95 protein-coding genes and 1 tRNA gene (2 of these 96 running past the window's edge) are annotated in these 115343 nt (G+C 62.4%); 48 read left to right on the top strand and 48 right to left on the bottom strand.

Features of this window, described 5'->3' with window-relative positions; translation table 11 throughout:
* The 6 genes from GA615_RS13690 to nusA all read right to left on the bottom strand — a co-directional run.
* Nucleotides 1–468: the 5' portion of a fasciclin domain-containing protein gene (locus tag GA615_RS13690; protein ID WP_390622232.1), read on the bottom strand. The gene continues 9 nt to the left of window position 1, outside the view; the window shows 468 of its 477 coding nt (coding positions 1–468); it begins with the start codon at nt 466–468; its stop codon lies beyond the left edge, outside the window.
* Between the two features lie 245 nt (nt 469–713).
* Nucleotides 714–1511 (bottom strand): endonuclease III domain-containing protein, encoded by a 798-nt coding sequence (locus tag GA615_RS13695; RefSeq protein WP_152051870.1) that lies wholly within the window; start codon nt 1509–1511, stop codon nt 714–716.
* Between the two features lie 53 nt (nt 1512–1564).
* A complete protein-coding gene (gene rbfA, locus GA615_RS13700; RefSeq protein ID WP_152051871.1) occupies nt 1565–2011 on the bottom strand; it encodes a 30S ribosome-binding factor RbfA in 447 nt (148 codons plus the stop codon).
* A gap of 128 nt (nt 2012–2139) precedes the next feature.
* Nucleotides 2140–4314, bottom strand: coding sequence for a translation initiation factor IF-2 (gene infB / locus GA615_RS13705; protein WP_235905405.1), 2175 nt, complete (start codon nt 4312–4314; stop codon nt 2140–2142).
* A complete protein-coding gene (locus tag GA615_RS28170) occupies nt 4311–4748 on the bottom strand; it encodes a hypothetical protein (RefSeq protein ID WP_235905408.1) in 438 nt (145 codons plus the stop codon). Before GA615_RS28170 ends, infB begins: the two co-directional genes overlap by 4 nt.
* Nucleotides 4749–5487: 739 nt before the next feature.
* Nucleotides 5488–7206 carry a transcription termination factor NusA gene (gene nusA, locus GA615_RS13710; RefSeq protein ID WP_152051873.1) on the bottom strand — a complete coding sequence of 573 codons (1719 nt, stop codon included), beginning with the start codon at nt 7204–7206 and terminating at the stop codon, nt 5488–5490.
* A 695-nt stretch (nt 7207–7901) separates the two neighbouring features.
* On the opposite strand from nusA, the gene GA615_RS13715 reads away from it, so the two are divergent.
* The 3 genes from GA615_RS13715 to GA615_RS13725 all read left to right on the top strand — a co-directional run bounded on the left by GA615_RS13715 (nt 7902) and on the right by GA615_RS13725 (nt 12223).
* Entirely contained in the window at nt 7902–10736 is a 2835-nt protein-coding gene (locus GA615_RS13715) for an FG-GAP repeat domain-containing protein (RefSeq protein WP_152051874.1), read from the top strand.
* A 217-nt stretch (nt 10737–10953) separates the two neighbouring features.
* Nucleotides 10954–11403: a Fur family transcriptional regulator gene (locus GA615_RS13720; protein WP_235905409.1), complete on the top strand. Its 450-nt coding sequence runs from the start codon at nt 10954–10956 to the stop codon at nt 11401–11403.
* Between the two features lie 4 nt (nt 11404–11407).
* Nucleotides 11408–12223, top strand: coding sequence for a TatD family hydrolase (locus GA615_RS13725; protein ID WP_235905411.1), 816 nt, complete (start codon nt 11408–11410; stop codon nt 12221–12223).
* Nucleotides 12224–12368: 145 nt separating this feature from the next.
* Here GA615_RS13725 and GA615_RS13730 read toward each other — a convergent pair whose 3' ends face one another.
* Together GA615_RS13730 and GA615_RS13735 are read right to left on the bottom strand one after the other, a co-directional pair.
* A complete protein-coding gene (locus tag GA615_RS13730; protein WP_235905413.1) occupies nt 12369–12701 on the bottom strand; it encodes a hypothetical protein in 333 nt (110 codons plus the stop codon).
* Between the two features lie 253 nt (nt 12702–12954).
* Entirely contained in the window at nt 12955–13164 is a 210-nt protein-coding gene (locus tag GA615_RS13735; protein WP_152051877.1) for a hypothetical protein, read from the bottom strand.
* Nucleotides 13165–13487: 323 nt separating this feature from the next.
* Between GA615_RS13735 and GA615_RS13740 the strand changes: the two genes are divergently transcribed.
* Nucleotides 13488–14699: a DEAD/DEAH box helicase gene (locus GA615_RS13740; protein ID WP_235905414.1), complete on the top strand. Its 1212-nt coding sequence runs from the start codon at nt 13488–13490 to the stop codon at nt 14697–14699.
* 196 nt (nt 14700–14895) lie between these two features.
* Here GA615_RS13740 and GA615_RS13745 read toward each other — a convergent pair whose 3' ends face one another.
* The 5 genes from GA615_RS13745 to purE form a co-directional block, all read right to left on the bottom strand.
* Nucleotides 14896–16212, bottom strand: a complete 1317-nt coding sequence (locus tag GA615_RS13745; protein ID WP_161602329.1) for a BatD family protein — start codon at nt 16210–16212, stop codon at nt 14896–14898.
* Between the two features lie 138 nt (nt 16213–16350).
* Nucleotides 16351–17946, bottom strand: coding sequence for a VWA domain-containing protein (locus GA615_RS13750; protein WP_161602330.1), 1596 nt, complete (start codon nt 17944–17946; stop codon nt 16351–16353).
* A gap of 297 nt (nt 17947–18243) precedes the next feature.
* Entirely contained in the window at nt 18244–19260 is a 1017-nt protein-coding gene (locus GA615_RS13755; protein WP_152051880.1) for a vWA domain-containing protein, read from the bottom strand.
* A 40-nt stretch (nt 19261–19300) separates the two neighbouring features.
* On the bottom strand, nt 19301–20470 hold the full coding sequence (locus GA615_RS13760; RefSeq protein WP_152051881.1) for a 5-(carboxyamino)imidazole ribonucleotide synthase: 1170 nt from the start codon (nt 20468–20470) through the stop codon (nt 19301–19303).
* Complete coding sequence (gene purE, locus GA615_RS13765) at nt 20467–20922, bottom strand: 5-(carboxyamino)imidazole ribonucleotide mutase (protein ID WP_315851674.1); 456 nt, start codon at nt 20920–20922, stop codon at nt 20467–20469. The genes GA615_RS13760 and purE overlap by 4 nt, the downstream gene beginning before the upstream one ends.
* A 498-nt stretch (nt 20923–21420) precedes the next feature.
* Here purE and lipB point away from each other — a divergent pair, with 498 nt between their 5' ends.
* The 6 genes from lipB to leuD all read left to right on the top strand — a co-directional run bounded on the left by lipB (nt 21421) and on the right by leuD (nt 27431).
* Nucleotides 21421–22155, top strand: a complete 735-nt coding sequence (gene lipB / locus GA615_RS13770) for a lipoyl(octanoyl) transferase LipB (protein ID WP_152051883.1) — start codon at nt 21421–21423, stop codon at nt 22153–22155.
* Entirely contained in the window at nt 22130–23152 is a 1023-nt protein-coding gene (gene lipA, locus GA615_RS13775) for a lipoyl synthase (protein ID WP_152051884.1), read from the top strand. The genes lipB and lipA overlap by 26 nt, the downstream gene beginning before the upstream one ends.
* A gap of 97 nt (nt 23153–23249) precedes the next feature.
* The gene (locus GA615_RS27495; protein WP_161602331.1) at nt 23250–23426 is read left to right on the top strand and encodes a hypothetical protein; all 177 of its coding nucleotides are present in this window, start codon (nt 23250–23252) and stop codon (nt 23424–23426) included.
* Nucleotides 23427–24044: 618 nt separating this feature from the next.
* Entirely contained in the window at nt 24045–25109 is a 1065-nt protein-coding gene (locus GA615_RS13780) for a DUF1559 domain-containing protein (RefSeq protein ID WP_152051982.1), read from the top strand.
* Between the two features lie 232 nt (nt 25110–25341).
* A complete protein-coding gene (leuC, locus tag GA615_RS13785) occupies nt 25342–26754 on the top strand; it encodes a 3-isopropylmalate dehydratase large subunit (RefSeq protein WP_152051885.1) in 1413 nt (470 codons plus the stop codon).
* 5 nt (nt 26755–26759) lie between these two features.
* Complete coding sequence (leuD, locus tag GA615_RS13790; RefSeq protein WP_152051886.1) at nt 26760–27431, top strand: 3-isopropylmalate dehydratase small subunit; 672 nt, start codon at nt 26760–26762, stop codon at nt 27429–27431.
* Here leuD and GA615_RS13795 read toward each other — a convergent pair.
* Nucleotides 27386–27982, bottom strand: a complete 597-nt coding sequence (locus tag GA615_RS13795; RefSeq protein ID WP_152051887.1) for a methylated-DNA--[protein]-cysteine S-methyltransferase — start codon at nt 27980–27982, stop codon at nt 27386–27388. The genes leuD and GA615_RS13795 overlap by 46 nt on opposite strands.
* A 150-nt stretch (nt 27983–28132) precedes the next feature.
* On the opposite strand from GA615_RS13795, the gene GA615_RS13800 reads away from it, so the two are divergent.
* Nucleotides 28133–29278: a sialidase family protein gene (locus tag GA615_RS13800; protein ID WP_152051888.1), complete on the top strand. Its 1146-nt coding sequence runs from the start codon at nt 28133–28135 to the stop codon at nt 29276–29278.
* A 96-nt stretch (nt 29279–29374) separates the two neighbouring features.
* On the opposite strand, the gene GA615_RS13805 is transcribed toward GA615_RS13800, so the two are convergent.
* The 6 genes from GA615_RS13805 to GA615_RS13830 form a co-directional block, all read right to left on the bottom strand.
* Nucleotides 29375–29446: transfer RNA gene (locus tag GA615_RS13805), tRNA-Gln, on the bottom strand.
* Nucleotides 29447–29523: 77 nt separating this feature from the next.
* On the bottom strand, nt 29524–30216 hold the full coding sequence (locus GA615_RS13810; protein ID WP_235905415.1) for a redox-sensing transcriptional repressor Rex: 693 nt from the start codon (nt 30214–30216) through the stop codon (nt 29524–29526).
* A 205-nt stretch (nt 30217–30421) separates the two neighbouring features.
* Entirely contained in the window at nt 30422–31552 is a 1131-nt protein-coding gene (ribD, locus tag GA615_RS13815; protein ID WP_235905416.1) for a bifunctional diaminohydroxyphosphoribosylaminopyrimidine deaminase/5-amino-6-(5-phosphoribosylamino)uracil reductase RibD, read from the bottom strand.
* Between the two features lie 23 nt (nt 31553–31575).
* Entirely contained in the window at nt 31576–32673 is a 1098-nt protein-coding gene (locus GA615_RS13820) for a hypothetical protein (RefSeq protein ID WP_152051890.1), read from the bottom strand.
* A 29-nt stretch (nt 32674–32702) separates the two neighbouring features.
* Nucleotides 32703–33197: a hypothetical protein gene (locus GA615_RS13825; RefSeq protein ID WP_152051891.1), complete on the bottom strand. Its 495-nt coding sequence runs from the start codon at nt 33195–33197 to the stop codon at nt 32703–32705.
* A 184-nt stretch (nt 33198–33381) separates the two neighbouring features.
* Nucleotides 33382–33966, bottom strand: coding sequence for a hypothetical protein (locus GA615_RS13830; protein WP_152051892.1), 585 nt, complete (start codon nt 33964–33966; stop codon nt 33382–33384).
* Nucleotides 33967–34187: 221 nt separating this feature from the next.
* Here GA615_RS13830 and GA615_RS13835 point away from each other — a divergent pair, with 221 nt between their 5' ends.
* Entirely contained in the window at nt 34188–34592 is a 405-nt protein-coding gene (locus GA615_RS13835; protein WP_152051893.1) for a hypothetical protein, read from the top strand.
* Nucleotides 34593–34689: 97 nt separating this feature from the next.
* Here the strand turns inward: GA615_RS13835 and lpxA are convergent, their stop codons facing one another.
* Together lpxA and GA615_RS13845 are read right to left on the bottom strand one after the other, a co-directional pair.
* Nucleotides 34690–35514, bottom strand: coding sequence for an acyl-ACP--UDP-N-acetylglucosamine O-acyltransferase (gene lpxA, locus GA615_RS13840; protein ID WP_235905417.1), 825 nt, complete (start codon nt 35512–35514; stop codon nt 34690–34692).
* A 184-nt stretch (nt 35515–35698) separates the two neighbouring features.
* On the bottom strand, nt 35699–36745 hold the full coding sequence (locus GA615_RS13845) for a Gfo/Idh/MocA family protein (RefSeq protein WP_152051894.1): 1047 nt from the start codon (nt 36743–36745) through the stop codon (nt 35699–35701).
* Between the two features lie 222 nt (nt 36746–36967).
* Between GA615_RS13845 and GA615_RS13850 the strand changes: the two genes are divergently transcribed.
* Nucleotides 36968–38008, top strand: a complete 1041-nt coding sequence (locus tag GA615_RS13850) for a glycoside hydrolase family 5 protein (protein WP_152051895.1) — start codon at nt 36968–36970, stop codon at nt 38006–38008.
* 102 nt (nt 38009–38110) lie between these two features.
* Nucleotides 38111–39424, top strand: a complete 1314-nt coding sequence (locus GA615_RS13855; protein WP_152051985.1) for a Gfo/Idh/MocA family protein — start codon at nt 38111–38113, stop codon at nt 39422–39424.
* Nucleotides 39425–39568: 144 nt separating this feature from the next.
* Here the strand turns inward: GA615_RS13855 and GA615_RS13860 are convergent, their stop codons facing one another.
* On the bottom strand, nt 39569–42208 hold the full coding sequence (locus GA615_RS13860) for a hypothetical protein (RefSeq protein WP_161602332.1): 2640 nt from the start codon (nt 42206–42208) through the stop codon (nt 39569–39571).
* Between the two features lie 419 nt (nt 42209–42627).
* Between GA615_RS13860 and GA615_RS13865 the strand changes: the two genes are divergently transcribed.
* Both GA615_RS13865 and GA615_RS13870 read left to right on the top strand, forming a co-directional pair.
* Complete coding sequence (locus tag GA615_RS13865) at nt 42628–42825, top strand: hypothetical protein (RefSeq protein ID WP_152051897.1); 198 nt, start codon at nt 42628–42630, stop codon at nt 42823–42825.
* Between the two features lie 76 nt (nt 42826–42901).
* Nucleotides 42902–43210, top strand: coding sequence for a hypothetical protein (locus tag GA615_RS13870; protein WP_152051898.1), 309 nt, complete (start codon nt 42902–42904; stop codon nt 43208–43210).
* A gap of 16 nt (nt 43211–43226) precedes the next feature.
* Here GA615_RS13870 and GA615_RS13875 read toward each other — a convergent pair whose 3' ends face one another.
* Nucleotides 43227–43862, bottom strand: a complete 636-nt coding sequence (locus GA615_RS13875) for a peptidase (protein ID WP_235905418.1) — start codon at nt 43860–43862, stop codon at nt 43227–43229.
* 485 nt (nt 43863–44347) lie between these two features.
* Here GA615_RS13875 and GA615_RS13880 point away from each other — a divergent pair, with 485 nt between their 5' ends.
* Both GA615_RS13880 and tal read left to right on the top strand, forming a co-directional pair.
* Nucleotides 44348–45595: an FG-GAP repeat domain-containing protein gene (locus tag GA615_RS13880; RefSeq protein ID WP_161602333.1), complete on the top strand. Its 1248-nt coding sequence runs from the start codon at nt 44348–44350 to the stop codon at nt 45593–45595.
* Nucleotides 45596–45848: 253 nt separating this feature from the next.
* Nucleotides 45849–47000, top strand: a complete 1152-nt coding sequence (gene tal, locus GA615_RS13885) for a transaldolase (protein WP_152051900.1) — start codon at nt 45849–45851, stop codon at nt 46998–47000.
* A 138-nt stretch (nt 47001–47138) separates the two neighbouring features.
* Here tal and GA615_RS13890 read toward each other — a convergent pair whose 3' ends face one another.
* The 9 genes from GA615_RS13890 to GA615_RS13930 all read right to left on the bottom strand — a co-directional run bounded on the left by GA615_RS13890 (nt 47139) and on the right by GA615_RS13930 (nt 52177).
* Nucleotides 47139–47372, bottom strand: coding sequence for a hypothetical protein (locus tag GA615_RS13890; RefSeq protein ID WP_152051901.1), 234 nt, complete (start codon nt 47370–47372; stop codon nt 47139–47141).
* A 216-nt stretch (nt 47373–47588) separates the two neighbouring features.
* A complete protein-coding gene (locus tag GA615_RS13895; RefSeq protein ID WP_152051902.1) occupies nt 47589–47990 on the bottom strand; it encodes an HU family DNA-binding protein in 402 nt (133 codons plus the stop codon).
* A 60-nt stretch (nt 47991–48050) separates the two neighbouring features.
* Complete coding sequence (locus GA615_RS13900) at nt 48051–48623, bottom strand: hypothetical protein (protein ID WP_201750189.1); 573 nt, start codon at nt 48621–48623, stop codon at nt 48051–48053.
* Nucleotides 48620–49042 carry a YkgJ family cysteine cluster protein gene (locus tag GA615_RS13905; protein ID WP_152051903.1) on the bottom strand — a complete coding sequence of 141 codons (423 nt, stop codon included), beginning with the start codon at nt 49040–49042 and terminating at the stop codon, nt 48620–48622. Before GA615_RS13905 ends, GA615_RS13900 begins: the two co-directional genes overlap by 4 nt.
* A gap of 176 nt (nt 49043–49218) precedes the next feature.
* Nucleotides 49219–49785, bottom strand: a complete 567-nt coding sequence (locus GA615_RS28580) for a sugar O-acetyltransferase (protein WP_152051904.1) — start codon at nt 49783–49785, stop codon at nt 49219–49221.
* A 100-nt stretch (nt 49786–49885) separates the two neighbouring features.
* On the bottom strand, nt 49886–50296 hold the full coding sequence (locus tag GA615_RS13915; protein ID WP_152051905.1) for a hypothetical protein: 411 nt from the start codon (nt 50294–50296) through the stop codon (nt 49886–49888).
* A 27-nt stretch (nt 50297–50323) separates the two neighbouring features.
* Nucleotides 50324–51319, bottom strand: coding sequence for a GTP 3',8-cyclase MoaA (moaA, locus tag GA615_RS13920; protein WP_152051906.1), 996 nt, complete (start codon nt 51317–51319; stop codon nt 50324–50326).
* Between the two features lie 70 nt (nt 51320–51389).
* The gene (locus GA615_RS13925) at nt 51390–51830 is read right to left on the bottom strand and encodes a molybdenum cofactor biosynthesis protein MoaE (RefSeq protein WP_152051907.1); all 441 of its coding nucleotides are present in this window, start codon (nt 51828–51830) and stop codon (nt 51390–51392) included.
* Nucleotides 51831–51895: 65 nt separating this feature from the next.
* The gene (locus GA615_RS13930) at nt 51896–52177 is read right to left on the bottom strand and encodes a MoaD/ThiS family protein (protein WP_152051908.1); all 282 of its coding nucleotides are present in this window, start codon (nt 52175–52177) and stop codon (nt 51896–51898) included.
* A 129-nt stretch (nt 52178–52306) separates the two neighbouring features.
* On the opposite strand from GA615_RS13930, the gene uvrA reads away from it, so the two are divergent.
* Together uvrA and GA615_RS13940 are read left to right on the top strand one after the other, a co-directional pair.
* On the top strand, nt 52307–55144 hold the full coding sequence (uvrA, locus tag GA615_RS13935) for an excinuclease ABC subunit UvrA (protein WP_235905420.1): 2838 nt from the start codon (nt 52307–52309) through the stop codon (nt 55142–55144).
* An 80-nt stretch (nt 55145–55224) separates the two neighbouring features.
* A complete protein-coding gene (locus tag GA615_RS13940) occupies nt 55225–55896 on the top strand; it encodes a 3-keto-disaccharide hydrolase (RefSeq protein ID WP_152051909.1) in 672 nt (223 codons plus the stop codon).
* Nucleotides 55897–56328: 432 nt separating this feature from the next.
* Here the strand turns inward: GA615_RS13940 and rbsD are convergent, their stop codons facing one another.
* The gene (gene rbsD, locus GA615_RS13945) at nt 56329–56727 is read right to left on the bottom strand and encodes a D-ribose pyranase (RefSeq protein WP_152051910.1); all 399 of its coding nucleotides are present in this window, start codon (nt 56725–56727) and stop codon (nt 56329–56331) included.
* A 527-nt stretch (nt 56728–57254) separates the two neighbouring features.
* On the opposite strand from rbsD, the gene GA615_RS13950 reads away from it, so the two are divergent.
* The 5 genes from GA615_RS13950 to GA615_RS13970 all read left to right on the top strand — a co-directional run bounded on the left by GA615_RS13950 (nt 57255) and on the right by GA615_RS13970 (nt 65380).
* A complete protein-coding gene (locus GA615_RS13950; RefSeq protein WP_152051911.1) occupies nt 57255–58310 on the top strand; it encodes a DUF1559 domain-containing protein in 1056 nt (351 codons plus the stop codon).
* A 250-nt stretch (nt 58311–58560) separates the two neighbouring features.
* Complete coding sequence (locus tag GA615_RS13955) at nt 58561–58902, top strand: hypothetical protein (protein ID WP_152051912.1); 342 nt, start codon at nt 58561–58563, stop codon at nt 58900–58902.
* 201 nt (nt 58903–59103) lie between these two features.
* Entirely contained in the window at nt 59104–61653 is a 2550-nt protein-coding gene (locus GA615_RS13960) for a DUF1549 domain-containing protein (RefSeq protein WP_152051913.1), read from the top strand.
* 49 nt (nt 61654–61702) lie between these two features.
* Nucleotides 61703–63133 (top strand): DUF1501 domain-containing protein, encoded by a 1431-nt coding sequence (locus GA615_RS13965; RefSeq protein WP_152051914.1) that lies wholly within the window; start codon nt 61703–61705, stop codon nt 63131–63133.
* Between the two features lie 183 nt (nt 63134–63316).
* A complete protein-coding gene (locus GA615_RS13970) occupies nt 63317–65380 on the top strand; it encodes a hypothetical protein (RefSeq protein ID WP_152051915.1) in 2064 nt (687 codons plus the stop codon).
* 5 nt (nt 65381–65385) lie between these two features.
* Here GA615_RS13970 and GA615_RS13975 read toward each other — a convergent pair whose 3' ends face one another.
* From GA615_RS13975 to GA615_RS13995, 5 genes are all read right to left on the bottom strand, one after another.
* Nucleotides 65386–66762, bottom strand: a complete 1377-nt coding sequence (locus GA615_RS13975) for a cobyrinic acid a,c-diamide synthase (RefSeq protein ID WP_152051916.1) — start codon at nt 66760–66762, stop codon at nt 65386–65388.
* A 202-nt stretch (nt 66763–66964) separates the two neighbouring features.
* Entirely contained in the window at nt 66965–68686 is a 1722-nt protein-coding gene (dacB, locus tag GA615_RS13980; protein WP_152051917.1) for a D-alanyl-D-alanine carboxypeptidase/D-alanyl-D-alanine endopeptidase, read from the bottom strand.
* Between the two features lie 244 nt (nt 68687–68930).
* Nucleotides 68931–71780 (bottom strand): hypothetical protein, encoded by a 2850-nt coding sequence (locus tag GA615_RS13985; RefSeq protein ID WP_152051918.1) that lies wholly within the window; start codon nt 71778–71780, stop codon nt 68931–68933.
* A gap of 170 nt (nt 71781–71950) precedes the next feature.
* The gene (locus GA615_RS13990) at nt 71951–72628 is read right to left on the bottom strand and encodes a carbonic anhydrase (protein WP_152051919.1); all 678 of its coding nucleotides are present in this window, start codon (nt 72626–72628) and stop codon (nt 71951–71953) included.
* A 109-nt stretch (nt 72629–72737) separates the two neighbouring features.
* Nucleotides 72738–76178: a PVC-type heme-binding CxxCH protein gene (locus GA615_RS13995; protein ID WP_161602334.1), complete on the bottom strand. Its 3441-nt coding sequence runs from the start codon at nt 76176–76178 to the stop codon at nt 72738–72740.
* 233 nt (nt 76179–76411) lie between these two features.
* Between GA615_RS13995 and GA615_RS14000 the strand changes: the two genes are divergently transcribed.
* The 16 genes from GA615_RS14000 (at nt 76412) to GA615_RS14075 (ending at nt 99139) form a co-directional block, all read left to right on the top strand.
* The gene (locus GA615_RS14000) at nt 76412–76828 is read left to right on the top strand and encodes a response regulator transcription factor (protein WP_152051921.1); all 417 of its coding nucleotides are present in this window, start codon (nt 76412–76414) and stop codon (nt 76826–76828) included.
* Between the two features lie 422 nt (nt 76829–77250).
* Entirely contained in the window at nt 77251–78438 is a 1188-nt protein-coding gene (locus GA615_RS14005; RefSeq protein ID WP_152051922.1) for an NAD-dependent epimerase/dehydratase family protein, read from the top strand.
* Between the two features lie 149 nt (nt 78439–78587).
* On the top strand, nt 78588–79760 hold the full coding sequence (locus tag GA615_RS14010; RefSeq protein WP_152051923.1) for a glycosyltransferase family 4 protein: 1173 nt from the start codon (nt 78588–78590) through the stop codon (nt 79758–79760).
* Between the two features lie 74 nt (nt 79761–79834).
* The gene (locus GA615_RS14015; RefSeq protein ID WP_152051924.1) at nt 79835–80332 is read left to right on the top strand and encodes a hypothetical protein; all 498 of its coding nucleotides are present in this window, start codon (nt 79835–79837) and stop codon (nt 80330–80332) included.
* Between the two features lie 94 nt (nt 80333–80426).
* On the top strand, nt 80427–81428 hold the full coding sequence (locus GA615_RS14020; RefSeq protein WP_152051925.1) for an aldose 1-epimerase: 1002 nt from the start codon (nt 80427–80429) through the stop codon (nt 81426–81428).
* A 55-nt stretch (nt 81429–81483) separates the two neighbouring features.
* Nucleotides 81484–83718, top strand: coding sequence for a S9 family peptidase (locus tag GA615_RS14025; RefSeq protein ID WP_235905421.1), 2235 nt, complete (start codon nt 81484–81486; stop codon nt 83716–83718).
* A 152-nt stretch (nt 83719–83870) separates the two neighbouring features.
* On the top strand, nt 83871–84245 hold the full coding sequence (locus tag GA615_RS14030; RefSeq protein WP_152051926.1) for a hypothetical protein: 375 nt from the start codon (nt 83871–83873) through the stop codon (nt 84243–84245).
* Between the two features lie 7 nt (nt 84246–84252).
* Complete coding sequence (locus GA615_RS14035) at nt 84253–86286, top strand: sodium:solute symporter family transporter (protein ID WP_152051927.1); 2034 nt, start codon at nt 84253–84255, stop codon at nt 86284–86286.
* A 127-nt stretch (nt 86287–86413) separates the two neighbouring features.
* Nucleotides 86414–87187 (top strand): alpha/beta fold hydrolase, encoded by a 774-nt coding sequence (locus GA615_RS14040; RefSeq protein WP_152051928.1) that lies wholly within the window; start codon nt 86414–86416, stop codon nt 87185–87187.
* Nucleotides 87184–90957: a CHAT domain-containing protein gene (locus tag GA615_RS14045; RefSeq protein ID WP_152051929.1), complete on the top strand. Its 3774-nt coding sequence runs from the start codon at nt 87184–87186 to the stop codon at nt 90955–90957. Before GA615_RS14040 ends, GA615_RS14045 begins: the two co-directional genes overlap by 4 nt.
* Before the next feature lie 224 nt (nt 90958–91181).
* Complete coding sequence (gene rnd, locus GA615_RS14050) at nt 91182–92420, top strand: ribonuclease D (RefSeq protein ID WP_152051930.1); 1239 nt, start codon at nt 91182–91184, stop codon at nt 92418–92420.
* The gene (locus tag GA615_RS14055) at nt 92417–93259 is read left to right on the top strand and encodes a sugar phosphate isomerase/epimerase family protein (RefSeq protein WP_152051931.1); all 843 of its coding nucleotides are present in this window, start codon (nt 92417–92419) and stop codon (nt 93257–93259) included. The genes rnd and GA615_RS14055 overlap by 4 nt, the downstream gene beginning before the upstream one ends.
* Nucleotides 93260–93292: 33 nt before the next feature.
* Complete coding sequence (locus tag GA615_RS14060) at nt 93293–94030, top strand: hypothetical protein (protein WP_152051932.1); 738 nt, start codon at nt 93293–93295, stop codon at nt 94028–94030.
* A gap of 169 nt (nt 94031–94199) precedes the next feature.
* Nucleotides 94200–95081 (top strand): serine/threonine-protein kinase, encoded by an 882-nt coding sequence (locus tag GA615_RS14065; RefSeq protein ID WP_235905423.1) that lies wholly within the window; start codon nt 94200–94202, stop codon nt 95079–95081.
* Nucleotides 95082–95714: 633 nt separating this feature from the next.
* Nucleotides 95715–97385 carry an SPFH domain-containing protein gene (locus GA615_RS14070; protein ID WP_152051933.1) on the top strand — a complete coding sequence of 557 codons (1671 nt, stop codon included), beginning with the start codon at nt 95715–95717 and terminating at the stop codon, nt 97383–97385.
* Nucleotides 97382–99139 (top strand): SPFH domain-containing protein, encoded by a 1758-nt coding sequence (locus GA615_RS14075; RefSeq protein WP_152051934.1) that lies wholly within the window; start codon nt 97382–97384, stop codon nt 99137–99139. The genes GA615_RS14070 and GA615_RS14075 overlap by 4 nt, the downstream gene beginning before the upstream one ends.
* Nucleotides 99140–99238: 99 nt before the next feature.
* On the opposite strand, the gene GA615_RS14080 is transcribed toward GA615_RS14075, so the two are convergent.
* From GA615_RS14080 to GA615_RS14090, 3 genes are all read right to left on the bottom strand, one after another.
* A complete protein-coding gene (locus GA615_RS14080; protein ID WP_152051935.1) occupies nt 99239–100303 on the bottom strand; it encodes an Ldh family oxidoreductase in 1065 nt (354 codons plus the stop codon).
* A 70-nt stretch (nt 100304–100373) separates the two neighbouring features.
* Nucleotides 100374–101222: a PhzF family phenazine biosynthesis protein gene (locus GA615_RS14085; RefSeq protein ID WP_152051936.1), complete on the bottom strand. Its 849-nt coding sequence runs from the start codon at nt 101220–101222 to the stop codon at nt 100374–100376.
* A 67-nt stretch (nt 101223–101289) separates the two neighbouring features.
* Nucleotides 101290–102729: a protein kinase domain-containing protein gene (locus GA615_RS14090; RefSeq protein ID WP_152051937.1), complete on the bottom strand. Its 1440-nt coding sequence runs from the start codon at nt 102727–102729 to the stop codon at nt 101290–101292.
* 294 nt (nt 102730–103023) lie between these two features.
* On the opposite strand from GA615_RS14090, the gene GA615_RS14095 reads away from it, so the two are divergent.
* Entirely contained in the window at nt 103024–103494 is a 471-nt protein-coding gene (locus GA615_RS14095; RefSeq protein WP_152051938.1) for a hypothetical protein, read from the top strand.
* A gap of 46 nt (nt 103495–103540) precedes the next feature.
* On the opposite strand, the gene GA615_RS14100 is transcribed toward GA615_RS14095, so the two are convergent.
* Nucleotides 103541–104734, bottom strand: a complete 1194-nt coding sequence (locus GA615_RS14100) for a tetratricopeptide repeat protein (protein WP_161602335.1) — start codon at nt 104732–104734, stop codon at nt 103541–103543.
* Nucleotides 104735–104878: 144 nt separating this feature from the next.
* On the opposite strand from GA615_RS14100, the gene GA615_RS14105 reads away from it, so the two are divergent.
* From GA615_RS14105 to GA615_RS14130, 6 genes are all read left to right on the top strand, one after another.
* The gene (locus GA615_RS14105; protein WP_152051940.1) at nt 104879–105931 is read left to right on the top strand and encodes a DUF1559 family PulG-like putative transporter; all 1053 of its coding nucleotides are present in this window, start codon (nt 104879–104881) and stop codon (nt 105929–105931) included.
* 207 nt (nt 105932–106138) lie between these two features.
* Complete coding sequence (locus tag GA615_RS14110; protein WP_152051941.1) at nt 106139–106813, top strand: hypothetical protein; 675 nt, start codon at nt 106139–106141, stop codon at nt 106811–106813.
* A 186-nt stretch (nt 106814–106999) separates the two neighbouring features.
* The gene (locus GA615_RS14115; RefSeq protein WP_152051942.1) at nt 107000–107707 is read left to right on the top strand and encodes a CAAX prenyl protease-related protein; all 708 of its coding nucleotides are present in this window, start codon (nt 107000–107002) and stop codon (nt 107705–107707) included.
* 231 nt (nt 107708–107938) lie between these two features.
* Nucleotides 107939–109066, top strand: a complete 1128-nt coding sequence (locus GA615_RS27855) for a hypothetical protein (protein ID WP_201750190.1) — start codon at nt 107939–107941, stop codon at nt 109064–109066.
* Nucleotides 109067–109399: 333 nt separating this feature from the next.
* Nucleotides 109400–109720: a hypothetical protein gene (locus tag GA615_RS14125; RefSeq protein WP_152051943.1), complete on the top strand. Its 321-nt coding sequence runs from the start codon at nt 109400–109402 to the stop codon at nt 109718–109720.
* 373 nt (nt 109721–110093) lie between these two features.
* The gene (locus GA615_RS14130; protein WP_152051944.1) at nt 110094–110828 is read left to right on the top strand and encodes a BON domain-containing protein; all 735 of its coding nucleotides are present in this window, start codon (nt 110094–110096) and stop codon (nt 110826–110828) included.
* A gap of 375 nt (nt 110829–111203) precedes the next feature.
* On the opposite strand, the gene GA615_RS14135 is transcribed toward GA615_RS14130, so the two are convergent.
* The 5 genes from GA615_RS14135 to thrC all read right to left on the bottom strand — a co-directional run.
* Nucleotides 111204–111452 (bottom strand): hypothetical protein, encoded by a 249-nt coding sequence (locus tag GA615_RS14135; RefSeq protein ID WP_152051945.1) that lies wholly within the window; start codon nt 111450–111452, stop codon nt 111204–111206.
* A gap of 160 nt (nt 111453–111612) precedes the next feature.
* The gene (locus GA615_RS14140; protein ID WP_152051946.1) at nt 111613–112770 is read right to left on the bottom strand and encodes an aminotransferase class V-fold PLP-dependent enzyme; all 1158 of its coding nucleotides are present in this window, start codon (nt 112768–112770) and stop codon (nt 111613–111615) included.
* 75 nt (nt 112771–112845) lie between these two features.
* Complete coding sequence (locus GA615_RS14145; protein WP_152051947.1) at nt 112846–113898, bottom strand: ThiF family adenylyltransferase; 1053 nt, start codon at nt 113896–113898, stop codon at nt 112846–112848.
* Between the two features lie 131 nt (nt 113899–114029).
* On the bottom strand, nt 114030–114302 hold the full coding sequence (locus tag GA615_RS14150) for a ubiquitin-like small modifier protein 1 (RefSeq protein WP_152051948.1): 273 nt from the start codon (nt 114300–114302) through the stop codon (nt 114030–114032).
* Nucleotides 114303–114432: 130 nt separating this feature from the next.
* Nucleotides 114433–115343, bottom strand: the 3' portion of a protein-coding gene (thrC, locus tag GA615_RS14155; protein ID WP_152051949.1) for a threonine synthase. It continues 364 nt past the right edge of the window; the window shows 911 of its 1275 coding nt (coding positions 365–1275); the start codon falls outside the window, past its right edge — the gene reads right to left on this strand; its stop codon occupies nt 114433–114435.

A 115343-nucleotide genomic window follows, 5' to 3' on the forward strand; every position in this document is an offset into this window, starting at 1 on the left:
GGGAGGCAGGATGACCGAGTCGATGACGTGAATGACGCCGTTGGAGCATTCGATGTCGGTCTTGACGACCTTGGCCTTGTCAACCATGACCGTGCTACCAGCGACCGAGATGGTCGCCTTGGCACCGGCGGCCGTATCAACCTTCTTGCCGTCAAGCTTGACGACGTCGGCAGCCATGACCTTCCCCGGAACCACGTGGTAGGTCAGAATCTTGACCAGGGTTTCCTTGTTCTCAGGCTTCAAAAGGGTTTCGAGGGTCCCTTCCGGCAATTTGGCGAAGGCTTCGTCCGTGGGAGCGAAGACCGTGAAAGGTCCTTCGCTGGAGAGGACGTCAACAAGATCGGCGGCCTTGACGGCGGCAACCAGCGTGCTGAAGGCCTCGTTGCCGGCAGCGGTTTCTACGATGGTCTTGTCCGCAGCGATGGCCGAGGAACCGAGAACCAGCGACAAGGTCAGGGCGGCAAGCATACGCATAGGTAAAGCTCCGAGTTGTGTTGATGCGGGAACTTGTCTGGATCGCGATCGAGGTTTTATACTCGAATACGTCTCTCACGATCAGCCGACGGTGTTGTAGTCCGTACCTCGAACCCGTCCAGATTCATGGTCCATTTTTCTCGTTTTTTCTTTCGACTCACCCGTTGCGCAGTGCGCAAGAAAAGACCCCACTCAGGGTGGGGTCATTGACCGCGACTCATGCTTGGAACTCTCCCCGATTACTTGGGGCGAGGGGTGCGTGTGCGAGTCGGCTTCGAAGCGCCTTCGTTGGAAGTGGATGCTCGACGCCGAGAGCCGGCAGACGATTCATTACTCCCTGCGGTGGGAACCGCTTTGTCAGGGTTGAGTTGCCGCTGACCCGTGGGACACAGCTTCACCAGCACGCATTCCGGACAATTTGGGTCAACGGCAACACATGTGTCGTGAGCAAGTTCCTCAAGCAGGTCCACAAACTCGGGACCTCGAGTTTTGGGAACGGCTCGTTCGAGGGTCGCGCGAATTGACTCAACCGGAGTTTCTTCCTCCGCAAACCCAAGACGGACGAGGCAGCGTCGAATCGGATCGTCGACCGGCATGGCATGACCGCCAAGCGCTTGCTGAATGACGGTAGCCAGAACAAAATCCGATTGCATGGCCTCGAACTCCTGAAGCGTCTTGATGGACTCCTTCAGGGGCTTTTTGCCGAGGTGATCGAGGTCGAACTTGTAGGTCCGCGAGAAAAGCTGACGCAGGAAGCGACGGATGCGCTGAGCTTTCAATTCTGGTTGGGGGAGGCCGTTGAGAGCATCCTGGATCTCTTCCACGGAACTCACGCGAAGTTCGTTCCAATCAAAAAAAGCGTCTCGAAACCGACTCATTGCCGTGTCGGCTTGCTCGCGAGTCGTGCTCTCGTGGCAAATGCCGAACAGAACCGCTTCCAGCACCGACATTTTCACCTCGCGCGAGCCGGGCTTGTAGCGCTTGGCCAGCAAGGGCTGAATCTTGTCGAGCATCTGCGATTTGCTGGGTGCGGCCATGTGTGTGTTCGGGTTCAGTCGAGGAGGAAGAGGAAGATCGTGGTCTGCACGTGTCAGTCGGTCGCTGCCTGGCCTTCGTCACCGGAAGGGTCCTGGAGCGATGAGTCCGCGGGATCGAACTCCGAGTCTTCGGGACGTTCCCCACGGGCAAGGCGGTCGGCGGCGAGCGTTTCGTCGATCAAACGGGACATGGCGACCGATTTCTTGACCCCTTGATCGAGTTCGAACCGGAGGATCGGGGTGTAGCGTGTCTTTAATCGGGCGGCGAGCCTCGACTGGAGAAAACCGGCTGCCGATTGGAGCCCTCGAAGCGCGAGCCGTTGCTTGGCTTCGTCTCCCATCACGGAGACGAACACGGTCGCGTGCTTCAGGTCGGAAGCGACCTCCGCTTCCAGCACGGTGACCCCCTTGACCCGGGGATCAGCCACCTCGAACAGCACGGCCGAGGAGACGACCTCGCGGACGGCCTCGTTCAGACGCTCAATGCGGTGCGAGGGCATGGAAGCAAAACCTCGATCGGACTCGTCAAGAACTCAACGCAAGCCATTACGAACCGTCACGGCCGCTCCCCGCACGGCTCAATGAAGGACCGAGCGGGGAGCGGCCAAGTGAGAAGCAGCATGGGAAATCAGAGCGTTCGACGAATGACTTCGACCCGATAGGCTTCAATCACGTCGTCCACCTTGATATCGTCGAACTTGGCGATCTTGATACCACACTCGAAGTTCTCTCGGACTTCTCGAACATCGTCCTTGAAGCGTCGGAGGGCCTCGATGGCACCCTTGTAGATCTCTCGGCCTTCCCGAATGATACGAGCCTGGCCGTTGCGTTCGATGACTCCCTGGGTCACAAAGCAACCGGCCACCGTCCCGGCACCGCCCCGAGAAATCTTGAAGACCTGGCGGACAACAGCCCGGCCGAGATGGACCTCCTTGATCTCCGGTTCGAGTCGACCCTCGATGGCCTGCTTAATCTCGTCGGAAACTTGATAGATGATGTCATATCGACGAATGTCGATCGACTTCTCCTCGGCGAGGGACACGGCCCGATCTTCCGGAGCGACGCGGAAGCCAATCACGATCGCCTGGCTGGCGTCGGCCAGCATGACGTCGCTTTCGGTAATGCCCCCAACACCCTTGTGGAGAATTCGGACGGGCACCTCATCATTCTCAAGCTTCTCAATCTCCTTGAGCAGTGCTTCGAGTGAGCCCTGCACGTCGGCTTTGAGAATGACGTTCAGGCTCTTGATCTTCTGCTCAGCCATCTTGCTGTAGAGATTCTCCAGCGTGACGGCTTTGGTTTCACCGAGGTTGACCCCTCGCGATCGGGTGCGACGGGTTTCGGCCACCTCGCGAGCCTGACCAATATCTTCCAGCACGGCGAACTTCTCGCCGGCGGTCGGTACCGCGTCGAGCCCAGAGATTTCCACCGGGGTCGAAGGTCCGGCTTCCTGAATCGGTTGGCCCTTGTCGTCAAAGAGGGCTCGGACGCGTCCGAAGCCTTCCCCGCACGCCAGTGCGTCGCCGACCCGCAAGGTACCGTCTTGTACCAGGACGGTGGCGATCACGCCGCGGCCTTCGGAAACCTCGGCCTCAAGGCAGGTGCCCGTCGCCGGCCGATCCGGATTGGCCTTGTACTCGTAGACCTCGGCGATCGTGGACAGAGTCGCCAGCAAGTCATCGACGCCCAGGCCGGAAAGTGCCGAGGTCCGGACCACGGGAACGTCGCCCCCGTATTCCTCGGGAATCAAGCCCTCGGCGCTGATCTCTCCGAGAATCCGATTGACGTTGGCTTCGACACCAGGCAGATCAATCTTGTTCAGGGCAACGACAATCTGCACGCCGGCGGCCTTGGCGTGGGCAATGGCCTCCTTGGTCTGAGGCATCACACCGTCATCGGCCGCGACCACGACCACGGCGATGTCCGTGACATTCGCCCCTCGGGCTCGCATGGCCGTGAAGGCTTCGTGACCAGGGGTATCGACGAAGGTCACCGGGTGCCCGTCGTGATCGACCTGATACGCACCGATATGCTGTGTGATGCCGCCGGTTTCACTGGCCACGACATTGGCCTTGCGGACATAGTCCAGCAAGGAGGTTTTCCCGTGGTCAACGTGGCCGAGGATGGTCACGATCGGCGGTCGAGGCTGAAGCTGTTCGGGAGCGGTTTCAGCGACTCGGGCATCTTCAAGCAGACGATCGAACTCGTCTTCCGCGGTTTCTTCGTGAGCGATCGACAACTCGACGCCGAACTCCATGGCAAGTTCGATGGCGGCGTCTTCTTCGAGCGAGGTATTGATCGTCACGAGTTGGCCGGTCAGATCCATCATCCGTCGCATGAGCTGATTGGCTTTAATGCCAATCGCTTCGGAGAGGGAACGCAAGGTGATGGGGTATTCGATCTCGGCGCTGGTCTTCCGCGGAGCGACGGTGGGCCCTCGGCTCTTGTGGCGCTTCGGACCGCGTCGACGACCGCTGTCCTCGTCGCTATCCAGCAACGCCGCGGCAGGAACCGGAGACACCACGCGATCCTTGGCCCGTTCCTGACGAGCCTTTCGCCGTCCGGCACGGTCGGCGGCGCCACCGAATCGACCGCCGGGGCCCGCCGGCCCCCCCTTGCCCTTGCGTTCTTCTTCTTCGAAATCGGCCCCGGACTTCCGGGACGGAGCACCAGGGACACCGCCACGAGCCGTCGGGCCAGTCGGCAGCGGACCCGTTGGCAAGCCTTCCGGACGGGGACCGCGGGGAGCACCAGCGTCTCGACCGGTCGGAGGAGCGGTCGGAAGCTGCCCTCGCCGCATCATCTCCAGCATTTCTTCGCGGGTAAACCGCTGCTGGGGCTGTACATGCCCCCCGGCGGGAGGCCCACCAGCGGGGCGAGGCCCACCAGCGGGACGCTTGGGGGGTCCACCGGGAGGAGCCACCGGAGGCAAGGGGCGTCCACCGCCCGACGCGACCGGAGGCAAGGGGCGTCCTCCCGGTCGGGGGCCTTCACGCCGTCCCGAAGTGTCGCCCGATTCGCCGGCAGGTCGACGAGGGGGCTGAGCGGCAGCAGGCCGACCGGTCGAGCCGGGCCGAGTCCCGGCGGGACCGATGTAATCACTCCGATCGAGAGGCCGCGATGGCTGCGGACCTTGGCCAGGGCGGGGACGCTGATCCGGCGCCGGACCGGCCGTCGGAGGAGCCGACGGCGTAGGGCCAGCCGGACGAACAGTCGTGCCTCGGGTATGTCCAGCAAGCGGCCCAGCTTGCTTCGAGGCCTGAGAGGACGCAGGAGGAGTTTGCGACATAGGGGGGGCTGGACGGGATGCGGGAGGACCCGCGGGCGGGGAAGCGGACGGAGTGGGACGAACGGGAGCCGAGGCCGGTTCCGGCGCTTGAGCCGAGTCGGCCTGGGCCGGGGCGGGTTTGGTCGGCTGCGGCGGCGTGGATGCCTGAGGCGGAGCCGAATCAAGCGAGTCGGCTGCCGCAGTCTTGGGAGAGGCAGCGGTCGGGCTGATGACGGGGGCCTCCGCGGTCGGGGTCTTCGGTGCCGATTCCGATTTCGGTTCCGGTGTGGGCCGGGGTGGGGTTGGTGCGGCTTGGGGGGCTGGCCCCGAGGTCGATGCGATCATGCGCTGCCGGATCTCATGAGCAACGTCGTCACCGACGCTTGCCAGAGGGCTCGCTTTGACATCAAGGCCCCATTCCTGAATACGATCGATGAGATCTTGGGCTTTCTCCAGCCCGAGTTCTTTCGCTAACGCGTGGACACGAATCGACAACGGCTCCTCCTCCTGGCTTGGGACATCCGAGCCCATCGGGATGTCCCGGTCGGTATTGTGGTTTCGACCGACCGGTCGTGCCAGGCCAATTTTCCGGAACCTCCGGGCCGCATGCTGGCCGGGAGAGCCCGGAACAGGCGGATTAGGAGGAGGGAACGGCAGGGGCGGCGACTCGGCCGGTACGCGGCGGTCTTGGCCGGACCGTCGCGGGGATCATGGTTCTTCGCGGTCCATAGCTGAGGGCTCCGGAGAATCCGCTCCTGAGACCTCGGCCGAGCTGGCCGTTGAGGGTTCAGGGGCAGAGGGCGGGGAGGCCGGGCGTTCCGCTGAGTCCACCGCCGGGGCGTTGGATTCAGGTTCAGCCTCGGCCGGGGGGGGCACGACGCGACCGATGCGGATCTCAAACGGGGGGACGTCGGTTTCGTCTGGGTCTTCCTCGTCGTCAATCGGGGCGTGGGTCACTTCGTGACCGCGATGCTCGAGATGACCCGCCTCGTCGGCCAGGTCAAGATCGTGCGAGTCATAGCTCGCAGCGGTTTCGGTTGGGTCCGAGGCCTCACCGAGATCCTGGGAACCCGTCTCGGCGGATTCTGGAGCGTCGGAAGCCGAAGCCTCCGAGTCGTCCGGCGGACTTACGGTAGCTTCGGAATCGAGTGCAGACGCGGCTGGCTCGTGTTCGTCATCAGGGGCAGGCTCAACGATCGGCTCGACAGGCTCGGCGCGAGGCTCAGCCGATGCGGCACTTGCGAGGGACCTTGCTCCTTTACGGCGAGGCGTCTCGTCTTGTTCGGCAAGCTCGGCAAGGTGTTCGGCCTGTGAAACCAGACTTCGAGCCAGTGGCTCGTCGAAGCCTTCCACCGTACTGACCAGATGGTCGATCTCCATGATCGACAGGTCATCGTAACTGAGAATCCCCTGCTCAACGAGACGGTTGGCCAGGTCGGTATCACACCCTTCAAGTGCCGAAAAGAGGCCGACAGCCTTATCGATCAACTCGTCCAGCTCCTCGCTGGTCATGATCTCGATGTCCCAGCCGACCAGCTTCGAGGCAAGCCGTACATTTTGACCGCGTCGACCGATTGCCAGCGAGAGCTGATCGTCCCGAACCAGCACGATTGCCCGGCCCAGCAGGTTGCAGAGAAGAACCTCTTCAATTTCCGCCGGCTGCAGGGCGTTGGGAATCAGGACCTGAAGGGCTTCATTCCAGCGGACGATGTCAATCCGCTCACCCCCCAGTTCATCGACGATATTCTTGATCCGCGTTCCCCGGACACCGACGCAGGCGCCAACCGCGTCAACCTTCTGGTCGAGCGAACTGACAGCGACTTTTGACCGATAACCGGCTTCCCGGGCAAGGGCCTTGATCTGAATCGTCTGGTCCGCGATCTCGGGAATTTCCAGCTCGAACAGCCTGCGCACGAAATCCGGATGGGTGCGGCTGAGGATAATCTTGACTCGCTGGCCGACTTTGCGGACGTCAAGCACAATCGCCCGAACCCGCTCGCCAGGGTGATGGCTTTCGCCCGGAATCGACTCACTCCGGGGAAGTAAGCCGTCGGTCTTGCCCAGATTGACCGTCACCGCCCCGCCTTCAAAGCGCTGAATGGTCCCGGTGACCATCTCCCCCCGCAGAACCTCGAACTCATCGAACAAGGTATCGCGTTCGGCTTCGCGAATTTTCTGAATAATGACCTGTTTGGCCGTCTGGGCGGCGATTCGGCCAAAATCGGGGGGCTCAACGGACACGCCGTCTTTCAAGGTGGCGATCCGGCCAGTTTCCGGGTCAATCGTGACCTGAATCTCCTGGGCGTCCGGATAGTGCTTGCGCGCGGCTGTGGCAAGCGCCGATTGAAGTCCATCAAAAAGGACTTCTTTCGGGATATTCTTTTCCCGATGAATACTCTCGACAATCCGGACCAGATCGACGCTCATCCAACTCCTCCGAGGCGAGTGGCGGGCAGCCTGCACAGGGGCAGCCCGACCCTCCGGTACGAAACATTGGCCGGGCTTCTCGCGAAAGCCCTCCCCAATCTTTCGCGACCGAACGCCGCTGGCGCGACGCTGCAGGACCTCGACCGCTCCGGGCCCCGGGTCGAGTGATCGCCACCCGACCGTTGCCACGACACCTTGACACGGCGAACGTGACCCGAAACCAGATGCGCCCCGACCCAGGACCGAGATTCGCGATCCGAACCTCAGCCCACCAATCACTCTACCGATGATCCGAGGACACTGTCAAGCGAGGCTCCGAGGAGCTTCCGCAGGCCAAACGTTGCGCCAACCACCGGTCGATTCCCGGAGACCGAAGAGCGGGCGTTCCCAACCGTTCGACTTGCTCAAAGTCCGAGATTCCGGACCCCGATTTGCATGAGCTTCGCCCCCGGAAACGTCAACCAGGCGCCCCGCCGAACACCATTTACGCCATTTGCCTATTCTCCCCAGATCGGCTAACGTACACCAGCGTTGACTGTCTCGCGATGTTGTGTCTGGTCAACGTCGAGAGGAAATCGGCGGGACGATTGGATAGCATGGATCGTCTTCTCGGCACGGAGGTCGATGATGATGGAACCAGCAGCGGTCATTCGGTGGACGAAGGGTCGTTTCGAGCAAACCAGAGGGCCGGGGTAATGAGTCGAGTGATCCGGAAACGAGCAGGGCAGAAGTTCAAGCTAGAGCAACTGGAAGAACGAACACTACTCAATGGAGAGACTCCGAACATCCAGTTCGCCGAGGCTCTGGTCGGTTCCGGTACGTCTCTGGACCCGTTTTTCTCATCCGGCGGCCTGATTCAGGCTTCGCTCACCGATGACCAAGGCCGGTTGTATCTCGCCGGCAGGCTCGACGGTTCGGTCAATTTGAACCCGGTCGCCACGCAGCCGCCCAACTTGCTCACCAACACGTCGGGGCCGGCGGATGGATTTTTGGCTCAGTATGCCGCCGATGGAACGCTGAACTGGGTTTATCAGATTCAGGTGGATGATGGGGAGTCGTTCAACTTTACCAACATGACCCTGTCCTCTGCGGGCGATCTGCTGGCGGTGGGATCTGCCTCCTCGGGGGTCGACCTCAATGGATCGGTGGCTCCGAATGGCACCCCCTTCGATGCCGGTGGCTTTCTCCTGAGAGTCGACGCGGAACTGGGGCAATTTCAGTCGGTTTCCCGTTTCCGAGACCTGGAGGGGAACGCCGGAAACAACTTGCCGCAGGCCGTGGGGGTCACCTCAACCGGGGCCATCGTGATCGCGGGTCTCCTCACGGGAGGCACAACCGACTTCGACCCCGGCGCAGGTGAGTCCAACGTCGAGGGCAATAGGGATTCGTTCGTCGTCACATTGAATTCTGATGGCAGCTTCGACGATGTTGTGATCCTGGAGTCCGATTCAAGGAGGTCGACCAATGACCTTCGAGTTCAGAACCTAGCAATCGCGTCTGGTTCCTCTGACATCTATCTGGTTGGTTCCTACAGAGGAACGGTCGACTTCGATCCGGGACCGGACTCGGTGGAGCGGGTCGCGTCGGGAACAACCGACTTGTTTCTGCTGCGCCTATCCATCGACGGGACCTATCAAAATGTCACGACCCTGTCGGGCAATGGGTCGGGATTGATGTCCAAGGTTGCTCTCATTGAGTCGGGTTCCGGTGTCGAGGGAGTTGTCGCGACCGGGAATTTCAATTTCTCCATCGCGCTGGAGAATTCCCCGATCGTCCTGACGAGTCAGGGGTCCGTCGACACGGTCATTGGCCGCTGGACCCCCGATCTGACGCAGGTGGAATGGGCTCATTCGATCGGAAATCCTCAACCCGTTTTCCCTGCTCGGGCCGGGGGACTGGCGATTGACCCCGCCGGGAACGTCATTGTCGGCGGAAATTTCGAGGGAACACTCGATCTTAGCTCACTTCCGGGCGGGGGAGACGTTTTCGTTTCCCAAAGTCAGGTCGAAGCAGGAACCAACAGCTATTACGCAATCTTCAACGGAGATGGAATCTACCAGCGTGGCTACAATTTTGGAGGTTCTTCCTCCTCGGTCTTCGCAGGCTTCTCAAGCCCCGAAGTGGACACGTTGCTTGTTTCCGGCTGGTATTTCGGTGACCAGTTCCAGATTGCGGATAAGACCCTTGCCAGTCCCGCGAACGAAGCACAGAACCTCTTCATTTCAAGATTGACCTATCAGGAAATCACCGATCCCGATCCCGATCCCGATCCCGATCCCGATCCCGATCCCGATCCCGATCCCAAGACGATTGTTGGTGATTACGACGGCGACGGCGTGGCCGATCTTGCCCTCTATCAGTACGATCCGGTTGCCGGCGCAGCCGTGTTCCATCTTCAACTGACGAACAACGGCACTCCGAGGGTGTCGACCGTCTCGATTCCCAACGTCAGCCCCAACGTCATACCCATCTCGGGCGACTTTGACGGCGACAGGAAGGCTGACGTGGCCGTGGTCGATCCGTTCGCACGGCTGTTCAATAGCTCCCGGCCGAATGCCACCGAGTGGATCATTCGACTCTCAACCACCCAGGGGCTTCGGCGCGTCCCGTTCGGTGGCCCTGGCAGCCTCGATCGTCCCGCCCCGGCGGATTACGATGGCGACGGCTTGACCGACATTGCCACTTTCCGCGCTGACAGCGATCTGGTCCGCGGTGCAGCTCAGTGGTTCATCTTGCCGTCGAACGGCCCTAGTGCATTCGACGTGGTTTTTGGTGCCCCGGGAGGCACCGACCTACCGGCTCCGGACGACTACGACGGAGACGGAAGGGCTGACATCGTCACGTTCCGCCCCGTGCGAACCCCGCAGGATGTGTCGGGAGGGGTTCCCGATGCGGCACAGTGGTTTATCCTCCCGTCGAGCCCCAACGATGCCACCTTCAGCGGTCGAAACAACGCGTTCCGTATTCTGTTCGGTGCGTCCGGCAATGCCGACCAGCCCTCACCGGCCGACATCAATGGTGATGGGCGGGCCGATATTGTGGCATTCCGGTCGGAGAGCGACCTGAACCCCGGTTCCGCCGACTGGTTCAAATTGCCCTCGGCGCGACCCTCGCCAAACTTTGCGAACGGGTCCCTCACGACCTTCGGCGATGCCGGTGAGATCGCCGCCGTCTCCGACTACACCGGCGATCAGAACCCCGACCTCACCGTTTTTAACCCCACCACTGGCGTCTGGACCATTCGCAGTGGGACCAACGGCCCGGAGCAGACCATCGCGTTCAATCACCCGCTGGGTCAAGCCGTGCCGGTGCTTTCTCCGCTCTTCTTCCGGCTTCGGGCGTCGGGAAATTTGCCAAATCAAGCCTCGGGGGTCGCGGTGGCGGCTCAATCGTCCAGTCGAAATGATGGCCTGTTGCTGTTCGACTCGGGAACTTCGGCGTCATCCACTCCGATCGAGTCAATTCGATCGCAGCGGGGCGGACTCATCGACTCGGCCATCGATTCCTTGATGGACGATCCGCTGGCCTAAGGCTCCATCACGCGACATCAACTCCTGACACGCCGACGGACTGAAACCTCCCCAGTCCGTCGGCGGTTGACACAGATCATCCCTGATTCCAACAATAGTCGTCGATGAGCTTGCGCCCGGCGATGGTCCCCGCTCGTGGCGGTTCGAGCGTCCATCGACCCCAAACACCGGGCGTCCCGGTGAAGTGATGGCTGTGGATCACGAAGACCTCCACCGGATGCGGTCCTGCCTGGAGTCGGCCGGCCGCCGATCGACGCGCCAACGCGAGGAGATCTACGCCTATCTCCTCCGCTCCGAGGACCACCCCACGGCTGAGCAGGTCTTCGAGGCAGTCCGCACGTCGATCCCAAACCTCAGCCTTGCCACGGTTTACAACGCCCTTGAAGCGCTGGCCGACGCGGGCCTGATCATGAAGTTACCGTCGAGCGAGGGCTCAACCCGCTACGATGGGCGGGCTGACGGTCACTATCACCTCCGCTGTCTCCGCTCGGGAGCGGTGGCGGACCTCTCAACCCCTTACGTGCCGGACCTGATCGAGTCGCTCGATCCCGGTCTGGCCCATCGGCTCGGTCGGCAAGGGTTCCGCGTCACCGGGTATCGTCTTGAGGTTGTCGGCTACTTTGAGCGTTGCCCGACCAACGGAATCGACGACCCGCGGGAGAACTAACGCCTTGTCCGAATCTTCGATCGCCACGTTCGGTCCCCTGGTCGACACCCACGCCCACCTCGACGACCCAAGGATGGCCCGGGATCTTGCCGGGGTTCTGGCGAGGGCCCGCGAGCATGGTGTGACTCAGATCGTGGCAATCGGCACGACGGCTGCGTCGTCACGCGACATCGTGTCCCTGGCCAGGGACCACCAAGGGATCTTCGCCGCCATCGGCATTCAGCCAAACCACGGGGCCGAAGCAGAGCCGGGGGACTGGGAGCGAATCGTCGAGCTGGCCGATGCCCCGAAGGTCGTCGCCATCGGTGAGACGGGTCTCGACCGATACTGGGATCGCACACCGTTTCCCCTCCAGCAAGACCTGTTTGACCGTCACCTGACCCTGGCCTTCGAACGTCAGTTGCCGGTGGTCATCCACTGCCGCCAGTGTGAGGCCGACATTGTCGCGCAGCTGGAACAGCTGGGGCGACCTGTCTCGGGCATCTTGCACTCGTTCACCGGCAACTGGGACGATGCGCAGGCCTTCCTGGCGCTGGGCCTTCACCTGTCGTTCGCCGGAATGGTCACGTTTCGGAACGAATCGCTCGACCCGTTACGCGAGGTTGCGTCTCGAATGCCCCTCGATCGGCTGCTGATCGAGACCGATAGCCCGTACCTCAGTCCTCACCCGTTCCGGGGGAAGACGAACGAACCGGGCCGGGTCGCCTGGACTTGCGCCCGAATCGCCGAACTTCGGGGGATGGAGGCGGAAGAACTCGCCCTCCAGACGACCAGGAACGCACGTCGGCTCTTCGGTCTGGAAGAGACGGAGACTCTCTGACGCACCTCATGCCCCAAAACGCAAGGCCATTACCGATCGCCACGCGGTCCGAGTGAATCGGACTTGGGAATGGCGATCGGCAATGGCCTCGTTCAGGGTTTCCCCCGTCGCAGCAAGCAATCAGCTCGAATCGGATCGAAACGAGTCAGGACTCATCGCCGAGGGAGAGTTCGGTCAACTGCTCGGGAGTCGCTTCGTGAAAGCTCAACCCGCGTCGGCGGAGTTCGAAGTGCAATCGAAGCGCAAGCCGGTGCAGTTCGGGGGAATCAATCCGCCAGGCGATATCGACCAGATCAACAGGGGACACTTCGCCGAGGGCCTGACCGCGTCGCTCCAGTTCGGCTTCGAGCCGGAGCACCATTTCAAGCGTCTCGGCATGAGCCTGTTCCGAGCCGCCGACAATCAGGCATTGCTCGCCATTGATGATGCGACGGGGCGCGTCCGAATCTGAGTCATCGAGGCCCAGCCCGAGCAGCATGGCGCGCATCCGTCGACGGGGCCGGTGCCCCGGGGGGTGCATCGTCATCAAAGGTCGGCCTTTCACGAGTGGGAAGTCGGTCTCGGAAACCACCGGGCGGTCGCTTCTCGCGAATGATCCCCTCAACGAGGCTCACATCGCGACCAGCGATCGCCACGGGTTTCATATCGGCTCCACACCGGCGACGGGCCAGTACCGAAGCAGGGGAATCCGCCCTCCTGACCGGAACCAGGCGGAACCCTGCTCATGCCTCTTACGACCCGCCCAAGAGGTCCCGAACGGTTGACTTGGCCACCCGATACGCATGGCGCACCGTGATCGCTCGCGCCTCAATTTGCTCCTCATTGAATAAACGGCCCTCACTGGGCGGTAATCCGGCCAGTGAGATCGTCAACGGCAACAGGTCGAGGAACTGACGATATTTCTGCTGAATATCGCCGCCGGGGGTCGGTTGGTCGGCCATGGCGCGGTCGCTCCAGAAGGTCGAGGTGAGATGTGATCGAGCGAACAACTCGGCCCGAACCGGTGCCGGGCCTGAACCACTCGCGCGGATCCATCGTACCACTTGCAAAGCCTATCGCCGCCGATAGCAGCCTCGCAAGAGGCCGACCCTTGCGATCCGAAGGTTCTGGCATCCCCGAGCAAATCCACCGAACCAACCACCTTGACCGCCGCGCACCGGCCCGATAGTGTGGAAGAATTGAGTTGATCCGTCCTAATCGATGGGGCACTGTTCGCCTCATCTCTTGTTTTGTGATCCTGACCACCCCCACGAGGAGGTCTTGTTTGATTCAGCGAGCTGTTGAGGAGCCCGAGCTCGGCTTCTCCGACCTGGGGCTGAGCCCTGAGATGCTCGACGCTTTGCGACGTGTCCGCTACGTAACTCCCTCCCCGATCCAGGCCGCCGTCATTCCCGAAGCCCTTGAAGGCAATGACGTCATCGGCCAGGCCAAGACCGGCACCGGGAAAACCGCGGCCTTCGGCATCCCTCTGATTGAGATGCTCGAAGCGCGTGGCAAGGGGCCGCAAGCTCTGATCCTCGCCCCCACCCGGGAACTGGCCCAGCAGATTGTCAGCGAGATGCAAAATCTCGCCGTAAATCATGATGCGGCCATTTGTGCCGTCTACGGCGGCCAGCCGATCGAGAAGCAGTTGCGAGCGTTGCAGCGCGGCGTCGACATTGTTGTCGGCACCCCTGGTCGCATCATCGACCATATCCGTCGTGGTTCCCTCTACCTGGGTGACGTGGTTCACGTTGTCCTGGATGAGGCCGACCGCATGCTCGACATCGGGTTCCGCCCCGACATCGAAAAAATTCTGCGGCGGGTTCCCGACCCGCACCAGACGTTGCTCCTCTCGGCCACCCTCGACGCGGAAATCCGGCGTCTGGCCGACAAGTACATGTATCATCCGGTCGAATTGCTGCTCTCGAAAGACGAGCCCTCGGCCGAGACCGTCAATCAGTTCTACGTGACGGTTGACCAGGAAAAGAAGACCGAGTTGCTCCTGCACCTGCTCCGGCGGGAACAGCCCGAGCAATGCCTCGTCTTCACCCGCACCAAACGCGGAGCCGATAAACTGGCCGATCGGATCAAGCGCGTGGTCAAAGGCGTGGCCGTGATTCACGGCGACCTGCCCCAGAGCGCCCGAGACAAGGTCATGAAAGCCTTCCGGACCGGAGACATTCCCGTTCTGGTGGCGACCGACGTGGTCGGTCGAGGCATCGACGTCAACGGCATCAGCCACGTCATCAATTACGATATCCCGGAAGATCCGGAAAACTACGTTCACCGGATTGGCCGAACCGGCCGGATGGGTCGGAACGGTGTCGCGTACCTGTTCGTCACCCCCGATCAGGGCGAACCGCTGACCAACATCGAAATGCTGATGAATCGGACCATTCCACCGCTTCCGCTCGGTGAGTTCGAGGCTCATGATTCCTCGGGCAAGGCCCAGCAGAAACGTGGCGCATTCAAGGAATTGTTCAGCTACCTCTGAGCCATCACCTTGCCTGCCTTGTCCTACCCTGCCTGCTCCTGGCGGCAATCGCCGCCTTGATTCGGGATCCTTGCCTTCGGGCCGATGACTGATCCGGCGGATCGAATCCGCAAGGCGATCGAAGCATCGGCCCTCGACTGTCGTGGGGGCCTGTCAGTCCTCTTGGCCCCCACCCGGTTCCCATCGTTGCATCGCATCAGACCGACGGCTCATTGTGGCCGGTGGCCGGTCGTCCTGTGTCTGGTCGAGCCTCGTACAGTCGAGCGTGAGCCAACGCGTTCAGGATCGCCGGTGCCTCGTCCAGAGGTCGCCTCCGATCTTCACCATCAATTCTCCGACCGGAATATCGAATCGCATCACACGCCTCGACCATCTCTCCGACCCGATCGGCAAGCGAGAGGTTTCTCGTGAGGGTCTCAATCGCCTCGCGAGCCTCGGGAGGCGTCAACGCCCCTTCCGGCCGGCCCATCGCCAGGTGAAGAAACCCGACCACCGCGCCGACCGCAAGATCGGCGCGTGTCACACCTTCGAGCGAGTGAATCCTTCGCGCGGCCCGAACGGCCAGACGATGCGGTGATCGGTTCCATCGTCGAACCGTTCGCCCAGTGATCACCGTCAGGAACAGACCGACTCCCACCATCCCGATCCCTGTGATCCATCGACTCCAGTCGTTTCGGATCGCCCGGGGTTCCTCCTCCTCCAACGTCGCGACTTCGATCATGGCAGGGTCGAACCGAGGAGGATCCTCCACGCGAATGGAAACACTCGTGCTACTGACCGTTTGATAGCGTCGTGTTTCGGGATCGAACCAGGCAACCAGGACCGGGGCCAGCCGCAGGGTTCCGGCCTCAGTGGGGCGGACGCGATCGGTCACCGTTCGAGCGGGAGCAGCGACATCGAGGAGGGAGGTTTCCGGCTCAATCTCTGCGGGAAGCGTTCCGCCGTCCGGTCCTCGGAGCGTCGGCCGAACCGTTGAGCCGAACGCACCTTGTCCCTTGATCCGAACCGAAACGAGGGAGGATTCCCCAAGTCGGATTGCCTCAGGCTGCGCGATCAGCTCAAGCTCCAGCGGCCCGACTCCGCCAAGAAACCACGGGGGCCTTCCGTAAGCCGGAGGAACGATGGCATTGAGGCGAATGGGCCTGCTTGCTCCCTGGCGATCACCGACCCTTGCCCGAATCGCCGGCACCAGCACGTTGCCGCTCGCTCGGGGAACCAGCAGGAGGTCAAAACGATACAGGTTCGTCTCGTGAACCATCGTCCCAATCGCTCCCGCGGTGATCGGCCGCACATCGCTCCCGACCAGAATCAGATCCACCTGGTCGACCTCGGGAAGGTCGATCACCGGGAGTTCCTCTGCCGCCGTCACGAGAAGCCGAACCGGGATCGCCTGGCCGAGGTAATGCGGTCCCTCTGGAACCTGCTCGAATCGAACGGGCAACCGCCCCTCCTGACTGGCGAAGGCTCCCGAACCGAGCACCAGCGTCAGAACCCAGGCAGTCAACCAGAACACGCGCCGGTCAATCGACGGACTTTCCCCTCCAGAAGCTCTGCGGAAGCAACCGCTCAGCGATTGCCCGCGGGCAACGAGTGCGGAATCGAGCATCCCTTTGATCATCTTGAGACCGTGAGGTGTTCTTCCCAAGGGGCGTTACCAGTTGGGTTCGTTGTGTTGGGAAGCGGGCACACGCGGGAGGTCGGGAAAGCGCCGTTCTCGGGCCGTTCGAATGGAATCAAGGGCGCGAGCGAGGCGATCGGCCGGAGAATCGGATCGGCGGGAGGGCCGTCCCGACGCATTGCCCGTGCCGGGACTCGTGGTGGTTCCGGAAGGGCCCACGCTGCTTGGGTCGGTCCCCGTCGAATCGGTGCCTGGGGACTCATCGGCTCCAGGAACCTCGTTTGAAGATTGCTCCTCCGGGGTCTCGGAAGGTCGTTCCTGATCGGGTTCGCCGGAAGTCCCATCAGGGCCATCCGTGGGGACGCTTTCGGTCGGAGGTTCGACAGATTCCCATTGTCGGACGGCAAACAAGCGATTCTCGCGTGCAAAGGAGCGAATCCGATCGTAACGCTCGCCCGTGACGGTGGACGTGAGACATTCGTCGTAATGACGGATGGCCTCGGGCAGTTCTCCGAGCGCCAGTGAGCAATTTCCCAACGCATAATCGATCTTGAGTTTGAGCCGATCATCAGCGCGATCACGAGCCACGCGATACCGGGCCTGGGCTTCCTCAAATCGGCCGAGTTGATAGAGAGCCGCCGCGGAGTTGTACGCGGGAACCGCCTGCTCAGGGGCGAGACGCTCTGCCTGCTCGAAGGCATCGAGCGCAGCGGCAAAATCCTTCTGCTCAAACGCCAGGCGCCCCGTACGAATGGCGTCGGCCACCGATCGGAGTTCAGTCGAGTTCTCCTGAACCATCCCCAGCGAGACTGTGGTCAACCCGATCACGACCATCCAGGAGGTCCACCAGGGTTTGCGGCGCGGGATGGATCGCGGCCAGGGCCAGGCACCGATCAACCCAATCCCCAATCCCACGAGAAGAAACAGCCGGAACCGCTCGGCCCGTTCCGGCCGTTGAAAGGCGTCTCGGGAGCGTTGTTGCACGGGAAGGATGTGCTGTTCATACAGAGTGGTCAGGTCTGCCGAGGCCAGTCCGATCGGCAAGAAGGCTCCACCGGTGGCCAGAGCCAAACCTCGGAGTTCGCGGTCCATCCGTCGCGTCTTGACCGGTTCGCCCTGGAACAGGAACAGCGGCCGACGCTCAGCCTGGGCCGCACCCAACGGAATCGGGTGGCCCTGGTCGCGATCGCCGAGGGCGATTGTCTGCACGACCACTCCGAGGTTTCGGGCTCGCTCCACCTGTCGTTCCCAGCGCCGTTGATGGTCCTCACCGTCGGAGATCATCATCACAATCCGGCCGCCGTCTCGGGGTTCGTCGTCGAAGGCGTCGAGCGCCGTTTCAAGTCCGGCTCCAAGGTCCGTTCCCGAGGGTTCGACGCAACCGGGTCGAAGCGATTTCAAGACCTCAACAACCGCTCCCAGATTCGACGTCAGGGGACAACGGATCACTCCCCGGCCCGCGAAGGCCACGACCCCGACCCGATCGCCGGAATCTCGGCCGATCACTCGCGTGAGTTCCTCAGCGATCCGGACGGCATTCCCGAGCCGATTGGGAACCACATCCTCTGCCGCCATGCTCCAACTGACGTCGATGGCCAGGATCAGGTCTCTCCCAGGGGGGAGCGGCACGGCCGGTTCTCGCCCCCATCGAGGTTGGGCCATTGCAACGACGAAAAAAGACATCGCCAGCAACCACGCGGCTCCCCCATCGCCCGGCGAGCGTCCCGACTGCGCAAGGGCTTTCCAATCCGATCGACGACGGCGAGCGGCGAGAAGAACCGTCACTCCGACCATCGGCACGACCGCAATACACCAGAACCAGAGAGGCTGGGCGAATTCCAACGGTTCGAGGCTCCCGGGAGGGTCAGTCAAATTTGAGTGTCTCGAAGACGATTCCCCCCTCACGCAACCGTTCGATCGACGCATTCAGGGCAATCGTCGAGTTCGGGTCGCCACAGCGACCCGATCGATCACGAGCAAGACGAGGGCCGCGACGACCCAGGGCGAGTACTCCTCTCGGTATCGGGTCAGGATCTCGCCGGTGAACGGGCGTTTTTCCAGGGTATCGATTCGGTCGAACACCTGGTCAAGCATCTCGGCACTTTCGGCGGAAAACGCCGCGCCGTTCCCAAGTTCGGCCCATCGATCGAGGGCGACGGGATCGTAGCCCTCTTGAAGCTGTTCGGGGTAGGAAATCCCCGTCCCCGGCACGTCGATGCGAACCATCCCTCCCGGAGCCCCGATCCCGATGGTGTAAAGGCGAGCCCCCAGCCGCTGCACCAGCATGGCGGCCTCATCGGGATCAAGCCAGTCGGGGGTTGCCGCAGCATCGGGCTCATTCTGACCATCGGTCAAGAGCACGATCACCCCCTCGGACGGCTCCGTGTCGAGAACGGCCTGAAGCGACCAGGCAATGGCGTCGCCGATGTTCGTTGCGTTCTCACCCGGGCGAGCAGGCTCCAACGAAGCCAGGAGGGCACGCAGCACGTCATGATCGAGCGTTGGAGGACAGATCAGGTCCGGGTACGTCCCGAATCCAACCAGACCGATCAGGTCGTCAGGTCGGCCACGAATGAATCGATCGATGGTCCTTCGGGCGGCTTCGAGTCGAGAGATGAAGGCGGTGTCATCGATCGGGACATCCTCCGCCGTCATGGTGAGGCTCTGGTCCACTGCGAGGAGAATGGACACCCCCCGGCCGGCGATCAAGGTCCGGCCGGCGACCGTCTGCGGTCTGGCGATCGCCACCACCAGGCACGCAATTGCCAGCGCTCTGAAACCCAAACAGACCTGTCGGAGCCATCCTGCCCCCCCTTGCCTCCAGGCTCGTGGCGGGATGATCCTCAGCGACGACCACTGCACGCGCGGCCGGACCCACTCCGCGACCCAGGGCATCGCCGCGAGCACAAGCAAGATCAGCCACCAGGGTTCAGCAAGACGCATGATTCCATCACGTTGCGGCGACCGGATCGAATCGGGATCGTCAGATCGGCACATTCCCGACGACGGCGCCCTGGCGAGCCGCCAGGGCTCGGGCAAGGGCGGTTTCGGGGTCGGGATCGAGGATCGTCAGGTGGCCCATCTTCCGGCCCATCGGCGCGGCCCCTTTGCCGTAAAGATGCAGCGAAGCGGCCGGGTCGGTTCTCAGGGCATTGGACCAGTCGGGCGGACCGCCGCTCCAAAGGTCCCCAAGCAGGTTCACCATCGCCGCGGGAGATCGTAGCGTCGTGGGCCCGATCGGTAATCCGCAAAGCGCCCGGACCTGCTGCTCAAACTGACTGGTGGTCGCCGCCTCGATCGTCAGGTGGCCGGAGTTGTGCGGCCGAGGAGCGATCTCATTGACTCTGAGCGTCCCCTCGCGAGCCAGGAAACACTCGACACAAAGGACCCCGACGTACCCCATTGCCTCGGCGATGGTTCGGGCCAGGTCACGAGCCTCCTGCGAGACGATCGGCCCGACCGGAGCGGGCATGAGGGTCGAATCGAGGATGTGCCGTTCGTGGCGGTTCATGCCAACGGGGAACGTCTCCATCTGGCCATCCCGCCCCCTGGCAACGAGGACGGAAATTTCGGCCGTGAAGTCCACGACCCCCTCAGCCACACAGGGAACCCGCCCCAGCGCGTCCCAGGCATCGAGCGCCTTGCCCGGTTCGTCGATCCGGATTTGCCCCTTGCCGTCATAGCCCGAGGACGCTGTCTTCAGAATCATCGACGGCCCAACTTCAGCCACCGCGACCGCCAGTTCCTCCGCAGAGCGTACCGGCTTCCAGGGAGCGGTCGGCAGGCCGTGCCGCGAAAGGAACGTTTTTTCCCGCAAGCGGTTCTGGCTGATCCGAACCGCTCGCCAGTCGGGACGGGTCGGAATCCGAGCAGAAAGCCACCGGAGGCCCGCGCTGGACACGTTCTCAAACTCGACGGTGACCGCCTCAACCCGGGAAACGAACCGCTGGAGCGTCCGAAGATCGTCGTCCTTCCCCTTCACCACTTCATGAGCAACCTGAGCGGCCGGCCCGTCCGCCTCATCGGTCAACACAACGGTTCGGTAGCCCATCCGCTGCGCAGCCTGGATAAACATCCGGCCAAGCTGGCCACCGCCGACCACGCCAAGCGAGGCAGGAGGCAAGAGAATCTCGGTTCCGACAGAAGAACTCATACCGGCGACTCCGGGACCGAATCGGTTTGCGAGGCCCGAAACGCGGCAAGGGCCGATCGGATGTTCGCATGTTGCCTCGCGAGGATGGCGGCGGCCAGCAACGCCGCGTTCGCGGCACCGGCCGCGCCGATGGCCAGGGTGCCGACCGGAACGCCCCGAGGCATTTGAACGATCGACAGGAGCGAATCGACCCCCCGCAGTGTCTTCGACTCGACCGGCACGCCAAGCACCGGCAATTCCGAAACCGCCGCGAGCATTCCCGGCAAATGGGCCGCCCCTCCAGCTCCGGCGATGATCACCTGAAGTCCCCTGCCCTCGGCCTCACGACCATAAGCGACCAGACGGTCAGGGGTTCGGTGCGCTGAGACAACTCGCACCTCATGGGGAACCTCCAGACTTGCCAGGAGTTCCGACGCATGGCGCATCGTCTCCCAGTCGGAAGTGCTTCCCATGACGACACCCACCATCGGATTGATTGCGTTCGAAACGGATTGCTCGCCCATTGGGATTGCCGATTGCCTGCTCGATCCGGGACCGATTCATGAACCCGCCGCCTGTCGACGGTTCCCCGTCATCCCGTGCTTCGGGTTCGGGGTGTCTTATTCTGATTCTAGCAGGAGAACGACACGACGCCCTCACCCAGCCCTCGCAAGTTGGTCCGGGCCACGCAGATTCTCAACGGACAGTTGGACTCCCGAATCGGCAGTCGCTCCACCTGATTGCGTAAGTTTAGAACTCATCACGATCCCGGTTCCTGCGCGTCTGATTCGGAGGCTGGGTCCACCCTCGATCGCCCTTGCCGGAGTCGGAGGTCGAGGTGTACAGTTACCCGAGACGCGGGTCCTTTCAGCCCGCATCCCAGCAAACACCGAATCGAAACGCTCCGTCGCGCTGGGGCAACTGACCGTCTCTCGTGTGGACACTCATCAAGAGGGGTGCAAAGACCGGACATGGCGACCGATCTCCCCCCTCCTCTGGAGGTCTATCTCCTGGGCCTGATCGACTTCGACGAGGCCCAGTTACTCCAGCAACGGCTTGTTTACGATCTGGGAGAGTCGGAGGCCGCGGGGGCCCTGGTGCTCTGCGAACACCCTCCGACGATCAGCATCGGCCGATCCGGAAGCCGAGCGCACATCGTGGCCGATGATGAGGAACTCAAACGGCTTGGGATCGAAGTGCGCTGGGTAAACCGAGGTGGAGGCACCTTGCTCCATCTTCCCGGTCAACTCAATGCCTATCTGACGCTCGACCTTTCCCGGGCCGGTCTGGATCTTCGGGCGTATGTCGATGGACTTCAACGGGCACTCGTCGACCTGCTGGCCGAATTCGATCTGAAGGGAACATCCCGCCCCCCAGCACCTGGCGTCTTCATCGGCAACGCTCGGGTCGCGTCGATCGGCGTGGCCGTGAAACGATGGATTGCCTATCATGGATTGACACTGAACGTTGGTCCGTTTCTGGAGCCGTTCCAGATTCTCGATGAGCCTGGTCCCGAGGATCGTTCCCTTCGGCTCACCTCGCTCGAGGCCCAGCGACAGCGTCCCGCCCCGATGCCGAAGGTTCGGGAATCGTTGATCCGGCACCTGGAGACCACTTTCGGGATGAGCCGGCATCACGTCTACACCGATCACCCGATGGTCCGCCGCAAGGCCCGATTGCATGCCTACGCTCAAAGCCTCGGATAAAACCCCCGATCGCCCCTCAATGCCCTCCTTGCCGATCGTCGGTCCCGACGGTCGCGCCGTGGCGGAGGTTCCGCATCGTCGGCTTCCCTCGTGGCTCAAACGCCCCTTGCCGAGTTCCGGCGGCATGGGACCGACAGCACAGCTCATCGAGGAACTCGGCCTCGAAACGATTTGCGAATCGGGTAAATGTCCCAATCGCTCCGAGTGCTGGACCCGCAAGACCGCCTCGTTCATGATCCTCGGCGAGGTCTGCACCCGCCCCTGCGGATTTTGCTCGGTGCCCCGAGGCAAGCCTGATGCCCCGGCCATCGATGAGCCCGACCGCCTGGCCGAAGCCTGTGCCCGGCTCGGCCTGAAGCACGTGGTTATCACCTCCGTCACCCGAGACGACCTGCCCGACGGCGGTGCCGACCACTTCCGCCGTTGCATCCTGGCCGTTCGAGAGCGCACCGGAGCCGTTATCGAGGTCTTGACCCCCGACTTTGACGGCGACACCTCGGCCATCGACATCGTGCTGTCCGCATCCCCCGAGGTCTTCAACCACAACCTGGAAACGGTGGCTCGGTTGCAGCGTTATGTGCGACGGAAAAGCCAGTATGCCGTCAGCCTCGCCGTCCTCAAGTACGCCAAGCACGCACGGCCCGACTTGCTCACCAAAAGCGGTCTGATGCTGGGCCTGGGCGAGACGACCGAGGAGGTCATCGAGACAATGAGCGACCTCCGCGCCGTCGGATGCGACCTGTTGACGATTGGTCAATACCTCCGCCCCTCGCCGAAACACCTGCCGGTCGAGCGCTACCTGCCCCCCGAGGAATTCGACGAACTGGGCCGAATCGCCCGTTCCCTCGGTTTTCTTGACGTCGCCAGTGGCCCGTTCGTCCGGTCGAGCTATCATGCCGATCGGATGGCAGCCTCCTCGTCAGAGCCTCTCGCAGGTTCGAACTCGCCCTCGGAGCAGTGTTCGATCCTTCCCGCGTCGATCGAATCACCCTCGTGATTCTCTCGAAGAAGGGCGAACCGAGCCTTGTCGGTCTGCCTTCGGAACGGGATTCGATTGAGTTCGGGAACCTCTTTCAGAAAGAATCATGGACGCCATGAGAGCGATTTTGCGAACATCGACGCTCGTGCTTGCCTTGATCACGCCGATGGTGATGATTGCGGGGTGTGGGGGCGACGATCCCGCGCCGATCGCCGCATCCCCGGACGAACCGCTCAAGCTCGGCGATGATTCGCCCCTCGATCAGCTCGGTGCCGATCCGGGCCAAAATTGATCGATCTCGGGCCTCGCAGACGGGATCGGTTGGCTGGTTCGCCCCCCCATTCAGCCTTCCGACCCTCGCCACGTGTGAAGAAAGGACCCAACGGCCCCCCTTGCAGGCCGGTCTTGCAAACCTGATCAGGCTCGCCCTCACCCACCCGATCGCAGGTTGAATAACCCATGCACAGGTCTGGTTGCGAGGCCCCTTCAACAAATCTTCTCTGTTTGCACACAAGATTCTGGCTTGAACATGGTAATCTCATCCAGGCCGGGATAAATTGTTTGTCCAGGTTTCGGATTCGAAACGGATTCAGGCATGGCGACGGCCATCCTTCGTTGGAATCATCAGCTTCCCTTTTTCCGGCGACCGAGTGAGCGACGATGTACAAAAAGCTGCTGGTCATGGTACTGACCACAAATGCCCTTCTCCTGGCATTCTTGCTCCCCGGCTGTGGTTCGGATTCAGGACGGGCTCCGGTCGATGGTGAGCCCCCTGTTCCCACCGCAGAGGAAAAAGCAGAGCTCAAAGTCGATTACAGTCAGAAGTAACCATCAGACAATGCTCGCCTGCTTGCTCCTGCCCTGAAGATCATTTCCCTCCTTCCGCCCATTTGCTCTCCACGAGGCAACCATGAACCCTGCCGTACTCAACCGGCCGCGTCGAGCCGGTTTTACCCTGATCGAACTGCTCGTCGTCATTGCCATCATCGGTGTTTTGATCGCCTTGCTCCTGCCCGCCGTGCAATCGGCCCGTGAAGCGGCTCGGCGCAGCCAGTGCGTCAACAACCTGAAGCAGTTGGCGCTTGCGGCCAACAACTACGAAAGCACCTACGGCAGCCTTCCCCCCGGCAACCTGAACCAGCGATGGGCTGGCGGCGGGAATGTTTGGTACACCGGCGTGAACAGCTTCGCGTTCATGCTCCACTTCGTGGAGGCGGGCTCACTCTTCGAAGCCTATAATTTCGACCTCTCGATGCGAGACGGTGCCAACGTCACGGCTGCCGCGACGAACCTCTCGGTGCTCTGGTGCCCCAGCGACCCGGAGGTTTCCGCGCTTTCGCCGCTGCACCCCTGGTACGACTTCCAGCCGCCCGGCTTCACGCAAGCCGCCCGAAGCTATGTCGGCAACCGCGGCACGTTCTGGATGACCGACTTCCGCTACAACACCCTCGACCCCTGCTACTCGACCGTCACCCGGACGGCCACCGGCACGATCTTCGACGGGAGCGCCGTCAAGCTCGCCGAGGTGCGGGACGGCACCAGCAACACCTTCCTCTTTAGCGAAGCGGCCTTCGGCGAACTCTGGCCCGACTCCCGCAAGTACTGGAATCGCTGGTGGCACTCCGGCTGGATGGAAGACGCCTTCTTCGATACGACCATCCCGATCAATAAGGGTGGCCCGAACGATGTTCCCCGAACGGGGCCAAACGACACTCGGTTCAGTTGGGCTAGCGTGACTGCAACATCTAGCTACCACCCCGGCGGGGCCAACTTCGCCTTCGTCGACGGCTCAGTTCGTTTCATCAAGGAAACGATTAACACCTGGACGCTCGACGCGAATTTGATGCCGGTTGGCCATCAGGCCCAGACCTGTGGGAGCTGGACCTACTACACCCAGGGAGCCGCCGTCCCCGGCGTCTACCAGGCCCTCTCGACCCGCCGAGGCGGCGAGGTCATCAGCGCCGATCAATATTGATCGGCTCGCCTGATTCGGGTCCTCCGAACGTTGGGTTGAGCGTCGCGCCGGGACGGCCTTCGGGGTCGTCTCGGCGTCGTCGTGCGCGAACCCGGCAGCGCCGAACTCATTCTGCTAGATGAATCCTTCGTGCCAGTTCGGTATGATGGTCTCTTGGCTTCGTTGTTCTCCGTCCGTCGGCTCATCCCGAGCCACTGATCCCCAGCCAGCCTGAACGATCGAGACCCGCCCGATGCCCGCGACGCTGTTCGAGAAGGTCTGGAACCGCCACGTCGTGACCTCCACCGAGGACGCGACCTTGCTTTACATCGACCGGCACCTCGTCCACGAGGTCACCAGCCCCCAGGCCTTCGAGGGGCTCCGCCTGACCGGCCGGAAGGTTCGTCGTCCCGACCTAACCTTCGCCACCCCCGACCACAACATTCCGACCGACGACCAGCTCGACATCAAGGACGCCCTCTCCCGCCGGCAGGTCGAGGCCCTTCGCGCCAATTGCCGCGAGTTCGGCGTTCGCCTCTACGATGTCGGCAGCGGCCACCAGGGGATCGTTCACGTGGTCGGTCCCGAGCTGGGCATCACCCTGCCCGGCCTGACGATCGTCTGCGGCGACAGCCACACCAGCACCCACGGCGCCTTCGGTGCGCTCGCGTTTGGTATCGGCACGAGCGAGGTCGAGCACGTTCTGGCCACCCAGACCCTCTGGCAAGGGCTCCGGCCGAAGTCGTACGGCATCGAGGTCACCGGGCGGCTCGCTCCCGGCCTGGAACCGAAGGACATCATCCTGGCGATCATCCGGGCCATCGGCACCGGTGGCGGGACCGGGAGCGTCTTCGAATACTATGGCCCGGCCATCGAAGCCCTCTCGATGGAAGGCCGCATGACCATCTGCAACATGTCGATCGAGGCCGGCGCCCGCGCCGGGATGATCGGCCCCGACGACACCACCTTTGCCTTCATCTCCCGGGAAGATCGCCCCTTCGCCCCCAAGGGAGCCGCGTTCGACGCCGCTGTCAAGGACTGGCAGGCCCTCCGAACCGACGACCCCTCGGCATTCGATAAGCACCTGACCATCGACGCTTCCTCGCTCGTCCCACAGGTCACCTGGGGAACGAATCCAGGGATGACCGTCGATGTGACCGGTGTGATCCCCGACCCGAGCGACGTGCCCTTCGCCTCTCGCGAAGACGCCGAGCGAGCCCTTGCCTACATGGGCCTGAAGCCCGGGACGCCGATCAACGAGATCCCGGTCGATGTGGTCTTCATCGGCTCCTGCACAAACGGCCGCATCGAGGACCTCCGCTCCGCCGCCGCCGTGCTCAAGGGGCGCAAGGTGTCACCGAGCGTTCGTGCCATGGTCGTCCCCGGCAGCGAGGCCGTCCGCGCCCAGGCCGAGGCCGAGGGGCTCGGCCGCATCTTCACCGAGGCCGGTGCCGAATGGCGGATGTCCGGCTGCTCGATGTGCCTGGCGATGAATCCCGACAAGCTCACCCCCGGCCAGCGATCCGCCAGCACCTCGAACCGCAACTTCGAAGGCCGACAGGGGCCGGGCGGTCGCACCCACCTCGTCAGCCCCGCCATGGCCGCCGCCGCCGCGGTCGCGGGCCATTTCACCGATGTTCGTACGCTCCTGAACGGGGGAAACTGACGCACATGGACGCCTTCACCACCCACCGCGGCAAGGTCGCCCTGCTCGACTGGAGCGACGTGAATACCGACCTGATCATCCCGGCCCGCTACCTGAAGCGGGTCGAGCGGACCGGATACGGCCCCCTGCTCTTTGCCGACAAACGATATGCTCCTGGAGGCGCTCCCGAGCCGGACGCCCCCGAGCAACACGGCCCGCTCGCCGACGACTTCCCCCTGAACCGCCCCGAGGCCGAGGGAGCCACTATTCTCGTCGTCGGCCGGAACTTCGGCTGTGGGTCGAGCCGCGAGCATGCGGTCTGGGCCGTTCAGCAAGCCGGCTATCGTGCCCTGATCGCCCCGATCAAGGGGGAAGGGTTCGCCGATATTTTCGAGGGGAACGCCTACAACAATGGCCTTCTGCCCATCGAATTGCCCGAGGCCGACTGGCAGGCGATTGCCGATCTCTCCCGATCAGACCCGGATCTGGCAGCAACGATCGACTTGAAGGCCGGGACGATCCACCTTCACCCGTCACAAGGGGGCGCGCCGGGGGCGATTCCCTTTGACGTCTCCGAAGGGGACCGTCATCGCTTGCTTCTCGGTCTCGACGCCATCGGCGAGACCCTTCAGCACGACAACCAAATTACCTCCTACGAGCAGCAAGCCCCGGCCTGGGCCGCCTCTCCGGGCGCGTGACGCGATTCGAGATCAATCAAGAATCGCTTGCGCCAAAGTCCCCCATTGTAGCCGCAAAGCCCGCCTCGCGAGGCAACGACGCGGTGGCAGGGCACCACAATCGCCAATCGGTTCCGGCCGTTCGCCCGTCCCACCGCGCGAACGGCCGACGCTCGTCCTATCGATCGGGCCTGCTCGGCGTACGATCGCGTTTCTCCATAGGGAATCGCTTGTAACGCGTCCCATGCCTCGCGTTCAAAGGGAGTCCCGACGAGAACCAGGGGCACTGTGAACCCTTCGCGACGGCCTTCGAAATACTCGGCCAGTTCGCTCCTCAGCAGCTCCAGGAGCGGATGCGGGCCGTTCTGGAGAAGGAACCGCGGTCTCTTTCGTACCGAGGGTTGCGGATTTCGAAACCGTTCCGCGTCGGGCTCAGAATCGTCAAATTCGAGCAGTGCGAGTCCTTGATCCATTGCTCCGGCGAGCAGCGGACCGATCGGGGTGTCGATCCGCGCCGTGGTCAGCACGATCGGCGCCCCTTGATCGGGGGTGAGATGTTCGAGGCGTGTCATGGACCCCCAAGCTCCCCGGTGACGAAACGAAGCCAAACCGTTTTCCTCGAGGTTTCGTACAAGGCAGTTTACAAGCTGGTAGCGATCATCGCGCATCTCAAGCTACGATCAACCGCGATCAACACCCCAGACCTTTCGGAGAACCTGGTCATGCGTAACCGGACTGCCCTGACGTCTCTACCGATCATCCTCGTCACGCTGACCACAAGCCCCTCGGCCCAAGGCGACGACCCCGCAGACGTGGCTCCCGGCTACGACATCCCGCTGATCGATCTGGCTGGGCAATCGGATCGCCAGGTGGTTGTCGACCGTGAGCAGGGTCAGTATCTCGGCCACCCCACGACCGTCCTGCTCGAAGATGGCCAGACGATGATCATCGTCTACCCCAAAGGGCACGGTCGAGGACCAATCGTCATGAAACGGAGCGAGGACGGCGGGCGATCCTGGTCCGATCGCCTGCCGGTCCCCGAAAACTGGGCGACCTCTCAGGAAACCCCCACGATCCATCGCGTGATCGATTCCGAAGGGACCAAACGGCTCATCCTGTTCTCGGGACTCTACCCCATCCGGATGGCGGTGAGCGAGGACGACGGCCAGAACTGGACTCCTCTTGAGCCGATTGGAGATTTCGGGGGTATCGTCGCCATGTCGTCCGTCGAACGATTGAACGACGGTTCCTACATGGCCCTTTTCCACGACGACGGTCGGTTTCTCCGAGGAGACGGCGAGCGGAAATCGTTCCAGGTCTTCAAAACGCTGTCCACCGACGGCGGTCTGACCTGGAGCGAGCCGGAAGTCATCGCCGAGCATCCGACCGCTCACCTCTGTGAGCCCGGATTGATCCGATCGCCGGACGGCTCCCAGATCGCCGTCTTGCTTCGCGAGAACAGCCGGACGATGAATTCGTTCCTGATCCTTTCCGACGACGAAGGGGCCACCTGGAGCGAACCCAGGGAGCTTCCCGGCGCCTTGACCGGCGACCGCCACGTGGGCAAGTACGCCCCCGACGGACGACTCTTTATCTCCTTCCGAGACACCACCCGAGAAAGTCCGACCCAGGGAGATTGGGTCGGCTGGGTCGGTACCTACGATGACCTCGTGGAGGGGCGTCAGGGCCAGTATCGCGTCCGCCTGATGAAGAACTACCGGGCCGCCGACTGCGCCTACCCCGGGGTCGAAATCCTTCCCGATGGCACGTTCGTCACCACGACGTACGGCCACTGGAGCGAGGGAGAAGCCCCGTACATCGTCAGCGTTCGCTTCTCACTCGACGAACTGGATGCGATGAATGACTGAGCAACGAGACGCTCAGCGATGATTCGCTGAGTTACCCTTCCGCAACGCGGCCGAACAAGAAAGAGGCCACGAACGATCCCAAAGAAGTGGAGAAAACTACCCGGCCAGGACTCGAACCTGGAAAAACAGGACCAAAACCTGTTGTGATACCAATTTCACCACCGGGTAAATTGACGCCGTTCAACCGACTGGCTCAGTGTATCAGATGAGGCGGGAGTCGAAAAGGTTCGACCCCTCCTCATCCTTCAACTTGCCGCCGAGATGTCACCAGATTCTCGGCCGGATGATTGCATGTTGTGAACCGAATAGGCCAGGTGTTCCAGTTGAACGCTCAGGTCCACCGCAACGACACTGACATCCTGCGGAACGAACAACGCCGTGGGAGTGAAGTTCAGCAGGCCCCGAATCCCGGCCGCCACTAATTGATCCGCCACGCGCTGGGCAGACTCGGCCGGCACACAAATGACGGCAAGCCGAAGTCCCTCAGCCGCGACGGTCTGAGGAAGTTCGTCGAGATGTTTGACAGTGAGTCCCTCAATGCACTGGCCCAGCTTCTTGGGATCGTTGTCAAAGATCGAGACGATGTGAAAGCGTCGGACCCGAAATCCTTTATAACCGAGCAAGGCGCGGCCAAGGTTCCCGAGCCCGACCAGGGCGGTCGGCCAGTCGCGATCGACTCCGAGAATCGTTCGAAGCTCGGCGATCAGGTCAGGAATGCGATAGCCCAGCCCCGGTTGACCGAACTGTCCAAAATACGCCAGGTCTTTACGGACTTGCGCATCGTTGAGCCCTAACGACTTCCCAAGCTGGCTGCTTGAAATCGTCTCCCGTCCCTGTCGGGCAAACGTTTCCAATTGCCGGAGGTAAAGGCTCAAACGCCCGACCACCGCCTTGGGTGCAGGCTTGGGTGACGGATTGTCGTGATGAGGCTCCCGCACCAGACCGGACCCTCCTGGTTGGGGACGGGGCGACCGAGGACCGAGTTGGCTCTGCAGTTCCGTTGGCGTGGGCATCGGTCCGCTGGAATTTTCGGAAACGGGCCATAACCACAATCGCGCCGCCCAAAAGTCTCGTTCGCCTAATCAAAACCATCCTTTTCGGGCAAGTCCACCCTTTGAGATTATCGGGAAGCCGTGCGAGTGGTCAAGCGCCGTCGGTCAGTTCCCACCACGGACGAACAATCTGTCCACTTAGAGAAACATCACCGTCCAGCACGGAAACGCGGTGTCGAGCGAGTCGGAGCGCCTCAGTCATTCGAGCGACGCCCGCGCCGCGGAAGGGGGTGAAAGAGTGAGAGCCCCCCTCGAGCGTTGGAGCAATGAAGACCTCGACAGCGTCGACCTCGCCTGCATCAAGGAACGCGCCGAGGACCCGGCCTCCGCCTTCGACGAGGAGATTCGTCAGTCCACGACGACCGAGCTCATCAAGCAGTTCGGGAATCGGAATCGGCCCACTGCCGGGCAAGAGAATTGGCTCAACGCCCATTGCCTGGAGTGCCTGAACCCGTTGCGGTGGAGCTGCTTCGGAAACGACCACCCAGACCGGAACCGTGCGAGCGGTCCGGACGAGCTTCGAATCGACCGGCAATCGAGCGGTTGAGTCGAGGATGATCCGGGTCGGACATCTCGGGCCGCCTGGTCGAGCAGTCAGCTCAGGGTCGTCGAGCAACACCGTGTTGATCCCGACGAGAATCCCATCCATTCGCCCTCGCACCTCGTGGACGAGGCTCCGGGACCTCGGGTTCGAGATCCACTTGCTGTCTCCCGAGTGACAGGCGGTTTTCCCGTCGAGCGTCATGGCCCATTTGGCCGTTACGAAGGGCCGCCCGATCGACAACCGTTTCAGATAGGGTGCATTCAGAAACCTGGCTTCCGACTCCTCAACGCCCCATTGCACGGTCAGGCCCGCGTCGGACAGTCGGGCGAACCCGCCGCCGGAGACCCTCGGAAAGGGATCACGCATTGCGGCCACAACCCTCGCAATGCCGGAACCGATCACCGCCTCGGTACAGGGGGGCGTCTTCCCCTCGTGGCAGCAAGGCTCAAGCGTCACGTAGAGCGTTGCCCCGTGAGCGGCCTCGCCTGCCTCTTGCAGGGCGTGGACCTCGGCATGGGGACCTCCGTAACGGTCGTGATGCCCCACCCCCACCAGCACACCGTCGCGGACGATCACGGCGCCGACCATGGGATTGGGCTCGACCGCTCCCCGCCCTCGGGCCGCCTCGGCCAGCGCGAGCCGCATCCAGCGGTGGTCTTCCTCAGTGACAATGGACACGGTCGCTCCCCGCTCCGGACACTTCAAAACGGTCTGACCAGGGAGGGACGCCCCTCGGAAGGCGAGTTGTTGGGCTGGGTTCCAGCCGGGGTGACTGGAACAGCTTGCTCAAACCACCGCATCAGATCCGGATCGCTAACCGCAAGCTGCCGAAGCCCTCTCACCCGCAAGCGAACCACCTCAGGAGGGAGTGGGTCGAGGAGGTCACGATACCACCGAGGCAATCGCGCCTCGAAGGTCGCCAGATCGGCGGCAGAGGCTCCATCGGGGCGTTCTCGAAGCCTTCGCAAGTATTCCAGCTCGGCCAGTCGAAGGATCGACAGCCGAGCCGCGCTCAGCCGAGCCGCATTCATTCGCATTCCCTCGGCCTGAGGCCCCTGAGCCCCGGGAGGACGTCTTCCGAATGTGCCGGGGCCGCCTCCGAAGGGCCGGGTTCCGGGAGGATCGACTCCATCCAGCAACCAGGCACGCAGGTCGGTGACCTCTGGCATCAGCCGAAGTCCACGCTGACCGAGCCTCCCCTGGTCCTCCAGAATGGTTTGAAAGGCCTCGCGCACCGCTGGAGCGTGTTCGATGTTCCGCTCACGAGCAAACTGACGAAGCATCGCAATCGTCTCATCCAGCGAACGCGCGGACTCGAGTTGCTGACGTGCCTCATCGTCCAGCAAGGCCCAAATCCGCAGCAAGGTCACGGCGTCGTAAAGCGGGATCGGATTAAACGTGTCAGCCCGAAACCAGAGCGCGAAATCGAAGCCGGGCGCCTCCGGAGAGGAGTCGGGCCCGAGGTGTTCCCGAAGCATCTCAAACCGCTGTTCGGTGGAGGCCGATTGAAACGCGCGACGGGTCTCATCATCGAGCCTGCGGAACCAGGCACCGAAGCGTCGCATCAGGTCGAGGTAGCGCTTGCGTTCCTCGGGATCGAGCTTTGCGAGCTCTCGGTCGAGTTCCCGGATTGCCTGCTGCTCGGTGGTCAGCAGTTGATCGAAGCGCGCGAGCGATTCGGACAGCTCACGCCTGGTTTGGAGTGGCATCTCAGCCAGTCGATCGATGGCTGGGCTGACTGAGGCAATCACCACCGGCAAGGTCACGGCCGAAAGCATCATCGCGACAAGGGTTCGCACGCCGAGCACCATCACACAACCATCGGCGGTCAGTCCGACGCCTCCTTGAACAGGGTCGATTCGTCAAGGCGTCGGAGAAACTCGAAGGAACCGGCCGCCTGGTAATCGTCAAGGCGTTCGGCAATCGTCAGATCACGAGCCAGCCGAGCGGTCCGATCGGGCCAGATCCATCGAGTCGCGCTATAGCCGAGCAAACCACTCAGTGTCAGCACGGCGAGGACGATCAGGAGACTGACAACGCGACGGAAGGCGATCCGAGCCGCCCCAACCAGTCGGTCGTCTCCTGAGGGACGCTCCGAAGCAATGGTGATGGTGCGTTCCGTGAAGGCATCGTCGGCCGGGGGACGAGGCAGGAGGTCGAGAAGATCCCAGGTCGATTTGAGGGATTCAATTTCCCGACGCCCCGAGAGACTCCGAGTGAGCTTCTCCTCCAGGATTCGGACTCGCTCCTCGGCCAGTTCCCCATCGAGGAAGGCGACGAGGTCGGCTCGTTCGTCGGCGGTAAGTCTCAGATGATCCGCCATGATGCCAACCCCATCCGCTGCTTCAGGAGGACGCTTCGAAAACGCCTGAATATCCTCTCCAAGAAGCCCCGACGACCACAACCCTGATACAACCACTCGTCGAGATCAGACCGGGGGGCGACGCAACCAGCCCGGGTGATTCCCCTTCCCACCTGGAATCGGGAAGGGGAATCCGGAATTCCGATTAACGGAAGCCTCCTCCGAAACCTCCCATGCCTCGACCTACGCCACCCATTCCACCACCCATTCGTCCCCCCATGCCGCCGCCCATTCGCCCACCCATGCCACCGCCCATTCGTCCCCCGACACGACTTTGTGGGAGTCGAGCTGAGGAGGCACCACGAGTTTCGCCGGGCGCACCCGTGCGGGCTCCGTAGAAATAGCGCTGAGATCGGCCGAAATACCCACTTGGGGCGGGGCCAGCGGCCTGGCCAGGCAAGAGGACGGTCGGAGGGCGCGTGTACGGGCGATCTTCAAGAGGAACCATCCGATAAGGGTCGTCCATCTCATAGATCGTACTGGCACGGGCCGCTTCGGCATTCGCGCGTCGGGCCTGAGAATAGAGGTTAATTGCTTCGTTCGAACCACCAGCCAGTTGCGCGGCGATGGCCTGGTTCCGCGGGAGGTAATATCCGTAGTAGGCACTGAACGGGTCGAATTGCCCGGAACCAAACCCTGGAGGCAGGTTCGGGACGAACTGAGCCCGAGCCGAAGGGGAGATGGCCAGAAGTCCGATGGCGACGACGAGACCGATCCGGAATCGTGACATAACAGCCACCTCTCTCGGTTGGAGGCGGGAGGGGCAATCGGCCGGGGACCATCCCCGGTTGCAAAGCCTCGCCGATTCAAACAGCAAGCGGTATTTTGAGTATATCGCCCACCCCACCCGAGGCCAACCACCCCCGATGGCGCGTTCCAGGGGCCGAGTTGTCACAACGTGCGAATTATGAGGGGTGAGCAGAGTGTCCCTGAGATCGAGATCCCGGACTGATGCCAGAATTCGATTCCAAGACCTGGGAATTACTCAAGGCAATGCTCTTGATGGCCGTCCTTCTGGTCATCGTCGCCCTGGGAATTCAGTTGATCACCATCTACCGAAGACGGCTCACGACCCGATCGTCCGACTCCAAAGCCGAGCAGGCCGAGCTGTTCCGAGAGGCGTACGAGGCCGGTGAGATCGACACCAACGAGTACCGCCAGATTCAAGACGCACTGGATCGCGGCCAGGCCCCTCCCGCGTTGGGAATCGCTCGGCTTCCCGAGCAATCCTCAGCGTCCTCACCCCAGCTCGTGGAGCAGACGGGGACCGACCCCGCTGACGGCGAGGCGCCTTCCTCACCGGATCCAACACATGAGGGGGGAACCGAAGCACCTGATCTGCCTCGGTCAGGGTAAATCAGGGACTCGGTTCCTCCAACGAGTCATCTCCGTCGATCCTCGTCAAAAGTCCCTGGCGACCACGTTCCCCAAGACCACCGTCCCGATCATCGCGCTAGAAGGTGCGGTGGATTCGGTCGGCATCGCGGGCCGGATTGATCCCGAGACTGCTCTGGCGGATGAAGGAGACGAATTCGGACACCTCGGCGATGTGACCGAGATCGGCTTCGATTCGTTCCAGGGCGGTCGTGCGCGTTCGCCCCTCTTTGTAGAGAATCCGGTACGCGTCGCGCAGGGCGTTGATGGCCTTGACCGAGAAGCCCGCCCGGCGAAGTCCGACCAGATTGAGCCCGGACACCGCGTTGTATCCCTGCAAGAGCACGAACGGCGGGACGTCCTTGGTGGTCGAGCCCAGCCCGCCAATCATCGCCAATCGGCCAATTCGCACATGCTGCTGCACGGCGGCATGGGCGGAAAGGATACAGCCGTCTTGCAACTCGGCATGCCCGCCAATCAGGGCGCCGTTGACGATGGTACAGCCGTCTCCGACAATCGCGTCGTGCCCGATGTGGCAGCCGATCATCAGGTAGTTTCGCTGTCCGATCCGGGTCTCGCCTCGGGCCGAGGTGCCCCGATGAATCGTCACGTATTCCCGGATCACGTTGCCATCGCCCACGACCAGGCGGGTGGAATCTCCGGGGTCACGACGATGCTGGGGTGCCTTCCCCAGCACCGCTCCATGCCCGATGAAGTTGTCGCGTCCCAACTCCATGGGGCCAGTCAGGCAGGCGTGCCCTTCGATCACACAACCCGGACCGATGGAAACCGGCCCTTCAACGATCGCGAAGGGGCCGACCTGGACGTCGGGGGCCAGTACGGCCTCGGCGCTAATGACGGCCGTCGGGTGGATCAGTTCCGAATCCGCGAGTGTCATCGGCATCGCCAGTGCCTCCTGCTGCGGCCGCGGGCAACATCCTGTCGCCCTGTGCGAAAGAAATCATCGGCAGTCCGACCACCGTGATTGCTGCTGAATTGGGTCGAGATGCGGGCGACTTCTAGTCAGTTCCATTCTTTCTGAGAACCGGACGAAGTCATGAAATTCAATCGGCCCGTCCCTGCCCGTCTCATGACAGCGAGACGGGGTGACCGGACCGAGCGCTCTCCACCTCGGCATGACAGAGGACAAGAGCTTGCCGGGCCAGTTCTCCCGAGAGTTCGGCCGCAGGCACTCCAGAGGTCACCGAGGCGACCGCGGCTCCAATCTCCTGAGCGAACGCGTCGATCGGGTCGCCACTGCCCAGTTCCGGGTGTTCGACCTGACCATTCGGCAAGATGACCGAGACGGGCATTGCCAGATGGAATTGATCGCCCAGGGTCGCGGCCTCGAAAGCCAGCGTTGCCCCTTCCAAATACAGCTCGTAGCCGTGGGTGAAGGGGCGTCCCGACTGGCTCAAGGCCCCCGATACGGCCGAAACGGCCAGGTCGGGGTCGTCGTACAGGTACTGGGTCGTCAGGTGAAGCGCCACGCCATCCTCCGACACCCCCCTGCTCTGCACGGCCTTCGGCACGCCGCACACGAGCCCGATAAAGTGGGTGTCGTGAATGTGCAGGTCAATGGCCGGTCCGCCGTTCCGCTGCAAATCGGCCACGCCGCTCGACCAGTCGGGCTTGGAGATGACCCGCTTGAAGTGCGCGGCCTTGAGCCGACCATATCGTCCCGAGGCCACGGCTTCACGCGCGAAGGCGAATTCCGGGAAGTACGGCAGGACGTGAGCGACCATCAACAAGCGTCCCGCCTTTTGGGCGGCGGCGACCATGCGGTCGGCATCGTCGGTCGAAAGCGCGATCGGCTTTTCGACGAGCACATGCTTACCGGCTTCCAGGGCCTTGATCGCCATGTCGGCGTGCTGCTCATTCGGCAGACAGAGGTCAACCAGTTGAACGCGTTCATCGGCGAGCATTTCGTCGAATTCCGCGTACGCACTGATTCCCGAAAGGTCCATCTGCGTACCCTTCGGGCCGAAATTCCCCTGAATGCCCGTCCAGTCGCCCGATCGTTTCTTGGGGTCTCGGCTGCAAATGGCCACCACGCCGGCATCCGCGAGCTTACGGGCTGCCAGAAAGTGGATCATCCCCATGAAGCCGATGCCGGCGATCCCGATCCCGACCATCGCACCACCCCGAAGTCGCGAGACGAATTCGAACCGGACAGCCCCTGCTCAACGAGAGGTTCTGACCTATTGTGGAGGGCACCATAGCACGCCGTCGATGCCCTGGCAAGGCCGGGGGACGCCCGGTGTGACGACTTCTTTCGAATCGTGTTGCAATGCGACAAGACCGCTCGAACCTCCGGACTTCACAATCCGGCGGAGGCCCGCAGGGGAGCCCTGTCGATGACTCGCGTCTCACGACTGGTCACCATCATTTCCGTGGCCACCCTCACCAGTTTTGCCACCCTTACCGTTCGAGCCGAAGACCCCGCCGTCGAGCAGAATCGGCGCCTGGGGCGCGGGATCAATCTTGGCAATGCTCTGGAGGCCCCCCAGGAAGGGGATTGGGGAATCATTCTCGAAGAATCCTATTTCGAAGCGATTCAGCGTGCCGGATTCGACTCGGTACGGATTCCGATCCGCTGGTCAAACCATGCCGCACGGACGGCGCCCTACACCATTGATCCCGCGTTTTTCGATCGCGTGGACTGGGCAATCCACCAGGCGGTTTCTCGGGGATTGCAAACGGTGATCAACTTCCACCACTTCGAGGAGCTTTACGAGAATCCCGAAGCCGAACGCACGCGGTTTTTAGGTCTCTGGAAGCAGGTGGCTGAGCGCTATCGGAACCTGCCCGGGTCGGTCGTTTTCGAGATTCTCAACGAACCGCACGGTAACCTCGACGCCGAACGTTGGAACACGTTGCTCGTCGAGGCCCTGGGGGTGATCCGAGCGTCGAACCCGGATCGAATCGTCATCGTCGGGCCTGCCAGTTGGAACAATTTCCGTGCGCTGGAGACGTTGCAATTACCGGAGGACGACCGCCGATTGATCGTCACCTTCCATTACTACGATCCCTTCCCGTTCACGCACCAGGGGGCGGAATGGGTTGAGAATTCCGATCCGTGGCTCGGGACCTCCTGGAACGGCTCGAACACGGAACGGGCTGAAGTCACGTCGGCGTTCGACCAGGTGGCCACATGGGCAACAGAGCACCATCGGCCGATTGTTCTGGGAGAGTTCGGCGCCTACTCCAAGGCTGATCTCGCCTCACGAGCCCGATGGACCGCGTTCATTGCCAGGCAGGCCGAGCGGCGAGGGTTTTCGTGGGCATACTGGGAGTTCGGCTCAGGCTTCGGCGCCTTTGATCCCCAGCAAGGTCGCTGGCGGCCGGAACTCCTTCGCGCCCTGGTTCCGACAAGCAGGAGCGGGAATCGTCCCTGAGTCGTCGGCGTTGGTGATCACTCGAAGATCGGGTCGGTTGCGGGTTTCCTCGGACGAATTCGCGCGCGATCATGGGGCGACTTTACCCCCAGGAGGCCCACCATGACCGATCCGATTTCTCGTCGCAATTTCCTTGCTTCCTCTGCCCTGGCCAGCGGTGCCCTTGCCGCCGGTGTCGCCTCGGGAGCAACCCCCAGGCCGCATCCGAGACCCCGGCACCCCGGGCCGAACGAGCAGATCACGCTCGGATTCATCGGCACCGGAGGCATGGGTCGAGGCTTGATCAACACGTTCAAGCGGTTCGACGACGTTCGGATTGCCGCCGTCTGCGATGTGTACGAACCGCACGCCCTGGAGGCCGTCTCCACCTCTGGCGGGAGTCCGGACGTTTACGACGACTTCCGTCGCGTGATCGACCGGCAGGACATCGACGCGGTCGTCATAGCCACGCCCGACCACTGGCACGCGATCCCGAGTATTCTCGCCTGTCAGGCCGAGAAGGACGTGTATTGCGAGAAGCCGCTCGCCTGGTCCATTGGCGAGGGGAGCCGCGTGGCGCAGGCTTCGGAAAAGCACCAGCGCGTCACCCAGATGGGCAACCTGATCCACGCGACCGACAACTATCACCGGATCGCCGAAATCGTGCAGTCGGGCTGCCTCGGCAAGATCACCAAGGCCCGGGTCTGGATGGTCCGCGACGGCAAGAGCGACTTCCTGGGCACGCCGGAGAACGGCACGCCCCCGGCCGGCTGCGATTACGATATGTGGCTCGGACCAGCCCCCGAGCGGCCGTTTAACCCGAATCGGTTCACCTTCAGCTGGCGGTTCTTCTGGGACTACGGGGGCGGGTTCCTCTCCGACTTCGTCTGCCACCTGGTCGATCCGGTCCTTTGGGGCATGAAGGCCAAGGCCCCGGAATTCATCGTCGCCAGCGGAGGCCGCTACGCCCTCGACGACAACGGCGAGACGCCCGACACGCTCGAAGTCATCTACCGATTCCCGACCGACTGGCAGCTCATCTGGAGTCTTCAGACGAGTGCGCCGCATGGCTTCCGGGGTCGGTCGTCCGGGATCGAGTTTGTCGGCACCAAGGGAACACTTCACGGCCACTACAACGATTACGTCATCATTCCCAATCCCGGAGAGGAGATCGTCGAGCCCGAGCCGACCCTTCCGCGATCGCCGGGGCACCACCGGGAATGGCTCAACAAGATCAAGAGTCGGGAACTCTGCTCCTGCAACTTCCGCTACGGCCACGAGCTTTCTGCGGTCGGGCACCTCGGCAACATCGCCCTCCGGACACAGGACGCCTTGATGTGGGATAGCGAAGCCGAACGCTTCACCAACTCTGAAGAAGCCAACGGCTATCTGTTCCGGGACGAGTACCGCAAACCCTGGGACTTGCCGAAGGTCTGAGCATGTTAGCCTTCTGAATCGTTGACCCTCGAAGCCAAGGGGGAGCGCTCGGCAAGCGTGTCGGGCGCTCCCCTTCATTTCCCATCAACAGGCTGTTCGAAGACGCGGAAACGAGAGGTGGGCCGAGAGCTTCGGGGCTTCTCCTCAAACACCCCCGAACCACCACGGGCGGTTTCGAGTGCGAGCCCCCCACAGTTTCGACCCTTCGGTTGTTCGAACCGGGTCAAGCTGCCCAGATGCCGTCAAGCTCGCCGAGGCAAGCGATCCCGTCGTCGTGGTGGAGCTTCCCGAAAGCGGAAACAGACCAGGGAAGGCAGGCAAGCCGATCGCCCCGAAACTGCCGTAGCGTACTGTCCTCGCCGGTGCTCCGCCCGAGGGAAGAATGCCGAAGCGATGATATCCGTTGTCGGGGCTGAAGCCGTAGACCGCCAGATCCGTGCGACCGTCGCCATCGTAATCGCCGGCAACAGGCACGTCTTCCGCTCCTCCGAACGGGAGGGTCAACGTGGGCCGACCACTGCTGAACAGAATCCCGAATCGAGCGAACTGATTCAGGGGGCTATACCCGTAGACGGCGAGGTCGGTCCGCCCATCGTCATCGAAATCGCCAATCACGGGAGAGTCGTTCAAGCCCCCGAACGGAACGGGATAACCCCCGATCGCCTGAGAGAACGTCAGGTCATTCCGCCCCGAAGGAAGGATGGCAAAGCGGCTGTAGCCATTGACCGGGCTGTAGCCATACACGGCGATGTCGGTCCGCCAGTCGCCGTCGAAATCGCCGGTCACCGGGAAATCGAACGGCCCACCGAAGGGCCGACTGAATGCCTGCCCCGTGTCAGAAAGCAGGACGCCGAATCGGCTAAACCCTTCGTTTGGGCTGTAGCCATACACGGCGATGTCGGTGAAACCATCCCCGTCAAAGTCTCCCGCGACCGGGAAGTCAAACGGGCCACCAAAGGGAATCGACCGGGTTGCGCCATCGGTCGATCGTCGATAGAGGAACCGGGAGTATCCCTGGGCAGCGTCGTAGCCGAAAACGGCCGGATCAATGATCCCGTCACCGTCGAAGTCCGCATCGACGGGAAAATCGACCCTCGTTCCCAGTTCCTCGATGCGGAAGCTCAGGTCAGACGATTGCCAGATCTCAAAGCGGCCTCTTCCACCAACGACCGAGTAGGTCGAGACATCCGTGCTTCCGTCACCGTCATAATCGGCCGGGACTGCACTCCGACGGACCGAAAAGACGGTCGAGGCTCTTCCTTCCCCCTGGTTTCCGGCCAGATCACGCACTCCGCTGGCATCCACCTGCAACTCGTAATCACCAGACAGCGCAGTTGCGTCCGACAACCCGTTGATGCGGTAAACGGAGGGAGACGCCGGAGAGATCGCCAGACTGACCCCGGAACCAAGCGTCACGTCCCGACCATTTCGACGCAACCGGAGCGCCGAAGTCTGGAAGCTGGACGGAACAATCGGCTCACTGAATTGAACCTCGATCGATCCCAAGGGGATGCGGCTGACGTTGGGAATCACAGGGCCGACTCGAAGGATCTTGGTTGGGATGCGGTCCACAAAAAGTCGGGTGATACCGGCCAGGAGCTCGCCACTTCCATCGTCAACCTGGCCGGCAACCAGAATGGCTCCTCGCCCGTCCAGCGAGGCGCCTCGGGCTCGATCGTGATCGAAGGGCCGGGGTCCGAGATTAAACGGGATGATCACCTGGCCATTCACCCCAAAGGTGTCGACGCGATGACCGGAGGTGGACAGTTGAACCACTCCGAAGTCTGAATCGCCCCGGGCGCTTTGCACCTCTCCCGCGACGAGAAGTCTCCCGTCCCCCTGGCGAGCCAGCGCGACCGCGATGTCCCGATCTCCCGTCCCGACGTCGACCTGGACCCGACCGTTCTGGCCAAACGTCACATCGGGAGACCCGTTGACGTTGACTCTGAGAATGCCGAAATCGCTTCGAAAGTTGTCTCGCAGCACGGTGCCGGCAGCCACGATCTTGCCGTCAGGCTGGATCACGAGCGCCGACGGGTCATCGTGCCGGCGTTCCGACGTGCTTCCGAGATTGAACCCCAGCACAACCCGGCCGTTCGTGCCGAACGAGGAATCGAGGCGACCATCCGCCCAGAGTCGAGCGAATCCGAAATCGCGATGCCGCTCCGCCGTAGTCACCGAACCCGTCACCACGATCCGGCCATCGGGCATAAGCGCCACACCGGTGGCATCATCATCCTGCTGCTCGACCGAGGCTCCGAGATCGAACGCGACAACGGCCCGGCCATCTTGGGCGAAGCTCGAATCAAGGCTTCCATCGGGGTTCAGCCGGACCAGCCCGAAATCGTTCTTGTCTCCGCGATCGTCGACCGATCCCACCACGAGAATCTTGCCATCAGGCTGAACCACGACATCCCGGGCGATCTCGTCTTGCTCAGTCACAATCGAACCCCGATCGAATCCAACGACCCTCCGGCCACCGGTTCCGAATCGGGGGTCAAGTTGACCATTGGCCAGAAGCCTTGCGATCCCGAAGTCTCGCTGGCCACCCGCCTGCTCCACCGATCCGACCACCAAGATCGCACCATCCGCCTGAACCGTGACCGCCTGGGCTCGGTCGCTCGCATTGGAGCCAAGGTCGAAGGCAATGACGGTCGTCCCCATCGTGCCAAAGGTCGTATCGATCTGGCCGGTCGAATCGAATCGGACGACGACGAAATCATCGTTGCCATCTCGACTGACCGTGCCCACAACAACTGCGCCCCCCAGAGGATGCGCAGTCATGTCCCTGATCTCCGCAAGGTCGGCAATGACCGCCGTTCCCCTGCCAGGAAGATCAGGCCGACCGAAGCCGACATCGAGGGATCCGTTGAGCAGCGTCCGTCCTTCCAGCCCCTCAAGGGCTGGTCTCAGGAGCTTTCGACGGCGCGAGTGGGCCCCTCGGGTCCTGAACCAATCGTGAACAACGCCCGAGCCAGCCGACGAGGCATTCATCGATTCAGTCCCGAATCAGGCGAGACGGGCGGGGGAAAGGGATCAACTCCATGCATCCCGCACGGCACCCTGGACCGCAATGGACGTCGATCAACCACGGAAAGGACGGGGAGAGTTCTAACCAATCAAACGCCCCTGGTCCGATGTGCTGGGCCGTTTGACCACTTCTTAAAACGTCGCACCCGAAGCATCGACCAGGAACAGGCTCCATGTTGATTGAGAATTCTCATCAAATCAATGCGTTTCACCTCAATATCAATGAAGTTGCCAGTTCTGCTTCCAAGAATGCCGGCAGCCTTCCACTCAATCTCGCATTGCCCCGGAATGCCGTCGCTGGGGATTTCGTCGGCAACTCACGCCCTCCAGGGAACTGGCTGTGTCTCGAAATCGGGTCGCCGTCGATTTGATTCTCAAGACTCAGGAGCATTGATTGCGTAAGCTGAAGCGGTGTTCCCAGACGATCTGTCCCACGAGACCACTCCTGTGATCGAGCGCCTTTTGATTCCCGCCTGGAATGCTCCTCCCCGATCGATGGGCGAATGGGAGGAACGGTTCGAACAGCTCGGACACGCACCCTTGATCGATCGTGACGACCCGGAAGAAACCTGGCTCATCCTCGACGCGATCGGAACTCGCCTGCTGGCCGTGATCGAAGGCGCGGCCCTGGCGGCCTTGCACGCCGAAATCGATGCGTCTGACCCCTCGCCCGCGCTCGAGTTGCTCGAACGCGCAGCCAGAGACCTCAACTGGGAAGTCCACGACACCGAGGACGATGACGACGAGGGGGCCTGAGTCTGCCCGATCACTCTCAGGAATCGGGATCAAACCGAATTCCCGGCAACTCCTGGACGGCTTGCTGCAGGGCTTGCTCCCATTGATCGTGAATCGCCGCGAGGTCCGGATCGCGTTCGGAAAAGCGGCGCCGACGGCGGAGTTGGAGCTCGTCACGCGAGTAGATCAAGAGGTCGATCGGTGGACCAACGGTGACGTTGGATCGCATCGTGGAATCGAGCGAGATCAATGCATAGAGCGCCGCGTCCTCAAGGGTCGTGCGCTCGTATCGAACTCCGCGATCAAGAATCGGCCGACCATATTTGCACTCGCCGATCTGCAAATAGGGCGATTCCTCCGAGGCGCGCAGCGGGTTTCCCTGCGGGTAAATCAGATAAAGATCGTGCGGCTGGCCTCGGATCTGCCCGGCGAGAACCGTGTGGACATTGAACCGGTACTGGTCCTGTTCCAGGGCATCCCGATCCAGCTCGGCCACGCGCCGCACCTTCTCGCCAACCACCCGAGCGGCATCGTACATGGTCTCGCACGAGGCGAGGCCGATCCCCTGCTCAAAATCCTGACGAAGCAATGCCATCATCGACTGACTGCAGGAAAGACTCCCGCTGGTCATCAGCACGAACACACGATGGCCAGGATTCTCAAATGTGTGCATTTTCTTGCAAACATTCACCTGGTCATACCCTGCGTTCGTCCGAGAATCCGACGCGACGACGAAACCGTCCTTTGTTATGATTCCCAGGCAGTACGTCATCCGCGCCGTCCCCTCCGTCGTGTCGATTGATTGCGTTGGCATGGACCCGCAGTTCTTGGAGGATGCTCCTCCTTGACTCGGGACGCTACCCTGGTGGATTCGCCCTGTACCAGCGAACCTGAATACCACGCTGCCGCCAGACTTCGCAAGTCGGGCGAGAGAAGCGGACACGAACTTCGAGAACGCCGGAATCGGACGGCACCGGCCCCTCACCTCGCCAAGCGGGTTCGCCAGTCGATCGACGATCAAGAACCCTCGCGTCAAGAGGTTCAGGTGAACGTCTTGAGTTCACCACGAAAGGCGTTCCTTCCTCAAATCGATCGGTGCAATGCGCCGGGCGACCCGTTAAGATCGATGAGGGAGACCAACCTGAGAGGACTTCGCTTATGACAGCTCTGATTTCGCAAGCAGCGATGGTGACGGCCATTCTGGTCGGTTCATCGAATCCCGCAACGACCACCGATGCATCGGGGTGGACGAAGCACACGATCAACGACCGCAGTCCGTTCGAGGCCGCCGGCGCCTTCGACGTGGATGGAGACGGCATTCTCGATGTCGTTTGCGGTGAATCCTGGTATCGAGGGCCCGATTTCCAGACCTCGTACAAGGTCCGAGACGTCACGCAACGTGGCACGTACTTCAACTGTTTCGCCACGTTGCCGGTCGACGTCAACGGCGACGGCTTGATGGATTACATCACCTGCTCGTACTTCGGCCGCGATGTGGGGTGGGTCGAGAACCCCGGAGAGGCCGGCACGCTCTGGACCTACCACGAGATCGACCTGCCAGGACCGAGCGAGGCGGCCTGGATGGTGGACCTGACCGGCGACGGCCAGCCCGAAATCTTGCCGAATCCGGTCAACGTGGTGGTGTTCTACCGGCTTGAGAATCCGGGGCCGAACGCCTCGTGGACCAAGGTCGAGTTGGGCACCGAACAGGCCGGGCACGGGGTCGGCTCGGGTGACGTGAATGGCGACGGACGGATCGACATCCTCACGCCGAAGGGTTGGTTCGAGTCTCCTGAATCGCCACTGAGCGAGTCCTGGACCTTCCACCCCGAGTGGTCCCTGCTTGGGGGTCACGCGGATCGACCGAACGACATGGCCACCGGCATCCAGATTCTTGCCAAGGACATCGATGGCGATGGTCTGGGGGATGTGGTCTACGGCATGGGCCACAACTACGGCCTCTACTGGATCAAGCAACAGCAAGACGCCGAAGGCCGCCGAAGCTGGTCGGACCCGATGTTCATTGATGACACGATCCACCAGGCCCACACCTTGCTTTGGGCCGACCTCGACGGCGACGGACAGGAGGACGATCTGGTCACCGGCACCCGGATCTACGGCCATGAAGTCGAACCGGGAGATACCGATGCGCCGATCATTGCCTCCTATCGGTTCGATCGGGATGCGGGCCAGTGGACCCGATCATTGCTCTATCAGGGCGAACCGGCCACGGACGCCCCTCCCCCCGACCGCGCCGGCGATCGAAACGCCCTCAACGATTTTCCCCGAGGCACCGCCGGAACAGGTTTGCAAATGATGGCCGTCGACCTTGACGACGACGGCGACCTCGACCTGCTCTGCCCCGGCAAGAGTGGACTCTACTGGTTGGAAAATCCACAGAGCTGATGTGGTTTCACCCTCCGTGTGGGTCCTCCGTGCTTCGCCAGCGCCAAGGACCTGCACGGTCTCATGATCAATGGGTGCCGATTCGAGTTCCCGAATCGGGTCAGCGACTGCCGGCTCCGATCGGCACATCTCGATCCCTTCCGTCGGAATTCGGCGCGTCCGGTCTTCGCCTCGGGTCCTCTCTTGCGGTATCGTGGGAGGAGATCCGAGGAACTGATCTTCGTTGAAATTCGCGCCCGGGAGTGTTCCGAACATGGCAACCGCCTCTGCCTCGACCCCCTTATCAAAGCTCCAGGCTCAGAAGCAAAGCGTCTGGATCGATTTTATGAGCCGCGCGTTCGTCCGCCAGGGGGAGCTCGCTCGGCTGATTGAAGACGATGGGCTCCAGGGAGCCACGTCCAACCCGACCATCTTCGAGAAGGCGATCGGCCACAGCTCGGACTACGACGACGATACCCGGCGACTGGTTGCTGATGGGGCCGACGTCGACACGATTTACCAGAATCTGGTCGTCGCTGACATTCAGGGTGCGCTCGAACTGTTCCGTCCGGTTTATGACCGAACCGATGGCCTGGACGGTTATGTAAGTCTCGAAGTCTCTCCCCTGCTTGCTCACGAGCGCGAAAAGACCACGGAAGAAGCCAAGCATTACTGGCAACGCCTCGACCGGCCGAACGCGATGATCAAGATCCCCGGGACCGCCGAATGCGTCCCGGCCATCGAGGACTCGCTGGCGGATGGCCTTAATATCAACGTCACATTGCTGTTCAGTGTCGAGGCGTATGAGGCAGTGGCTCAGGCCTACGTGCGTGCCCTGAAACGTCGGATCGACGCGGGCCAGCCGGTGGATCACATCGCCTCGGTCGCCAGTTTCTTCGTTTCTCGCATCGACACCGAGGTCGACGCTCGGCTCGATGCATTGATCGCGAAGGAGTCGGACGCGGGCCGCAAGGCTCAACTCGAAGCCCTCAAGGGCAAGGCGGCCATCGCCAACGCCAAGAACGCCTATGCCGCCTACGAGCGAATCTTCTCTGGTCCCGAGTGGGAGGCTCTGGCCGCCAAGGGGGCTCGCGTCCAGCGGCTACTTTGGGCTTCGGTCGGCACCAAGAACCCGAACTACCCGGATACGCTTTACATTGACGAACTGATCGGGCCGGACACCGTCAGCACGATGCCCCCCGACACATACAACGCGTTCCGCGATCACGGCCGCATCGTCGATCAGCCCACGCTGACGACCGAGATGGCCGAAGCCCGTGGCATCGTTGCGCAACTTGCCGAGGTCGGAATCAACCTGAACGAGGTGACCGACTTTCTCTTGAAGGACGGTGTCGAGAAATTCGCCCAGTCCTTCGACGACCTCTACGCTGCCGTCCGTGCGAAGCGGGAGCAATTCGCCCGCTGAGCAGGTCGACTCCGTCCCTCTTCGTTGAGGCTGCGTGCGGCAAATACAAAACGGCCGACAAGCCTTCCGAGCAATCGGAAGGCTTGCCGGCCGTCGTTGTGTGCGGCTCAGCTTCGAAGTGAACCCGGTCTGGTCCGATCAGGGACCGAGGCCACCGTGCGTCCGGAAGGGCGTCATGTGCGACGGCTGGTCAAGAAACCAGAACCGTTCCCACTCATCGCCAATTTGCCTCAGGTTTTCCGAGTCGACGAGCAATTGCTCGACTCGCCTGGGCGGATAGGCCGCGTAGCGCGGCAGGGGGACGGGCGCACAACCCTCGCTTGTGACGAGGACCGCCCCCAGCAGGGCCAGGGCCAAATACGGTTTCCGCATGAGAGATACCTCCCGCCTCCGTTCGGGATCGACCGGACCGGGGCGATCCTCCTGCACCCGGTTCGTACCGCGTGGCACGAACCGAGCCGGTCCGGTGGGGGCGTTCCGAAATCGGGACGCGACCCGGCTGGAGCCGGTCTCGCCCATCGCGACGCACGCCCACCGCCCGATGGGCGTCCTTGTCCGACTCGACCCGGTCCGGTTGCCGCGAATCGCTCAGCGCTTCGCGTCGACCCCGGCGGATGAAGACACCCGAGGGGTTCCCGAGCCCGGATCGACAGACCCGTCACCTTCAAAATCGGAATCTCCGTCCTCTTTCTCCAGCGGAAGTTTCGAAGGGTCCATCTTGCGGACCAATTCTTCCATTTCCTTGCCCGGTTTGAACGTCACGACATTCTTGGCCGGAACGGAAACCTTGTCTCCGGTTCGGGGGTTGCGCGCTTTGCGGGGAGCGCGTCGTTTGACCTCGAAGACGCCGAAGTTGCGAAGCTCGATCCGACCCTCCTCGACCAAGGTCTTGATGATCTCATCCAGCGTTCGCTGAACGATTTCTTTCGTCTTGAGCTGCGTCAGCCCGATCTCCTCGGAGATCTTCTTCACGATCTCTTTCTTCGTCACGATGGCGGTCTCCAGCGGGAGCAGCTCGGCCCGGTCCCAAGGGGGACGTTCGGCTCAACTTTATTGGTCACTTGGACTAATGTCAAGCGCTTCCCAGACGGGAACCGCATCAGGGCGGTCAGCCTTTGCCTCGGAGTCCCCGTGATCCGCGACCTCAATACGTCGTCGTCCCGAGGACACGGCAGCGTGGAGGTGATGATGCAGGCTCGCATAATTCCAGGGAAGGCCGAGGGTCTCGACCAGGAGCCGGATGCGAGCCAGAAATCGCTCGGTCAAGAGTTCCGCGTGTCCGTCATAATTCGGATCGCAGAAATAAACACGACAGCCCAGCGGCCGAGCCTCTCGAGCACCGCAGCGACCGTGTTCATCCTGCCACGGACAGGTAGCACCATCGTCAAGCGGCCGGCTCGGGGGTGGTGCGTCCGCGAGGAGTACCGTGGCCTCGACTTCAGAAACGTACAGCCTGTGACCGTACTCCTGGAACCGGCAGCAGCGGCCGCTGAGCAAACAAACCGGCCCGAGCGCGGCGATCTCGGAATCGAGTTCGGCATAGAGCGCGTTGAGCGGTTCCCGAACCTGGTCGGGATCGATCCACGGGTCAGATTCGGCGCGGGGGACCGCGTGCGTGCTCATGAAATCGTCCGCGATGCGGCGGCCTCGATCTCCTCGACGCTGTACCATTGCCCCTGACCGGATCCGGGACAGGTTCGACGGACCTCGTCCCAATCCTGGGGGCTTTCGAGGTTCTCTGTCCAGAACGGCCAGGTTCGGCACTGAATCGGCCGAGCCTCGTAGACCGTGCAACCGGCGGCGCGGTCCCAGAAGATGCAATCGCCGTTGGGGCGTTCGATCAGGCTGTAGCGCCGGCCAACCTGTCGGACGTACTGCTGCCCGAACTGTTCGACCGAAAGCCCGGTGCGCTCGGCCAGTCGCTCGATTTCTTCGACGCTCACCCAGACATAGCCCGGTGCTCCCGTACAGCAATTGCCACACTGGGTGCAGGTGAACCGCAAGCCGTCTCGGTACCAGGGTGCGCCGGTTTCAGAGTTCATGATCGGGCTGGAAAGGTGCGCGGCGATGGGGCGTTTTCAGACGGTACGTTCAGCGATCCGAGCATATCAACCGCTCGGTCCCGGCTCAAGTCCGATCATCACAAGTCGCCAATTCGGAGCAGTTTGCGTACGGGAGCGTCTTTCCCAGGTTGCCCGATCAACGCTCTCGCTTCCCCTCACGACGCCGATGCGCCGCTGACGTTCTCTCCGGAAAGCTCCCGGATCACCCGACACGGATTGCCCGCCGCGAGGACGTTCGGGGGCACATCCTTCGTCACAATGCTCCCTGCGCCGATCGTCGAACCGTCTCCGATGGTCACACCCGGGCAGATGATCGCTCCACCCCCGACCCAGACATCGCTACCGATGGTCACCGGATACGCCATCTCCGGCCCCTTGCGTCGCTCGACCGCCGAAACGGGGTGGGTTGCCGTATACACCTGCACGGCGGGGCCGAACATCGTCCGGGCTCCGACTCGGATCCAGTTGCAGTCAAGAAAGATGCAGTGGAAATTCAGATAGACACCCTCTCCCAGTTCAATGAACTCTCCATAGTCGCACGAAAAGGGGGGCTCGATCACCACCCCGCTGCCGACGGTTCCGATCAGCCGCCTCAGAAGTTGCTCCCGCTTCCCCTCCTCGTCAGGCCCCGAAGCGTTGTATTCCGCCATCAGAACCCGTGCTCGCCGCCGAGCGGCGACAAGCTCGGGATCGAACCCCAGATACAGATCGCCCGCAAGCATTTTGTCGCGTTCCGTGCGGTTCGGTTCCAAGCGAGTCCTCCAAACGAAGAAAAAAAAGGATCGGTTCAACCCAGGGCCTACCGAAATCGCGGCCAATGGGTCATCGGGCCGATCCGTCGCGAGGATCGCGGCCCCTGCTGAACCAGCCGAAGCTCGCCACTCCGCAGAGCATCACGAACGTACCTCCCGCGACAAGCAGAATGAGCGTTCCGACCAGGGGCCAGACCTGAAAGAGTGTTCCCGGATATAGAAACACTCCCAGCCCGATGACCGCGAGGCTCATGGGCGGCAGGAAGAGCGCAAGCAGCACGAGCCGGTGTCCGGAAGCGAGAGCAAATCCTGTTCCCAGCCATCCCAGCACAATCGCATAGGCAACGATCAGAACGAGATCGGCAAAACCCCGTCCTCCCCAGGCGCACCAGGAGAGGAACCCCGGGATGACGAAGGTTCCGGCGAGTGCTCCCATCACCGCGAGCGGTCTTCGGTAAACGAAGGCCGACGCTCGGCTCATCGGATCAACCCTCACCTTAATGCTTGCTTATCCGCCGATTGAGTGCATCAAGCGCTCGGGCTTGATGAAATTCGCCGCATTGATTTGATGACCTTCCCACTTGGCGGCCACACTGTCTCGAAGGGCTTGGGCAAGCAGCTCGTCCGAGGCTCCTCCTCGGATCAAGGCGCGGATGTCCGTTTCATCGAGGGCGAACAGGCAGTTCCGCAGCTTCCCGTCGGCCGTGATCCGGACACGGTTGCAACTGCCGCAAAAGGGGCGGCTCACGGAGGCAATCAATCCGACGCGACCACCGCCATCGTCGTAATCGTAGTCAACCGCCGGGGCTCTCGGATCCTGGTCTGGAGCGGGGGCGAGGGGACCAAAGGCATGTGAGAGCAGATCCAGAATCTCGGACGCGTAGAGGACCTTGTCCCGCTCCCAGGCGTTGCCGGCATCGAGGGGCATGTATTCGATGAACCGGAGTTCCAGGCCGTGCTCGCGGGCAAATCGTCCCAGAGGAACGACATCCTCGTCCGTCTCTCCCCTGATTGCCACGGCGTTGACCTTCACGGGGTCGAACCCGGCCTCCTTGGCGGCGAGGATTCCTTCGATGACCTTCTCAAAGCCGGGACGCCGGGTGAGCCGCTCGAAGCGATCGGGGTCCATCGTGTCGAGGCTGACGTTGATCCGTCGCAGGCCCGCGTCATAGAGGGTCTGGGCCATTGGGGCGAGGAGAATCCCGTTCGTGGTCAGGCCGACATCAATAATGCCGGGAATCCGGGCCAGTTTTTCGATCAGGACGGGCAAGTCCCGACGCACGAGGGGCTCGCCGCCGGTCAGGCGAAGCTTGGTAATGCCAAGCGTCGTCGCGACCCGGACGAAGCGTTCGATCTCCTCGAAGCTGAGCAACTCGTTCCGCGGAAGGAACTGAACCTGATCGGGCATACAGTAGGTGCAGCGAATATTACAACGGTCGGTGACACTGATCCGAAGATTGTTGTGAAGCCGTCCGAAGCGGTCGATGAGCCGATCGGTTCCCATGACGTCGAACTCGCTGTTCGGGCTGCAGTCGTGACTGTTCGATCGAGCCTACCTGATCTCCGCCGGAAATTCACGAACCCGTCCGACCGGTTTCGGGACCGAGCCCCGGATGGACCCACTCTTCCGTGCCATCGGCCCATGTTTCTTTCTTCCAGATCGGCACAACCTCTTTGATGGTATCCATCAGCCACTGGCAGGCCTCGAACGCCGCCTTTCGATGGGGGGCACTGACGGCGACCACCACGCTGATCTCACCCAGTTCGAGGCGGCCGACCCGATGAACCACCGCCACTTCGATGAGATCCCAGCGTCGTTTGGCCTGCGCTTCCAGGTCGCCGAGGGTCCGCTCGGCCATTCCCGGATAGGCTTCGTAGTCGAGGTGGTCCGTGGTCCGATCGCCGGTGAGTTCTCGGGTCGTTCCCAGGAAGCTACAAACGGCCCCTGCTCGGGTCGAACGGACCCGCTCGGTGACGGCGGCGTGATCGATCGGTTGGTCAGTAATGGCGATCATGAGACTTCACGGCGTTGGCAAAGGTGCGGACGAGGAGACAAAGGGCCGGAGACGGAGTTTTTGATTCAGGGCGTTGCCACCGTCTGCCTCCCGGACACAGGTGATCCACCGCTGACCGGGGGAATCAGAGCAATCTCGTTGCCCTCGGTCACCGTCGCGTCATCACCAACATACTCGTTCTCAACCGCCACCATCATGGCGGGTAAGAGCATCGCAAGATCCGGGTATTGCTCGGCCGTGGCTTGCCTCAGGTCACCGACGGTGGCCGGGTCGTCGAGCGTGACGACAATCTCGGGAGCGCCGACCCGCTGGCGAGCGACGGCGAAGAGGCGGATCGTCACGGTCACGGTGTCGACTCCGGTGGTTCGATCGACCAGGGGTCGGATCGGGCGAATCTCTTGCCGCCCCGATTCCAAGATCGCTAGTCTGAACCGTTTCCGGGTCAGGTTCAATCGCCCTTCGGGAGTTGCGGACGGATGATGCAGCGGATCGGGCGAGCGGACCGAGCCGAGTTCGAAACGGAACACGCCATTTTGGTCCGAGGGGCACGGGTTCACAATCTGCGTGATCTCGATGTCGACTTGCCCCGCGACCGGCTCGTCGTGCTAACCGGCGTCTCGGGATCGGGCAAGAGTTCGCTGGCCTTCGACACCCTGCACGCCGAAGGGCAACGGCGCTACATTGAAGGGCTCTCAGCCTATGCCCGGCAGTTCCTCGAACAGCTCGAACCGCCCGACGTCGATCTGATCGACGGCTTGCCGCCGACCGTTGCCATCGACCAGAAATCCGGAGCCGCCAGCCCCCGAAGCACCGTCGCCACCATCACCGAGATCCACGACTACCTGCGTCTCCTTTACGCTCGAGCCGGAACCCCCCACTGCCCAAACTGCGGTGAGACGATTCGATCCCAGACGGCCGAGCAGATGGTCAGCTCGGCGCTTGGGCTCGGAGAAGGGCGAAAGGTCATCGTGCTGGCCCCCATTGTCCGAGGCCGCAAGGGCCAGCACCTCGACGCCTTCCGAGCGATTCGCCGCGCCGGCCTGATCCGGGCTCGCGTCAACGGGGAGACGTTGGAACTGACCGACGAGCCTCCGAAGCTCGCCAAAACGAAGACACACGACATCGAAGCTGTGGTCGATCGCCTGGTCGTCCGCGAAGGGATCCGGGCTCGCCTTGCCGACAGTATCGACCTGGCCCTTTCACTCGGCGACGGATCGTTGATTCTGATGATCCAGCAAGATGACGGCTCGTGGATCGATCGTTCCCTGAGTACCCGTCTTGCCTGTCCTCGATGTGACCTGGGCTTGCCGGAAATCGAACCCCGAACCTTGAGTTTCAACAGCCCCTATGGTGCCTGTCCCTCCTGCGAAGGACTCGGAACCGTCTCGGCGTTCGACCCTGAACTGGTTGTTCCGGATCGGTCCCGGTCCCTCGCTGGGGGAGCCATCGCGGCCTGGGAGGCCTTGCCGCCGAAATCTCGCGCCGAAGTCCAGGGGGATGAGCGGCTTCTCGCATTCTTGAGTCACCATTCGTTGACCGTCGAAACCCCACTTGCCTCCTGGCCGGCTCGCAGTCTTCGAGGGTTGTTCGAGGGAGGCCCAACCGGCAAGGGGAAGCCGTCCTTTGGTGGCATTCTGGTGGAATTGCAAGCCGTCTACGATGCGATCAACGAGCGCCGACGAGACGCGCTGAACGCCTTTCGATCCGAACTCCCCTGCCCCGCCTGCCAGGGAGCCAGGCTCCGCCCCGAGGCTCGTGCCGTCACGCTCGACGGCACCCCAATTCACAAGCTCACCGCCCTGACGGCCGACCACTGCCGGACCTTCCTCCAGTCGCTTCGGTTCAAACCGCCGCTCGACCGCGTCGGGCCGCCGTTAATCGCCGAAGTGGTGAACCGACTGACGTTTCTGGAACGGGTCGGACTCGACTATTTGACACTCGATCGACCTGCCGACACCCTCTCGGGTGGCGAGTTGCAACGGGTTCGGCTGGCGACTCAGATCGGCTCGGGACTCGTCGGAGTCTGTTACGTCCTCGACGAGCCCACTGCCGGACTCCATCCGAGAGACACCGAGCGCTTGATTCGGAGCCTGATCGACCTGCGCGATCGGGGGAACACGGTCCTCGTTGTCGAACACGACGAATCCATGATCCGGGCCGCCAATTGGCTGGTCGATCTCGGCCCCGGTGCCGGGCCCGAAGGAGGGTCGATCGTGGCCCAGGGCCCCCCCGAAGCTCTGGTCGAATCGGCTCCTGGAGCGTCGGTCACGCTGCCCTATCTGACCGGGGCGGTTTCCCCTGCTCTGTCGTCCGGGGACCGGCTCTCACGGAGCCCTGGATCCATCTCGATCCTGGGAGCAACTGAACACAACCTGAAGTCCATTGATGTCGAGATTCCGACGGGAACCCTGGCCTGCGTCTCCGGTGTCAGCGGTTCCGGCAAGAGTACGCTCGTGCTGGAGATCCTTGCGAACGCCGTTCGGAGAACCCTGGAACAGACCGGCCCCAAACCCGGAGCCCATCGGGCGATGACCGGCCTCGAACACATCGACAAGCTTATTGTCATCGACCAGTCCCCGATCGGTCGCACACCACGATCGACCCCCGCCACGTACACCGGCCTGTTCGACGACATCCGCCGTGTGTACGCAACCACTCGGGAGGCTCGGGTCCGAGGCTATGGTCCTGGCCGATTCAGCTTCAACGTCAAGGGAGGGCGGTGCGGGGTGTGTGAGGGCCAGGGAGTTCGTCGCGTCGAGATGACCTTCCTGCCCGATCTCGACATCCCCTGCGAATCGTGCCGGGGCCTTCGCTTCGATCGGGCCACGCTCGAATGCCGATACAAAGGAAAATCGATCGGCGAAGTGCTCTTGATGCGAGTGGATGAAGCCCGCGATCTGTTCGACAACGTTCCCCGCGTGGCCCGAGGGCTCGATTCCCTGCACGAGGCCGGCCTCGGCTATGTGACGCTGGGACAGTCGAGTACCACCCTCTCGGGAGGAGAGGCGCAACGGGTGAAGCTCGCCGCCGAGCTAGGTCGGGTCGCCACGGGTCGGACCCTCTACATCCTGGACGAACCGACCACTGGCCTGCATTTCGCCGATGTGGCCAACTTGCTCCGCTTGCTCAACCGCCTGGCCGACCTGGGCAACACGGTGGTTGTGATCGAGCATAACCCGGAAGTGCTTCGCGCCGCGGACTGGCTCATCGACCTCGGCCCCGATGCCGGAGAGAATGGGGGCACCGTGGTCGCCATGAGCCCCCCCCAGGCGGTCGCCGCTGCCGGAATCGGCCACACGAGCCGATCCCTCTGACCAGCTTCTCTGCCGAATGCGAGGAGGGCTCACCAGGCTTCACCCCTTCCATTCCTTCATGACAATTCGGGAACCGCTCGATGACGATTCTCGTCCCGTTGACCTTCGGCTCGATTCTGACCCTTCTCTCGTCGCTGCCTCAGGACACCCCGAGCGCGCTGGAGAACAATCCGGAGGGCTGGACCGATTTGCTCGCCGGTGCCGGCCCCGATCTGAATGGCTGGACCCGCCTTCCGATTCCTCCGGAGGGGAACCTTGACCCTGAAACCCAGTGGGTGCTCGATCCGGACACCGGCATTCTTGTCTGCACCGGAGACAAGGGCCATGAATGGCTTCGATGGGACAAGCCCTGCACCGACGGCATCTTCCACGTGGAGTGGCGTTTCGTGCCCGTGACCGAAGGGCCAGACCGCTACAATTCCGGCGTCTACGTCCGCAACTCCGACGACGGAAGCCTCTGGCACCAGGCCCAAACCGGGGGAGCGTCCGGCGGCTTCCTGTTCGCGCAAACGCTCGTCGATGGTCAGGTGCAACGCGTCTCGACCCGCGACGAGATGACCGAGCAGCGGGTCAAACCCGCCGGAGAATGGAATGTCTATGAGGTCACCTTCGACGGACCTCGGATCGCCCTCTGGGTCAACGGAGCCATCACGTCGGAGTGGGATGCCTGTGAGGTTCGCTCCGGCCACGTCGGTTTGGAAGCAGAGGGCTATCGGATCGAGTTCCGTCGCGTGTTGTTGAAGTCCCGATAACGGCTCATCGCCGGAATCGGGCCGATTCGGTTCCGCTACGGCGATCGCTCTGGACTTGGTCCTTGAGCCAACAAAACACACACGGCCACTCCCCGACCGCTCTTCCGGATCGGCCGGGGGGTGTGTCGTGTGCGAGGAGTACCGATCAATGGAGCGGGGTGCTAGCAACAGCCGCTCCGATCGTCACGATGGGCCAGGGCGCTAGCAGCAGCCGGCCCATACCTTGAACACCGAAATCCGTCGACTCCCGCGACAAGCGTTTCGACCCACGTTGCAAAAACGCCTCATGGGGCCGTCCGACCAGGAGGTTCCGATCCGCGCAGGTTCGCACAAACTCCCATATTCGCCAGGAGTTACGTCGATCGGGAAACTCCTCACGTCACGGGACGCATCCCGAGCGATCAGCTCGAGAATCGGTGAACCCGCCACCTGTCAGAACGGGCTTCCGCAAAGGACGCGGGTGCTGGCGTAGGGGGTGAATTCGCCGGTCCGAATGATTCCCTTGGCTTCGAGCCCTTTTTCCTTGAACTCGTGGTGCGGTTCCTCATCGACGTCGATGTCGTTTCCCAGAACCTCAAGAATTTGCTGATACATCTCAGGGCTGTAGTCGTGAATCTCCGACGGCACCGTCACCGCCTCGATCACCAGTTCCTCGGCGATCGCTTTCAGCACATCGAGGAACCGGGGAATGCCGGGGGTCAGGGTCAGGTCAATGACATGACCGTCCGGCGGCAGCGGGTATCCGGCGTCGACGATCAGCAACTCGTCGAGGTGGCCCAATTCGGCCAGTAACGAGCAGATCGCCGGATTGAGGATGCCGCGCTTCTTCATCGATCTCGATTCCTCGTCTCTCGCACAATTGCAAGCACCCGGACCAGGCGCAGGAAGGTGGGGCGCGAGGGTCCGTTCCATGTTCCCCTTGAGTCTAACGGGTTCTGGACCGTTTCTCCATCCTCGACCGACGGCCCCAGCGATCCTCGCTTCTCGACCGCTGAACCGGGTTATCTCAGTTTGAACGGCCCCAGAAAGAATCCATACATTTATGCATGCTACCGCATTCTCGACTCTCGAACGGCGCTCGACCAGGAACCCTTGCTTAACCGCTTAACCCTTGCGTTTCCGTTCGTCTTGCTGTCTAATTCGCAATGGGTCGAAGTTGAGGCACATGTTACACATATCCTCTCTCTCGTTTTCCAGTCGAGGCCAGGGGAGCGAGCTTTTTTATCGTCTGGCAATCGTGGTAACGCGATGCGACCTTTCGAGATACGGCGCGATCAGACGGAACGTCGGTCGACCCTCCCATCTGATCGATTCGTTGCTCCTGACGGCCTTTCTCCACAAGAGCAAGGGAATCGGCCATGATCCATGGGTTTCGTAAGCGTTCGAATTCGGGCGGCTTCACTCTGATCGAACTCCTGGTCGTTATCGCCATTATTGGCGTCCTGATTGCACTCCTCTTGCCGGCGGTTCAGTCGGCTCGTGAAGCGGCCCGCCGCGCCCAGTGCACCAACAATCTCAAACAGCTCGCCCTCGCGGCGCACAACTACCATGACCAGGTGGGCAAGTTCCCGACCGGCATGTACTTGCACCCGGTCTTCGGACCGACGACCGGCCTGGCCTGGAATAATTCAAGCTGGCTCGTGTTGCTGCTCCCGCAGATGGAACAGCAGCCGATCTACAACTCGGTCAACTTCAGCATCATGTGGGGTGAGAACCTCGGTGGCGGTTGGCGCTGGAATCCCATCTACCTGGGCCAGCAAAACTCCACGGTTCGGGTCACCGTGATCAACTCACTGATCTGCCCCAGCGACGACAGCGAGAACATCGACACGACCAATGCGGACGAGATCTGGAACTCCCCGGCCGCCGGGACCTCTTATGTCGGCAACATGGGTGACAACTGCCTGGCCTGCGCTGGTGGCCTGGGCGACCCGCGCAATGGCCAGTTGATCCTCTGCAGCGATACCGGCCGGCTCTGCCGGCTGCCCCAACTGGGCCATAACCGGCTCTCCGGCGAGCAGCAGCAGAACGGGACGACCGCCGGCAGCGGCATCTTCTGGGCCTGGGGGGCGAACGTCGGGATCGAGAGCGTTCGCGACGGCACCTCCAACACCTTCCTTGCCGGTGAGCAGATTCGCCGTGTGACGCGCTGGAACTCCTGGGTCCATGCCAACCAATCGGTTGGCTCAACCGCCGTGCCGCTCAACTATCGACAGGTCGGCTCCAACGGCGTCTGGCCTCAGGTCGACAACTGGACCCGGCAAATCAGTTTCCGAAGCTTCCACCCCGGTGGAGCGAACTTCGCCATGGCCGACGGTTCGGTGAAGTTCATCAAGGAAACGATTAATTTCAATATCTACCAGGCACTGAGTACCCGTTCACAGGGCGAGATCATCTCGGCCGATTCCTACTAAGTGGCCTTCTCGGTGTGAAACCGAGCCAAGCAAGCGAAGGACTTGACGCCATTGGGTCGGTCCTTTCTGGAATCTTGTGGCAGATTCCACCCTGGTCCTAGATTCATGAGGGCCAGGGTGGTTTCGTAAATCTCCTGGGAGGCGATTGCTCGTGAATGCGTTCACGTTCGGACAACCGCGTGTTGCAAGTGGTGCTGTCTTCCTTGCTCTGATGCTTCTGACCGCAGGTTGTGGAAGCAGTGGACCAGAAATGGCCCGGGTCTCAGGCACGGTCACGTATCAAGGCCAGCCGCTGGAAACAGGGACCATCTCGTTCATCTCTACTGATCCGGCCCGACCAAATGCCAACGGTACGCTCGGCCCGGGAGGAACGTATGAACTCCAAACCCGAGAACCCTCCGACGGTGCCGAACTTGGCGAATACCAGATCGCAATCTCCGACATCGACCCCGACGCCATGAACTCGGCATTACCCGGAGAACCCCTCGAACTAACCTCAAAAATTCCCGAGAAGTATCAGAACCCGGCCACTTCAGGACTCACCCGCACCGTGGAACGGGGCAGCAATACCTTCGACTTCGAACTCGACTGAGTCCTTGGCCCTTGAACCTCCTGGCAACGAATCCCTTTGCCCTTGTGGCCCTCAAACCCCTGGGACTCTCTTCCGACTTCGCTGCTCAGCCGATTTTTCGCTCGAACGGGACGCCTCCGTTTCTCTACGATAATCTGAGACAGGTTCTCGTCGAGGCGTCTCGAATCCCCTCGCCCGCAGACTGCGTACTGAGGTACGACGGTGAAGAATTTTCTCCGAATCGGCAACGGCCTGCTCGTCGCCCTCATTCTGGGACTTGGCGGCCAATGTCCCGTTCAAGCCCAGGCAGACCACGCCCATTCTGCCGAGACCGCATTCTCGAAATCCATCCGCCCGATCATTGAAGGCAAGTGTCTGAAGTGCCACGGGCTGGGCAAGTATCGGGGTGGCTTCTCGATGGAAAATCGCGAGGCGATCCTCCAGGGAGGCGAGGGAGGCCCAGCCGCAATCCCGGGAGACCCGGAGAACAGCGAGCTGATCTACCGGATCACCTCCGACGACGAACTCGACCGGATGCCCGCCAACGGCGACCCCCTCTCGGATGAGGAAGTCGCCCTGCTCCGCGACTGGATCGAGCAAGGCCTCCCCTGGCCCGCCGATCTGGATCTCGGATTCCGACGGGCTGCGCTCGCTCCCAGGACGCCCGAAATCCCTCCCGCCTCCGAAGCGGTCGCGTCGGACCACCCCATCGACCGCTTTATCGCCCAGCACCTGGCCGACCGGGGAGAAGCGATTGACTGGCAACCGGTCGACGACCGAACCTTCTACCGCCGCGTTTCCCTCGACCTGGTCGGCCTGGTTCCCGATCCGGACGACCTCGACGCGTTCGAGCAAGATCGGCGCCCCGACAAGCGGGAGCGGCTCGTCGAACGGCTGCTCGACGACCGCCGCGCCTACGCCGATCACTGGCTGACCTATTGGAACGACTTGCTCCGCAACGAATACCGGGGAACCGGCTTCATCGACGACGGCCGCTCGACCATCACCGAATGGCTCTATCGGTCCCTCTACGAGAATCTCCCTTACGACCAGTTCACCCACCAGCTTGTGAGCCCGGTTCCGGGTTCCGAAGGCTTTACCAAGGGGATTATCTGGCGAGGGGTCGTCAACGCTAGTCAGGCCCCTCCGGTGCAGGCGGCGCAGAACGTCTCTCAGGTCTTTCTCGGCACGAACATCAAGTGCGCCAGCTGTCACGACAGCTTCGTGAACCACTGGAAACTCGACGAGGCGTATGCCCTGGCCGCGGTCTTCACCGAGGAGTCGCTGGAGATCCACCGCTGTGATCGTCCGGTAGGTCGGCTCGCCGAACCGGGCTTCATCTATCCGGAACTCGGGACGATCGACCCGAACGCCCCCCGAAGCGACCGGATGAAGCAGCTGGCCGACCTCTTGGTCTTGCCCGAGAACGGGCGATTCGCCCGAACCATCGTCAATCGACTCTGGGACCAATTGATGGGCCGAGGGCTCGTCGAACCGCTTGATGACCTCGACCAGGAACCCTGGAGCCAGGATCTGCTCGACTGGTTGGCCTCGGATTTTGTCCGAAACGGCCACGACCTGAAACAGACAATGGCCCTGATTGCGACCTCTCGGGCCTATCAACTCGCCGCGGCTCAACAGGATGAGGCTCCCGAATCCGAAAGGGCATTCACGTTCCGGGGTCCTCTGGTCAAGCGCATGACTGCCGAGGAGTTCCTCGACGCCTTCTCGACCATCACCGGCACCTGGCCTGACGCCTCGGGAGAGATGCTCAAGGTCGATGGCCGCGGTCAAGGAGGACAGCTCCAGGCCGTTCGCGCCGCGATTGCCAGGGCTCAAGGAGCAGACGCACCCTCTGCCCCTGTCGCTCCTCAAATCCAGGCAAACTGGATCTGGCACCACGATCAGCCCTTGAATGACCCCGGCGGGACGATCTTCCTTCGAAAGGTCATCCAACTGGACGAGCTTCCCGAACGAGCCCTCATCGCCGGCACCTGCGACAACGAGTTGGTCCTCTACGTCAATGGCCAGCGGGTCGCTCACGGAGACGACTGGAGCCGCCCGGTCGCCGCCGACATCAGCAGCTTGCTCCGACCGGGCGAGAACGTGATCGCCGCCGAGGCCACCAACTGGCCCGACCCCGAGCGGGGTCGAGGCGTCCGCAAGGCGACTGGTCCCAATCCGGCGGCATTTCTCGCCTGGGTCGGTGGCTTCAACGGGTCTGACCTGATCTGGGCAATGGGCTCCGATGGATCCTGGCTCTGGTCGCAGTCCGACGAGGGAGCGTGGACCGAGCCCGGATTCGACGATTCCTCCTGGAACCATGCCGTCGTGTTGCCCTTGGCGCGACGGACGTACCCGGGGATCGACCTCTCGGCCACCCTGTTGGAAACGAGCCCCGAACGAAACGAACCCATTCGGGCCGTCTTGACGTTTAACGACCCGCTGCTTGCCGCGCTCGGCCGTCCCAACCGAGAGCAGGTCGTCACCCGTCGCGACTCACTCGCCTCGACCATTCAGGCCCTCGAAATGACCAACGGCGAAACGCTTGCGATTCGTCTCTCCGAAGGAGCGCAAGCCGTCTTTGATCGCCTCGACGGCGATCCCGACGCCATCGTCCAGGCCCTGTTCCGCCGATCATTTGGTCGGCCGCCGACGGCCGAGGAGGAGGAGATCGCCCAACAGCTGCTCGGGCCGTCTCCGACCGCCGAAGGAGTGGAAGACCTGCTCTGGGCCATCCTGATGTTGCCGGAATTTCAACTGATTCCTTGATCCCAACGCATTCCAAGCCTCCGGAATTGAGACGCTGGGGATATTGCTCATGGTTTCCGACCGTTCCCGACGCGACTTCCTGAAGACCGCCAGTGCTGCAACCCTCGCCTCCCTGGCCGCCCAACGTCCCAGAACCGTGCTCGGTCAGGACGAGCTGGAGACGGCCCGACAACAGGCGAAGGCCGACGCGGTGATCGTCCTCTGGATGGGTGGCGGCATGGCCCATGCCGAAACCTTCGATCCCAAACGCTACACCCCCTTCCGTCCCGGCATGAAGGCCGACGACGTCGAAAGCACCTTTCCCAGCGTGCCGACGGTCGTCGACGGCCTTTCCTTCAGTGCGGGGTTGGAGCGCATCGGCCGGGTCATGGATCGCGGCACCCTGATCAAGACTCACATTGCGGCCGACCTCGGCGCGATCCTGCATTCCAGGCACCAGTACCACTGGCACACCGGCTACGAACCTCCGGTGAGTGTCGCGGCCCCTCACCTCGGGGCCTGGATTGCCCACGCGCTCGGCCCGAACAACCCGGCTGTCCCGGCGTATATCGACATCGGCCAGCGTTACGAGGGCAATGGCGAGGCCGAGGAACTCAAGGCCTTCCAGACCGGAGGGGTTCTTGGCACCGAATTCGGTCCGTTTCGGGTTCCCAATCCGACCGATGCCGTCGCCAGCGTCCGCCCACCGGCCGGGATGACGGAAGAACGCTTCCGAAACCGATACGCCGCGTATCAAAAATTGCTGGCGGCCAGCCCCAGCCGCTCCTTCGGCGCCGACGTGCAGAAGGAGTCGCTGCTGCGATCGCTCGAAAACGCCGACCGTCTGCTCACGTCCGAGGCTTCGCTCGCGTTCGACCTCTCCACCGAGCCGCCGTCGTCGTACGACACCTACAACACCGGTCGCTTCGGGCTCGGTTGCCTGCTGGCCCGCCGATTGATCGAGGTCGGGGCCCGTTACGTCGAGGTCACAAGCGAATACATTCCGTTCCTCAACTGGGACACGCACGACAACGGCCACACGCGGGCCGCCGAGATGAAACAACAGATCGATGCTCCCATCGCCCAACTTGTGCTCGACCTGGAAGAACGCGGATTGCTGGACCGAACCCTCATCGTGCTTGCCAGCGAGTTCAGCCGATCCGTTCTGGTCGAGGGGAAAGCCGACAAGCTCGTGCCGAATCAGGTTGAACAGCCCAACGTGATCAACGAACTGGCCCACTTCGGACACCACCGGCACTTCACCGGCGCCGGCTCGGTCCTGCTCTTTGGTGGTGGGGTCAAGCAAGGCCATGTCCACGGGGAGACCTCCGAAGAGAAACCGTATACCTCGATCACTCCACCGGTCACCGTGACCGATCTCCATGCCACCATCTGCCACCTGCTCGGAATCTCTCCCCGGTACGGAATCATCACGGAGGAACGCCCGTTCTACGTGACCCAGGACGGTCTCGGAAAACCGGTGCTTGATCTGATTGCCTGAGATTCCCCTTCGCGAATTTCGGGGATCACGCAGCCCCGCGTCGGTGAGTTGCCACGCGGGGTTGGTTTCCCCAAACACCACGCCAGGACACCGCCGGAACAATGGCGTAGACTCGACCGAGTGCTGACGTCCCATGTGGAGGCGGAGGCGGATCGGAGGAGTGCCCGCCTCGGAGGGAAATGCATGGCCGTTGATCGCTCAAGTCGATGGCGAAGGGGACCGCTCGCCGTCCTGCTGCTGGGAATGCTGGTTGCGCCGGCTCCAGGAATTCAGGACGAGACCCCCAGGCCGGCCACGTCACTCGATGATCCAAGGCTCGTGCGACTTCGACAGGCCGCGGCGGTCTGGGAATTGAGGACCGGCCCACGACGCGAGGTGGTCGACGTTGTCTGCCTCGTCCCTAACACGGCCACCTTTTTCAAGGTGCTTGGCACCTGGGACAGCGACCACTGGTTCCCGATCCTGATCGAGGACGTGGAGTACACGTCCAAGTTCCTTCGCGCCTTTCGTCCCGCTCAAATCGTTCGCGTTCCGGATTCGGCCAGGCCTGTCGAAGGAGAGGACTTGTGGTCCGCCGCCACCAAGGCCGTCGGCCGAGCCTGGACGTCCGGGAACGATCGAGATGCTCCCGACGGCGACCAGCCACCGACCGGAATTCGACGACCACCGCCAGGGGTGGTTCTCTCCAATCCTGCGTCCCGATCACTCCCGGGCGCGGCCGCTCTGGCTGCTGGCCGGTTCCAACCCTTGATTCGCTGGGACGCGGAGGGCCAATTCGACACGATGCTCTCGAACACCGATGCGCAGGCACTCGCTCGAGAGCTTCAAGCGACCGTAGGCCGGGTCGTTCCCTCATATCAACGGCTTGGAGACGATTGCGACTTTCTCACACTGGCGCTAAAGATTCCCTACCGATACGAAGGCAAAGGGGTCACGGCCAAGGGCGGGCCGGCTGCGTTCGACGACCTGATCGGACGCCATCTTGATGTCGCTCAGCCCGACCAAGTTCGGATTCGATGGGCGTTTGCGGGCCGTTTGCTCGGCGATGAGGTCCGCTCGGTCTACGCCGCCATGTGCAGCCTGTTCCTCCAACCCGATCGAGCAACGCTGATCAATAGCTACAACACCACCGGAAGCCCCTTCGGCGATTACCAGCACGGCCCGGCCGCCGATCGCTTGAAAGCGTTGATGCCGGTGACGCAACGGAACCAGAATCAGACCGGTCTGAGGGGATGGCACACGGTGTTTGATCCGGTGAATCGATCCAGCCTGGTGCTGATCAATTCCTCTGGTGGTTCCCGCGAGTACAAGCTCGGTCGATCCCAGACGGGATGGACCTGGGACGTTCCCCTGACCGAACCCGCGATCGTCTACAAGGTCCACAGCTTCTCGGCTGCCAATCCGACGGATTCCAACACCATCGCCGGACGATGGCTGGCCAACGGGGCATTCCTCTACTTCGGTTCCGCGCACGAGCCCTACCTGCAATCATTTCGGACGCCGGAGCTGCTGGTCGATCTCATGGTCCGCGGGCTTCCGCTCGGTGCGGCCGTGCGGATGTTGCCCGAGGAATTACCACCCTTCGGCAATTGCTGGCGATTGGCGTACCTGGGCGATCCCCTGTTCCGATTCGACCCGAACCCGCCTGCCCCTCGTCTCGACCAATGGGCTCCGTTGGCCGAGTGGCCCGTCTACGGACGCCCCAGCGCTCCCTCAGCGCCTGACGATCCGCTCGCCGTGCTGAGCTGGGTGGTTCAACTCGCACTCGACGCGGCCCGACACGGTGAGCCGACCCCCGACGATGCCATCACCGCCCTCTTATCCTTCGATCGATCTCGGTTCAACGGCCCACTGCGAGACGTTCGAGACATGCTGATCGCCGATTCCCTGGCTCAGCAGAATCGGTTTGAGGACCTGCGAAACGAGTTCGGCCGATGGCCGAGGGCTTCCCTTGGTCCTTCCGCGAAGCGCTGGCTCGAATCGGCTCGGGTGCGCTTGCTGCAACGAGCCCTGGACGACGACGACTGGGCGGAAGCCACGTCAATCTGGACCGAGATCGTCCGCTCGGAACCTTCGGTCGAACTGCTTCGCTCCCTCTCGCTCCGGGTTCGGCCTTCAACGGAGCAGGCCGATCGGGTTGCGAAGTGGAGACGACTCCTTCAGTCGGCGAAACAAACGCTCAAACGGAACAACCTGGTCAAGGTGATCGACCAGGAGCAGGCACACCTGGACAGGAAGACCGATTGATCCGGTCAGGGTCCCCCAAAGAGGGGAGCCGCCTGTCCCCGCCGCCCGAGGCCCGCGAACCCAGACACGAGCTGGGGCATGGCCGCCAGGTGAAGATGAATGAGACTGCCGATCGCATTACGGCGGAAACAGACATCGTGCTCGGCGGTCAGGTATCCGGAGCGAGCGGAGCAGTCATCCGGTTCAGGAGCCGGCAACAATTCCCAGCGATTGGAATGATATCCACGCAGGATTGTACCAGCCTCACCGAGCAGGCCCGAGCGGATCAAGGTCCGCGAAACCGGGGCGGGAGGCTCTGGATTCGGCAAGAGCGCCGCGTCGAAGGGGAAGACCCCCACTCCGGGCACGGTTCGATCTCCAAGCCGCATCAGGCGGCCAAGATACGCGCAACCGCCACCTTCCGCGAACAGCGGTCGGCCGCGACAAACCCAGGCCCGAAGCGCGGCGATCAAGCAGGCGTTGGCCGAAAGCTCCTCGGCAAAACGGTCTGGGAAGCCGCAGCCGATCATGACGAGATCAACCCCAGGCGGCAAATCTCCGTCGGAAAGCGGAGAAAACTCGACGAGTTCCGCCCCGAGGGCTTCGAGCGTTTCCAGCGTATCGGGAAAGTAATCGCCGAAGGCGTCATCGTGGGCATACGCCACCTTGAACCTTGGCCCGGTGGGCACCAGGGCGTCGGCGTCGAAGGGTGGTGGCAGGGGTCGCGAGCAGGCCAGTTCTCTGAGGGCGTCGAGGTCTGAGAACTGACGAAACTCAGAGACCAGGGATGCGACGAGGCCAGGGTCGAGGGGACAATCTCGGGGAGCATCTCGAAGGGCGTTCCTCACCTCGGGAAGGGCCGGTAAGACACCCAGGACCGGACGACCGAGGACCAGCTCGACCATGCGACGCATGTCGAAATACTCACGACGGTCACACACACCGTCAAGAAGCACCGCCTCGACTCGGGGAGGGAGGTACGGCAGGTGGAACCGCTTGAGCCAGTCACACGAGATCGCGGCAACAATGGGAGCGTCAAGGGCTTCGGCCAGGGGCATCAAGGCCCCGGGGCGACCACAGGTTGAGGTGCAAGACTCTTCGTAGCTCGACGTGGTCAGCGGTTTGGGGATCGTCTCAATCGTCCCCTCGATGATGGCAAGATCTGCCGAGCGGCTCCCGCGAGCAAAGACCGAGCGACAGACCTCGGGAGGCATCAGCCAGGCATCAAGATGTCGGCCAGGGAGCCCTGTTAAGGCCCCGATCGCCCGGGTGCCGATGGGACACGCCCACGAGCGAAAATGCTGAACCCGTAATCCCTGTTCGGCCATCGCGGCCAGCAACGCGATCCCGACTGCGGCGGGATCGGGACCGGAACCGGGGATTGCCAGCGCCAATCGAGTCATCAATGGACTCATCATGAACACCGAAGGCATCGTCGAGATTGGGTTGCCATTGTAGCAGGCACTCCCGCTCGGAAGCCTAGGGGGGGATCAAACGCCTCGGTCAAACCAAGAAATCAACCGGATCCTTCTCAACAAGCCACCCGGCCATTTCCAATCATAGAATGATCCACGACCCGGTCAAGATCGCCGCGAATCGCTGCCCTTACCGCGACCGCCCGATTCGTCCGATCCCTTCGATCGTATCTGCCTGAGGGTCAGGAGCGTTCGAGGCGTGTTCCCGCGAAGGGGGGATTGCCCCTGGCGGTTGCAGGGGAAACTGGGGTACTGCCGCTGATCGAGGTTGGGGGGATTGATCGTCATAAAACGCTTCGCAAAGGGCTCCCAGGACGCGCGAGGCAGAGAGGTTCGTCACCCCTCGCTCCGCAGTCTCTCCCGAGGTCGGCACATGATTTACGAAAACCGCGAAGGCCAGGTCGCGGCCCGAGGCGGTTTCCAGATAACCCGCCAGCCCCTTGCTGAGCAGAAACGGCTTGCCGGTGGTTTCATCGACCGTCCAGGCCGTTCCAGCATGAGCACGCCCATGCCCCCGAGCGGGGCTCTCGGCCGCCACAATGTCGAGCGCCGTACCCTCACGGCCAATGACCGGCAAAGCCGTTTCAAATGCCTGAGCAGCAGGACGCCCCTGCATGGCCCTGAGCAGCGCCACCACCGCTCGGGGAGAAACCCGATCCGTTCGATGAGTTCCTATTCCCGAAGACAGGCTGATGCCTTCTCCCGGCAAACCCAGCTGCTGGAAGATGGTTCCCTGACGACGCAAGCCATTCGTCAGCGAACGAGGTTCATCGGCCGATGAGAGCAACAGGGGAAGGAGCGCGGCATGTGCATGGTGGCCTACCTTGAGCGTGACCCGGACATACTCTCGAAGCGGCGGAGACATATAGAGAGCCACCCTCGGCAGCGAATCGACCTCGACTCGGGTCGGCAGGCGATCCGAAGGGTTGTCTCCCAGGGGAGAGGCCTCAACGCGCACACCTCGGCCTCGAAGTTGCTCGATCAAGGCCGCTCGAGCAAAATCAGCCGGATGCTCAACCTCGTACACCTGGACGATCGGCGGATGACCGACTGGGACCTGTCCCCGGATCGAAAAACGCCTCGTCCCTTCGCGACGAAGCTCAATTCGAGGGGCCTCCCCTTCGACGACGGTGTCAACGCGGGCCTCGGTGGCATAATAGCGTGAGGGTGGCACCGTGTTAATTTCTGCCGGCATCCCCGGTTCGGATGCAGGAGTGATGACCACATCAATCAGGTTGTCGTTCACCGCGATACTTGAGACCTTCGACGGCGCCCCACCTTCAACCGGGGTTTCCGGAAACAGCCGATCATCGATGATGACCTCACCGGTCACTGCCACGATTCCGGCCGCCTTGACCTCTCGGGCCAGGTGGTCGAGCCCGGCAAGCGGGTCGGCCTCGACGAGCATGGCCCCCTGGGTCGTGCCGGCCCGGGTATGGTCCACGTCTCGATAGAGAAGCGATCCGTCTCGAGGGCTCGTTCGTCCCCCCAGGCTCGGATCCCCCACGGCGACGAGGATCAAGTCGCCGTCCAGGGTGCCGTCTGGACCGACTTCGCCAAGGCGGTGAATGGGGGTCTGGAATCGGTAATCCCCCCCCAGTCCTTCCAGAACCGCCGCGGACGCGAACAACTGGCCGACTTCAGCCGGAATGAACAGATGATCCGCCTGGTGCTCGAAGACAACCTCGCCTGAAGCGCGATCGACGACCAGGACTCCCCAATGGCCAATCTCGAACCCCGGCGTTGCCAGGATTTTCCGGACCCGATCCGCCGTTGCATCCGGCCCGGCCATGACCGGAGTCGCCAGGAGCAACGCGATCCAGGCTCCCCACGCCCCGCGATTGCGTCGCATGTCGTCTCCTCCCTGGGTCGGATTCCCCGGTCCCTGCGTGGTTCTAGACACACACCGGCCGCGACGCCCACTTGGCGAGAATTGGATCGCAGCACGGTTTCCTCGCGTCCTGTCGCCCTCATCTTACCCGCATGAGCAATCCCGGGGAGGCCGATCCCGGCCCGATTTTCCGGTCTGGTGACCAGACCCGCCTCCGACCGAGTGCCTTCGAACGCGAGAGTCCCCCAAGGGGATGTAGGGCGAATCAGAAGCGGTTTCCTTCGCTTCGATACAACCCCCGGATGTAGGCCGATTTACCAATATACGTCGGCGAACCAAGCAGGAACTGCACAATGTCCGTTTCCGTCGCTCCCGCCTGCATCGCCCCCACGAGTGCCTGAATCAACGCCGGATCGGGATTGTTCGGCGGACTTCCGGGCGACTCGATCGGAACGCGAAGAACCCCCTTGTCCTCCGCGGGGATGTAGCGAATCAGGTGCGTGACGACGACCTTCTCGAAACCGATCGCGCTGAACAGGAGGTTTCTCGCGAGTCCGGAACGGGTCTGCCGCCCCTGGTTCAGGACCGCGACCTCGCTTTCCAGGACGGACCGAGGAACCGGATCGACACCGTAAAGGTCACGGAAGACCGCCCGGACGAAGCCGGTATTGGTCCCACCATGACGTGCGAAGTACTCCGGCGAGGTGATCAGGAGAAGCTTCAGCTCTTCTCGGCTGGAGTAGTTCACCAGTGACGCGATGGTCGCGGCGTCGGGTTCTCGACCGAGCAAGGCCCGAAATTGATCCCGGACAAACAACGTTCGGGCTTCGGCGCTGTTGACGATCGTGGCGATGAACTGCTGGGGCGTGATTTTCCCAGAGGTAAACCCGCGAATCCAGTTGGCAACCTCGGCAGGACTTGCCTCTCGCATCAAGACGTCACCGTAGACCGAGCGAACCAGGCCGGCGGGGACCGAGGTCCGTTCGTAACGGCCGCCGCTGGCAATCAGGCCGGCCCGGATCTGTTCCTCTCGACGACCTCCCTGACGATCCATCAAGACGGCCGCAACCCCGGCCTCGTCGAACGGAGCGTCAGGGAACTCGGTTCGGTAGGCGATGACCGTGGGGGCAGCGATCTCGAGCAGAACGAACTCCTCGGATCGAAGCAGCATCCGGGCGATTTCCGGCAACGGGACATACCCTTTCTGGACAACCGGTTCGAGGATTCCCACCTCCCGAGCGGTGATTGACCTGCGAAGGATGGTCTCGTAGAACCGACCGAGAATTCCGGCAATCGAACCATCGGTCTTGGCAAGCGACTCGTCCGAAAGGAGCAACGATCGCGCGAGTTCTTCCGCTCGATCCTGGGCCAACCGCTCCTGCCCCTCGGCCAGTTCCTCGGGACTGGGAGATCGCTGAAGGTAGCTCTGATATAGCTGCCGAATCACGACCGAACGGGCCTCGGCCGTCAATGCGACGGTTTCGGCCAGGGTTTTCGGTGTCCAGATGTTGGCCTGAATGAGGCCGGGGAAGAAGGACAGATCCGAGGCGCTTGCCTCTCGCCCCAGAAGCGCTCGGAATGTCGCCCGGACATACCGTTCCAGAAACGCCGGGCTGTATGTCATCGCCTGACCGCTTGGGGTCTTGCGGTGCATGGGCCAGGGAGGCGTGAGGGAACTCTCAGGAAGCTGGTACACGCCCAGCATGCTCGGGGGGTTCGGATCGCCGTAGACATGAGTGACGGTCGCAAGTTCCAGCCCACCTGAGCCGTCAATTTGCCCAATCGCCGCGGCGTTGGGATGACCGCCGGGGATGCCGTTGCGACCCCGAGGGGCCTGAAGCGTCCAGAGCCGCTCTCCCGATCGGTCGATTGCGACAAGATACTGATTGGTCGCCACAAGAATGTCTGCGGCACCATCGCCATTGACATCGGCGATGATGGGAGAGGTGAAGGTATCGACCAGGAACCCTTCCGGCGGGGCAATCCGTCGTCCTCCTTCAAACCCCGGGAGGGGTTGGCCGTTAGGCTGAATCACATGCATGAACCCAGCGAAATCAACGGCCACCACTTCGAGCTGACCATCCCCCGTCAGATCGGCCACGGCGGGCGAGCCATACACCTGACGATTGGCCGACCCGTCACTCCAGGTCCGGTACGGCCAGCCGGGAACGACCTGACCTCGATGGTCGTAGGCAAGTACCTGGTTGGCAAACTCGCGGGCCTCGGCCTTGCGAGGCGGAGTCAACACGTCATCGACCGGCGCGACCATCGAGAAGTGCAGGCCCGTTCCGACAACGATCTCAAGGAAGCCATCGCCGTTGAGATCCGCCAGGACCGGAGACGACCAGATGACCTCCTGAGTCGGAATGCGGAACTTGGCCGAACCGTTCGCGTTGAGGATATTGACGAACCCACCGGCTGAAAAATACGGGTTGTCACTGATGTCGGACCCGAAGACGACCTCCGCGCGGCCATCGCGATCGATATCGCCGATCACGGCGCCGGAGATGATTGTATCGTCGTTTCGGAATCTCCAAAGCAGCGAACCATCTTGTCGGAAGGCGCTCACATCTCCGAAGTAGGAGATTGCGATGATCTCCGCGGCTCCGTCCCCGGTGAGATCCCCGGAGGTCAGTGGAGAGGTTACGCCACCGACCCCCGCCTGCTGGGGCCACCCGGGAAGCAACTGCCCCGTCGCGGCATCCCAGGCATAAACTCTCCCGTCTTCCTGAGAACCGGGATTCGAAAACTCATCCCGGCTGAGCCCCGCCACGATCATCTTCGAACCATTGCGACGCGTCACGACGATTGGTGTCGACTTCACATCCGTGGTGGCGCCGGTTTCGTATCGCTGAAACTCATGAAGCCGGCCGTCGCTGCCCGTCGTATACGCGATCAATCGACCTCCAGCGGCGGACGTCAGGATCTCGTCTCGGCCATCATTGTTCAGGTCCGCAACCACGGGAGAGCCGACAAACGGCGTGTTTTGCCATGCCCCACCCTGGGGAATCTCCAGAGGACTTCCCGGGAAGGCAGACGGGAGCGCGGAACTGAGGACAAGTCGAGACTCCAGAGCCTCAAGCAACAGGCGGCGACGCTGGCGATGCTTGATCATGATTGACCTGTCCCCGAGGACGCTCGGTTGGAAAGAATTGCACGAACCGCTGAACAAAACCGTTCAACTCTAGTTGGCGATCGCCGCATCAACAACCAAGTGGAACAGAAAACTCACGAATTGCCGTCGAACGTCGCGCCCTTCGCTCGGCCCGAACTCTCCGTGCCTGGTCACCGCCCCCCCTCTTGCCGTGTGGAAGGAGTCGAGTGGACCGGACGGATCGACGGCAGGTGAGCCTTCTCAACGTCGACGAAGCAATTGGCGTCCGGATCGTAGGCCGACAGGTCCCCCGACTCGAACCGATAAACCCATCCATGCAGATCCAGCTCGCCACGCATCAGGCGAGGAGCCACGCTGGGAAGGGTCGTTAAATGTTCGAGTTGGACCAGAACATTGATCTCAATGGCCTTGTCCAGTCTCTCCTTCCCTTCCAGATGTCCGTAATTTTCGGCCATGATCTGACGCGTCGAGTCGGCATACTGCAGCCATTTGACCACCGAGGGCAACATCGAGAGATTCTGCGGGTTCAAGAAGGCTTCCATTGCCCCGCAATAAGAGTGCCCACAAATAATAATATGTTTGACTCCTAGAATTCGAATCGAGTACTCAACGGCCGCCTCCACACTATTGTCCGCCCCATGCGGCGGCACGAGATTACCGATGTTTCGCAGAATGAATAGATCGCCCGGATTGGACTGGAGCACCACGTCGGGTTGAACCCGCGAGTCACAGCAGGTGATGAACAAGAAATCCGGATTCTGCCCCTGCGCGAGCGATTCGAAAAACGCTTTTCGATCGGGAAAAACGCTTTCTCGAAAACGGTGCAACCCTTCAATGAGTCGGTGCATAAATCTCAAGACTCTTCAGGAAACAATGAACGGCTCGAAATCCCTGCTCTCCCCATCCGCGCGGAGAGCAGGTCGAGAATTCAAGCATCAAGCGTGCCGCTCGGGACGGTCAGCGGCCGTGTCCCTGGCGAACAACGGCCCCGTTCCCGGTCCTTCGGGCAAGATACTCGACAAGATCGCGAAGGTCACGCTTTGAAAGCGTCTTGAGCAGGTCAACCGGCATGGCGGAAATGCCTCGTTGACGCTCCTCGATCTGCGCTTTGGCGATGGTCAATGTCTTCCCGTCCGCATCCATGAGGGTCATGGAATCCTCCGTGTCCTCCTTCACGATGCCGGTCAAGATTTGTCCATCGGTCGTGGCGACCACGAGCGTTTCGAATCCCTCGGCGATGCGGGCATCCGGCGCGACGATCGATTCAAGGATGTAGGTCCGGTCGTGCTTGGCTCCGATGTCCGAGAGGACCGGACCGACCTCTCCCCCCTGCCCGTCGATTGTGTGGCAGCGCTGGCACTGAGCTTCGGTGCGCTCGAAGAAAATCCGACGGCCCCGGCGAGCATCTCCCCCGACAAGGGTCTCACGATAGGGGGCTAACGGGTCGTCTTGCGGGCGTGACGCCTCGATCTGGCGAAGCCGATCGCGCACACCTTCGGCCTCTCGCCGGGCCGCCGCCTCGATCAACTCCAGTTGGAGCTCGCCAGGGACTTCACCGGCCAGGAAGCGATCGAGCCAGAAGGCAAGGACGCGATCGGCTCGTTCCGATTCCATCCTTCCCAGCGTCTCAAAGGCTCCCTGACGCTCCGGCATCGTTCCTTGCTCCAGAACCGCCTCCAAAATCGGCAGCGCCTCGTCAGGGTCGAGCCCCGAAAGCAAGCGCAACCCCTCGGTTCGAACCAGGGCCTCGGGATCGGTTGTGGAGCGGCGGGCAACATCGACGAGTCTCGGGTCACCAATCGCCTCCATCGCCCGGATCACTTCGACACGGGCCTCGGAACCGATTTGATCACTCGCAAAGAGATCAAAGAGAGTCGGCCCCGCTTCCGAAATTCCGAGGGAGGCGACCCCGCGAGCCGTGGCCATGCGAATGGGATCGGTCCCTGCCCGGAGCAACTTCGCCACGACCGGCCGGAGCGCCTCGGCCGCCTCGGCCGCTGGTCGACTCGGCAAGGGCCGCCAGAGGCCGACCACCCGGTCTCGACCGCTCGGATCGTCCCAGTTGGCCAGGATGTCCAGAGCTTCGGCGCGGATCGGTTCCGGCATGGCTCCGTCCACCGCAATGCGAGCGAGCGTGCCGGCACCCTCCGGCCCGCCAACCTTCAGGTTCGCGTTCAAGACCCGCCGCAGCAGCGGCAAGGGCATCTCGGGGGTCACCTCAAGGGCCGCCAACTTCGCCGCCGCGCCGTCGATGGGGGCGTCGTTAATCGCCCGGGCCGCTTCGAGGACGAGCCGAGGCTCCGGATCGTCCAGGAACCGCGCGACATCCGGATTCTGCTGCCTCCGGTAGACGAGCAGGGTCGCCAGCCGAACCGAAGCCGAGTCGTCTCCTGCGAGCTTGCCCAACGCCTCATCATCGGCCGTGCCGAGCAGGCCCATCACACCGGCGTGGCGGAGGTAGGGGTCGGCATCGCCGTTCTCGCGAATCATCTCCACGATCGGCTCGACAGCCTTTGTGGATGCACCGAGCTTGCCCAGTGAAATCGCCGCCTGCATTCGGACCCGAGGGGCTTCGTCCTTGAGCGCGTTGATCAACGCCCGGTTCGCGTCAATCGCATTAAACTGGGTGCCGAGCGCAATATCAGCACTCCAGAATCGCTCAGGGGAAATTAATCGGGCAGCCTGGGCTCGGACATGGGGGGAGGGATCCCTTGCGATCTCGTCGAGGACCATCCAGATCGAACGCCCGTTGCTCTCGGTGAGATTCACCTCCTCGATCTGACCGAGGGCCCACAAGGAATGAAGGCGGGTCATCTCGTCACGGGACGTATCGAGAAGAGCAGTCTCAAGCGGATTGATCGCCTCCTCACCTCGATCGGCCAGGGCGAACTGCGCCCGCTGCCGGACCCGCTGGTCGGCATGACCGAGCAGTCCGATCAGCTCGTCCGTGGATCGGCCGTCGAATCCCTCGGCCAGCAACGAAGCGACCTCGGCAATCGCGGCCTGGTCTGGGTTCTCAAAGGTCAGGTGGTAGATGCGTCCCTTGCCGGGCTGGCCCCAGCCTTCGATCCAGTCGCTGACGTACATCCCTCCCGAGGGGGGGAAATCGACGTCGGTGGCGAGGATCGACCAGAGGAACTGGTGCTGATCGACGGGAGCGAAGCTTGCGCCGTTGGCTTCGACCGCGAACGATCGGAGACCACTGTTGCCGGGTGTGCCACGGAAGTCGGCCAGGAAGAAATGGTCGTTGTACCGGTCGGGGAGGCCGGCGACGCCGGGATTGAAGGCAAGGCCCGAAGGACCATCGCTGAAATTCGCGAGGGGGGGAAGGATGTGCGCCGCGTCGTTCCCCTCCGACTGGGGCTTCCAGAGGTTCTCCGCGTTCCAGGGCCCACGGGCGACCGGCTCGGTAAGGTATTGCCAGCCGATGTGCCAGCCGCTGTCCCCTCCCTCCACAATGTCGACCAGGCGGGCCTGGTCGCCACCGTCGCTGTTATTGTCAACCGTGAACAGGTTGCCATAGCGGTCGAAGGCCAGCTCCTGGGGGTTGCGCAGGCCGGTGGCGACGATCTCCAGGTTCGAGCCGTCCGGGTCGCATCGCAAGACGGACCCCGTATGGGGCACCTCCAAGCGGGTGCCCTCCTTCGTCTCGACGTTCAGGCCGCGATCACCGACTGAGAAGTAGAGCTTGCCATCCGGCCCAAAAATCAGGCCGTGAAGGTCGTGGCCAAGGAAGGCGACGTGGACGCCATAGCCCGTGTGGAGCGACTCGCGAACATCGGCCACGCCATCGCCGGTCGTGTCGCGGAGCTTCCAGAGGTCGGGGATGCAGGTGTACCAGACGTTGCCATCTCGGGCGATGACCCCGGCGCCGATGCCCGCGGCCACGTCATCGAAGCCATCGGCAAACACGGTCGAGGAGTCGGCCGAGCCGTCGCCGTCGGAATCGACGACCAAACGAAGCCGATCGGTGGCAACGCCGTAGCTTTGAAACGTCGCCGCGTCGAAGTGCTTGCGGTACATCGCCACACGGCCTTCGACGGTCGTCAGGGACAGATCGTCGTCGAGCCAGTACATATGACTGCGGTTGTCGGTCACGCCTTCATGAAGGCGGAAGGTCTCGGCAACGTACACCCGGCCCTGGTCATCAATCGCGAAGGCCACCGGGTTGGCCAGCAAGGGCTCGGCCGCCCAGGGTCGAATCGAGGCCCCGTCCGGCAGCCGGAACCCGGCAATGGCTCGGGTTGGCTCGTCGGTGGTCAGAGTCGTGTCCGGCCCGACCGCGTCGGTGTCGCTCGCAATGGCCAGGCCGCCGACCTGTCCGCTCCCGCCGGCCAAGGAGACCAGTCCGATCGTCAGCACGCAGGCGAAGGCCCGAGACGTCGTCACTCGATGCATGGAACGCATTGCCTCGATCACGCGAAAAGAGAGGAGTTCCCGGCCCCCTGAGCATGGCACACTCCGACCGGGATCGGCGGAATGATCTGATCTTAACGGCCCTTCTGACGAACTCCCACCCCCCCGCAACCTTGCCCGGCATCGACCGGAACGTCTATCATGGAACGATCGTTAACCGCGCCTCTGCTTCCCGGCGGTGGAGCGTTTCTTCTCTCGACGGAGTCCGATCGACGATGCCCGCGACCGCCCACAAGACCATTCTCCTGGTGGACGACGACCCCGAGATCATCGACTCGATGCGGACAGTCCTCGAGGGCAAAGGCTACCGGGTCCTCGTCGCCCGAGACGGCAATGCCGGACTAACGGTCGCCGAACGGGAGGAACCGGACCTGATCATCCTCGACATGATGATGCCTCGGAAAAGCGGTTTCCTCGTCCTGGAAAAGCTCCGCACCCGACCCGAAGGTCTTATCCCAACGATCATGATCACGGGGAATGAGGGGAGCCGGCACCGAGCGTACGCCGAATTTCTCGGCGTCAAGGATTACATCCGGAAGCCATTCGCCATGGAGAAACTGCTCCGCTCGGTCGATGCCATCCTGCAGGGTTCAGACAGCACTGGAACGGCCAAAACGAAATCCAAAGGCTAATGAGCCTCAGGATCTGGCCTCGCGCGAGCGTTCAATCGCTCCACTCGCCGAAGTTTTTCGGGGCCTCGGGCGGAAGACGACCACCGATCCGATGACCCCTCGCGATCGTGATGATCAACCCTTGTCAAGAGTCGCAGTCAAACTCTAGCATATTGCTCCGGCAAGATGATGCGTCCACTGCATTCTTGAATGGCGCACGTGCGATACCACGTTTCTTCTCAGGTGCTGCCCCCCCTCTCGGCTCCGTCGAATGTGACAGCACTTCCGGACGGATTCCCGACGGCACCTCGCAGCGCGACTCTTGATTTGATCTTCTGGACTCTCTCATCAATCACACTCCGACTCGCCCCGTTCGGCCGCTTCGGGCCAAGACCGTCCGATGCCGCACCTCGGGGCCGTCGATCAACGAATGAGCGATCGCCATGCGCGTTCTCGTCACCGGTGGAGACGGTTATTGCGGCTGGGCCACTGCGCTGCACCTGGCCAACCGAGGCCATGAGGTGGCCATCCTCGACAACCTGATCCGCCGGCACTGGGATAACCAGCTCCGGATCGAAACCCTCACACCCATTGCCCCCCTGCAGCGCCGTCTCGAACGCTGGGAACAACTGACCGGCAAGCCGATCGAATTGTTCGTCGGCGACTGCTGCGACTATCCCTTCCTTTCCGATGCCATCCGCCGCTTCCAGCCCGAGTCGATCGTTCACTTCGGCGAGCAGCGCTCGGCCCCCTTCTCGATGATCAGCCGCGAGCGGGCCGTCGAAACGCAGGTCAACAACGTTGTCGGAAACCTGAACATCCTCTTCGCGATGCGCGACATCGTGCCCGATTGCCATCTGGTCAAACTCGGCACGATGGGCGAATACGGCACGCCGAACATCGACATCGAGGAAGGCTACATCACCATTGAGCACAACGGCCGCAAGGATACGCTGCCCTATCCCAAGCAGCCCGGTTCGTTCTATCATCTGAGCAAGGTGCACGACACCCACAACATCCACTTCACCTGCCGCATCTGGGGCCTTCGAGCGACCGACCTGAACCAGGGGGTCGTCTACGGCGTGATCACCGAAGAAACCGAGATGGATGAGCTGCTCATCAACCGTCTCGACTATGATGGCGTCTTTGGCACCGCCCTGAACCGTTTCTGCATTCAGGCCGCCATCGGCCACCCCCTGACGGTCTACGGCAAGGGGGGCCAGACCCGAGGCTTCCTCGACATCAGGGATACTGTCCGCTGCATCGAGATCGCCTGCAACAACCCGGCCGACGCCGGCGAGTTCCGCGTCTACAACCAGTTTACCGAGCAATTCTCGGTGGGCGAACTGGCCGAGAAGGTCAAGGAAGCCGGGGCCAAGCTCGGCCTTGACGTTGCCATCGAGCACGTCGAGAACCCCCGCGTCGAGCGCGAGGAACACTACTACAACGCGAAGAACACCAAGCTGCTCGACCTCGGACTTCAGCCGCATTACCTTTCCGACTCCTTGCTCGACTCCCTCCTGAACATCGCCATCAAGTATCGCGATCGGGTGGACATGAAAGAGATTCTTCCGAAGGTTTCCTGGAAAACAGGAGCAGCCGAGGTCACTTCGGGGGTCAAGGTCAGCTAATTCAAAACGATCTCGGGTGTCGGACACGTACTTGATCCGGCACCCGAACCCCGCTTTTGACCGCCAGGTGCGCATGCTGTTCCGGCGAAGCAAGTCGGCAGCTCTCAATCGACAGACCGACTCTCCACCGCCCCCATCTGTCTACGCCCATGCGAATCGCGCTGTTCACCGAGACGTTTCTGCCCAAGATTGACGGAATCGTCACGCGACTGACGCAGACCATCACCCATCTGAAACGGGCGGGAGACGAGGTGCTCGTCATTGCCCCGGCGGGTGCCCCGAAGCGGTTCGAAGGAGCGCGGGTCATCGGTGTCCCGGCGGTCCCGTTTGCCCTCTATCCTGAGCTGAAGCTGGCGATCACGGGCAAGAAAATTGGCTCCAGGCTCGTGAAGTTCGAACCGGACATCGTGCATGTGGTCAATCCGGCCGTGCTCGGTGCCTGCGGGGTTGCGCATGCCCTCAAGCGGGACCGCCCCCTGGTCGCGTCGTATCACACTCATGTGCCGAAATATTTGAAGCACTACAAGCTCGGGGCACTGGAGGGGCTTTGCTGGAAAGTGATCCGGTCGATGCACAACAAGGCACGCCTGAATCTGTGCACATCGACCGCCATGATCGACGAACTGAACGTCCGGGGGTTTCACAATCTGGCGCTCTGGCCCAGGGCGGTTGATACCGACCTGTTTCGGCCGGAGTTGAAGTCGGACGCCATGCGGGCGGAACTTTCTGGAGGTCAATCAGACGGCCCGCTCTTGCTCTATGTGGGACGGCTCGCCGCCGAGAAAGAGATCGAACAGATCCGGCCCGTCTTGAAGGCCATGCCCGAGGCGACCCTGGCCCTGGTGGGTGACGGCCCGGCCCGAGAGAAGCTGAAACGCCATTTCCAGGGAACCCGGACGCGGTTTCTCGGCTATCTCCGGGGGGAGCGTCTGGCTTCGGCCTTCGCCTCGGCCGATGCCCTGCTCTTCCCGTCTCGGACCGAGACGCTCGGCCTGGTCTTGCTGGAAGCCATGGCCGCCGGTTGCCCGGTGGTCGCCGCAAGGGCCGGGGGGATTCCCGACATCGTGACCGATGGCCTCAACGGCTGTCTGTTCGATCCGGCCGATCCCGATGGCTTGACCCGAGCCACCCGTCGCCTGTTTGATTCCTCCTCATTTCGGGAATCGCTGCACCAGAATGCCAGGTTGGAAGCCGAGCGCTGGAGCTGGGCCGCCGCCACCGATTCCCTGCGATCGTTCTATCAAACCGTCCTCACGGGTGAGCCGATCACAGCCGGTTCGCAACACGCCACGCCCGTTCCTCCGGCCCATTCCGGTTCCTGATCGGCACTTAGCCACCGTTGCAGGTTCGCCAGGATTTTCAAGAGCGTCTTCCTTGACGTGAGAGGGTCCCCCTCATGGATCGAGGCTTCGAAGTGGTTCGCTACTTCCCCGATCGAGGGAAGTTCATCACGCTCGCAATTGGCTGTGCCCTGCTCAGCCTGGCGTGTTTGATCAAGGTGGTGATCGTGGGAACCTCGGTGGCGGCAATGCTCGGAGCGGGGTTCTTCCTTCTCGGATCGGTGAACTGTTTGCAATCGCTCGATCGCAAGCGATGCCATATCGAGCTGAGTCCGGATGGATTCATCGAACGGTCCCCCCTGCGACAACGGCTGGTCCGATGGTCCGAGGTCGATCGGTTCGAGCTGATTCCCCTGCCCCGCAGCTATGTCTGGGTTGGCTATCGCCTGGCCGACTGCGACGACCCTCGTCTTCCCCTCTGGGTCCGCCGAACCCGTCGACGTGAGGTCAGTCTGGCCGACACGTACGGCCTTGACGCAAGGGAACTCGTCGAGCAACTGAATTCCTGGCGCCAGCGGTTTCGTCAGGCACAGACGTCGATCTCGTTCGAATGAGCTGACCACGATCGTCTTGCCAACGCGAGCCTGGGCGGTTGGAATCAAGTGCGCCTCGGAACCGAGTTTCGCGACCGCACCGGAGGACCGCCCGATGGCCTGCCACGTCCGCACTGAACAACGCGGCGACCGTACCGTTTGGATCTTGAACGACACGGAATCCGAAGCCTCCGCATCGATCTTGCCGTCGTATGGGTTCAACCTGTTCGACCTGAAGCTCCCGGCGGCCGGTGCGTTGCGATCCCTGGTCGTCACCGAGCCAGGCTGGGAACGGAACCCGACACATCCGGCCAAGCACGGCTTCCCCGTGCTGTTTCCGTTCCCGAACCGGATCAATCAGGGGCGTTTTGACTGGGAAGGGACCTCGTACCGGCTCCCGCTCACCAAACCGCCCCACGCCATCCACGGGTTCGCTCTCGATGCCGACTGGGAAGTAACCGACCACGGCGAGGGGCCGGACGGGGCTTATCTCAGCGGGCGGTATCGTCTGTCGAAGACCTTTCCCGGTAATGCTCCTCGATGGCCGAGTGATGGCTACCTCGACCTCCGATACGCCCTGCATGGGAGAACCCTGGTCCTCGATGCCACGGTTGCAAACGAGTCTGAAGGCGATCTTCCCTACGGCCTGGGCTTTCATCCGTACTTCCGACTGCCCTTCGGCAACGGCGGCGATCTGTCCCGTACGAAGGTCGTGATTCCGGCCTCGCAGACCTGGGTCCTCGATGAAACGATCCCGACCGGCGAGGTCCGTCCTGTTCCCGAAGCACTCGACTTCCGACAGGGCAAGTCAATGCAGGGGCTCCAGGTCGACGCCGTCCTGACCGGCCTGGAACACAATGCCGAAGGGTTTGTCGTCTGCCGACTGATCGACGAGGCCCTCGGCGCCGAGTTTCGCATCGGATTCGATGCCAATCCCTTCCGAGAGATCGTCGTCTTCACCCCGCCCTTCGGCGACGACATCATCGCCATCGAGCCGTACACGCAGACCACCGACGCGATCAACCTGCACCAACGAGGGATCGACGCCGGCCTCCGTATCCTGAAACCTGGCCAGCAGGAAAGCATGCGCATCACGATGGAAACGGCCGATTGCTGACCCAAACCTGACCAACCGCGCCCACTCCGCGAGACGATCCTTCCGAGACCCCCCAATGACGCCGTTGCTCGCTCCGATCGCGTTCGCCGCCCTGGTTCTCACCGCCTCGCTCGCAATGGCGGACCCCCCGGCCAGGTCCAGGCGACCGGTCGACCTGGCGGCGGCGTCGAAACATCCGGCGCCCGGTACCACGGTTCCCTCAGCCCTCGCCTTTTCCGCCAACAGTGGGTTCGTTTCGTATCTCCTGCCCGAAGGAGACGGAACCGCTCGAGTCCTCTGGCGGGCTTCGGCAGACGAGAACGCAACTCCGCAGGTCATTGCCCGCCCGCCCGATGAAGGGAACACCGACGAAAACGTCTCTCAGGAAGAGGCACTCCGCCGGGAGCGTCTGCGGCTTCGAGACACCGGGATCAGCCAGATTGTCCGTGCTCCTCAGACCGACCGAAGCATTCTCCCTCTGAAAGGCGATCTCTATCTCCTGGAAGGAACCGAACCGCTGCGCCGGTTGACCGAGACGGAGGTCCCCGAGATCGATCCGAAATTCTCGCCAGACGCCGAGCGGGTCGCGTTCGTTCGGGAGGGCGAACTGTTCGTGCTCGACCTCTCCACCGGAACCGAAACCCAACTGACGCAAGGAGCGACCGACGGTCGCTCGTTCGGCCTGGCCGAGTTCATCGCCCAGGAAGAACTCGGGCGATCGACCGGCTACTGGTGGTCTCCCGACGGCAAACGCATTGCCTATCAGGAAACCGACGAACGAGCCATTCCCGAATACACGATTGTCCATCAAGGCGAATCGGAAATCGTCTCCGAATCGCATCGTTACCCGTTTGCGGGGGCGGCGAATGCGAAAGTACGCCTGGGCGTCGTCTCCTCGTCGGGAGGAGAAACGCAGTGGCTCGAACTCTCCGAGGAAAACGAGGACGCTTATCTGGCCCGCGTCGATTGGGAAGACGCTCAGCATCTCCTTGTCCAGCTCTTGCCAAGGGATCAACGATTGCTCCGGCTCGTTCGGATCGATCTGGAATCAGGCCAGCGTTCGACCCTGATCGAAGAAACCGCCGAGAGCTGGATCAACCTGCACGATGATCTGACCACGGTGCCAGGCACCCGAGAGATTCTCTGGGCCAGTGAACGATCGGGATTCAAGCACTTGATGGTGCTTGATCGCTACGGCAAACCGATCCGAACACTGACCTCGGGCGACTGGCCGGTTGATTCCGTCGTCCACCTCGACGGCAAGCGCAGGGAGGTCTGGTTCCTGGCCGGCCGGGAGTCTCCCTTGACGCGAGACCTCTACCGAGTGTCGCTCGATGGAGGTCCAATCGAGCGGTTCACCGAGGGGAGAGGATTCTGCAGCGATGCCGTTGTCTCTCCCGACGGAACCAAGCTCGTCCTGACCGTCTCACGCGCCGATCAACCTCCGGTGACAACCCTTCACGATCGCTCCGGCCGGGTCCTCACCACGCTTGCCGATGCCGCGAGCGACCCGCGATTGACCGAACTGACGCTGGTGACACCCCAACTCACCCAGTTCAAGAACCGCGACGGCATCACGCTTTATGGAGCCTATTACGCTCCGATGGGCATGACTGCGAAGGCCAAAACACCGCTTGTGGTCCTCGTGTACGGAGGACCTCACGTCCAGCGCGTTACGGATTCCTGGGGCCTGACGGCCGATCTGACCGCTCAATTTCTGGCGGCTCGTGGGTTCGCCGTCTGGAAATGCGATAACCGGGGAGCGTCGCGCCGAGGCTTGGCGTTCGAGGCCGCCTTGAATCGGAGGATGGGGACCGTCGAGGTCCGGGATCAGGTCGATGGGGTCCGCTTCGCCGCCGCGGCTTATCCCGAAGCGGATGCGCAACGGGTCGGCATCTCGGGCGGCAGTTACGGCGGCTACATGACGATCCGATGCCTCTTGCTCGCCCCCGAGACCTTCAAGGCCGGGGTGGCAATCGCTCCCGTTACCGACTGGGACGGCTACGACACCGGCTACACCGAGCGTTACATGGGAACCCCTGAGAACAACCGAGACGGTTACACCGAATCGTCCGTCCTCGACAAGGCCGACCGGTTGGAGGGGGCGTTGCTGCTCGTCCACGGCCTGCTCGATGAGAACGTTCACTTCCGCCACTCGGCCCGACTCGTCTCGCAGTTGATCCGAGCCGGCAAGCCCTTCGAAATCCTGCCGATTCCCGACGAACGGCATTCGACCCGCAAGGAGGAAAATCGCCGGGCCATCCTTGATCGAACGGCCAGGTGGTTCGAAGCACACCTCGGGAGCCAATAACTCGTCGGATCATTTGTGATGCCGGGGGATTGCATCGTCGGCCAGGTTGTGAGAGAAGTGTGAAACCAATCGCCGGATACTCCCCTGTCCGGTCTCAAACGACCCTCCTACTGTAAGCCCCGGCCCCCATCCAGGACGAGGAACGCCCGCCGATGGCCGAACCGGACGACGACCCCGTTTATCGCGATTCGAAACGGGAAGCTCTCATCATTCTCCTGGCCTGGGCCGCCTGCATGGTCTGGTCCGTGTCTTACTGCTACCTCAACGGATACACCCGACACGACCGCGTGCCGGGAGAGGTCTCGGCGCTGCTGCCGACGCTTGATCAGCGCGACCGGACGCTTGAATCCCTCACCACTCCGTTCGGCCTCGGGATTCCCGATTGGGCCCTGTGGGGGATTGTTGTCCCCTGGATCGTCTGCGTCTTCTTCAGTGCCTGGTTTTGCTTCGTTTACATGACCGACGACCCCGAACCGCAAGACCGGGGCGAGGACGAACACCTGGTCAATCCGGCCGTCGAGGACTGAGACGCACATGACCCACGAATTGGCGACCGGATTGGTCTTCCTCGTTTACATGGTCGGAGTCTTCGGACTGGCGATCATGTCCAACCGGCTCTTGCAGAAGAAATCGTTCCTGGCGGAATACTTCCTCGGGAGCCGAGGGCTGGGCGTCTGGGCCCTGGCCTTCACGTTCGCGGCCACGAGTGCCAGCGGAGGCAGTTTCACTGGCTATCCGTCGTTGGTTTACACCTACGGCTGGATCGTGGCGCTGTGGATCGGCAGCTACATGATCGTACCCGTGGTCACCATGGGCTTGATGGGCAAACGGCTCAATCAGGTCGCCCGGCGAGCGGGAGCACTGACGATCCCCGACGTGATTCGAGAGCGTTTCGCATCGCCCGGCCTGGGCCTTTTCGCCTCGGCGGTGATCGTCTTCTTCACGCTGACGAACCTGATCGCGCAGTTCAAGGCCGGGGGGATCATCCTCGATGTTCTGCTCGAAGGAACGCCTGGCTATCGCGATCAAATCGTTCCCTGGGTTGAGCAAACCGGCATCCTCTCTCCCTTGCTTGCCATTGCAGGAGCGAACACCGGATATGTGATTGGCCTGCTGTTGTTCGCGTTCACCGTGATCGTTTACACGTCGTACGGTGGCTTCCGGGCCGTGGTCTGGACCGACGTGATGCAAGGGATCGTCATGGGGATCGGCGTCCTGATCCTGATTCCCTTCACGATGGCGGCGGTCGGCGGGTTGAACAAGGCGACCAAGGATCTGGCCGAGCGTCCTCCCCGCCTGGTGGTCGGACTGGCCGCCCAGGACAACGCCATCGAGTATTACGGCAAGACGCCTTCTGATGTCATCATTCATCACACGGCATTGCCTCCCGCCGTCGCCCTCGACATCGAAGGCCCACCACTGACGGTTGAGGTTCTCGAAGACGAACAGGACCGCGTCCAGATCACGATCAACCTGGCCGCCGAACTGGGAACGATCCAGGCCACTGCCCGAGATGTGGTCGAGGCCGTCAACGCCTCTCCCGAGGCAAGCAGGTGGGTCTCGGCCTCCATCCCGAAGCTCGAACGATATCCCGACCTGAGCGGCAACGGGCTCGCACCCTTGATGGAGGCACCGAACCACCTGAGGCCCGGCAGAGATCTGGTCTTTGGTCCCGGATTAAAGCAGAAAGGCAACGGGGCCGGCGACCCGTTCCACCCGATCGGCATGGCGATCTCATTCTTCTTCATGTGGGCCATCTCCGGTGCAGGACAGCCTGGAACCATGGTCCGATTGATGGCCTTCCGCGATAGCAAAACCTTGCGCTACGCGATGTTTACCGTCACCATCTACTTCGGTTGCATCTATCTGCCGATCATCTTCCTCTTTACCGCCGCCCAGCAAATCATTCACCCGGCCGAGTTGACGGCCGGCTCCGATCAGATTATGCCCCAGCTCGCCAGCCGGGTCGCCCCCTGGTGGCTCGCCGGGATCTTGATCGCCGCGCCGTTCGCGGCAGTGATGTCAACGGTGGACTCGTTCTTGCTCCTGATCAGCTCGGCCGTGGTGCGCGATATCTACCAGCGAAGCATCAACCCCGATCTCTCCGAGAAATCAGTCAAGATCATCAGCTACTCGACGACCGCCATCAGCGGCGTTCTCGTGACCTTGATGGCGCTGAACCCGCCCCGTTTCCTGCAAGACTTCATTGTGATGACTGGCGGCGGCTTTGCGGCGACCTTCCTTGCCCCCGTCTTCCTGGGCATATACTGGAAACGGATGACCCGCGTCGGTGCCTGGCTGTCGATGGCCGCAGGATTCGTCACGACCGTGGTCCTGTTCTCTCCGGTCCTGCTGGCCGCTCCTCTGGCGGCGTTGAACATCAGCTGGCGGAGCGAGGAGATCAACCTGTTTGGGCTTCATCCCTTGATCTGGGGGCTGATCGCCTCGTTCGGACTGGGAATTCTCGGAAGTCTGGCCAGTCCGAAGCCTCCGCGATCGCTCATCAATCGCTACTTCGCGAAGCCAGATCTGGCAGGACTGGACGAACCACCGCCACACCAGGTTTGACCGTGCCGAGCCCTTCGCGCTAAAATCAGCGATCCGACAAACTCCAAGGTCATGCCACCTGAGCGATGGCCCCGGTCTCACCGGGGTCCATCGCCGATCGCTCGCCAAAAGGGGAGGAGCCCCGACCATGAGGCTGTCCTTCGACGAACAAGGCACAGGGCCGGTGGTCGTCTTGCTGCATGGATTCCCGCTCGATCGCACCATGTGGTCGTCACAGCTCGGCATGCTCTCGAATCATCATCGGGTCATCGCGCCTGACCTTCGGGGGCATGGCCAGTCTCCCACTCCTCCCGGCCCTTACCGCATGGAGGACATGGCGGCTGACGTGATCGAGACACTCGACGCCGCCAGGGTGGAGCCTCCTTACGTCGTCGGTGGCCTCTCGATGGGGGGCTATGTCGCCCTGGCAATGGCCGAACGATATCCCGATCGCCTCCGAGGACTGATCCTCCTGAACACACGAGCCGGGGCCGATAGCCCCGAGGCAGCCGCCAATCGTGAAGCCAAGGCCACCGCCCTGGAACAGGAGGGCTCGACCGAGTCTCTCGCGGCCATGGTCGAACTGCTCATTCCCGAGACGACGCGGAACTCTCGCCCGGAACTCGTCGATCAGGTCGTGGCGATGATCCGCCAGACCTCTCCCATCGGAGCGGCCGGTGCCCTTCGAGGCATGGCGATGCGCCCCGATCGCCTCGATGTCCTCCGACGCCTGGCCGTACCTCTCCGGGTCATCGCCGGTGCCGACGATGCCATCGTTCCCGAAGCCGAAGCTCAGGTTATGGCCGAAGCGACCCCTCAAGGTGATCTGATCGTCATTCCTGGTGCCGGGCATCTGACTCCCCTGGAAACCCCCGGCGCGACCAACACCGCGATCCGGTCGTTTCTGGAACGACTGACATGACATGCTCGCGGCCCGGCCAGGATGGCCGGCCTTCCTCTCCGGCGGCCCGGACGCCGCCCCTGGCTCTCGCGATGCTCCTGGCCCTTTTGCCGGGAGGATTCGCCTGCGCCCCGGGAGATGCCGCCTCGCGAGATCGCCCCGAGAACCTCGTCGCCACCAATCCCCGGGCGTTGGCCCCTCCGGCCGGCCGCTCCTCGGCCATCAAGGGTCTTGCTTGGGGAGGTTCGCCCGGTGATCGCCGGCTCGGGGCCCTCTTTGACGACGGTCGGTTTGCCATCTACCGACCGGCCACGGGACCGGCACCCGAGTCGGTCGGGCTGGTCGTCCCGGATCGAGGTCCGCTGACCAGCCTGGCAATCTCGGCGACCGACCGCGCCATGACCGGGGATGCTTCGGGGCTCGTCCTCTGGGACACCTCCCAGGCGATGGCCCGGCCCATCGATTACGTCGATTGCGGCGCCGTTGGAACACTCGCTGTGGAGCCGATCGGCCCGCACGACCTGCTCGCCGGACTCGAAGACGGCCGCCTCCTCCGATTCCGTCCCGATCGCGACCGAATCGGAGAACCCCGGGCTGAAGCCCGCTCCTCGGGGCGAGCGTCGGGAGTTCGGGCCTTGACCTTCCTCGACAGTGGCCGATCGATCGTGGCGCTCCGGGAAGACGGGCAAGGCGAGCGCAGACCCAGGCAACTCAACGGGCCTCCTGAACCGATTGGCCCCGCCTTGGCCGTGACTGAGGTTCGGGATCGTATCATCCGCATCCTTGGCACTCTCGAGGACGGCCCGGCTCTCGACGCGATCGCACGTGATGGAACCCCCTTATGGCGGTTTCCGCTCCCGGCCGAGGGGGTCGACCTTGCCCCCGTCCTCGGTGGAGACGGGCTTATTGTCTGCTGTGAAGACCGGATCTTGCTGATGCGTCCCCCCCGAGATGGCCCTCCCATGCCGGCGGAGGTCCGGGGAATCCCCGCCGAAGGAATCACCCGGGTGGCCGTCGATCCTGCCGATCCCGCCGGCGGTCGCGTCGCGCTGGCCGATGCCGGGGGCCGACTCGTCGTTTACGATGCCGAGGATCTTGCCCGATCCGCCGCGCCGATCTCTCTGGACAACGCCGCCGATCTTGCCTTTCGCCCCCAACGTCGCGCCTACCACACCCGACCATTCTCTGATCGAATCGTCTCAGAGTCCTCGTCAATCTCGACCTCCCAACGACTCACCGATCGGATTGCCGAGGCCCGTCGTCTGCTCGACCGCCTCGATCTGGACACCTTGCGTCCTCTTGTGAGAGATCTGGAAGCCGACCCGGCCCTTGATCGTGACGCTTCTGCCGAGATCGCCACCCTGGCCGCCGCCGTTCGCCAGGAAACCGGCTGGCCCGATCAGGCCATTCGGCATCCCCTTAGCCTCGCCCGCGAAACCTTCACACTCCGAGACCGCCTCGACCGGGAAGCCGATCTGAGACTCTGGTCCGGCTCCTTGCTGGTTCCGACCTTCGACGGCCGAAGCGAGGCGGGGAATGCCGTTCGGATTGAGGAAGCCCTGGCCGAGTTCCGCCAAGCCGCCGCCCTGTTTCGCCAGGCCGACCCGAGCCTGGAACGACAGGCCCGGATCGCCGAGGCCATGACCGCCTGGGGACTTCTCGCCCTTGGACGCTCGCAAGCAGCCCAGACGGCCTTCCTTCCGGTCGACCAGTATGCCAGGCAAGATCCTGTTCTTCGCCAGGCTCCCGAGTTTGACCGAATTTCCGCGGCGCTCGCCGTGGCCCGACGCGACTGGGAAGCAGCCGATCTGGCCAGCCATCGACTCCTCAGACGACTCACCCCGATCCCGGACGACCGAACCGCCCTGGCTCGAGAAGCCGCCCTGGAACGAGTCGGAAACCTGGCAGCCCTGGGACGCTGGACCGAGGCCGCGCTTGTGCTGGATTCGGCTCGTCCGAACGACCCCGAGTGGATGCTCCGCCGCGCGACCATCCGTCGCCGTGCGGGCCTTGAAACCGCGGCGCTGGAGCCGTTATCACCCCACGACTCGGCCGATGGGCCGGAATCGGCAGCGATGACCCACACCCGAGGACGCTTCGCGGTCGCCTCGGAATCGACTCGGGCCGAAGGTGTCGGACTGCTCACTCAGGCGGCAGAGACCCATCGAAGGGCCGGTCGATCCGACCTGGCACTGGAGGCGGATCTGGAGCGTGCCGAGGCGCTGGAACGGCTCAATCGGCCCGGCGAAGCCATCGAGTTGTTCGCTCGGTCCGCCCGAACCCTCGTGACCGAATCTGGCCAGACGCGCACAAGAGGGGCAGCCCGACCGATCGGCCTCGCCACCGGCAGGGCGTATCGGGGCCTCGCCCGCTGCCAACTCGCCCTGGGCAAGCCGGAACACGCCCTCGGAGCCCTCGATCAGGCAGCGCTTGTTGCCTGGTTTGAGCGATCGGGAGAAGCGCGAGTCCGATCCGCTGTCATGGTTGCTCCTCCGGGAGGGGCAACGGCTCCTCGCCTTGAAGCCGCCCGCCGCACAACCCTCGACCCGAATCGGGAGTCGGCGGCTGATTCGGAGACCGAGGCCCTGGTCCGTCAGCTTGAGGTACGACGCGCCGCGGAACATCGGGAACTGGCCCTGACCGATCCGACGCGTCCCTTCGATCTCTCGTCGCTCCGTCTGGCCGACCGCGAAGCGATTCTGGTCGTCGCGGGAATCGGCCCAGAGTCCCTTGTCGGTTTCCTGATTCGACCTGCTCAGCCGGTTCTGGTCCAACCCCTTCCGATCCGACGGTCAGACCTACGACGAGCCGCCCGACTCTGGCGAGCCGCTCTGGGAGACTCGGGCCGCCCCGACGAGCTAGAACGGGCCGCCCTGCCGGATGGTCTGCTGGCCCTCGCCCCCGAGCCGGACCTCTCCCTGCCTCCTGCTCCAAAAGGGCTTGCCCCATCGTCGGCTCCCTCCCCTGGATCGGAGTTGAGCAACGCCGTGGTCGGTCCGTTCCTCGAATTCCTTGGGGGCACTGACCGACTCGTGGTCGTGCCTGATGATGCGTTGGCCGCTCTGCCGCTCGAAGGGCTTTTGGTCGGGAGTTCCTCACGAGACTTCCCTAGCGTTTGCTATGCACCGAGCCTCTCCTTGCTTCGTCGATCACGGGTGGAACCCCGCGAAGACGACCCGGCCGGCGGATCGATCCTGGTTGCCTCTCCGGGCGATCCGGTCCTCGGGCTGGCTGTTCGATCGGCGTACGGGGTCGAGGCAACCCGAGTCGAGGTGACGACCGATTCGACAACGCTCTCTGGTCGGCTGGTCGATGGGAAACGGAGTCCTCAGATTCTCCATCTCTCAACGATCGCCCTGCTCGATCCGGCGACCTCTCGTCTCGGAGAGGCGGAACTGGTGCTTCGCTCGGGCGACTCGGTCACAACCGAAACGGAAATGCCCCGGCTCTCGGGTTCCGAGATTCTTGGTCTGAATCTGAACGGATCGCTCATCCTGCTCTGGTTGGAGCATCAGCCGAAACCCTCGGTTGCCGAACCAACCGCCTGGCGAGACCTTGCCGCCTGCTGGCTGGCCGCTGGGGCCGAGGCCGTCATCGTGAGTCTCTGGGATCCGCCGGCCGACTCCGCTCCGCTTTTCGCCGCCGAACTGCATGGCGGCCTTTCGAGGAACCTCGCTCCGGCCGAAGCCCTTGACCGGGCTCGCCGAACTCTGGCTGCTCGACCCGCAACGGCTGATCCGGTTCACTGGGCCGGGTACGTTCTTTACCAGGCAGGTCCTGCGGATCGGTAACCCGATCGAGCCCGCCCTCCGAACGCCCCCATCGCCGTGCGGGCCTTGCACGAGGGGCGCAGTCATGCGATAACGGGCCAACACCGGAACGAGATCGGCTCCTGAGTCTGACTGAGAAGTCGCTTGTCCGCTGCGCAATTGCTGGCATCGATGAAGCCCGTCACCATGCCCGGCAATTCCCGACACTTCAACCTCCTCCGAGCCGGACCGCTGACCAAAGATCGATGCCGGGACGTCACCTCGAACCCTTGATCTCCACCGACGCCGAACTGGCCGGACTCATCGCTCATCTCCGCGATCAGGGCCGATTCGCCTTCGATACCGAATTCGTCTCGGAGGAAACCTTCGAGCCGGTGCTTTGCCTCGTGCAAATCGCCACGACCGAGCGATTGATCGCGGTCGATCCCCTGGCGCGCGGCCTCAATCTCGATCCGCTCTGGGAACTCGTCCTCGATCCCTCGGTCGAGGTGGTGATGCACGCCGCGGGCGAGGATCTTCGCATCTGCCGACTGCGCACCGGCCGCCTGCCTGATCGTGTCTTCGACACACAGGTCGCCGCCGGATTGGCCGGGTTTGGCTACCCCATGTCGTTGACGAACCTGGTCAATCAATCGCTCGGCATCGTGCTCGCAGGCAGCGAGACACGCACCGACTGGCGACGCCGCCCCTTAAGCGAGGCCCAGGTCCAGTACGCCCTCGATGATGTCGCCCACCTGCTCGATGTGGCCGACCATTTGCTCGATCGGCTCGAACGGCGCGACCGACTCTCCTGGGCCGAGGATGAGTTCAGCGCCTTCCTCGAATCGGTTCGCCGACGAGTGGAGGAGGATCGTTGGCGTCGGCTCCCCGGCGCGGGTGGCCTGAATCGCCGCTCCCTGGAGATCGCCCGCCGCCTCTACGACTGGCGCATCGAAGAAGCCCGCGCGAGCAATCGTCCCATTCGCCAGATCATGCGCGACGACCTGATCGTCGGCATCGCCCGCCGTCAGCCGAAGTCTCGCCGAGACCTCGAAGCCCTGCGCGACTTCAACCGCCCGGCCTTGATTTCCCGAGCCCGAGAGTTGCTCGACGTGATCGCCGAGGCCCTGGCCGTTCCCGAAGATCGCCTGCCCGAGCCGGGAGAACGCCCCGACGACCTGCCCGGTCTGTCGATGCTCACCTCCTTGCTCAACGCGACGATGTCCCATTGCGCCGCCCACCATCAGATCTCGACGGGCCTGGTCGGATCAACCAACGACCTGAAAGCCCTGATTCGCTGGCACCTTGACGGCCAGCCTGAGGGCCGCGAACCGGCTCTCTTGCAAGGCTGGCGCGCCGAGGTCTGCGGACGATCGCTCCTTGATGTCCTTTCCGGCCGCCTGGCCTTGCGCATCGATGATCTCGGCTCCGAAGTCCCGGTGGCTCTGGAGCCGGTCGTCTCCCACCCGTCCCTTGAATCGAACTCGCCCGACGGATCGCCATGAATCGCATCATCAGTTGCTTCACCAATTGCTACGGCCCCTCCGGTGTCCGCACCGCGGCCGAGAAAATCCGGGATGCCGGCATCAATCACCTGGAACTCGCGCTGCGCGGTCACAACTTCGGCGGCCTGGTCATTCCTGAGGATGTCGTCGTGACCGAGAAGGCTGACGACGCCACCGCCTCGGAGTTTTGCGACCTCTTGAACCGGCTCGGCGTCAAAATCAGCGGCTGCAACGTCGGCGGAGGCGATATGCGCACCGACGAAGGAACCGCCCTGACCGAGCGCCGGATCCGGTTCGCTCGCAAATGGTTCAACGTCGATATCGTCGTTTCCGGCGCCAGCCAGCCGACCACCCCCGAAGAACGCCGGGCCGTTGTCGAAAACCTCCGCAAGGTCGGCGACGTCGCCCAGGAACTCGGCATGGTCATCGCGCTCGAAACCCATAAAGGGCCGACCCAGAACGCCGACGAGATGCTCACCTTGATGTTCGAGGTCCATCACCCCGCCGTTCGCCTGAACTACGACACCGGCAACATCCTCTATTACAACCCCGGCGCCGATGTTTACGAACAGCTTGACCGCGTCAAGGATTACGTCCGGAACGTGCATTTGAAGGACTCTCGAGGTCAGCCCGAAGACTGGTACTTCCCCGCCGTCGGCGATGGCGGCGCCATCGACTTCCGACGCATCCGGGAACAGCTCGACGCCATCGGCTACACCGGCCCCTACACGATCGAGATCGAGGGAATCGGTGGAGAACCGGAGCCTGGCCTCGACGAGCGGCACAACCGGATCAAGCGGAGTGTCGATCACCTGAGAGCGTGCGGCTACTTCGATTGATCCGCCACCACTACGGCCCAGGGGAGAGGCGTGATGGATCCGGTCGATATCCTGACCATGTCGGTGCGAGTCGCCCAGAGGATCCGGTCGTCCTCCGACCCCGAGCTGACCATTCTGCACGCCTACAACGCGCTGGGCCTCGACCCGCCGGCCGATCGCGATGAGCCGATGGCCGTGCGGGTCACTCGGCTCGTCGAACTCGCCGGTGAGGGCCGGAGAGACCTGGACGCGTTTCTTGACGAACGTTCCGGCCCGTTGCCCTGGAACCGGACAATCGAGCCCGATCCGTCGGAACTGCTCGACGCAGACCCGGAGGCCGCTCGCCTCGTCGAGTTCGTCGAGGACCCCTCGGCCGAGGCGTCTGCGTTCGACCTCTTCGCCGGCTCGTTCCCACCGTTCAGCCTGGCCGATCGAGCCGCGGTCAGCTACTTCGACCGCGAGGTGATGCTCGAGCAATTGACCGAGCAAGCGGCCGAGGCGGGCTCACCGGTCGACCCCTCGCTTAAGGAGCTTGTCGATCGACCGCTGGCGGTTTCCGTCCGAGGTCTGATTGACTATCCGACCGAAATCCCGGTCCTGTTCACGATTGAAACCGGCGAAGAACCCTGGAACGTCTGGGAAATCTGCTGCGCCTTCGCCGAACAGTACCGCACGATTTACGAGGCGGCCGGCGCGTACGGTGTCTGGGGCCATGACCTCACCGACCTCTGGATCGAACGCCTTTTCTATTATCCGACGGAACGCCTCATCTACCCGTTGATCGGTTCCTGACCGCTCGTACGCACGGTCATTCCTCTGGTCTCCCGCGGCTCAAGGCTTGCGAGCATCCAGTGTCTCGATCACGGTCTCCTTTTCTGATAAGATCAGCTGTTTTGGCGACCAACCTGGTCCGTCGATCGCCCCCTGACGTCGTTCGGATGGCGACCAGCCCGAGTCCCGAATGCCCCACGATCGCATGCCGACCTCGACCGCCTCTCCCCAGCTCTCGAAAATGAACTACGAGGTGGTCCGAACCCTCGGGACCGGCGCGGGCAGCACCATTCTGCTGATCCGAGACTCCGCCACCAGTCGTCGCTATGCGCTGAAGGTCGTCCGACGCCAGGGTCCGGACGACGATATTTATGTCAATCAGGCGATGCAGGAGTTCCACGTCGCCCGGATGATCAACCATCCGAACATTTTGAAGGTGTACGACTGTCGGGTCCGAAAATCGTGGTTCCGCACCACGGGCGTCGAGCTTCTTATGGAGTATGTTGACGGCTTCGTGCTGGACGACGTCCCCTCCTTGCCGATCCCGAAACTGGTCGCCGTCTTTCGCCGAGTGGCCGACGCGATGGCCCACATGCACCGCCGGGGGGTCTACCACGGCGACCTGAAGCCGGGGAACCTGATGATCTCGAAATCCGGCGAGGTCAAGGTCATCGACTTCGGCACCGCCTGGATCCGAGGCGAAGACAAGGCCCGAGTCCAGGGCACTCCCTACTACATGGCGCCCGAACAAGCCTCGGATCGCATCGTCGACGAGAAGACCGATCTCTACAACTTCGGCGCGACGATGTATCGCATGTTCACCGGCGAGTATGCCAACCTCGGCATTCCGGGGCTCGACAACGGTCGACTCAATCGCGCTCGAATGAAAACCCCCGCCGCGCTGGTGGCAGAGATTCCGAAATCGCTGAGCGATCTGATCATGCAGTGCATCGCACCGAAACCTGATCGCCGGCCTTCGGGAATGGCTGAAGTGCGCGACCGCCTCGATGAAATCGCCGCCGAACTGGGTTCCGAGGCCGATGACCTGACGGACTCGGATGTCCTCGACTAATACCAGGCGATTGTCCCACCGGCACCGGACGGACACGGGCATCACCCCGGGTGGCTCGACCCTTCAGCATGCTCCCAAGGGTCTCACGACCGATCAAATGAATCGATCGGCGTCAGCTCTCGCTTGAGCCGAAACCCTGTGTCATGGTACAGTGAATTTCTTCCCCTTCGGTAAGAAGGGGGCCTGGTCCTGTTCTGCACCGATTCACTTGACCTTTCACACAATCCAAGGGAGGGCTCATGGCTAGCCGCCGTCGAGGCAAGGGCCGTCGCAAGGTCGGTCGCAAGAAGCGCCGCATGCGCAGCAAGATCCGTCACCGCAAGAAGTAATCCGACCGGGACGGCCCACCCCTCAGACCGGCCGCCCCGAGTCGTCACGGCACGGCCGATTTGCCCGCGTCGTAATGCTCGATCACGAGCGAGGCCCCGTCGATGGATGCCGGGGCCCTTTGTGTTTTCGATTCTCCCGGTTGTGCTGCCGGTTCGTCCTTCGGAAGCTACGAGGGACGATTCATCGAGATGCTATGAATAGGTTGGTCGTTTCGGCGAAGAACTTCCGCCGAGAGCCGTTCGTGTCCCCATTCCGAACCGTGTGGGACGAGTCGGTTCCAACGTCCGACCTTGGAGCATATCGATGGCAACAATTGATCGACGCGGTCCCCAGGGCCGTGGCGAAGGTGGGCCACCCTCTCGCTGGTCCGGTCTTGTGGTGGGCCTGATCGCCGCCCTGGTCGTGGGTGGGTGGTTTCTGTACGGTGCATGTCGTCTTGAAGTCGGCAAGGGGAAGCAAGCCGTCCTGATCCGCAAGGTGGGGCACAATCTGGAACCCGGCATGGAGATCGCCGCGGCCTGGACCAAGGAGCGCGGCTACACCAAGGGAGTCCAGCCCGACGTCCTGACCGAAGGCCGCTTCTTCTACAATCCGCTCTTCTGGGATTGGGAAATTACCGATCAGTTCCAGGTTCCCGAAGGCAAATGCGCGGTGACGGTCTCCCTGGTCGGCGATGAGCTCCCGGAAGGTCGGGTGCTGGCCGACGAGACACAGAAAGGCATCCGTCCCGGTGTGATCGAAGCGGGAGCCCGGGTCGCCTACAACCCTTACACCACCGAATTCCTCATCTTCGATCCGGTCGATGTGCCGACCGGCTCCCGAGGCGTCGTGACCTTGCTCTCTGGCCAAACCCCGAAAGACCCGAACGTCGTGCTGGTCGATGAGGGGGAACGCGGCGTTCAGCTCAAGACCCTGCCCCCCGGCAAGTACTTCATCAACCCCTTCGAGCAGCGGATCAGCGTCGTCGATTGCCGGACCCGCATCTTCGGGCTCAACGAGGACGCGGACATCACCTTCCTCTCGGCCGACGGCTTCAACATCTCGCTCGATGGCGCGGTCACCTTCCGCGTCTCCGAGGAACGGGCCGCCGAGGTCTTCGTCCTCTACAACGAAGATTTCAACGGCGAAGCCATCGACGATGAAATCATCGCCAAGATCATCACCCCGTATGCCCGTTCCATCTGCCGGGTCAACGGCTCGAAGCTCGACGCCGTGCAGTTCATCTCCGGCGACGACCGAGAGCTTTTCCAGCAAGACCTGGAGAGCACGCTCTCGGCCCGTTGCGAGGATCAAGGCATTGAAATTCTCCAGGTCGCCGTCACGTCGGCCTCGGCCCCCGAGGAGATCCGCGCCCCGGTCCGAGCCCGAGAAGTCGCCAAGCAACAGCTCGAACAGTTCCTCCAGGAGAAACTTCAGCAAGAGTCTCAGGCCGAGCTCCGGGTCAAGAACCTGCTTGCCGAGCAAAAGGCCCGCCTGATCGAGGCCGAGCAAGAGGTCGTCGAGAAGACCACCAAGGCGATGCAGGATCAGGAGGTCGCCGTGACCGAGGGCGAGCAGCGGCTCGCCGTCACCCAGACCCAGCTCGAAGCGGCCAGGAACCGGGCCGCCGCCCTGCGGTCCGAGGCCCAGGCGTCGGCCGATGTCATCCGATTCAAGAACGAGGCGGAACTGGCCGGCCTCGCCCTCCGCGTGACAGCCTTTGGCGGTGACGGTGGATCGCTCGCCCGGAACGTTCTCATCGGGAAACTCGCTCCCGCGTTCCAGTCGATCCTCTCGAACTCCGACGGCCCGTTCATGGAGCTGTTCGGCTCCTTTGTCTCGGACACTCCGACCCCTGGTCTGACCCCAATGCCAGCGCCATCCCCTCGATCACCCGACCCGTCCGCGGGCAGTGATCCCCTGGCGAATGGTGACACCGACACCTCCGAGTCGCTCCCCAACAATCCCTTCCGAACTGCGGAGACGAACCGATGAACCCCCGAACGCTTCAACGCCTGATCGGGGTGGCCGTGACCCTGACGGCCCTCTTCGTCGGCGGCTACCTGATCGCCTGGAAGTGGGTCGTTTGCCGCGTCGAGGTCCCTCCCGGCGAGAGCCTCTTGCTGACCTACCGAGGCCCCTTCCCGCCCCTCCGATCGGTGCCGACCGCTCCCCGAGGAACGCTCGTCGAACTGGACCAGCGCGGTCGTCCTCAGCAGGTCGGCATTCTCCAAAATATGCTCGGGCCAGGACGGCACTTCATCAACCCACTCGAATACAAGTACGAACGGATCAAGGATACCCTCGTCAAGCCGGGGGAGATCGGCGTTCTCACCGCCAAGTTCGGTGAGCAATTGCCACAAGGCCAGTACCTCGCCGATCGTGAAGGCCAGCGCGGCATTCAGCGGAAAGTGCTGACTCCCGGTCGATACCGGATCAATTCCTACGCCTACGACACAGAAATTCTTCCCGTCAACGCCTGCGTGAAAACCAATGGCGGCGTCCAGCACCAGGCTGGAGACGCCCTTCTGATTCCCGCGGGCTACGTTGGAGTCGTCACGAACCGCTCGGAGGATCTCCGAACCTCCGCTCGGCGTGGAACCCTCGATGACGTGCTTCAACCAGGCATCTACTACCTGAACCCTTATGCCACTCAGATCGACATCCTCAGCATTGGCTACAACGAGACAACCCTCTCGGTTGAGGCCGAGGTTGGACCCGATGGCAAGCCTCTCTACAAGGCGATCGAGCCCGTCGGCGTCGATTCGGCAGCCCCCCTGGGCCGCGATCCGGTCTACCGAAAAGACAAGGGCATCTGGTTCCTCTCACGTGATGGCTTCGACATCTTCCTGGACTTCACGACCATCTGGGGCATCCTCCCCGATCAGGCCCCCGACGTCATCCGACGCTTCGGCAAGTCCAGTGAAGAGGAACAGAACGTCTTGAAGGTCGTCGAGGAACAGGTTGTCCTGCCGGATATCGGCTCGATCTGCCGGATCAACGGCTCCCGGCATGGTGCCGTCGACCTTCTCATCGGTGACAGCCGAGAAGCCTTCCAGACCGATACCTCCGAGGAACTGGAAGCCTCGTTGAAGCAAAAGAACATGACACTCCTGTTCGGTTTGCCTCGCCAGATTTATGTCCCGGCCGAGGTCCGAGAGCCGATTCAGCGTTCCAAGATCGCGACCGAAGTGAAGTTGACCAACGAGCAGAAACAGCTCACCGCCGAGGCCGAAGGCGACCTGCTGGAGGCCAAGGCCAAGGTTACCCTTGAGGAACGTCGGGTCGCCGCCGAAACCGAAAAACTGTTTGCCTCTGCCCTGGCTGAGGGTGAAAAGCAAGCCCGGCAAATCGAGGCCGAAACCGAAAAACTCGTTGCCGAACTCGACGCGCAGACCGCCGCCATTCAGGCGGACATTACCACCACCATCGGCGAGGCCGAGGCGGAGAAGGTCGAGTTGACCAACGCCGCGCAGGCCGAGCGTTACCAACGCTACGTCGAGACGCTCGGAGGCCCCGAGGCCTACAACCGTTACCTCTTTGCCGAGAACCTACCCGACGATCTCCGCCTCGGCATCTTCCACGCAGGACCGGGCACCTTCTGGACGGATCTTCGCGGCTTCGAGCAAGCCTTGCTCGGCAAGCTCGCATCCGATTCGATCGCGCCGGGATCTTCGCCCGATGATCTCCCTGCTTCCAGCCCGAGCGTGCCTCGGCCTGCATCCGTCCGCAGCTCGGATCGACGCTGAACCATGCCAATCACTGTCGATTCATGAAATCACCTCGCCCTCGCCCTGAGCCGATACCTCAGGGCGAGGGTTTCTCACAGAACCGACCGCAATTCTGGCTCACCCGTCAATCTCCAGAGACGGAACCGTCACACCCAGCGCCTCGGCCAGTTCGACCAGTTTCGACCAGTGGCCGTCCGACAGCGCAATCCCCTCTCGGGTCCGAGTTTCCATGACCCTCCGTTCCGGATCGCCCGGCAAGGTGATCGAATCCACCCCCTCGGCCGTTGGCGTGTTCCGGACGAATCGGGAGACACAGGTCGATTCCCGGAGCATCGCATCCCGCCCCGCAAACCGCGCTGGGTCGAGCAGTATGAACAGCAGGTTGTTCCCTCGGGCCGGTAGAGCCCCTTCATGGCAAGCCCTTCCCCCGGAGAAACCAGCGGCCAGCATGTCGAGCACCAGGGCCAGGCCGAAACCCTTGTAGGCCTGCGTTCCTCCCATCGGCAGGATCGAACCTGATGGCTCGGTATAGAGCACGCTCGGATCGGTCGTCGGCTTCCCTTCATGATCAAGCAGCCAGCCCTCGGGAACCGGCTGCTTGTTGATGTGATAAACCCTTACCTTTCCTTCCGCAGCGACGCTAGTGCCGAAATCAAGCACAACCGGCCCGTCCTCTGTCGGCACGGCGGCGCAAAGCGGGTTGGTCCCGAGCCTCGGCTCCAACCCTCCCGGCGGAGAAACTCGCTGACCGGCGCCATTGTTATTGACCGTGGCAAGCAGGACTAGATCGAGAGCCGCGGCCCGTTCGGCATACTCACCCAACCGCCCGATATGGCCGCAGTCCTTCGCGGCTCCGGCCGCGATCCCCATTGCCTGGGCCTTGGGAATCAGGTGATCGAGCAATCGGTGCGCTTGCACCTGTCCGAATCCCCATTGTCCATCGGCGACGATCAGGGCTGGTCCCTCGCTCTCAATCTTCAGCGGAACGCCGGGCTTGTAGATTCCCTCCTGGACGAAGCCCACATATTGCGGCACGCGCATCACGCCGTGTGAGTCGTGTCCTCGCAGGTTCGCACCCACCAACCCCTCGGCAACCACCTTCGCTTCCTCGACAGGCACGCCGACGGCATCGAAGATCCGGACGGTGAACTCGTGAAGGGACTCGGGTCGGATCGTCGGCACGGTATCGGCTCCCTGATTGTGGTGCGAAGGTACGCTCAAGACCTCGATCATACTTGCCCATGCCGCGAATTCAACGGCCGCCAGGAATGGGCCAATCCACCGCCCCGACGGGCGATTCCACCAGCTCACCCCTCAAGACTGTCACCGCCTGCCCGGCCAGCTCCACTCGATCGCCGAGCACCTGAACATGAACCCGGCCACCTCGCGTCGAAACCTGCTCTCCCACCAGAACGTTCCGTCCCAGCCGGTCGCTCCAGAACGGCCCCAGGGCACAGTGTGCCGATCCGGTGACCGGATCTTCATCGACTCCCGCGGCCGGGGCGAAGAAGCGGGAGACAAAATCAACCCCTTCCCGCTGCGAGGCTGCCGTCACAATCGATCCCCTGATGGGCAGCAGCCGAAGGCGTCCCAGATCCGGAGCCAGGGCTCGCACCTCAGCCTCGTCGTTCAGTTCGACAAGCATGTCCATCCGGTTTCCCCCCACGAATCGAGGGGTGGTGCCCAATGCTTCGCACAAGCCCGCTGGTGCCTCCCGCACTCGAATCGGCTCGGCCGGGAAGTCGAGGGCAATCAGCGATCCAGACCGTCGAGCCGAAAGGCGACCGGAGCGGGTCTGAAACACCGCCGTCGCTTCGAGAGGAAGATGCTGATCTTCCCAGAGCACATGCGCCGCGGCCAGGGTGGCGTGGCCGCACAAATCGACCTCGACCGTTGGCGTGAACCATCGCAAACGATACGCGCCGTACTCCTCTTCGGCCGACTCCGGAACCACAAACGCGGTTTCCGAGAGATTCATCTCCCGCGCAACGTTCTGCATCCACGACTCGTCCGCGGGACCGTCGAGCACACAGACCGCCGCCGGATTTCCGGCAAACGGGCGATCCGCGAAGGCATCCACGTGAACAATCCGCTGGCCCATTGATTCCAGATTCCTGAAGACGGGTGATCTCGGAAGACGCTGCGTTCGTCCCCTTCTCGAAGAAACGTTACGTGTCGTCACCAAAAGGTTCGCGTTCCGGTGTCCGAACACCCTGGATTGCCTCGAATTGATCGAGCGCGAGGGGAAGTTGCTCGGCAATCTGTTGCATGGTCAAGGTCCGTCGGCTGGGGTCCGGCTCCAGTGCCCGCCGGACGATCGTCGCGAAGGAATCCGGGACCTCTGCGGCAAGCGTTTCGGGGTCGATCGTTCGGATGGCGTCGAGCGCCTGAAGAATCGTCCTCGCCTGAATCGTCGGCCGACCGGTCAAGAGTTCGAACAGGATCGATCCCATTGCAAACAGGTCCGAGGCCATCGAGGAGGGCTCGCCTCTCACCTGTTCCGGCGCCATGTAGCCAGGGGTGCCCGTCAGCCCGGCAGAGGTCCCCAGGTCGTCGCGATCCACCGTATCCATCGGGTCGGCGGGATGTTCGATCCGACGAGCGAGCCCGAAATCGACGATCTTCGCATGCCCCGAGGCATCGACCAGGATGTTCTGCGGCTTCAGATCTCCATGAACCACCCCCGCCTCATGAGCCGCGGCCATGCCCAGAGCAATCTGTCGGGCAATCTCGACCGCTTCGGCGATCGTCAATGTGCCCGAGGCAATCAAACGGTCAAGTCGCGTCCCATCGAGATATTCCATCGCGATGAGCGGAACACCGTCGTTGTCATCCACGGCATAAACGGTACAGATATTCGGGTGATTCAACCCAGCCGCGACCCGCGCCTCATCGAGTAACGCTCGCGGCCGAGCACTGACTCCCGGTCTGAGCACCTTCAAGGCCACCGGCCGCCGGAGCGTCTCATCGATGGCAAGAAAGACTGCCGCGAAGCTCCCTTCCCCCAGCCGTCGCTCGATCCGATACTGCGCCACAACCCGTCCCGGAGCCAGGAGCCGGGTCGGATCGAGGACCGCGTCTCCCAGACCCCAACCCGAGGGACACATCCCTCCGCTTTGCAAGGCACCGAGAACGCGGAGCACTTCGTCAGCCCGTCGGCCAACCCCAAGCGCATGGACCGTTTGATATTGGATCTTCCCGTCCGGATCAATCAAAAACAATCCCCGCAACGCAACTCCTGGAGGGTCCTGGTACACGCCGAATTCACGGCTGACACGACCTCCCTCGTCGCTGGCCAGGGGAAAGGCAATCGCACCGAGTCCCCCGCGTTCCGGTTCCGTCGCGAGCCATCGACGATGCGAATCAATCGAGTCGCAATTGATGCCGAGAATCGCGCAATTCATTCGAGCAAACTGATCGACTCGGTCAGCCAGTGCTGTCAGTTCGGTCGGACAGATCAGGGAGAAATCCCTCGGGTAGAAGATCAGGGCCAACCACCGCCCCTGATAGTCGATCAACCGGACCCGACCCATCCCCTTATCCGCCGAAACGGCCGGCAGGTCGAATTCCGGAGCAGCGCGGCCGATCATCGGCTCGACAACGGACATCCAACTGTCTCCAACACAGACGTTCCAGGATCACCTCGAGCGACGGAAACCGTACGATTGGCCCGACGGTTCTATCATAGAGCAACCTCGGAGCGTACGAACCATCGCCCGTGAATTCCCCTGCCGGTGCATTCCCTTCTCACGCCTCCTCCATGACGACCATCTTCCTTCTCCTTTGAAGTGTCACCGTGAGGATGACTCAGCCCACCCCCTTGTTGACACCGAAGGATTTTCCTGGTCAATAAGATCCTGCCCGGGACACTTCGATCCATTTGACCGAAGGAGACGCATGCAATGATCAAACATCAGGCAGTGATGGTTCTTCTCTCACTCGTTGTCTCAACACCAATGCTCGGCTGCGGTGGTGGAGGCGGGCCGAAACCTCCCATGGGGAAAGTTTCGGGAACGGTGACCCACAACGGAAGCCCGCTGACCGAAGGCTCCGTCGTCTTCTCTCCCGCTCAGGATAAAGGCTCCGACACGGGGCATGTTGCTATCGGCAAAATCGACACCAATGGACGTTTTGTCCTGACAACGTTCAACACCGGCGATGGAGCGGTCCTTGGCCAGCACGTCGTGACCATCCAGGCCAAGACCGCACCGAAGACCACTCCGGAACCGAACCCGGACGGCACAATTACGTTTGAGTATTCCCTTGGTGGCGGCGCGACGATTCCCGCCAAATATGAAAATCCCGAGCAATCACCGCTCCGCTATACGGTCGAACCCGGTTCAAATACTTTCGAAATCGACCTCACTGACTGAGGGAGAACCAGCCGCCCCTATTCCGAGAACGTCCGGGCAAAGGATTTCAACGCCATCGAAGGCTGAGCAGTCCTTGCCGAGCCGCCTCATGGTTCGGATCGCAAGCCAGGGCGGCCTGAAACCAGGCCGCCGCCATCTTCGAATCATTCAATTCGAGGCAGAGCGTTCCGAGCCGATAGCGGACTTCGGCCGAATCGGGCGACTGGTCGGCCTCTCGAATCAGGTTCGAAATGGCGGTTTTCACCTCGGTTAACTCCTGAGAGCGGGCCAGATCCTGGTCGGCCTGCTCCGGATGCCCGAGTCGCCGGTGGGCCTGGCTCCGGAGATAGAATCCGTCGGGATTGATCGGCTCTGCGCCCAGTGCCTCATCCAACGCCTCGACTGCGGCCGAGAAGTTTCCTTCAGCCAGGTCGATGCGTGCCCGTTCGGCAAGCATGGCCGGATCATCAGGAACGGCGTTCAAGCCCTGCTCAAGGTGGTGTCGAGCGTCGGCTCGCTCACCCACTTCATACAGGCTGCGGGCCAGCAAAACCAACCGATCCGGCTCATTGACTCGTCCCCGACAGGCTTCGAGCAACCGGATCGCCTCGTCGTGGCGGCTCAGTTCCATCAAGACCTCCGCCAGTTCCATCCGTACGTCCGGCTGATCGGCATTGGCCTTCAAGGATGCCTGATACGCGTCTCGGGCCTCCTCGTATTCGGCATGTTCTTTCTGGATCAATCCCATCGTCCGCCACGCGGGAGCGTCGCCGGGCTGGAGCCGAGTCAAGGTCTCAAGCGAATCAATCGCAGTCGATAGATCTCCCAGTTCATACGAAGCGGCGGCCAGCCACCGAAGCGTCTCGATCTGGTCGGGTCGCCGGCGAAGCGCGTCCTGAAACCAAACCGCCGCACGGAGCGTTTGCCCCGCCGCCATCAGCGTTCGACCTTTCCAGAACGCCGTTTCGGCCGCCAGGGGCCCCTCGGCATCAATCTGGTCGAGTGGCTCGACCGCCTCCGATGGTCGTCCTCGATCAATCGCTGCCCGAGCTCGAAGTAACAAGGCCCGAGGTCGCGTTTCCGGCTCTTTGGCGGGAACGTCAAGCCATTGCAATGCCTCAATGGGACTTCCATCTTCCAGGAGTCGCTCGGCCTCTTGAAGATGACGTTCGGGCCGCCCCTGCCACCAGTACACTGTCACCACGCCCAGTAGAAGCACCACAGCAACGACCATCAGTCCAAGCCATCGGGATCTCTCCATTGCAGACATCCACCAACGAAAAAAAAGGAATGATCAAGCGGATTTTTTGTTGACTCACCCGTGGTTATGCACCAGCATGACATACGCCTTTCATTATGAGTCGTGCATGAAGGCTTGACAAGCGAATCAAGGAGACGCTTCGGCATGGTCCTTTTCTCTCTCCCAAGACGGACCACGACGGGCTCCAGCCCTTCTCGATCCTCGGGGTTCACCCTGATCGAGCTCCTGGTGGTCATCGCTATTATTGGTGTTCTCATCGCGCTCCTGCTGCCGGCCGTTCAGGCAGCTCGTGAAGCAGCTCGACGCGCGCAATGCACCAACAACATGAAGCAGATTGGCATCGCACTGCACAATTACCACGACACTGTGGGGGCCTTCCCAACCTCATTCTGGCGTGCCACGCCTGTTTACAACGCGGCCACCCCTGGCGTCCACCCCGAGGCTCGCTGGGGGCATAGCTGGATCGCCATGACGTTGCCTTATCTGGAACAGCAGCCGATCTATAACGCGATCAATTTCAACGTTGGTGTCGCGGGCGGCCCGGGTGGATTGCATACACAAATGAACCACACCGGAATGATGACACCGATTAGTACCTTGATGTGCCCAAGCGACCCGTCTCCCACCTTTTCTCCTTACACTCGCGTTGATACGGGGGTCGGCTGGAACTTCACGACCAATACCGCGCTGAACTCGGGGCCAAAGCTCAGCTATGTCGGAAGCCTGGGGGACAATCACCCCGATGACCCGAACTGGTGGCCGTACACCACCAGTCTTCCCGTGGCTCGAAACAACGGCTTCGGTGAAGGAAATACCCACACCGGTATCATGAATCGTTCGGGGGGTACGACCTCGATCCGAGATATTATCGACGGTACAAGCAATACCTTCGCCGTCGGTGAAACCCTCTTTGAATCGTGCGACTGGTTCACCTGGCCGAACCCCAACGGAACCACCGGCACCGTCAATGTTCCGATCAATTACGAGGTGACGGAACACAACGGCGACGCGAACGGCATTCGAGACAGCCGAAACTGGCGAGCGGGGTTCGGCTACCGCAGCCAGCATTCCGGCGTCGTCAACTTCCTGTTTGCCGATGGCAGCGTCCGTGCCATCAAGGAAACGATTAATCGTGATGTTTATCGATGGCTCAGCACCCGAGCCGGGAACGAACTGGTTTCCAGTGATCAGTACTGATCGCGTCGACGGCGATCTGTGACGCTCACTTCCTCGCTGGGGTCGGCACGACCCCAGCGTCTCCCATTCGCAGAGAGTTCAACGTGTGATCGTGCCTTGTTCTGTTCACACGATTGACCACAACGCACGCCCCATTCGGCCATTGTGGTCAATCATCCCCCTCCTGGTGCAATCCCTCTCTCGCATCCGACCGCAGGTGAACTTGCCGTGAGCCCTCTCCGAGTCCGAACCCCTGTCATCCTGACGTTGCCCTCGCTGCTGATCCTGCTCCTGGCCAACGGGTGTGGCACCCCCTCGACCCCCGAACCGGGCGCCGACAGTTCCGTGGTCATGGAATCCAATCCTGAACTCTTCCGTGAGTTGCAGGGCAAGCTCAGCGACTTGATCAATGAAACGAGCATGACCTATCAGCAGCTCGACTACGACTACGCCGAGGATTTGCTCGACCGGCTCGACCAGTACGAAGCGTATTTCGCTAACGGATCAGACGGTGATCCTCCTCGATTCATGCCCAAGCTCGAAGCCGAGGAAGAACTTGACCATATCCGTGAGGTCATTCGCCGCTGGGAAGACCAGACCGGGAAAAATCTCCGCGAAGAAGTCGATGCCCTGAAAGCCGATGTGGCGGCCCGCACCGGCGAAGAACAATTTTACCCCGAGTTTCAGAAGAAGTTTTCGCTCGCCTTCGACGACTTCATCAAGGTCGAAGTGGCCGAAATTCTTGAGCGTCGCAATCGGATGATTCATCAACAGGCCGAGACGCTCCTCGCGCCTCATCGCGAGGAACATCCTGAGATTGTCGAACATTTCGAAGCGATGCTCGCCACTCCCCAGTACGCCCTTCCCGATCAGAACGCTCAATCCTCCTCGCCTTCAGCGTAGTCCATCGGATCGCGCGCCACCTTCCCGATGCGTCAGATCCGTTGGATTCTGAGTCCCGTCCCCACCGAAAGTCCTCCCTCGCACAATCGTTGCCAGATGGTGGCCAGGGTGTTGCACGATCGTCGATTGCGTCGCATGATCCCTCCGAGGTCGTTTGATCAAGGATCGCTGCGGGGCCATTGACCGATGTCCACCGAATCGAAGCATGAGGTCGCAAGCCTCTGGACCTTCGTTCCCTACGTTGCTCCGATGCTTGCCTACATCCTGTTGACTCAGGCCGAGGCGTTCATCCCGGAGGAACAACAAACCTCTTGGTACCCGGTCGCCTACACCGTCAAGGCCGTCCTGACCGCGATCATCATGGTCGTCTTTGGCCGATCTGCCTGGGCCGACCTGAAGAAAACACCAGCGATCGGGGGCTGGGTGCTGGCCGTGGTTCTTGGGGTCATGGTCACGGTCGTCTGGGTCGGGATCGACGGCCTCTATCCCCCACTCCCCTTTCTCGGTGGGGGAACTCGTGAAGGGTTCGACCCAGGCGTGCTCGGCCCGGCGAGCTTCTGGGGGTTTGTGGCAATCCGCATGATTGGCCTGGTGGTGCTCGTCCCGATCTTTGAAGAACTGTTCTGGCGGTCGTTTCTCATTCGAGTCGTGATCGACCCCGACGATTTCCGACGTGTCCCGATTGGACGGGTCACGCCCCTGGCCGCGGTCGTCTCCTCCGCCGCGTTCATGATGGTCCATCCCGAATGGCTTCCGGCCCTCCTGACCGGCCTGGCCTGGGCTGGGCTCTTGCACCTGACCCGAAGCGTTTCGGCCTGCGTTCTGAGCCACGCTGTGGCGAATCTTGTGCTGGGAATCTATGTCTTGACCACAGGGCAGTATCATTTCTGGTAGTGGTCGCCCCTCACCAAGCCGTCGGACCGCTTGATCGACGGAAGGCGTTGAGATGACGCGACGACCGACATTTCAACCCTTCTCCCGAGACACAAACAGCGGCATAATAGAGCACGTGGGCGAGCACGCAACCGTTTTGGGGCGATTCGTGTCACGGTAATGATTGGCCCGTTCCGTTCCAGATCGCTCACCCGACCCCGATCCCTTCATCGCGCAGGAGGACGAAGACCGATGAGACGCATCGATGCCTGGCAGGCCGGCTTACCGGCAATCGCCCTCTGCCTGTTCGTGACGGGTTGTGGAGGAGGATCGGGAGGCGACGACGAGGTTCCGGTCGTCGACATGAGAGATCCGAGTTTTGGCGGTGCCCCGGCTCCTCCTCCTGCCCCAGGCCCTCCGGCAGCCGCTCCTGCGGGACCGCAGGCCGCCCCTCTTGCCGGGGCTCCGGTCGGGTTCTCCCCAGATGCCGGCCCCTCCGAACCGGGCGCAGTCAGTCCACTCGCCGGCCAGCCCGGAGCGGGAGCCACCCCCGTCTCGCCCGTCACCGGTGGCCTGACCGCCGCTCCCGAGGGAAACCTGGCCAGTGATGCCGCCCTGAACGAGATGCTTGCCGCGGTGAACACCGCAAACGACCCGTCCGCCCCCCGAGGACGCAGCGGAGGTCCTCCGGCAGGAGCAACTGGGCAACCTGGGCCAAACGATCCCATGATGGCCATGATGGGTGGCCCGGCCGGAGGAATGCCCGGCGTTCCCCCCGTCGGCAGCGAAGGGATGATGCCCGGCATGGCCGGTCCTCCCGGAGGGTTCGAGGCCGGCGGCTTTGGTGGGTTCGAGGCCGGCGGACCTCCCGGCTTCCCGGGCGGACCGGGCGGCTTCCCGGGCGGACCGGGCGGCTTCCCTGGAGGGGCCGGTTCCTCCGAACCCGCGAATTTCGACTCTCCCAGGGGAGCGGTCGACGCCTTCCTCAATGCCGTCAATGCCAAGGACATTCAGGGTCTCAACGAAGCCACCGCCCTGCGAGCCCCTCGCGAAGCCGAAACCTCGGCTCGACGACGAACCTTCCAGGCCATTCGTGAGATGAGCCTCACCGAAGAAGAACTGAATATCATCGCTGACGAATTCGAAGGCTTTGAGGTCGCTCAGATGAGTCGCCCCACCTCCGCCGGGATCGTGAGCTTCATCCTCCGCAAGCAAGGCGACTACGGCAGCACCCTGCAACGCCGGATCGATGTTCGCAAGGAACGAAGCGGTTGGAAAGTCAACGACGTCACCGGCATTTCCGAGATCAAGCGCATGGGTGGTCGTGCCATGGAGCAGCTTAATCGAAATCGAAATCGAAACCAGGGCAACCGCCCTTGAGTCCACTCACCGGCAGACTGGGCAATCAAGGCTGCCTGCGTAGACTTTCCGAATGAAATCGATTGAAAGAATGACCCTGAGGGTTGTTCGGAATCGCCCCCCTCTCTCCGACAAAAATCGGGAGAGGGGGTTCTTTTTTCTCAAGAATTCCTCTTGAACTGACGGGGATTGCTTCGAAGTTTGCCCCTCAAAGCACTTTGGCACCGGGTCTGCTTACGAGGCGAGCATCACCTCTTGCCATTCCGACGCAGGATGCGATGGAATCGGATCACGGAGTCTGCTCCGGGTGACTTCCCTGTCACCGACCAACGTCTGCCCAAGGAGGGAATGCGCATGGACTTGATCCCGGTCCACCACGGTTTCGTCTTCGATTCGCTGGTCATTCTCTTTCAGGTTTTCGGCGTGCTCGCCCTGTGCTTGACTCGGTTGTTTGCAGGGCCTCGGTGGGTCGAGCGCGGTCAGTTCGCGTTTGTGGTGGCGGTTGTGGGGCTTGGCGTTGCCGGAGCCCTGTGTGGTCATCAGGATTCGGAGTTCGGACTGTTTGCCGGGCTGACCATGACCACCCTGCTGATTGGGATGACGGTCGGAGGGGGTCGAGACACATCCGACTCCCACACGGTCTGGATCGCCCCTGAAGGCACGGCGACCTCCTGAATCGAAGTCGAGACCGGCCCCCTGACCGGCCAGGTCTACCTGATCGATCCCATCCTCATCGGGGCCGCCTGGCCCCGATTTTTTTTCCGCCGAAAGGGTCCGCTCCATTCCGATCATTGCACCAGCGTTCGCTCGTCGGCTCGTCTGTTCGTCCCTTTCGCTCTCTGGTGCCGGTCCTTCGAGGGCCGTGACTGCAGGGGGATTTACGGAAGAGTCCGACCTTGAGCCTTACGACCTCGGCGCGGTGCCGTCGGACTCGGCCCGGGTCGAGTCCCGGACTTTCCGGGACTGCGTGCGACGGGAACCGGTCGTCTCCCCGCTCGACGACCGGGCCCGGAGAACGATCGGCCATCGGCGGGAAAGGATGGACCTAATGATCGCGATGCTGAAACGGATTTCGATCGCATCGGGCGTGCTGGCCGCGGCCCTCGTCGCGGCGGCCCCGGCCATGGCCGGAGACCGCGTTTCAAACCAGCAAACCGCCGATGACGTGGCCGCGGCCCTGCGGTCGCTTCCTGCTCTGTCGGGGCAGCAACTTTCGATCTCTGCCAAGGATGGAGTGGTGACCCTCTCGGGCACCGTTTCCAATGCCGCGCAGCGATCGGCGGCCATCGAACGTGTCCGTTACCTCTCGGGGGTGAACACGGTTCTTGATGGCATTCTCGTCTCCAACGACGACAGCGTTCAGGCGACCCAGTATCAGGTCGCTCACGGTGGGATGAACTCTGGCACCACCTTCGGCGGTGGCCCGATCGGAGCGCCGATGATGGGAGCCGCTCCCGTCATGGGTGATGCCGGCATGGGCGGCCCGCTGCCCGAAGGCCCCGCCGGCTTCGGTGGTGGCACCCAGGCATCGAGCCCAGGCTACCCGAACTACGCCTGGCCGAGCTACGCTCCTTACCCCAATTTCTCTGCGGTCGGCTACCCGACGGCTTACCCCTGGCAGGCATGGCCGAACATCGGACCGATCCATCCGTATCCGGAAGTCCCCCTCGATTGGCGCGCGGTGACGCTGCGGTGGGATGACGGCATCTGGTTCCTCGACTTCAAGAAGCACTACACCCGGCCGTTCTTCACGCCCTACCCGTTCGGCTTGTTTGCCTACTGAGATCGGACCCCGAACCCGATCCGGCAAGCGAGTGCCTGGCGAAACGTTTCCCGACGAATCGTCAGGCCTCCTTGCCCTCGGCAACGGACCGATCTGCCGTGCGGGGCCCCGTGCAATGGCGGGGGGAGGCACTTCCGAACCCGAGGGTCAGGCGTTGCTTCGGCAGCGTCCTGACCCTCGGGTCGTTTTCAGGGATCATCCGCTCAAAGGACGTTCGGCTCCAACGGGCATTGTGCGGCTTTCAACGAAACGACCCGCCCGAGTCCTGGACTCGAGCGGGTCGTTGCATTCCTGGTTGTTCCCGACACCCACAGTCTAATCAATCCGGGAGAGAGCGATCGATCGAAGGTTTCGGAAGCGTATCAGGTCTTCAAATCAAGGGGTTTCGGTTTCGGCAGGAGCTTCGGCTTCCGGAGCATCCAGCCCTTCGAGATCGCCGGCAGGACCTTCCATCGCACCGGCCTCGCCGGTGTCTTCGAGCATCAGGTCATCGCCGGGCATCGGCTCGGTCGCGGCCGCGTCGTCAGCGGGAGGAACCGCTTCATCGCCACCGCCGCAACCAGGCAGGACGACCAGGGCAGCAAACAAGGCGGCGATCGAAAATGCGGAGGTAAGAGCCTTCAAGGTGCACCTTCTTGATTCAAAGGATCGATCCGGGGAAGACGCCACTTTGCCAATTTCGGTGGTCTTCTCTCTCCCCAGGCCTAGTAGCTTGGCCACCTGAGACCCGTTTCGCAAGGCTCGACCCCGAACTTTTTCGTCCAATGGTGGCTCGGCACCCAACTCAAAGCACACCGGCCGTCATCTCAGTGAGGGCCTTGAGCAACGTTTCGATGTCCTCCGCCGTATTAAACGGGCCCGGACTGACCCGTAATGTTCCGTCGGGATAGGTGCCGAGTGCCCGATGAATATAGGGGGCACAATGCAGACCGGCCCGGACGGCGATGCCGTGGCTCGCGTCCAGGCCAAGCGCCAGATCCTGCGACGGAAAGACGTCCTGATCCGGGGGGATGAGAGACAGGGCGCCGACGTGCGTGGCCGGGTCCCATCGTCCGGCGATCCGCCAGCCGTCTCCATTCCCCTCGACCCAGTCGACCACCCGTTGCAAGAGATCAACCTCGTGGCGGCGATTCGCCTCGATCGTCTGACCGGCGACCCACCGAACTCCCTCGGCCAGCCCGGCAATCCCCAGGACGTTCGGCGTGCCCCCTTCCAGGCGATAGGGGAGTTCCTCCGGCTGGACCGGATGCTTCGAGTCGCCACCCGTGCCCCCTTCTCGCCAGACCCGGACCGAGGCCCGAGGTCCCACGTAGAGCACGCCCGTCCCTGTTGGCCCATAGAGTGCCTTGTGTCCGGGAAAGGCCAGCAAATCGATCGGGGTCTTTCGCAGGTCGATCGGCACAACCCCGGCCGACTGCGCCGCGTCGACCAGAAAGAGCGCCCCGGCCTCCCGAACCATCGGCGCAATGGCCTCGATCGGCTGGACGGTCCCGAGCACGTTGGCCGCATGAGTTAGGGCCACCAGCTTCGTCTTCGGCGTGATCGCGGCCCGAAGTTCGTCGGGGTCGAGATAGCCCTCGTGTGAACTGAGCCGGGTCAGGGTAATCGTCCCGGCCCGTTCCATGGCCACCAGAGGGCGACTGACGGAATTATGCTCCAGATCCGACGTGATCACATGATCGCCCGGATTAACCACCCCCTTGATCGCCATGTTCAGCGCATCGGTGCAGTTGAGGGTGAAAATCCAGCGCTCCGGCTCCTCTCCGTTGAAAAATTGATTGAGCGTGTGCCGTGCCTGATCCAGTGACCGCTCGGCCTCCGTCGCCATCCGGTGCCCCGACCGCCCTGGATTTGCCAACTGAGTTCGGGCGAAGCGGTCAAGCGTCTGATAGACCGATTCGGGCTTGGGGAAACTGGTGGCGGCGTTGTCGAGATAGATCATCTGCGGATTCCCACGAAGGATGGTCCGGGCGGAGGCGGCAATGCGGCGGTGAGGTCGTTCTCGTTCCAGCGATCGTCAACTACCGACAAACTGAGCGTACAGGGTCCGGGCCTTGGCAATGTCGTTCGTTCCCTTGATGATCGCCCGACCATCCGGAAACACCGTAAACTCGTAGCCTTCGGTCGCAAACCGAAGCATATACGCATTATGCCGAACCTCTCCGAGCGGCGCGAGCCGACCGCCGAGTTCGGCAAAATCCAGGGGCGAATCCCGCCGGGCGGCCACCTGCACGGCATTCCGTCCGCACAGGGCCGTCGTGTGCGATCCCATCCTCCCTTCGAGCCACTCGAAGTTCTGTTGGCCGCAGCACGGGCAATTGACTTTCCCCTTGAGTGAGGCAATCTTCAGACGGCGGAACGACCAGTCCCAGATGTCAAACATGATCAACTCTCGGTTGATCGACGCTTGCTTGCCCCCCAGAATCTTGATCGCCTCGACCGCCTCGAACGACGCCACCACCGCCACCGCTGGACCGAGCACCCCAGCCGTCTCGCAGGTCGGGGTCATGCCTGGTGGCGGGCTCGTCTCGACAACGCATCGCAAACACGGCGTCTCGCCGGGCAAGATGGTCATCGTCTGCCCTTCGCTGCCGATCACCCCGCCGAAGACCCAGGGCTTGCCCAGCTTCACGGCGGCGTCGTTGATCAGATAGCGCGTCTCGAAGTTGTCGGTGCCGTCGAGAATCAGATCGGCGTCGGAAACCAGATCGAGAATGTTCGTATGATCGATGTCCGTCACGACCGGCTCGATCGTCACCTGGCTGTTGATCGCTCGCAATTTCCGAGCGGCCGCTTCAGCCTTGGGCAAGTTGTCGGCAACGTCGTTCTCGTCAAAGAGAATCTGCCGTTGCAGGTTGTGCGTTTCAATAAAGTCCCGATCGACCACCCGCACGAAGCCGACTCCGGCCCGCACCAAGTGATTCGCCAGCACGGTGCCCAGCGCTCCGCAGCCACAAATGGTCACTCGGCTGTTGATCAGTTTGCGCTGGCCGTCCTCACCCAGGTTCTGAAAGCGAATCTGACGGCTGTAGCGTTCAAGTTCGGCGGGAACGTCGGCAAAGGGTTGCATGGTCGGTGTCGATTCAATTCGGTTCGGGAAAGGGAGTGTTCAGGAGCAGCCGATCGCTCAAATCCAGGCCCAGCTTCCCGCCGGGGAAGAGTCAGCCCTTCCCCGGCGTGATTCGTTCGAGCCCGAGCGGGTCAGCCTCCGGCAATCGCCGGAATGATGCCGATCTCGTCGCTCTCCTTCACGGGCGTGTCCAGTTCGTCCATGAAGCGGATGTCCTCGTCGTTCACGAAAACATTCACATACTGATGCAGCTGGCCTTCACCTGCGAACAGCCGTTTGTGCAGGTCGGGATACTGACGACCGACATCGGCGAGAACCTCGCCAACGGTGGTTCCAGCGCCTTCGAGCGACGCCTGGCCATCGGCTGACGGACGGAGCGGAGTAGGAATGCTGACCTTGGCCATCGGGGGCGCTGCCTCACTTTCAATTGCACTGCGACCGATCAATGAAATCACTTGTCAACGCATCTGCGAGGACAAGTCCCCTCCAGAGTCCATGCCTTGGTTCGATCCGGAGGGGACTTGCCGACGGAGCTCAGGCACCCACTGGAGTCAGTTCCGACTCAGCCGGGGCAGACGCACCGACCAACGCTTCGAACTCTGCAAGGTTGGGAGCGATCACCGGGGGAAGGGGGATGCGATCGATAATCGCTTCCTGAGTCTTCAGGCCATTGCCCGTGATGCAAATGACCGTCGAGCCGTCGCGGTCGATCTTTCCTTGTTCGATCAGCTTCCGGGTCACGGCCAGGGTCACGCCGCCGGCCGTCTCGGCCCAGACGCCCTCGGTCTCGGCCAGCAGCTTCATGGCATCGACGATCGCGTCATCGTCCACATCTTCACCCCAGCCGCCGGTTTCGCGCATCAGTTTCGAGGCAAAGAAGCCGTCGGCCGGGTCGCCGATTGCCAGGCTCTTGGCGATCGTCTGCGGGTCCCGGATCGGCTTGACCCGCTTGGCATCGGTCTTCACCGTGTTGGTGATCGGATTGCAGCCCGCCGCCTGGGCGCCGAACATCCGGGTCTTGACCGGGTCCACGAAGCCCAAGCCTTCCAGCTCCTTGAACGCCTTGTAGATCTTCCCGATCAGGCTGCCGCCGGCCATTGGGGCGACAACGTGATCCGGCGTTCGCCAGCCCAGATCCTCGGCGATCTCGAAGCCCATCGACTTCGAGCCTTCGGCGTAGAACGGCCGGAGGTTCACATTGACGAACCCCCAGCCGAACCGGAAGGCAATCTGCGAGCAAAGCCGGTTGACGTGGTCGTAATTCCCCTTGATCGCCACGACCTTTGCACCGTAGATCGTCGCGCCCAGGACCTTTCCTTGTTCCAGGTTGTCCGGGATCAGGACGTAGGCCTTCAGCCCCGCGGCCGAGGCGTTCGCCGCCACCGATCCGGCCAGGTTCCCCGTTGAGGCGCACCCGACCGTATCAAAGCCCAGCTCGACGGCCT

The organism is Tautonia marina, from assembly GCF_009177065.1.
GTDB classification, from domain to species: Bacteria; Planctomycetota; Planctomycetia; order Isosphaerales; family Isosphaeraceae; genus Tautonia; species Tautonia marina.

Excerpts from the sequence above, each read along its gene's own strand:
- GA615_RS14060 (WP_152051932.1), top strand. The coding sequence starts at position 93,293 with ATGGATCCGGTCGATATCCTGACCATGTCGGTGCGAGTCGCCCAGAGG.
- GA615_RS13900 (WP_201750189.1), bottom strand. The coding sequence starts at position 48,623 with ATGAGCACGCACGCGGTCCCCCGCGCCGAATCTGACCCGTGGATCGAT.
- infB (WP_235905405.1), bottom strand. The coding sequence starts at position 4,314 with ATGATGCGGCGAGGGCAGCTTCCGACCGCTCCTCCGACCGGTCGAGAC.
- GA615_RS13795 (WP_152051887.1), bottom strand. The coding sequence starts at position 27,982 with ATGACACGCCTCGAACATCTCACCCCCGATCAAGGGGCGCCGATCGTG.
- dacB (WP_152051917.1), bottom strand. The coding sequence starts at position 68,686 with ATGCGACGCAATCGCGGGGCGTGGGGAGCCTGGATCGCGTTGCTCCTG.
- GA615_RS14005 (WP_152051922.1), top strand. The coding sequence starts at position 77,251 with ATGCGCGTTCTCGTCACCGGTGGAGACGGTTATTGCGGCTGGGCCACT.
- GA615_RS14030 (WP_152051926.1), top strand. The coding sequence starts at position 83,871 with ATGGCCGAACCGGACGACGACCCCGTTTATCGCGATTCGAAACGGGAA.
- GA615_RS27855 (WP_201750190.1), top strand. The coding sequence starts at position 107,939 with ATGAGACGCATCGATGCCTGGCAGGCCGGCTTACCGGCAATCGCCCTC.
- GA615_RS13925 (WP_152051907.1), bottom strand. The coding sequence starts at position 51,830 with ATGATCGCCATTACTGACCAACCGATCGATCACGCCGCCGTCACCGAG.
- purE (WP_315851674.1), bottom strand. The coding sequence starts at position 20,922 with ATGGGAAGCACTTCCGACTGGGAGACGATGCGCCATGCGTCGGAACTC.
- GA615_RS13940 (WP_152051909.1), top strand. The coding sequence starts at position 55,225 with ATGACGATTCTCGTCCCGTTGACCTTCGGCTCGATTCTGACCCTTCTC.
- rnd (WP_152051930.1), top strand. The coding sequence starts at position 91,182 with ATGCCGGGACGTCACCTCGAACCCTTGATCTCCACCGACGCCGAACTG.
- GA615_RS14095 (WP_152051938.1), top strand. The coding sequence starts at position 103,024 with ATGATCAAACATCAGGCAGTGATGGTTCTTCTCTCACTCGTTGTCTCA.
- lipB (WP_152051883.1), top strand. The coding sequence starts at position 21,421 with ATGGCGACCGATCTCCCCCCTCCTCTGGAGGTCTATCTCCTGGGCCTG.
- GA615_RS13880 (WP_161602333.1), top strand. The coding sequence starts at position 44,348 with ATGACAGCTCTGATTTCGCAAGCAGCGATGGTGACGGCCATTCTGGTC.
- GA615_RS13965 (WP_152051914.1), top strand. The coding sequence starts at position 61,703 with ATGGTTTCCGACCGTTCCCGACGCGACTTCCTGAAGACCGCCAGTGCT.
- GA615_RS14070 (WP_152051933.1), top strand. The coding sequence starts at position 95,715 with ATGGCAACAATTGATCGACGCGGTCCCCAGGGCCGTGGCGAAGGTGGG.
- lpxA (WP_235905417.1), bottom strand. The coding sequence starts at position 35,514 with ATGCCGATGACACTCGCGGATTCGGAACTGATCCACCCGACGGCCGTC.
- GA615_RS13800 (WP_152051888.1), top strand. The coding sequence starts at position 28,133 with ATGCGTAACCGGACTGCCCTGACGTCTCTACCGATCATCCTCGTCACG.
- GA615_RS13890 (WP_152051901.1), bottom strand. The coding sequence starts at position 47,372 with ATGCGGAAACCGTATTTGGCCCTGGCCCTGCTGGGGGCGGTCCTCGTC.
- GA615_RS13970 (WP_152051915.1), top strand. The coding sequence starts at position 63,317 with ATGGCCGTTGATCGCTCAAGTCGATGGCGAAGGGGACCGCTCGCCGTC.
- uvrA (WP_235905420.1), top strand. The coding sequence starts at position 52,307 with ATGATGCAGCGGATCGGGCGAGCGGACCGAGCCGAGTTCGAAACGGAA.
- GA615_RS13735 (WP_152051877.1), bottom strand. The coding sequence starts at position 13,164 with ATGGCCGACCAACCGACCCCCGGCGGCGATATTCAGCAGAAATATCGT.
- tal (WP_152051900.1), top strand. The coding sequence starts at position 45,849 with ATGGCAACCGCCTCTGCCTCGACCCCCTTATCAAAGCTCCAGGCTCAG.
- GA615_RS13730 (WP_235905413.1), bottom strand. The coding sequence starts at position 12,701 with ATGCTGCTCGGGCTGGGCCTCGATGACTCAGATTCGGACGCGCCCCGT.
- GA615_RS13695 (WP_152051870.1), bottom strand. The coding sequence starts at position 1,511 with ATGGCCGCACCCAGCAAATCGCAGATGCTCGACAAGATTCAGCCCTTG.
- GA615_RS13830 (WP_152051892.1), bottom strand. The coding sequence starts at position 33,966 with ATGTCACGATTCCGGATCGGTCTCGTCGTCGCCATCGGACTTCTGGCC.
- GA615_RS14000 (WP_152051921.1), top strand. The coding sequence starts at position 76,412 with ATGCCCGCGACCGCCCACAAGACCATTCTCCTGGTGGACGACGACCCC.
- GA615_RS14035 (WP_152051927.1), top strand. The coding sequence starts at position 84,253 with ATGACCCACGAATTGGCGACCGGATTGGTCTTCCTCGTTTACATGGTC.
- GA615_RS13875 (WP_235905418.1), bottom strand. The coding sequence starts at position 43,862 with ATGCACACATTTGAGAATCCTGGCCATCGTGTGTTCGTGCTGATGACC.
- GA615_RS13985 (WP_152051918.1), bottom strand. The coding sequence starts at position 71,780 with ATGATCAAGCATCGCCAGCGTCGCCGCCTGTTGCTTGAGGCTCTGGAG.
- rbsD (WP_152051910.1), bottom strand. The coding sequence starts at position 56,727 with ATGAAGAAGCGCGGCATCCTCAATCCGGCGATCTGCTCGTTACTGGCC.
- lipA (WP_152051884.1), top strand. The coding sequence starts at position 22,130 with ATGCCTACGCTCAAAGCCTCGGATAAAACCCCCGATCGCCCCTCAATG.
- GA615_RS14140 (WP_152051946.1), bottom strand. The coding sequence starts at position 112,770 with ATGATCTATCTCGACAACGCCGCCACCAGTTTCCCCAAGCCCGAATCG.
- GA615_RS14020 (WP_152051925.1), top strand. The coding sequence starts at position 80,427 with ATGGCCTGCCACGTCCGCACTGAACAACGCGGCGACCGTACCGTTTGG.
- GA615_RS13845 (WP_152051894.1), bottom strand. The coding sequence starts at position 36,745 with ATGGTCGGGATCGGGATCGCCGGCATCGGCTTCATGGGGATGATCCAC.
- GA615_RS13990 (WP_152051919.1), bottom strand. The coding sequence starts at position 72,628 with ATGCACCGACTCATTGAAGGGTTGCACCGTTTTCGAGAAAGCGTTTTT.
- GA615_RS13835 (WP_152051893.1), top strand. The coding sequence starts at position 34,188 with ATGCCAGAATTCGATTCCAAGACCTGGGAATTACTCAAGGCAATGCTC.
- GA615_RS14065 (WP_235905423.1), top strand. The coding sequence starts at position 94,200 with ATGCCCCACGATCGCATGCCGACCTCGACCGCCTCTCCCCAGCTCTCG.
- GA615_RS14150 (WP_152051948.1), bottom strand. The coding sequence starts at position 114,302 with ATGGCCAAGGTCAGCATTCCTACTCCGCTCCGTCCGTCAGCCGATGGC.
- GA615_RS13780 (WP_152051982.1), top strand. The coding sequence starts at position 24,045 with ATGAACCCTGCCGTACTCAACCGGCCGCGTCGAGCCGGTTTTACCCTG.
- GA615_RS14045 (WP_152051929.1), top strand. The coding sequence starts at position 87,184 with ATGACATGCTCGCGGCCCGGCCAGGATGGCCGGCCTTCCTCTCCGGCG.
- GA615_RS13975 (WP_152051916.1), bottom strand. The coding sequence starts at position 66,762 with ATGACTCGATTGGCGCTGGCAATCCCCGGTTCCGGTCCCGATCCCGCC.
- GA615_RS13860 (WP_161602332.1), bottom strand. The coding sequence starts at position 42,208 with ATGACTGCGCATCCTCTGGGGGGCGCAGTTGTTGTGGGCACGGTCAGT.
- GA615_RS14100 (WP_161602335.1), bottom strand. The coding sequence starts at position 104,734 with ATGGAGAGATCCCGATGGCTTGGACTGATGGTCGTTGCTGTGGTGCTT.
- rbfA (WP_152051871.1), bottom strand. The coding sequence starts at position 2,011 with ATGCCCTCGCACCGCATTGAGCGTCTGAACGAGGCCGTCCGCGAGGTC.
- GA615_RS14125 (WP_152051943.1), top strand. The coding sequence starts at position 109,400 with ATGGACTTGATCCCGGTCCACCACGGTTTCGTCTTCGATTCGCTGGTC.
- GA615_RS14145 (WP_152051947.1), bottom strand. The coding sequence starts at position 113,898 with ATGCAACCCTTTGCCGACGTTCCCGCCGAACTTGAACGCTACAGCCGT.
- GA615_RS13955 (WP_152051912.1), top strand. The coding sequence starts at position 58,561 with ATGGCCCGGGTCTCAGGCACGGTCACGTATCAAGGCCAGCCGCTGGAA.
- GA615_RS13855 (WP_152051985.1), top strand. The coding sequence starts at position 38,111 with ATGACCGATCCGATTTCTCGTCGCAATTTCCTTGCTTCCTCTGCCCTG.
- GA615_RS13850 (WP_152051895.1), top strand. The coding sequence starts at position 36,968 with ATGACTCGCGTCTCACGACTGGTCACCATCATTTCCGTGGCCACCCTC.
- leuC (WP_152051885.1), top strand. The coding sequence starts at position 25,342 with ATGCCCGCGACGCTGTTCGAGAAGGTCTGGAACCGCCACGTCGTGACC.
- nusA (WP_152051873.1), bottom strand. The coding sequence starts at position 7,206 with ATGAGCGTCGATCTGGTCCGGATTGTCGAGAGTATTCATCGGGAAAAG.
- GA615_RS13755 (WP_152051880.1), bottom strand. The coding sequence starts at position 19,260 with ATGCGTCTTGCTGAACCCTGGTGGCTGATCTTGCTTGTGCTCGCGGCG.
- moaA (WP_152051906.1), bottom strand. The coding sequence starts at position 51,319 with ATGGGAACCGATCGGCTCATCGACCGCTTCGGACGGCTTCACAACAAT.
- GA615_RS14115 (WP_152051942.1), top strand. The coding sequence starts at position 107,000 with ATGTCCACCGAATCGAAGCATGAGGTCGCAAGCCTCTGGACCTTCGTT.
- GA615_RS13950 (WP_152051911.1), top strand. The coding sequence starts at position 57,255 with ATGATCCATGGGTTTCGTAAGCGTTCGAATTCGGGCGGCTTCACTCTG.
- GA615_RS14130 (WP_152051944.1), top strand. The coding sequence starts at position 110,094 with ATGATCGCGATGCTGAAACGGATTTCGATCGCATCGGGCGTGCTGGCC.
- GA615_RS13995 (WP_161602334.1), bottom strand. The coding sequence starts at position 76,178 with ATGCATCGAGTGACGACGTCTCGGGCCTTCGCCTGCGTGCTGACGATC.
- GA615_RS14040 (WP_152051928.1), top strand. The coding sequence starts at position 86,414 with ATGAGGCTGTCCTTCGACGAACAAGGCACAGGGCCGGTGGTCGTCTTG.
- GA615_RS13720 (WP_235905409.1), top strand. The coding sequence starts at position 10,954 with ATGCGGTCCTGCCTGGAGTCGGCCGGCCGCCGATCGACGCGCCAACGC.
- GA615_RS14075 (WP_152051934.1), top strand. The coding sequence starts at position 97,382 with ATGAACCCCCGAACGCTTCAACGCCTGATCGGGGTGGCCGTGACCCTG.
- leuD (WP_152051886.1), top strand. The coding sequence starts at position 26,760 with ATGGACGCCTTCACCACCCACCGCGGCAAGGTCGCCCTGCTCGACTGG.
- GA615_RS13715 (WP_152051874.1), top strand. The coding sequence starts at position 7,902 with ATGAGTCGAGTGATCCGGAAACGAGCAGGGCAGAAGTTCAAGCTAGAG.
- GA615_RS14055 (WP_152051931.1), top strand. The coding sequence starts at position 92,417 with ATGAATCGCATCATCAGTTGCTTCACCAATTGCTACGGCCCCTCCGGT.
- GA615_RS14010 (WP_152051923.1), top strand. The coding sequence starts at position 78,588 with ATGCGAATCGCGCTGTTCACCGAGACGTTTCTGCCCAAGATTGACGGA.
- GA615_RS14085 (WP_152051936.1), bottom strand. The coding sequence starts at position 101,222 with ATGGGCCAGCGGATTGTTCACGTGGATGCCTTCGCGGATCGCCCGTTT.
- GA615_RS14090 (WP_152051937.1), bottom strand. The coding sequence starts at position 102,729 with ATGTCCGTTGTCGAGCCGATGATCGGCCGCGCTGCTCCGGAATTCGAC.
- GA615_RS13915 (WP_152051905.1), bottom strand. The coding sequence starts at position 50,296 with ATGAGCCGAGCGTCGGCCTTCGTTTACCGAAGACCGCTCGCGGTGATG.
- GA615_RS13865 (WP_152051897.1), top strand. The coding sequence starts at position 42,628 with ATGTTGATTGAGAATTCTCATCAAATCAATGCGTTTCACCTCAATATC.
- GA615_RS27495 (WP_161602331.1), top strand. The coding sequence starts at position 23,250 with ATGAGAGCGATTTTGCGAACATCGACGCTCGTGCTTGCCTTGATCACG.
- GA615_RS14025 (WP_235905421.1), top strand. The coding sequence starts at position 81,484 with ATGACGCCGTTGCTCGCTCCGATCGCGTTCGCCGCCCTGGTTCTCACC.
- GA615_RS13760 (WP_152051881.1), bottom strand. The coding sequence starts at position 20,470 with ATGAGTTCTTCTGTCGGAACCGAGATTCTCTTGCCTCCTGCCTCGCTT.
- GA615_RS28580 (WP_152051904.1), bottom strand. The coding sequence starts at position 49,785 with ATGCTTGCGGGCGATCTGTATCTGGGGTTCGATCCCGAGCTTGTCGCC.
- GA615_RS14105 (WP_152051940.1), top strand. The coding sequence starts at position 104,879 with ATGGTCCTTTTCTCTCTCCCAAGACGGACCACGACGGGCTCCAGCCCT.
- GA615_RS13905 (WP_152051903.1), bottom strand. The coding sequence starts at position 49,042 with ATGAACTCTGAAACCGGCGCACCCTGGTACCGAGACGGCTTGCGGTTC.
- GA615_RS14015 (WP_152051924.1), top strand. The coding sequence starts at position 79,835 with ATGGATCGAGGCTTCGAAGTGGTTCGCTACTTCCCCGATCGAGGGAAG.
- GA615_RS13825 (WP_152051891.1), bottom strand. The coding sequence starts at position 33,197 with ATGGCGGATCATCTGAGACTTACCGCCGACGAACGAGCCGACCTCGTC.